The organism is Methylobacterium gossipiicola (assembly GCF_900113485.1).
Classification (GTDB): Bacteria; Pseudomonadota; Alphaproteobacteria; order Rhizobiales; family Beijerinckiaceae; genus Methylobacterium; species Methylobacterium gossipiicola.
Genome location: NZ_FOPM01000003.1, coordinates 198242 through 305400 on the forward strand (window position 1 = coordinate 198242; position 107159 = coordinate 305400).

The 107159-nt window shown below is 69.2% G+C and carries 81 protein-coding genes, 1 tRNA gene and 2 pseudogenes (1 of these 84 cut by a window edge); 46 read left to right on the forward strand and 38 right to left on the reverse strand.

Annotated elements, in window-relative coordinates:
* The 4 genes from aceE to BM249_RS03975 form a co-directional block, all read right to left on the reverse strand.
* Positions 1-2229, reverse strand: partial view of a pyruvate dehydrogenase (acetyl-transferring), homodimeric type gene (gene aceE, locus BM249_RS03960; RefSeq protein WP_091969209.1) — the 5' portion only. The gene continues 435 nt to the left of window position 1, outside the view; only the first 2229 of its 2664 coding nucleotides appear in the window; its start codon is at positions 2227-2229; its stop codon lies off the left edge, out of view.
* Positions 2230-2624: 395 nt separating this feature from the next.
* Positions 2625-2990 (reverse strand): response regulator, encoded by a 366-nt coding sequence (locus BM249_RS03965; RefSeq protein WP_091969210.1) that lies wholly within the window; start codon positions 2988-2990, stop codon positions 2625-2627.
* A 139-nt stretch (positions 2991-3129) separates the two neighbouring features.
* Positions 3130-3699: a hypoxanthine phosphoribosyltransferase gene (gene hpt, locus BM249_RS03970; RefSeq protein WP_091969211.1), complete on the reverse strand. Its 570-nt coding sequence runs from the start codon at positions 3697-3699 to the stop codon at positions 3130-3132.
* Positions 3700-3798: 99 nt separating this feature from the next.
* Complete coding sequence (locus BM249_RS03975; RefSeq protein WP_091969213.1) at positions 3799-4590, reverse strand: zinc-ribbon domain-containing protein; 792 nt, start codon at positions 4588-4590, stop codon at positions 3799-3801.
* A gap of 189 nt (positions 4591-4779) precedes the next feature.
* Between BM249_RS03975 and ftsE the strand changes: the two genes are divergently transcribed.
* From ftsE to BM249_RS03990, 3 genes are all read left to right on the forward strand, one after another.
* Positions 4780-5475 (forward strand): cell division ATP-binding protein FtsE, encoded by a 696-nt coding sequence (ftsE, locus tag BM249_RS03980; RefSeq protein WP_091969355.1) that lies wholly within the window; start codon positions 4780-4782, stop codon positions 5473-5475.
* Positions 5472-6440, forward strand: coding sequence for a cell division protein FtsX (locus BM249_RS03985; protein ID WP_091969214.1), 969 nt, complete (start codon positions 5472-5474; stop codon positions 6438-6440). Before ftsE ends, BM249_RS03985 begins: the two co-directional genes overlap by 4 nt.
* Positions 6441-6589: 149 nt before the next feature.
* Entirely contained in the window at positions 6590-7351 is a 762-nt protein-coding gene (locus BM249_RS03990; protein WP_091969215.1) for a YdcF family protein, read from the forward strand.
* A gap of 105 nt (positions 7352-7456) precedes the next feature.
* On the opposite strand, the gene BM249_RS03995 is transcribed toward BM249_RS03990, so the two are convergent.
* The 3 genes from BM249_RS03995 to hpf form a co-directional block, all read right to left on the reverse strand.
* Complete coding sequence (locus BM249_RS03995; protein ID WP_091969357.1) at positions 7457-7792, reverse strand: hypothetical protein; 336 nt, start codon at positions 7790-7792, stop codon at positions 7457-7459.
* Between the two features lie 5 nt (positions 7793-7797).
* Positions 7798-8265 carry a PTS IIA-like nitrogen regulatory protein PtsN gene (ptsN, locus tag BM249_RS04000; RefSeq protein ID WP_091969216.1) on the reverse strand — a complete coding sequence of 156 codons (468 nt, stop codon included), beginning with the start codon at positions 8263-8265 and terminating at the stop codon, positions 7798-7800.
* Between the two features lie 114 nt (positions 8266-8379).
* A complete protein-coding gene (hpf, locus tag BM249_RS04005) occupies positions 8380-9000 on the reverse strand; it encodes a ribosome hibernation-promoting factor, HPF/YfiA family (RefSeq protein WP_091969217.1) in 621 nt (206 codons plus the stop codon).
* A 324-nt stretch (positions 9001-9324) separates the two neighbouring features.
* Between hpf and BM249_RS04010 the strand changes: the two genes are divergently transcribed.
* The 4 genes from BM249_RS04010 (at position 9325) to BM249_RS04025 (ending at position 12147) form a co-directional block, all read left to right on the forward strand.
* Positions 9325-10095 carry a lysophospholipid acyltransferase family protein gene (locus BM249_RS04010; protein WP_091969218.1) on the forward strand — a complete coding sequence of 257 codons (771 nt, stop codon included), beginning with the start codon at positions 9325-9327 and terminating at the stop codon, positions 10093-10095.
* 114 nt (positions 10096-10209) lie between these two features.
* A complete protein-coding gene (locus BM249_RS04015; RefSeq protein ID WP_091969219.1) occupies positions 10210-10590 on the forward strand; it encodes a hypothetical protein in 381 nt (126 codons plus the stop codon).
* A 159-nt stretch (positions 10591-10749) separates the two neighbouring features.
* Positions 10750-11844, forward strand: coding sequence for a DUF2125 domain-containing protein (locus tag BM249_RS04020; protein ID WP_091969220.1), 1095 nt, complete (start codon positions 10750-10752; stop codon positions 11842-11844).
* Between the two features lie 147 nt (positions 11845-11991).
* Positions 11992-12147 carry a DUF3309 domain-containing protein gene (locus BM249_RS04025; RefSeq protein WP_091969221.1) on the forward strand — a complete coding sequence of 52 codons (156 nt, stop codon included), beginning with the start codon at positions 11992-11994 and terminating at the stop codon, positions 12145-12147.
* Between the two features lie 4 nt (positions 12148-12151).
* Here BM249_RS04025 and BM249_RS04030 read toward each other — a convergent pair whose 3' ends face one another.
* Entirely contained in the window at positions 12152-13522 is a 1371-nt protein-coding gene (locus tag BM249_RS04030) for a serine protease (protein WP_091969222.1), read from the reverse strand.
* A gap of 182 nt (positions 13523-13704) precedes the next feature.
* Between BM249_RS04030 and BM249_RS04035 the strand changes: the two genes are divergently transcribed.
* Positions 13705-18966 carry an alpha-2-macroglobulin family protein gene (locus tag BM249_RS04035; RefSeq protein ID WP_244528586.1) on the forward strand — a complete coding sequence of 1754 codons (5262 nt, stop codon included), beginning with the start codon at positions 13705-13707 and terminating at the stop codon, positions 18964-18966.
* A 181-nt stretch (positions 18967-19147) separates the two neighbouring features.
* Positions 19148-21223 (forward strand): penicillin-binding protein 1C, encoded by a 2076-nt coding sequence (pbpC, locus tag BM249_RS04040; protein ID WP_091969225.1) that lies wholly within the window; start codon positions 19148-19150, stop codon positions 21221-21223.
* 54 nt (positions 21224-21277) lie between these two features.
* On the opposite strand, the pseudogene BM249_RS22165 reads toward pbpC, so the two are convergent.
* The 3 genes and pseudogenes from BM249_RS22165 to BM249_RS04055 all read right to left on the reverse strand — a co-directional run.
* Positions 21278-22390: pseudogene (locus tag BM249_RS22165) on the reverse strand (GGDEF domain-containing protein); the annotation flags it as partial.
* A 374-nt stretch (positions 22391-22764) separates the two neighbouring features.
* Positions 22765-23883 carry a 3-dehydroquinate synthase gene (gene aroB / locus BM249_RS04050; protein WP_091969226.1) on the reverse strand — a complete coding sequence of 373 codons (1119 nt, stop codon included), beginning with the start codon at positions 23881-23883 and terminating at the stop codon, positions 22765-22767.
* Complete coding sequence (locus BM249_RS04055; RefSeq protein WP_091969229.1) at positions 23880-24512, reverse strand: shikimate kinase; 633 nt, start codon at positions 24510-24512, stop codon at positions 23880-23882. Before BM249_RS04055 ends, aroB begins: the two co-directional genes overlap by 4 nt.
* Before the next feature lie 291 nt (positions 24513-24803).
* Between BM249_RS04055 and BM249_RS04060 the strand changes: the two genes are divergently transcribed.
* Both BM249_RS04060 and BM249_RS04065 read left to right on the forward strand, forming a co-directional pair.
* Positions 24804-24956, forward strand: coding sequence for a histidine kinase (locus BM249_RS04060; RefSeq protein ID WP_091969231.1), 153 nt, complete (start codon positions 24804-24806; stop codon positions 24954-24956).
* Between the two features lie 29 nt (positions 24957-24985).
* Complete coding sequence (locus BM249_RS04065) at positions 24986-25927, forward strand: site-specific tyrosine recombinase XerD (RefSeq protein WP_280142643.1); 942 nt, start codon at positions 24986-24988, stop codon at positions 25925-25927.
* 3 nt (positions 25928-25930) lie between these two features.
* On the opposite strand, the gene BM249_RS04070 is transcribed toward BM249_RS04065, so the two are convergent.
* Positions 25931-27109: an AI-2E family transporter gene (locus BM249_RS04070; RefSeq protein ID WP_244528577.1), complete on the reverse strand. Its 1179-nt coding sequence runs from the start codon at positions 27107-27109 to the stop codon at positions 25931-25933.
* Between the two features lie 76 nt (positions 27110-27185).
* Entirely contained in the window at positions 27186-27653 is a 468-nt protein-coding gene (locus tag BM249_RS04075) for a molybdenum cofactor biosynthesis protein MoaE (RefSeq protein ID WP_091969233.1), read from the reverse strand.
* A 200-nt stretch (positions 27654-27853) separates the two neighbouring features.
* Between BM249_RS04075 and BM249_RS04080 the strand changes: the two genes are divergently transcribed.
* Positions 27854-28873 carry a gamma carbonic anhydrase family protein gene (locus tag BM249_RS04080; protein ID WP_091969234.1) on the forward strand — a complete coding sequence of 340 codons (1020 nt, stop codon included), beginning with the start codon at positions 27854-27856 and terminating at the stop codon, positions 28871-28873.
* Between the two features lie 34 nt (positions 28874-28907).
* Here BM249_RS04080 and BM249_RS04085 read toward each other — a convergent pair whose 3' ends face one another.
* Positions 28908-29504: a MarR family winged helix-turn-helix transcriptional regulator gene (locus BM249_RS04085; RefSeq protein ID WP_091969236.1), complete on the reverse strand. Its 597-nt coding sequence runs from the start codon at positions 29502-29504 to the stop codon at positions 28908-28910.
* A gap of 349 nt (positions 29505-29853) precedes the next feature.
* Between BM249_RS04085 and rfbF the strand changes: the two genes are divergently transcribed.
* The 5 genes from rfbF to BM249_RS04110 all read left to right on the forward strand — a co-directional run bounded on the left by rfbF (position 29854) and on the right by BM249_RS04110 (position 34460).
* On the forward strand, positions 29854-30621 hold the full coding sequence (gene rfbF / locus BM249_RS04090) for a glucose-1-phosphate cytidylyltransferase (protein ID WP_091969238.1): 768 nt from the start codon (positions 29854-29856) through the stop codon (positions 30619-30621).
* Positions 30622-30682: 61 nt separating this feature from the next.
* Positions 30683-31789 (forward strand): CDP-glucose 4,6-dehydratase, encoded by a 1107-nt coding sequence (rfbG, locus tag BM249_RS04095; protein ID WP_091969241.1) that lies wholly within the window; start codon positions 30683-30685, stop codon positions 31787-31789.
* Positions 31790-31794: 5 nt separating this feature from the next.
* A complete protein-coding gene (locus BM249_RS04100) occupies positions 31795-33024 on the forward strand; it encodes a class I SAM-dependent methyltransferase (protein WP_091969363.1) in 1230 nt (409 codons plus the stop codon).
* 3 nt (positions 33025-33027) lie between these two features.
* On the forward strand, positions 33028-33558 hold the full coding sequence (locus BM249_RS04105; RefSeq protein ID WP_091969244.1) for a dTDP-4-dehydrorhamnose 3,5-epimerase family protein: 531 nt from the start codon (positions 33028-33030) through the stop codon (positions 33556-33558).
* A complete protein-coding gene (locus BM249_RS04110; RefSeq protein ID WP_091969365.1) occupies positions 33555-34460 on the forward strand; it encodes an NAD-dependent epimerase/dehydratase family protein in 906 nt (301 codons plus the stop codon). Before BM249_RS04105 ends, BM249_RS04110 begins: the two co-directional genes overlap by 4 nt.
* Here BM249_RS04110 and BM249_RS04115 read toward each other — a convergent pair.
* Together BM249_RS04115 and BM249_RS04120 are read right to left on the reverse strand one after the other, a co-directional pair.
* Complete coding sequence (locus BM249_RS04115; RefSeq protein ID WP_091969246.1) at positions 34433-34822, reverse strand: response regulator; 390 nt, start codon at positions 34820-34822, stop codon at positions 34433-34435. The two genes, BM249_RS04110 and BM249_RS04115, sit on opposite strands and share 28 nt — an antisense overlap.
* A 109-nt stretch (positions 34823-34931) precedes the next feature.
* Positions 34932-36188, reverse strand: coding sequence for an adenosylmethionine--8-amino-7-oxononanoate transaminase (locus BM249_RS04120; RefSeq protein WP_091969248.1), 1257 nt, complete (start codon positions 36186-36188; stop codon positions 34932-34934).
* Positions 36189-36480: 292 nt separating this feature from the next.
* Here BM249_RS04120 and BM249_RS21125 point away from each other — a divergent pair, with 292 nt between their 5' ends.
* Positions 36481-37590, forward strand: coding sequence for a hypothetical protein (locus BM249_RS21125; protein WP_143103674.1), 1110 nt, complete (start codon positions 36481-36483; stop codon positions 37588-37590).
* Between the two features lie 580 nt (positions 37591-38170).
* On the opposite strand, the gene BM249_RS04130 is transcribed toward BM249_RS21125, so the two are convergent.
* A complete protein-coding gene (locus BM249_RS04130) occupies positions 38171-38692 on the reverse strand; it encodes an AAA family ATPase (protein ID WP_177232310.1) in 522 nt (173 codons plus the stop codon).
* Positions 38693-39597: 905 nt separating this feature from the next.
* Between BM249_RS04130 and BM249_RS04135 the strand changes: the two genes are divergently transcribed.
* Complete coding sequence (locus BM249_RS04135) at positions 39598-40716, forward strand: aminotransferase class I/II-fold pyridoxal phosphate-dependent enzyme (protein WP_091969253.1); 1119 nt, start codon at positions 39598-39600, stop codon at positions 40714-40716.
* A 75-nt stretch (positions 40717-40791) separates the two neighbouring features.
* On the opposite strand, the gene BM249_RS04140 is transcribed toward BM249_RS04135, so the two are convergent.
* The gene (locus BM249_RS04140) at positions 40792-44205 is read right to left on the reverse strand and encodes an acyl-[ACP]--phospholipid O-acyltransferase (RefSeq protein WP_091969255.1); all 3414 of its coding nucleotides are present in this window, start codon (positions 44203-44205) and stop codon (positions 40792-40794) included.
* Between the two features lie 398 nt (positions 44206-44603).
* On the opposite strand from BM249_RS04140, the gene BM249_RS04145 reads away from it, so the two are divergent.
* From BM249_RS04145 to BM249_RS04160, 4 genes are all read left to right on the forward strand, one after another.
* A complete protein-coding gene (locus tag BM249_RS04145) occupies positions 44604-45131 on the forward strand; it encodes a TetR-like C-terminal domain-containing protein (protein WP_091969367.1) in 528 nt (175 codons plus the stop codon).
* 323 nt (positions 45132-45454) lie between these two features.
* Positions 45455-46729, forward strand: a complete 1275-nt coding sequence (locus BM249_RS04150; protein WP_091969257.1) for a pilus assembly protein TadG-related protein — start codon at positions 45455-45457, stop codon at positions 46727-46729.
* Positions 46726-47310 (forward strand): TadE/TadG family type IV pilus assembly protein, encoded by a 585-nt coding sequence (locus BM249_RS04155; RefSeq protein WP_091969259.1) that lies wholly within the window; start codon positions 46726-46728, stop codon positions 47308-47310. Before BM249_RS04150 ends, BM249_RS04155 begins: the two co-directional genes overlap by 4 nt.
* A gap of 30 nt (positions 47311-47340) precedes the next feature.
* The gene (locus BM249_RS04160) at positions 47341-48000 is read left to right on the forward strand and encodes a TadE/TadG family type IV pilus assembly protein (RefSeq protein ID WP_091969261.1); all 660 of its coding nucleotides are present in this window, start codon (positions 47341-47343) and stop codon (positions 47998-48000) included.
* A gap of 172 nt (positions 48001-48172) precedes the next feature.
* Here the strand turns inward: BM249_RS04160 and BM249_RS04165 are convergent, their stop codons facing one another.
* Complete coding sequence (locus BM249_RS04165; RefSeq protein ID WP_091969263.1) at positions 48173-49078, reverse strand: LysR family transcriptional regulator; 906 nt, start codon at positions 49076-49078, stop codon at positions 48173-48175.
* A 211-nt stretch (positions 49079-49289) separates the two neighbouring features.
* Here BM249_RS04165 and BM249_RS04170 point away from each other — a divergent pair, with 211 nt between their 5' ends.
* The 8 genes from BM249_RS04170 (at position 49290) to BM249_RS04205 (ending at position 59798) form a co-directional block, all read left to right on the forward strand.
* Positions 49290-50600 (forward strand): dicarboxylate/amino acid:cation symporter, encoded by a 1311-nt coding sequence (locus BM249_RS04170; protein ID WP_091969265.1) that lies wholly within the window; start codon positions 49290-49292, stop codon positions 50598-50600.
* Between the two features lie 19 nt (positions 50601-50619).
* The gene (locus BM249_RS04175; RefSeq protein WP_091969267.1) at positions 50620-51456 is read left to right on the forward strand and encodes a bifunctional allantoicase/(S)-ureidoglycine aminohydrolase; all 837 of its coding nucleotides are present in this window, start codon (positions 50620-50622) and stop codon (positions 51454-51456) included.
* A complete protein-coding gene (locus BM249_RS04180; protein ID WP_091969269.1) occupies positions 51453-51953 on the forward strand; it encodes an ureidoglycolate lyase in 501 nt (166 codons plus the stop codon). Before BM249_RS04175 ends, BM249_RS04180 begins: the two co-directional genes overlap by 4 nt.
* A 366-nt stretch (positions 51954-52319) precedes the next feature.
* The gene (locus BM249_RS04185; protein WP_091969271.1) at positions 52320-53696 is read left to right on the forward strand and encodes an SWIM zinc finger family protein; all 1377 of its coding nucleotides are present in this window, start codon (positions 52320-52322) and stop codon (positions 53694-53696) included.
* Positions 53696-55276, forward strand: a complete 1581-nt coding sequence (locus BM249_RS04190; protein ID WP_244528578.1) for a DUF5691 domain-containing protein — start codon at positions 53696-53698, stop codon at positions 55274-55276. The genes BM249_RS04185 and BM249_RS04190 overlap by 1 nt, the downstream gene beginning before the upstream one ends.
* Complete coding sequence (locus BM249_RS04195) at positions 55273-56373, forward strand: ATP-binding protein (RefSeq protein WP_091969273.1); 1101 nt, start codon at positions 55273-55275, stop codon at positions 56371-56373. The genes BM249_RS04190 and BM249_RS04195 overlap by 4 nt, the downstream gene beginning before the upstream one ends.
* A 6-nt stretch (positions 56374-56379) precedes the next feature.
* A complete protein-coding gene (locus tag BM249_RS04200; protein ID WP_091969275.1) occupies positions 56380-58623 on the forward strand; it encodes a DUF5682 family protein in 2244 nt (747 codons plus the stop codon).
* Positions 58620-59798: a VWA domain-containing protein gene (locus tag BM249_RS04205; protein WP_091969277.1), complete on the forward strand. Its 1179-nt coding sequence runs from the start codon at positions 58620-58622 to the stop codon at positions 59796-59798. Before BM249_RS04200 ends, BM249_RS04205 begins: the two co-directional genes overlap by 4 nt.
* A gap of 109 nt (positions 59799-59907) precedes the next feature.
* On the opposite strand, the gene BM249_RS04210 is transcribed toward BM249_RS04205, so the two are convergent.
* Positions 59908-61959 carry a GAF domain-containing protein gene (locus tag BM249_RS04210; protein ID WP_177232311.1) on the reverse strand — a complete coding sequence of 684 codons (2052 nt, stop codon included), beginning with the start codon at positions 61957-61959 and terminating at the stop codon, positions 59908-59910.
* An 891-nt stretch (positions 61960-62850) separates the two neighbouring features.
* Between BM249_RS04210 and BM249_RS04215 the strand changes: the two genes are divergently transcribed.
* Together BM249_RS04215 and nhaA are read left to right on the forward strand one after the other, a co-directional pair.
* Positions 62851-63957: a PAS domain-containing protein gene (locus BM249_RS04215; protein ID WP_244528579.1), complete on the forward strand. Its 1107-nt coding sequence runs from the start codon at positions 62851-62853 to the stop codon at positions 63955-63957.
* Between the two features lie 254 nt (positions 63958-64211).
* Positions 64212-65414 carry a Na+/H+ antiporter NhaA gene (gene nhaA / locus BM249_RS04220; protein WP_091969281.1) on the forward strand — a complete coding sequence of 401 codons (1203 nt, stop codon included), beginning with the start codon at positions 64212-64214 and terminating at the stop codon, positions 65412-65414.
* A gap of 217 nt (positions 65415-65631) precedes the next feature.
* Here the strand turns inward: nhaA and BM249_RS04225 are convergent, their stop codons facing one another.
* Both BM249_RS04225 and BM249_RS04230 read right to left on the reverse strand, forming a co-directional pair.
* Entirely contained in the window at positions 65632-66972 is a 1341-nt protein-coding gene (locus BM249_RS04225) for an HlyD family type I secretion periplasmic adaptor subunit (protein ID WP_091969283.1), read from the reverse strand.
* Entirely contained in the window at positions 66972-68735 is a 1764-nt protein-coding gene (locus BM249_RS04230; protein WP_091969285.1) for a type I secretion system permease/ATPase, read from the reverse strand. The genes BM249_RS04225 and BM249_RS04230 overlap by 1 nt, the downstream gene beginning before the upstream one ends.
* 568 nt (positions 68736-69303) lie before the next feature.
* Here BM249_RS04230 and BM249_RS04235 point away from each other — a divergent pair.
* The gene (locus tag BM249_RS04235; RefSeq protein ID WP_091969287.1) at positions 69304-70608 is read left to right on the forward strand and encodes a UDP-glucose dehydrogenase family protein; all 1305 of its coding nucleotides are present in this window, start codon (positions 69304-69306) and stop codon (positions 70606-70608) included.
* 412 nt (positions 70609-71020) lie between these two features.
* Here BM249_RS04235 and BM249_RS04240 read toward each other — a convergent pair whose 3' ends face one another.
* Positions 71021-72388, reverse strand: a complete 1368-nt coding sequence (locus tag BM249_RS04240) for a Gfo/Idh/MocA family protein (protein WP_210186984.1) — start codon at positions 72386-72388, stop codon at positions 71021-71023.
* 258 nt (positions 72389-72646) lie between these two features.
* Between BM249_RS04240 and BM249_RS04245 the strand changes: the two genes are divergently transcribed.
* Complete coding sequence (locus tag BM249_RS04245; RefSeq protein ID WP_143103675.1) at positions 72647-76381, forward strand: family 16 glycosylhydrolase; 3735 nt, start codon at positions 72647-72649, stop codon at positions 76379-76381.
* Positions 76382-76579: 198 nt separating this feature from the next.
* On the opposite strand, the gene BM249_RS04250 is transcribed toward BM249_RS04245, so the two are convergent.
* Positions 76580-76960: a hypothetical protein gene (locus BM249_RS04250; protein WP_091969289.1), complete on the reverse strand. Its 381-nt coding sequence runs from the start codon at positions 76958-76960 to the stop codon at positions 76580-76582.
* Between the two features lie 217 nt (positions 76961-77177).
* On the opposite strand from BM249_RS04250, the gene BM249_RS04255 reads away from it, so the two are divergent.
* Positions 77178-77510, forward strand: coding sequence for a hypothetical protein (locus BM249_RS04255; RefSeq protein ID WP_091969291.1), 333 nt, complete (start codon positions 77178-77180; stop codon positions 77508-77510).
* A gap of 138 nt (positions 77511-77648) precedes the next feature.
* On the opposite strand, the gene BM249_RS04260 is transcribed toward BM249_RS04255, so the two are convergent.
* Complete coding sequence (locus BM249_RS04260) at positions 77649-78362, reverse strand: sugar transferase (RefSeq protein WP_425284788.1); 714 nt, start codon at positions 78360-78362, stop codon at positions 77649-77651.
* A gap of 343 nt (positions 78363-78705) precedes the next feature.
* Positions 78706-79563 (reverse strand): aldo/keto reductase, encoded by an 858-nt coding sequence (locus tag BM249_RS04265; protein ID WP_091969294.1) that lies wholly within the window; start codon positions 79561-79563, stop codon positions 78706-78708.
* Between the two features lie 191 nt (positions 79564-79754).
* Here BM249_RS04265 and BM249_RS22115 point away from each other — a divergent pair, with 191 nt between their 5' ends.
* On the forward strand, positions 79755-81398 hold the full coding sequence (locus tag BM249_RS22115) for a GMC oxidoreductase (RefSeq protein ID WP_091969296.1): 1644 nt from the start codon (positions 79755-79757) through the stop codon (positions 81396-81398).
* 3 nt (positions 81399-81401) lie between these two features.
* Here BM249_RS22115 and BM249_RS04275 read toward each other — a convergent pair whose 3' ends face one another.
* From BM249_RS04275 to BM249_RS04320, 10 genes are all read right to left on the reverse strand, one after another.
* On the reverse strand, positions 81402-82532 hold the full coding sequence (locus tag BM249_RS04275; RefSeq protein WP_091969298.1) for an alginate lyase family protein: 1131 nt from the start codon (positions 82530-82532) through the stop codon (positions 81402-81404).
* A complete protein-coding gene (locus BM249_RS04280) occupies positions 82529-83869 on the reverse strand; it encodes a hypothetical protein (protein ID WP_091969300.1) in 1341 nt (446 codons plus the stop codon). Before BM249_RS04280 ends, BM249_RS04275 begins: the two co-directional genes overlap by 4 nt.
* Positions 83870-84033: 164 nt before the next feature.
* A complete protein-coding gene (locus BM249_RS04285) occupies positions 84034-85152 on the reverse strand; it encodes an endo-1,4-beta-xylanase (protein ID WP_177232313.1) in 1119 nt (372 codons plus the stop codon).
* Between the two features lie 29 nt (positions 85153-85181).
* Positions 85182-86123 carry a glycosyltransferase family 2 protein gene (locus BM249_RS04290; protein ID WP_091969308.1) on the reverse strand — a complete coding sequence of 314 codons (942 nt, stop codon included), beginning with the start codon at positions 86121-86123 and terminating at the stop codon, positions 85182-85184.
* A gap of 3 nt (positions 86124-86126) precedes the next feature.
* The gene (locus BM249_RS04295; RefSeq protein ID WP_091969309.1) at positions 86127-88445 is read right to left on the reverse strand and encodes a polysaccharide biosynthesis tyrosine autokinase; all 2319 of its coding nucleotides are present in this window, start codon (positions 88443-88445) and stop codon (positions 86127-86129) included.
* Between the two features lie 227 nt (positions 88446-88672).
* Entirely contained in the window at positions 88673-89980 is a 1308-nt protein-coding gene (locus BM249_RS04300; RefSeq protein WP_091969310.1) for a hypothetical protein, read from the reverse strand.
* A 62-nt stretch (positions 89981-90042) separates the two neighbouring features.
* A complete protein-coding gene (locus BM249_RS04305) occupies positions 90043-91239 on the reverse strand; it encodes a glycosyltransferase (protein WP_177232314.1) in 1197 nt (398 codons plus the stop codon).
* 11 nt (positions 91240-91250) lie between these two features.
* Entirely contained in the window at positions 91251-92987 is a 1737-nt protein-coding gene (locus tag BM249_RS04310) for a heparinase II/III family protein (RefSeq protein ID WP_177232315.1), read from the reverse strand.
* A 279-nt stretch (positions 92988-93266) separates the two neighbouring features.
* On the reverse strand, positions 93267-94157 hold the full coding sequence (locus BM249_RS04315) for a metallophosphoesterase family protein (RefSeq protein WP_244528581.1): 891 nt from the start codon (positions 94155-94157) through the stop codon (positions 93267-93269).
* Positions 94158-94197: 40 nt separating this feature from the next.
* Positions 94198-95262, reverse strand: a complete 1065-nt coding sequence (locus tag BM249_RS04320) for a glycosyltransferase (RefSeq protein ID WP_177232316.1) — start codon at positions 95260-95262, stop codon at positions 94198-94200.
* Between the two features lie 398 nt (positions 95263-95660).
* On the opposite strand from BM249_RS04320, the gene BM249_RS04325 reads away from it, so the two are divergent.
* The gene (locus BM249_RS04325) at positions 95661-96824 is read left to right on the forward strand and encodes a glycosyltransferase (RefSeq protein WP_091969314.1); all 1164 of its coding nucleotides are present in this window, start codon (positions 95661-95663) and stop codon (positions 96822-96824) included.
* A gap of 93 nt (positions 96825-96917) precedes the next feature.
* A complete protein-coding gene (locus tag BM249_RS04330) occupies positions 96918-98201 on the forward strand; it encodes a polysaccharide biosynthesis/export family protein (RefSeq protein ID WP_091969315.1) in 1284 nt (427 codons plus the stop codon).
* A gap of 436 nt (positions 98202-98637) precedes the next feature.
* On the opposite strand, the gene BM249_RS04335 is transcribed toward BM249_RS04330, so the two are convergent.
* Positions 98638-98712 (reverse strand) — tRNA-Gly (locus BM249_RS04335).
* A 230-nt stretch (positions 98713-98942) separates the two neighbouring features.
* Between BM249_RS04335 and BM249_RS04340 the strand changes: the two genes are divergently transcribed.
* Both BM249_RS04340 and yacG read left to right on the forward strand, forming a co-directional pair.
* Positions 98943-99593, forward strand: coding sequence for a Maf-like protein (locus tag BM249_RS04340; RefSeq protein WP_091969316.1), 651 nt, complete (start codon positions 98943-98945; stop codon positions 99591-99593).
* A complete protein-coding gene (gene yacG / locus BM249_RS04345; RefSeq protein WP_091969318.1) occupies positions 99590-99787 on the forward strand; it encodes a DNA gyrase inhibitor YacG in 198 nt (65 codons plus the stop codon). The genes BM249_RS04340 and yacG overlap by 4 nt, the downstream gene beginning before the upstream one ends.
* 73 nt (positions 99788-99860) lie before the next feature.
* Here the strand turns inward: yacG and BM249_RS04350 are convergent, their stop codons facing one another.
* A complete protein-coding gene (locus BM249_RS04350) occupies positions 99861-101195 on the reverse strand; it encodes an MFS transporter (RefSeq protein WP_091969320.1) in 1335 nt (444 codons plus the stop codon).
* Between the two features lie 413 nt (positions 101196-101608).
* On the opposite strand from BM249_RS04350, the gene cyoA reads away from it, so the two are divergent.
* The 5 genes and pseudogenes from cyoA to BM249_RS04375 all read left to right on the forward strand — a co-directional run bounded on the left by cyoA (position 101609) and on the right by BM249_RS04375 (position 106761).
* Positions 101609-102802, forward strand: a complete 1194-nt coding sequence (gene cyoA, locus BM249_RS04355; RefSeq protein WP_091969322.1) for a ubiquinol oxidase subunit II — start codon at positions 101609-101611, stop codon at positions 102800-102802.
* A 57-nt stretch (positions 102803-102859) separates the two neighbouring features.
* A complete protein-coding gene (gene cyoB / locus BM249_RS04360; protein ID WP_091969324.1) occupies positions 102860-104863 on the forward strand; it encodes a cytochrome o ubiquinol oxidase subunit I in 2004 nt (667 codons plus the stop codon).
* A 5-nt stretch (positions 104864-104868) separates the two neighbouring features.
* The gene (gene cyoC, locus BM249_RS04365) at positions 104869-105516 is read left to right on the forward strand and encodes a cytochrome o ubiquinol oxidase subunit III (RefSeq protein ID WP_091969326.1); all 648 of its coding nucleotides are present in this window, start codon (positions 104869-104871) and stop codon (positions 105514-105516) included.
* Positions 105516-105902 (forward strand): annotated as a pseudogene (gene cyoD, locus BM249_RS04370) (cytochrome o ubiquinol oxidase subunit IV); the annotation flags it as partial. The gene cyoC and the pseudogene cyoD, both read left to right, overlap by 1 nt.
* Positions 105903-106029: 127 nt before the next feature.
* Complete coding sequence (locus BM249_RS04375; protein WP_091969328.1) at positions 106030-106761, forward strand: SURF1 family protein; 732 nt, start codon at positions 106030-106032, stop codon at positions 106759-106761.
* Positions 106762-107159: the final 398 nt, after the last annotated feature.

Consider the following 107159-nt stretch of genomic DNA (forward strand, 5'->3'; position numbering starts at 1 on the left):
CTCGGCCGCCGCGATGACCTCGCGCAGGATGGTGCCGGAGCCGAGGAGTTGCACCCGATGGCCCTGCTTCGTCTCCTGGGCGCCCTGCCGGAACAGGTACATCCCCTTGATGATGTCGGCCTCCGCGCCCTCAGGCATGCCGGGGTGCTCGTAGTTCTCGTTCATCACGGTGATGTAGTAGAACACGTCCTCCTGCTCGGCATACATCCGCCGCAGGCCGTCCTGCACGATCACGGCGACTTCGTACGAGAAGGTCGGATCGTAGGAAACGCAGTTCGGGATGGTCGAGGAGATGAGGTGGCTGTGGCCGTCCTCGTGCTGCAGGCCCTCGCCGTTGAGGGTCGTGCGCCCCGCCGTGCCACCGATGAGGAAGCCCCGCGCCCGCATGTCGCCCGCCGCCCAGCACAGGTCGCCGACCCGCTGGAAGCCGAACATCGAGTAGTAGACGTAGAATGGGATCGTCGGCGCGTCGGAGTGCGAGTAGGAGGTCGCGGCCGCGATCCAGGACGACATGGCGCCCGGCTCGTTGATGCCCTCCTGGAGCATCTGACCGTTCTTGTCCTCCTTATAGTACATCAGTTGGTTGGCATCCTCCGGCCGGTAGAGCTGGCCGACCTGGGAGAAGATGCCGAACTGGCGGAACATACCCTCCATGCCGAAGGTGCGGCTCTCGTCGGGCACGATCGGCACGATGCGGTTGCCGATGTTCTTGTCGCGCAGGAGCGTGTTGAGGATGCGCACGAACGCCATGGTGGTGGAGATCTCGCGCCCGGCGGTCTCCTTCAGTTGCGCCGAGAAGGCCGAGAGCGGCGGGATTTCCAGGGCCTTCGACTTCGAGCGCCGGGCCGGCAGGGAGCCGCCGAGGGCCGCGCGCCGCGCCATGAGGTAATTGTGCTCGGGGCTCCCTTCCGGGAACTTGATGAAGGGGATTTCCTTCAGTTGGTCGTCCGAGAGATCGATCCCGAAGCGGTCGCGGAACTGGCGCAGAACCGCCTCGCCCATCTTCTTCTGCTGGTGGGTGATGTTCTGGGCCTCACCCGATTCACCCATGCCGTAGCCCTTGACGGTCTTGGCGAGGATGAGGGTCGGTTGGCCCTTGTGCTTCGATGCGGCGCTGTAGGCGGCGAAGACCTTTCGCGGGTCGTGGCCACCACGGGTGAGGCGCCAGATATCGTCGTCGCTCATGTCGGCGACGAGGGCTGCCGTCTCGGGGTAGCGGCCGAAGAAGTGCTCGCGGATATAGGCGCCGTTCTTCGACTTGAAGTCCTGATACTCGCCGTCGACGCACTCTTCCATGAGACGCGCCAGCATGCCTGAGCTGTCCTTCTGGATCAGGGCGTCCCAGCCCGATCCCCACAGCACCTTGATGACGTTCCAGCCGGCGCCCCGGAAATCGGCCTCGAGTTCCTGCACGATCTTGCCGTTGCCGCGCACCGGGCCGTCGAGGCGCTGCAGGTTGCAATTGATGACGAAGACGAGGTTGTCGAGCTTTTCCCGCGCGGCGAGGGCGATGGCGCCGAGGCTCTCGGGTTCGTCCATCTCGCCGTCGCCCATGAAGGCCCAGACCTTGCGGCCGTCCGTCTGCGCGAGGTTGCGGTGGTGGAGATAACGCAGGAAGCGGGCCTGATAGATCGCCATCAGGGGGCCGAGGCCCATGGAGACCGTGGGAAACTGCCAGAAATCCGGCATCAGCCAGGGGTGCGGATAGGAGGACAGACCCTTGCCACCGACTTCCTGGCGGAAGCCGAGGAGTTGCTCCTCCGTCAGCCGCCCTTCTAGGAAGGCGCGGGCATAGACGCCGGGCGAGGAATGGCCCTGCACGTAGACGAGGTCGCCGCCATGGTTGGCGTCGGCCGCGCGCCAAAAATGCATGAAGCCGGTGTCGTAGAGCGTCGCCGCCGACTGGAAGCTCGCGATATGGCCGCCGAGTTCGGACGAATCCTTGTTCGCCCGCAGGATGATCGCGATGGCGTTCCAGCGGATCGCCGAGCGGATGCGGTGCTCGATGGCCCGGTCACCCGGATGCGGATCCTGCTTCTCGGGGAGAATGGTGTTGAGATACGCCGTGTTAGCTGAGTAAGGGACGGGGGCACCCTTCTTGCGGGCTCCGTCGATCACTTGCTCGATCAGGTAATGCGCTCGTTCCGGCCCGTCGACGTCAAGGACACCATCAAGTGAATCGAGCCATTCCTGTGTCTCGACGGGATCGAGATCGCGGGTCCGCTCCATGGTGCCCTCCCTGGCCGCTGCAGAACGGATCGGTTCAGTTTCGCCCGTTCTTTGTCGGCATAATTTTGCAGGAAGCGGACCAAGTCGAGTCGATTAAATTCCGTTCTTGGAACAATGACTTGAAGATTCCTCCAATTTGTTGCGGTGCGGTATTCCGCGCGCAGTGCGGAATCCCTGTCCGGAAATCCGGACCGGCCTGCGACGTCCGCATGGGGCTTTCGTTCGGACGACGGGCGTCGTCCCTCGGATGATGGGATGGCCGCACGGTCGGACGAACGCGCGCGGCGGCCGGGCTCGACCCCGCAGGCGTGGGGCAGCGGCTCGGGATACAGGCGAGGCTTGGTGGGCTCGGGCCGCCGAGGCTTGGTGGGCTCGGGCCGCGAGGCCTGGTCGGCTCAGGCCGCGAGGGCGCGGTTCACCGTGGAGCGCAGATCGGCCAACGAGAAGGGCTTCGTCAGGACATCGGTGACGATGGCGTCAAGGCCCCGCGCCCGTTCCCGCTGGTCGGCGAAGCCCGTCATCAGCAGGATCGTGAGATCGGGAAAGTCCCGCTTGGCCGCGAGCGCCAGGGCGATCCCGTCCATCAGCGGCATGCGAATGTCGGTGAGCATCAGATCGAAGGCGCCGTCGGCTTCAATGAGACGGTCGAGCCCATCGCTCCCGTCCGTGGCCGTGACCACGGCGTGGCCGTCGATCTCCAGGCCCCGCTTGAGGAAGCCCCGGACCGTCTCTTCGTCATCCACGAGAAGGATGCGCGCCATTGCTGCCCGGGTTCTCTCAAAAGTTTAGGGATTTCAGTGACGCAAGCGTAAGGCCGCCCTGTCAAGGGCGATCGCGCCACAGGTGGGGTCGGACGGTCGCTTTCTCGCGCCGCCCCGGTCGTTTTCCGCCGCGCGCGACTCAGGTTCCGCCGAACAGGTCCGGTTCGGGGCTGTCGTAATCGACGAGGCCGACGAACGGCAACTGCCGGAAGGCGTGCGCCACATCCATGCCGTAGCCGACCACGAACACGTCCGGGCAGGTGAAGCCGACGAAATCGGCGTCGATGGTGACGGCGCGCTTGCCCGGCTTCTCGAGGAGCACGGCGGTCAGCACCCGCTTGGCCCCCCGGGCCATGAGCAAGTCCTTGGCGAACACGATGGTGCGACCGGATTCGAGGATGTCGTCGATGAGCAGGACGTCGCGCCCGCGCACCTCGCTCTCGACGTCGCGCAGGATTTCGACCTGACCCGACGAGACCGTGGCAGTGCGGTAGCTCGACAGGTGGACGAACTCCGCCTGCGGCTCCAGCCCGACCCTGTGCAGGGCCCGCAGCAGGTCGGCGGCGAACATGAAGCTGCCCTTGAGCACCGCCACCACCAGCAGGTTCTGGGGCTTGGCCGCCGCGATGGCGACGGCGAGTTCCTCGGTGCGCCGGGCGATGGCGGCTTCGTCGAAGAGGACGCGCACGCGTCGAGAGGGAATCGTCATGGGCGCTTCATACCACGGCCGGCCGCCGCTGACAGCGGGTTTGGAATGCTGCGGCGTGCGGCGCCCCGGGATCGCCCCGGGGGGCAGGTGGTCCGCTTGTCAGGGCGTGCCCGCATGCGGGGCGAAGCTGACCCGGATCGCGCGTCCCCCGGCGGGCGGCGCCGACAGGCTGGCCCGGAAACGCGCGGTTTCGTGGTGCTCCAGGCGCTGGCGCGGGGCAGCGACGCTCCAGCGGTAGAGCACCTGCTCCTGCGCATCCCGCACCTCGATCTCGATGGGGGGCACCGGCGCGCCGGCCTCGGCCACGCCGACCACGTCGCCTTCGATCACCAATTGCGCGCCTTCGCCCTGGGTCTGGAAGGCCACCACGTCGCGCAGGTCGAGGCCGCGCAGGTTCACGGGCAGGCCCATGCGGGCATAGAGGCCGGCGCTCTGCGGCATCGCCCGCACCACGGTGGTGCGCCCGACGATGGCGAGGCCGAGGCCGACCACCACCGACAGGCCGAGGGCGGCGGCTGGCGAGAACCGGGATCGCCGGGGCGTCTTCACCGGGCGGGCGCGCTTGGGCCGGGGGCTGGACCCGGCCTCTACGGCCTCTACGGCCTCAACGGCGTCGCCCGGAGGTTCGCCCTCGGACACCGGAGGCTCCATCGCCGCCTCCGCCTCGACGCCGGGCTGGGAGTCCGGACGGGCATCCGCCGGCTCGGCGCGCCCCTGGACCGCCTCCATCATCGCGGCCGTCATGTCCGACTCGACGGCGGCGACCACGTCGTCGGGGGAAATGAACCATGTCGTGCGGCAGGCCGCGCAACGCACGGAGCGTCCCTCGGCGCCGACATACTCGGCATCGATGTTATATTCGCTCGCGCAGGACGGGCAGACGATCAGCATGACAAATCGGCGCCCCTGGGTCTCGATCGGCAGTTGCCGGTTCTGTCAAAAAGACTCACACGGTTCTGCGCGAACGCGGTTAATCCTCCGTAAAGCCCAGGGGGCCAAACGACGCGGTGTTCGAGAATGGGCCGAACGCCGAGGGCCGCGTTCATGACCGATGGGGGGAGCGTGACGGATCGGGTGAACATGGGAAGCCTGCTGTCCGGCGCCGAGGAGCCGGTGGTCCAGTTCGAGAATGTCGGGATGCGCTACGGCCTCGGCCCGGAGGTGCTCAGCGACGTGAGCTTCCAGATCGCGCCGCGCTCGTTCCAGTTCCTCACGGGGCCGTCGGGGGCGGGCAAGACCACGCTCCTGCGCCTCATCCTCCTGTCGGTCCGCCCGACGCGGGGCCTCGTCTCTGTGTTCGGCGAGGAGGTGAGCGACATTTCCAGCGAGGCCCTGACGGGTCTGCGCCGCCGCATGGGTGTGGTGTTCCAGGATTTTCGCCTCCTCGATCACCTCACCACCTACGAGAACGTGGCGCTTCCCCTGCGGGTCCAGGGCCGGGCCGAAACGAGCTATCGGGCCGAAGTCGTCGAATTGCTGCGCTGGGTCGGCCTCGGCGAGCGCATGCACGTCCTGCCCCCCCTCCTGTCGGGTGGCGAGAAGCAGCGCGCGGCCATCGCCCGCGCCCTCATCGCCCGGCCCGAACTGCTGCTGGCCGACGAGCCCACGGGCAACGTCGATCCGGGTCTCGGTCGCCGCCTCCTGCGCCTGTTCATCGAACTCAACCGCCTCGGCACCTCGGTGCTCATCGCCACCCACGATTTCGCCTTGATGGACCTCGTCGACGCCCGCCGCCTCGTCCTCGGCGGGGGCCGCCTCGCCGTGGAGCACCCATGACCGTGACGTCCACGAGCCGTCCCACCCCGCCGCCTCCGGCCGCCGCGCCGCAGGAGGCTCTGCCGACGACCCTGCGGCGCAACGCCCCCCTGGTGCCGACGGATTCCGCCGCGAGCCGGGCCCTCGCCGCCGTCATCGCCATCCTGACCTTCCTCGCCGCCCTGTGCGCCGGGGCGGCCGAAATCGTGGCTTCGAGCGCCGATCAATGGCAGGGGACGGTGGCCCAGGAAGTCACGATCCAGATCCGTCCGAATCCCGGACGCGACCTCGACGCCGACGTGGCGAAGGCGGAGGCCCTGGCCAAGGCCACGCCCGGCATCGCCGCGACCCGGGTGTTCTCCAAGGCCGAGGCCGAGCGCCTGCTGGAACCCTGGCTCGGCAGCGGCCTCGACCTGTCCGATCTCCCGGTCCCGCGTCTCGTCACCCTGCGTCTTGCCGATGCCGGCCCGCCGGACCTGAAGCCCCTGCGCGCCGCCCTGGGGGAGGCACTGCCCGGGGTCGCGAGCCTCGACGACCACGCCCTGTGGCTGCGGCGGCTCTCGACCATGGCCAACGCCTTCGTGGGCGTCGGGGTCGGTCTCGTCGCCCTCGTGCTCGTGGCCACGGGCCTCGCCGTGGTGTTCGCGACGCGGGGCGCCATGGCGGGCAACCGCGAGGTGGTGGAGGTGCTGCACTTCGTCGGGGCCGACGACGATTTCATCGCCCGCGCCTTCCAGCGCCGGTTCTTCCGCCTCGGGCTGCGCGGCGGCGTCATCGGGTCCGCGGCGGCCCTGGCGGCCTTCGCCCTGGCGGGCTTCGTCGCGCGTGCCTGGCAGTCGGGGCCGGCCGGCGAGGAGATCGAGGCCCTGTTCGGCGCCTTCCATATCGGCTGGCGGGGCTATGCCAGCGTGCTCCTCATCGGGGTGATCGCCTCGGTGGTCACCGGCATCGTCTCCCGCCTCACCGTGCGGCGCTTCCTCGCCTGACTCGAGGCGCGCTCGCGGGATCGCGTTAACCCTCTGTGAACCTTTCCGGGAGGAGATACTTGTCCGGGGGGCGGATACCTGCCTCGCCGAAGCCCCAATGTGGGTTCTTTTTGCGGAGAATGACGACGCGGATGTCAGGCAGCCACACCATGAGGCCCTCCCAGGCTTTCGGCTGGGCCTGGACGGATGCCCCCTCCCGGATGGTGCCGGCCCTGCGTGCCTCGGCGCGTGTCTCCCGCCGCACCGTCGGGGCGGCCCTCACGGTCGCGGGCCTCGGCGGCGCGATGCTGTTCGGAGGCTTTCTCGCCTTCGTCGCCTGTGTCGAGCGCGACGAGCGCCCCCTCGACGGGCAGGCCGACGGTATCGTGGCCCTCACGGGCGGCGCCCAGCGTATCGGCGACGCCATCGATCTCCTGGCCAGCGGCTATGGCAAGCGCCTGCTCATCACGGGGGTCAACGAGCGCACCAGCCGGGACGAAATCGCCCGCCTCAATCCGAGCCAGCGCCATTGGATCGAGTGCTGCGTCGATCTCGACTACCGGGCACGCAACACCATCGGCAACGCCATCGAGACCCGGCGCTGGATGCGGGTCCATCGCTTCAGCACCGTCGCGGTGGTGACCTCGAATTACCACATGCCCCGCACCCTGGTGGAACTCGACCATGCCCTGCCGGGTATCGAGCGCGTCGTGCCCTATCCGGTGGTGACCGAGGGCTTCGATGCCGGCCGTTGGTGGCAGCATCCCGCCTCCGCCCGCCTTCTCGTCTCCGAGTACCTGAAGTTTCTGGTGGCCTGGGTCCGGACTCGCTTCGAGGAAGACCCCGAACGCTCCCGCGCCGCGATCCTCATGGGACGCGGCAAGCCGACCAAGGTGGTGATCGAGCCCCGGCTGATGCGCGCCCGGCCCTGAGGGCGCCGCCCTCAGTGTCACCTTCGACGGGAGGAGGCCTGCCGCCTCAAGCGCCGCGCCGGACGTCCTGATCCGGCGAGCGCCTTGGAGCGAGCGGATGCCGGGTCAGAGACCTTTGCAGCGGGTCTTGATGAGCCCGGAAAATTCCTTCTCGGAGCCCACCACCTGGGCCAGCCGCTCGCTGCGTTCGGCCCCCGACAGGCAGCGGCCGTAGACGCCGGCCACCCGGCGCATGGTCTCGACGTGGCGGCGCCAGATCCGGCAGAGTTCCGCGTCGTCGCTCCCGGTCTGTTCGAGCTGGTCGATGGCCTGGCGCTGCATCGAACTCGCCACGAGGACATCGCGGGCGCAGGCCGTATCTGTGGGATTAGCCAGGGCCGGTCCGCCCAGGGTGAGGCAGCCGAGGACGAAGGCCGCCTGGAATCGCGAAACCATCGGCATCGTCGTCACGCCGCCTGGGATGCCGAGGTGTGGGTCAGCAGGGCGTAGAGGGCGCTGGCGTCGCGGGCGGCGCGGATGCGTTCGAGGATGCCCGGCTCGCGCAGGAGCCGCGCGACCTGGGCCAGGGCCTTGAGGTGATCGGCCCCGGCGCCCTCGGGGGCGAGGAGCAGGAAGGCGATATCCACGGGCTGGCCGTCCAGGGAATCGAAATCCACCGGCCGTTCCAGGCGGGCGACGAGGCCGAACAGCCGGTCGAGGCCCGGCAGCTTGCCGTGGGGAATCGCCACGCCGTCGCCGATGCCCGTGGAGCCGAGGCGCTCGCGCTGAAGCAGGGTTTCGAACACCTCGCGCTCGTCGAGGGCCGGCAGGTGCCGCACGGCGTGGGCGCTCAGTTCCTGGAGGATCTGCTTCTTGGCGCGGGCGCGCAGGAAGGGCACCACGGAATCCGGATTGAGGAATTCCAGCACTGGCATGAAGGCCCGCCGTCTCTTCGGCGGTGACCGGGGCGATCACCGCGGAGTAAAAGGTCAGGCCGCATGGCCCAAAGGATCAATCGCCGGATGCGGAGGTCCGTTCCGGTCGGGCGCTCAGGCGTCGGTACCCGCCGGATCGACCCAACCGATCGCTCCGTCACTCCGGCGGTATACGACGTTGATGCGTCCGGTGCCAGCATGAACGAACACGATTACGGGGGCTCCCGTCAGATCGAGGGCCGTTACCGCCTCGCTCACCGAATGGCGCTTGAGGGTCTTGGTGCTCTCGGCGACCACGGGCGGATGGGCGGTGCCGTCCTCGGACTCATCCCCGTCGAAATCGTCCTCGTCCGTTTCGTCGGCGTCGCTCGGCGCCGCGAACACCGCGTAGGCCGCCTGCACGGTGGCGCCCTCGTGGGCGGCGGCGCCATGATCCTTGAGGCGGTGCTTGTAGCGGCGCAGGCGCTTCTCGAGCCGGTCTGCAGTCTGCTCGAAGCTCGCATGGGCGTCGTGGGCGGCCCCCGAGGCTTCCAGGGTCAGGCCCGAAACGAGGTGAAGCACGCAATCCGTCCGGTAGGACGTCCCGTCCCGGCGGAGGGTGACGTGGCCGGAGCAGGTGTCGTTCATATGGCTGTCGAGGTATTTCGAAAGGGTCGCCGCCATCCGCTCTTCGACCCTGCCCCGCAGGGCTTCGCCGAGGTCCAGGCCATGGCCCGTGACGCGTAATGACCCCATGTTCCCTCCGGTTTGTTGCCGTTGCGGATCGAATTAAGGAGCCTGTGAGCGAGAAGTCAACGAAGTCCGTGGCCACGCCCACGCTTGGCCGGAGCGGCTTTCCTCGCAAGCGGTTCCCGTCCGGCCCGGAACGTTTTCCCGACGCGGGATGGTCCGCGTCGTGCGAAAACCCCCTAGGAATGGCCGGCGAAACGCGCGATTCCGGGTGGTTTTCGCTCCGGGGGCGATGGCGCGGCGGGCGTTTTGTGAGAGACACTGAGGCCGGCGTCGGCCGCGTCCGGCGCGGGTGTCTCCGGCCCTCACGTTCCGGGTTTTTGAGTTTCGATGGTCATCTTGCGCTCCGTCGCCTTCAGCCTCGCCTTCTATCTGGCCACCACGCTCATCGCGGTGTTCGGGCTGCCGGCCCTCGTGTCGCGCCGGGCGGTCATTCGCCTCGCCCAGGGGTGGGCGAACGTCGTTCTGTGGCTGCTCCGCGTCGTCGGCGGCGTCACCGTCGAGTTCCGTGGCCTGTCGAACATTCCGAAGGGGCCGATCCTCGTCGCGGCCAAGCACCAGTCCGCCCTCGAGACCCTGGCCCTCGTCACGGTGTTTCCGGACTTCGCCTACATCCTGAAGCGCGAACTCCTGTGGATTCCCCTCATCGGCTGGTTCCTGTCGCGCTCCGGCATGGTGGCCATCGACCGGTCGAAGGGCACGCGCGCCATGGCGGCGATGAACGAGGCCGCCCGCGACGTGATCCGCGATGGGCGCCAGCTCATCATCTTTCCCGAGGGCACGCGCCGGCCGCCGGGCGCTCCCCCGGCCTACAAGCTCGGCATCACGCACCTCTATGCCACCCTCGGCGTCCCCTGCCTGCCGGTGGCCCTCGACACCGGCCTGTACTGGCCGCGTCGCAGCCTCCTGCGCCGGCCCGGCACCACGGTGATCGAGTTCCTGGCTCCGATCCCGCCCGGTCTCGACCGGGCACGGTTCCTTGACACCGTTCAATCCCGCATCGAGGGGGCTTCGGACGCCCTGCTCGCCGCCGGACGCGCCGATCTCGCGGCGCGCGGCCATGCCGTCCCCGTCCCCCTGCGAGACGCGCCCATGCCCTGAGCCGGGGGAGGCGTTAACCATTCGTTAAGTTTTTTGGGAACAAAAAGCGAACGACGGGACCCGTTCCGGTCCGCCCCAGCGGATATCCGCCGAGCCTCGAGCAGGAGACGACCGATGCGCGAAGAACGTCTCAGAACGACCGCCGGCCTGCGGGGAACGCCCGCCCTGGTGTTGAGCGCGTGGCGTGGTCGGTCGGGCCGCCGCTACATCGTGGGGATCCACGCCCTCGCCGAGCTGGAGCTCGACGATATGGAAGATGCGGTGATCCTGGCCGTGCGCCGTGACGCGACGGGATATGGCGAACTGATCTGCGTCACCTCCGCCGGAGGCGTCCCGCGCGAGCGCCTCACCCGCACCTGGATGGCCCATGCCCGGCAGCGGGGAGCCAACGAACTGCATGTTCATCGTCTGGCCGAAACCGAGGTCGAGCGCCGGGCCGTCGTGGCCGATCTCGAGGTCAGGGCCGATCGCGACCTGCGAGCCATGGCTGCCTGACGGGTTCGGCGCGGACCGGTCGAGACTGGTCCGCGGCCATGCTTTCGCCGCCAAGGTCTTGATAGGCCATGATCCGGACAGGCCATGATTCAGAGTCATGGCGCAGGGAAGCCGCAGCCCGGTACGGCTCGCCTTCCTTATGATGATGGCGGGGACGCGATGACAGCGACGACAACACCGGCCGCGCGGCGCGCACCCTCACGCAAGGGCCTGTTCGTCCCCTTCATCCTGCTCGCCACCCTGGTGGTCCTGTGGTCCGCCGCCTGGTTCTGGGTGCGCGACAGGGCGGCCCGCGAGATGGATGCCTGGCTCGCGGCCGAGGCGGCGGCGGGGCGGACCTGGACCTGCGCCGACCGGTCGATCACCGGCTATCCGTTCCGCATCGAATTGCGCTGCGCGTCCCTTGCCTTCGCCCGCGCCGACAGCCGCTTCACCCTCGGGCCGATCACCGCTGTGGTGCAGGTCTACCAGCCGCGCCAGGGCATCCTGGAGGCGAGCGGACCGTTCCATGTGGAGCAGGGCGATCTCACGGGCGACGTGACCTGGGGCTCCCTGAACGCGAGCTTCCACGGGGCGTCCGAAGGGTTCGTGCGGGCCTCCCTGGTGGTCGATGCCCTGAAGGGCACCGTGCGCGGCGGCGGGCAGCCCGATATCGCCTTCGAAGCGCCACACCTCGAGGCCCACGGCCGCCCGACCCCCGGCCGCTTCGCCTCCGACGGGGCCGTCGACCTCAGCCTGCGTGTCGCCAAAGCCCGGATTCCCCTCATCGATCCCTTCGTCGGCAACACCGATCCGACGGACATCGACCTCGATGCCACGGTGAACCGGGCCACCACCCTGCGGACGGGCGCGGTGGCGCGGGAACTCGACGCCTGGCGCCGCGCCGGCGGCAGCCTCGACATCGCCCTGCTGTCGCTCGCCAAGGGCAATCGCCGGGTGCAGGCGCACGGCAGCCTCGACATTGATTCGGCCCATCGCCCCCAGGGACAGATCGACCTGCGCGCCGCGGGCGTCGAAGCCATCGTCGGCCAGATCATGGGGCAGCGATTCGGCGCCGAGAAGGGGGCGCTCATCGGCAATCTCGTGGGTCAGTTCCTGGGTGGCGGGCGCCGCGCCCGCGCCGAGGCCGAGCCGGATGCGCCGCCGCGCGGGGATCCCGCCCTCAAGGCGCTGCCGCCCCTTCGCCTGACGGATGGGCGCCTGATGCTCGGCCCGTTCCCGATCCCGAACGTCGACCTTCCGCCGCTCTACTGAGCGGCGGACCCGTTCGGCGGCGGGAAAGTCGTGAAATCGGTGAATTCGGCGATGTCTCGTGTCCATCCCGTTGAACGGAATCCGTCGAGCGGCGTTTGAACGGTCAAGCTCACGCCACTGCGATTGAGCGCGCCGGAGTTCCGTTCCATGACCTTGACCACCATCCTCCTCATCATCCTCATCCTCGCGGTCCTCGGCGGCGGCAACTTTCTCGGTGGCGGTGCTTACCGTGGTCCGAGCTTCGGCCTCGGCGGTATTCTGATCATCATCTTGATCGTGCTGCTGGTCACCGGCCGGCTCTGATCCGTCACGGTTGGCAGGTTATCCCGACGATGCCGCCTGCCAGCCGCCCCGCCGTGGCACCCGCCGCGGCGGGTGTCGTCACCCCGGCCGCCGCGAGGAACGCCCCGATCTGCCGGGCCGGCACCGTGCCGTAACGGGCCGGGGGCACCACACCCGCGACCATGCGCGGCGCATGGGGATAGGCGGCGACGAGCCCCGCCAGGAGACCGGCCTCGTCGACGATCGGCGCCCCGCCCGCCCCGGGCTGAAGCGGCGCCGTGATCCGGCCATCGGCCGCGAGGAGGCCGGGAGCAGCCGTTACGGACGCTCCGCCACCCGCGCTGAGCACCAAACCCTCGACGGGAGCCGCCCCCTCCGGGCGCAGGGCCGGTGACGCCCCGGTCTTTCCCACTTCCCCAGCGTCGAGGAGGATCAGGGCGGCGTCGCGCGCCGCGATCCGGGCGGGCCGGCCGTCGATGCGCGGGGAAGCGCAGTCGCCGAGGGCGGCGGCACTCGTGAGCACCCGGCCCGGCGCTACGGCCAGCCCCGTCGCCGTGGGGGCGGCTTGCGGAGCCGCCGATGGGGGCGCGGGCGGCGAAACGGGCGCGGCGCGCGCGACCGGCACCGTTGGCGCCGCCTCAGGGAACGGCACGAAGCTGTTGGCAATGGCGATGACGAGGCGGTCGAAGCTGTCGGCGAGGCCCTTGTCGTAGCCGAGCGTCAGGCCGCGCAGGCCCGCCGCGCCGGCCGCGTAGCGGATGTAGGATTTGCCCGTGGCGGTCTCGGCGGTGACGACGAGGAAGTCCGGCCGCTGCAGTTTGTAGGTCACGCGCCGCTCGGGCGTCGGTGCGGTGAGGCGGGCGAACACGGCCTCCAAACTCGACTCCCCAGGGGGGAGCGACTTCGTCTCCACGGTGATCCGCCCGTCCGGGCTCTGCCAGCGGGTTCCTCCGGGAATCGGACTGCGTTTCGGCAGCAGACGCTCGGGCAGGCCGAGCACCGTGCCGCTCGCCGGATCGGGCTTCACGACGAAGCCCGCTTGGGCTCGTGCCGCCGCCCCGGCTTTGGCGAGGGCCACGCGGGCGGGCGCGTCGAGGAGCCCGCTGCCGCCGCTTCGGACCCGGTAGGCGGTCAGCGCGTCGTAGGTGCGTTTGCCGAAGGTGCCGGTGACGACGGAATTGAGGTCGCCCGTCCAGACAAGGGCGTCCTGCAGGGTCCGCCGTTCGGCCTCCGAAAGCGCCTCGAACGCCGCCTTGGCCGCCTCGAAGGCCGGATCGGGCGCGGCGGCTTTCGCGGCCGGCGCGGCGGGTTTGGGGGCCTGGGCCAGGGCCGCCATGGGGCAGAGCCCGAGGACGATGCCCCCCGTCAACCAGCCGGCTCGCACCCGTCGCGCCATGTGATCCGTGCCTCCCGAGCGAGACTGAGAGCTTGGCAGAGGGACTTCGCGAATTCCAGGGGGCGATCCCGCATTGCGGGTGGGAGCCGAAATGCTACGGTCCCGGACCGCGACACGCCGTGGGCGGCGTCGCGTCGAGGGAGTGGGCGATGGCTGGATCGACGGGGTACCGGCGCACGGCGATGATCGCGGCCGGCGCGATTTTCCTGAACGGCCTCCTTGGCATGCCCGTATGGGCTCAGGCCCCCGCCGGACCGACGGCGAGAACGCCCCTCAAGGCGGCGTCGCAAAAAACCTTCCAGCGCGAAACCCTCGCCAGCGACGGCGTGCGCCTGGAAGCCACCCTCAAGACCCAGGCCGGGCCGCCCCGCCCGGCCGCGCGGGCTCGGGCGGAGGGGGCCTCCCTGATGGAGGCCGAAAAGCCGACCGAGGCCCTGAAGCCCCTCGGCGCCGCCGTGGCGTCCGAGCCGGGAAACCCGGCGAACTGGCTCGCCTATGCCCGTGCGGCGAGCGCCGCCGGCAATGCCGAGAGTGGCAATTACGCCGGCCGGATGCTCCTGCGCCGGGACGCCCGCGCCGCCGCCTATGTGGGCTACCTGCGGGCGACCACCGCCGCCGGGGAGGCCGAGGCCCTGGCGACCCTCGGCGAAGTCTATGCCACCGAATCCGAATGGCGCCCGTCCCTGGAGGCCTATCGGGCGAGCCTCGCCCTCGCCGATGTGCCCGAGGTGCGCGAGACCTATGAGGGTTATCGCGCCGAGCACGGGTTCCGCATCCTCGACTACAAGGTCGATTCCGATGCGGCCGCACCCCGCGTCTGCTTCCAGTTCTCGGAAGGGCTGGCCGCCAAGACCGATTTCACACCCTTCGTCGCCGTATCGGGCGCAGCCAACGCCGCCGTCACCGGCAGCGGCCAGCAGATCTGCGTCGACGGCCTGCGCCACGGCGAGCGCTACGCCTTCGTGTTGCGCCAGGGCATCCCGTCCTCCGCCGGCGAGACCCTGCTGAAATCGGGAGACTACGAGGTCTACATCCGCGACCGCTCCCCCCAGGTGCGCTTCACCGGCCGCAACTACGTCCTGCCGCGCACGGGGCAGGCCGGTGTGCCCCTGGTGTCGGTCAATGCGCCCAAGCTCGATGTCGAGGTCCTGCGCATCGGCGATCGCGGCCTGCTTCCATCCCTGCGCTCGGAAGATTTCCTGTCGCAGCTCAGTGGCGTCACGGCGAGGACCATCGCCGAGCAGAAGGGCCAGCGGGTCTGGAAAGGCGTGCTCGATACGGCCAAAGCCGACCTGAACGCCGAGGCCGTCACCGCTTTCCCGGTGCTCCAGGCGGTCGGCAAGCTCGAACCCGGTCTCTACGTCATGCTGGCCCAACCCTCCGGCGTCGCCGCGACGGTGGACGAGGAGGGCGGCTACGAGGCGCAGGCGACTCAGTGGTTCGTGGTCTCGGATCTCGGGCTCACGGTGTTCAAGGGCCGCGACGGCGTCCACGTCTTCGCCCGCTCCCTCGCCTCGGCCGCCGTGGTGGCGGGCGCGGAGGTCCGGCTGGTGGCCCGCAACAACGAGGTCCTGGCCACGGCGCGCACCGACGCGCAGGGCCACGTCGCCTTCGCGCCCGGCCTCGCGCGGGGGGAGGGGGGCATCGCCCCCGGCCTCGTGGTGGCGCAGGTGGGCGACGATTACGGCTTCCTCGACCTCAACCAATCCGCCTTCGACCTCACGGATCGGGGCGTGACGGGACGGCCCCAACCCGGCGCCGTCGAGGCCTACCTGTTCCCCGAGCGCGGGGTCTACCGCTCGGGTGAGACCGTGAATCTCACGGCCCTCCTGCGCGACGCCACCGGGGTGGCGGTGCCCGATCTGCCCCTGACCCTGGTGCTCAAGCGCCCGGACGGCGTCGAGGCGCGGCGCGTCGCCGTGGCGGATGCGGGCCTCGGCGGCCGGTCCCTCGCCGTGCCCCTTCTTCCGGGCGCCCAGCCTGGGACTTGGCGGGTCTCGGCCTATACCGACCCCAAGGCTCCGGCCATCGGCGAGGCCAGCTTCCTCGTCGAGGATTACGTGCCCGAGCGCCTGGACGTGGCCCTGTCGAGCCCCGCCCCGAACCTCACCCGGGGGGCGCCCGCCACCCTCGACGTCGCCGCGCGCTACCTCTACGGCGCGCCCGGCGCCGGCCTCGACATGTCCGGCACCGTGCTGGTGCAACAGGCGGCGGGCAGCGGCATCAAGGGGTTGGAGGGCTTCTCCGTCGGCCTGGACGACGAGCGGGTGGAGGCCGTTTCCCAGGAGATCGAGGCCCGCGCCACCACGGATGCGCAAGGGCGCGCCCGCCTCACCGTGCCGGTGCCGGAGGTGGCCGCCCCCCGCCCGACGGAGGCCCGCATCACGCTCCTGGTCGGCGAGCCGGGCGGACGCGCCCTGTCGCGCAGCCTCACCCTGCCGATCCTGCCCGATGGCCCGGTGCTCGCCCTCCGCAAGACCTTCACGGGCGATCTGCCCGAGGGCGGCACCGCCGGCTTCGAGGTGGTGATGGCGGCCCCCGACGGCCGCCGGCTCTCGCAGGCGGGCGTCACCTGGACCCTGCAGCGGGTCGAGAAGACCTATCAATGGTACCGCGAGGGCGGGCGCTGGTCGTACGAGCCAGTGACAAACACGAAGCGCATCGCCGACGGCAAGCTCGACCTCGCCCCCGATGCGCTCGGCCGGATCCAATCCGTGGTGACCTACGGCACCTATCGCCTGGAGGCGACCGTGCCCGGCCGGCCGCAGGCGACGGCGAGCGTCACCTTCACCGTCGGCTGGGGCGGCGGCGAGACGGCGGACGTGCCCGACCGCCTGGATCTACGCCTCGACAAGCCGGCCTACGCCGCCGGGGAAACCCTGCGGGCGCGCCTCCAACCGCGCTTTGCCGGTCAAGCGACCCTGGCGGTGGTGAGCGACCGCGTCCACGCCGTCCTTACGGTGGCGGTGCCGAGCGGCGGCACCACCGTCGACATTCCGGTCAAGGCCGAATGGGGGGCGGGCGCCTACCTCGTCGCCACCGCCTACCGACCCCTGGATCAGGCGGCCAAGCGCCTGCCGGGCCGGGCGCTGGGGGTGGCATGGTTCGCCGTCGATCCAGCCAGCCAGGGGCTCGCCGTCACGGTGGCGGCCCCCGCCAAGGTGCGTCCCCGCGAAACCCTGACCCTGCCGATCCAACTCGCCGGCCTCGCCCCCGGCGAGGCGGCCCGCGTCAGCGTGGCCCTGGTGGATGTCGGCATCCTCAACCTGACCCGCTACGAGGCGCCCGATCCGTTCCGGCACTTCTTCGGGCAGAAGGCCCTCGGGCCGGAGATCCGCGACCTCTACGGATACCTCATCGACGGGATGCAGGGGACACTCGGGGCCATCCGCTCGGGTGGTGACGGCGGGGCCGCCGAACTCGCCGACGCGCCCCCGACCCAGGCGCCGCTGGCCCTCTATTCCGGCCCCGTCACCGTGGGACCGGATGGCCGGACCAGCGTCAGCTTTCCGCTGCCGGCCTTCAATGGCACCGGCCGGGTGATGGTCACGGCCTGGAGCCGCGCCAAGGTGGGGTCGGCCCAGGCCGACGTGATCATCCGCGATCCCGTCATCCTCACCGGCACCCTGCCGCGCTTCCTCAATGTCGGCGACCGTTCGCGCTTCCACATCGCCCTCGACAACGTCGAGGGACCCGCCGGGGACTATGCCGTCGATCTGAAGCCGACGGGCTCCGTGGTGGTGGGGGCGGAGGCCCTGCACAAGACCCTGCGGCTGGAGGCGGGCGGCAAGGGCGCCTTCGTGATTCCCATCACGGCCGCCGGCCCGGGAGCGACGCGCCTCGACGTGACCCTCTCTGGCCCCGGCCTGCCGGCCGGTGTCGGCCAGAGCTTCACCCTGCCCATCGGGGCCGGGACGGGGCCGCTCGCCCGCCGCACGGTGCAGCCGCTCCAGCCCGGCGCCACCATGACGGTGACGGACGAAGTGCTCGCCGACATCCTGCCCGGCACCGGGGCCGTGTCCGTCTCGGCCTCGACCTTCGCGGGCATCGACGTGCCGGCCCTGCTCCAGGCCCTCGAACGCTATCCCTATACCTGCTCCGAGCAGACCGTGAGCCGGGCGATGCCGCTCCTGGCGCTGAGCCGGGCGGCGCCGCAAGGCCGGATGGGCGTTGAGGACACCGTGGACATCCGCATCCGCGAGGCCATCGACCGGGTGCTCTCGCGCCAGAACTCGTCGGGCGAGTTCGGCCTGTGGTCCGTGGGTGGGCAGAACGACGTCTGGCTCAACGCCTACGTCACCGACTTCCTCACCCGGGCCCGCGAGCGCGGCTTCGCCGTGCCGCCCACCGCCTTCACCAATGCCCTCGACAGCCTGCGCAACGCGGTGGCCAATGCCAGCGAGGTGCGGGACGGCGGCATGGACATCGCCTATGCGGCCTATGTGTTGGCCCGAAACGGCCGCCCGGTGATGGGGGATCTGCGTTACCTCGCCGACACCAAGCTCGACGCCTTCGCCACCCCCCTGGGGCGCGGCCAGATCGCGGCGGCCCTCGCGCTCCTCGGTGATCGGGGCCGTGCCGCCAAGGCCTTCGCCTCCGCCGTCTCGGCCTTGCGGAGTCCAGGCCCCGCCGACCGGGCGGATTACGGCTCGCGCCTGCGCGATGGCGCCGGCCTCCTGACCCTCGCGGCCGAGACCGGCCTCGCCCGCGACGCGGTCCAGCCCCTCGCGACTCTCATCGCCGAGGAACGCGGGGACGGGCGCACGACGAGCACGCAGGAGAACGCCTGGATGGTGATGGCAGCGCAAGGACTCGCCAAGGACGCGGAGGCCCAGCGCTTCACCCTCGACGGCAAGCCGGAATCGGGTGCCCTGGCGCGGCTCTACCGGGGCGACGCCCTGGCTGAGAAGCCCGTCGCCCTTACCAATGCCGGCACGGCGACGGCGCAGGTGGTGGTGAGCGTGATCGGCAACCCCATCGCCCCCGAACCCGCCGAATCGCGCGGCTACGGCATCGAGCGGACCTATCACCGCCTCGACGGATCACCCGTCGATCTCGCGCAGGGGCTGCAGCAGAACGACCGCCTCGTCGTCGTCCTCAAGGTCACGGAAGCCAAGGCGAGCCCGGGGCGTCTCCTCCTCGTCGACCGGCTGCCGGCGGGGCTGGAGATCGACAACCCGAAACTCCTTGACGCCGACGCCCTGGCGGGCCTGAGCTTCGCCAAGTCCGACGTCGCGCCCGTCTACACCGCCTTCCGGGACGACCGCTTCGTCGCCGCCTACGAGCGGACGGCCGAACAATCGGCGTTCTTCCGCGTCGCCTACACCGTGCGGGCCGTCTCCCCCGGCACCTACATCCACCCGGCCGCCACCATCGAGGACATGTATCGGCCGGAGCGGTTTGGGCGCACGGGGTTCGGGTCGCTGGTGGTGAGCGCGAAGTAGGGCGATGAGGGGTGAGGCGTCGACCTCAGGTTCCCCCGCGTCCCGGCACGTTCGCTCGGACGCGGCGGCACGCGAGGGCACCGTTGTGGAGGTTGGGGCGGGTTCCCACACCTCACCCCAACCCTCTCCTTCCAGGAAAGGGAGACCGTCGCGGTTCGGGCAACGGACGCGGATCGCCGCCATGGGGCTGGTCGCCCTGCTCCTGACGACTTGCGGCGGCGCATCCCTCGCCCTCTGGCGCTTCATTGCGACCCTTCCGCCCCTCGATCTCACGCAGGCGCAGCTCCGCTCCACCGTGGTCCTCGACCGCGACGGCGGGCTCCTGCGTCCGTTCGCGACGGGGGACGGGCGCTGGCGTCTGCCGCTCCGCGCAGCGGAGGTCGATCCCCGCTTCCTCGCCATGCTGACGGCCTACGAGGACCGGCGCTTCGCCACCCATCCTGGGGTCGATCCGGCCGCCATCCTGCGTGCCGCCGGGCAATGGCTGCGCCACGGCCGCATCGTCTCGGGCGGCTCCACCCTGTCGATGCAGGTGGCCCGCCTTGTCGAGCCCCGCGCCGCGCGGTCCCTCGACGCCAAGCTGCGCCAGATGGTGCGGGCCGTCGAACTCGAGCGCCGCTTCGGCAAGGCCGGACTGCTCGACCTCTACCTCGCGCTCGCGCCCTATGGCGGCCCGGTGGAGGGCCTGCGCGCGGCGAGCCGCGCCTATCTCGGGCGCGATCCGGCGCGTCTCTCCTTCGCCGAGGCCGCTCTCCTCGTCGCCCTGCCGCAGGCCCCGGAGGCCCGCCGGCCCGACCGCTTCCCCCTGGCCGCCCGGCGCGCCCGCGACCGGGTGCTCGACCGCGTCGCCGCGCGGGGCGTCATCACCCCGGCCGAGGCGCGGGCGGCCAAGGCCGAGCCCGTGCCGCAGGGACGAAAACTCTTCCCCATGCTGGCCGCGCACGCGGCGGAGGCGGCGGTCGCGGCCGATCCAGCGTCGCGCAGCATCCGCCTCACCCTCGACGGACGCCTGCAGGCGAGCCTCGAAGCCCTCGCTACCGAACGCGCCGCCGCCCTCGGCCCCGGCCTTTCCATCGCCATCCTGGCCCTCGACAACCGCACGGGCGCGGTGCTCGCGCAGGTCGGGAGCCCCGGCCACGGCGACACGAGTCGTCGTGGCGCCATCGACATGACGGGGGCCGTCCGCTCGCCGGGCTCGGCCCTGAAGCCATTCATCTACGCCCTGGCCTTCGAGCAGGGGATCGCCCATCCGGAGACCCAACTCGACGACCGGCCCGTGCGCTTTCCCGGCGGCTACGCCCCCGAGAATTTCGACCTCGGCTACCAGGGCACCGTGACGGCGCGGCGCGCGCTTCAGCTGTCCCTCAACGTGCCGGCGGTGGAACTGCTCCAGGCCGTCGGCGCCGCCCGGTTCATCGCCCGCCTGCGTGAGGCCGGCGCCCGTATCGAACTCCCGCGCGACACCGCGCCGGGCCTGCCCGTGGCGCTCGGCGGCCTCGGCATCACCCTGACCGACCTCGCGCGGCTGTTCTCGGGCCTGGCGCGTGGCGGATCGGTGCCGCCCCTCGTGCGCCGGCCGGATAGGCCGCCCGTCGAGGGGAGCGAACGCCGCATCGCCGAGCCGGTCGCGGCCTGGTATGTCGCCGACACGTTGCGTGGCGCGCCGCCGCCCGAGAACGCCCTGGCGGGTCGGATCGCCTACAAGACCGGGACCTCCTACGGCTACCGCGATGCCTGGGCGGTGGGATTCGACCGGCGCGTCACCTTCGCGGTCTGGGTCGGGCGCCCCGACGGCAATGCCGTGCCGGGCCTCGTCGGCCGGGTGATGGCCGCTCCGATCCTGTTCGATGCCTTCGCGCGGTTCGGCGGCGAGCCCGAGGCCGTGCCGCGCCCGCCCGATGCCCTTGTCACCACCACCGCCGGCCTGCCGCCACCGCTCCGGCACATCCGCCGCGATGGTCCGAAAACGGTCGCGACGAGCCTCACCGCGACGCTCAGGATCGCCTACCCGCCCGACGGCGCCCGGATCGACCTCGGCCTCACGGAAACCGGCCTAGCGGGCGGTGCGCCTGACGCGGCTCTTGCCCTGAAGGCGATCGGTGGCGTGCCCCCCCTGACTTGGATGATCGATGGCTCGCCCGTCGTGGCCGGGGTCCGGCGCGAATCCGTGTGGAGCCCCGAGGGGGCCGGCTTCGCCCGAATCTCGGTGATGGATGCCGCCGGGGCGTCCGATTCCGTTACGGTCCGCATCGAGTAGGGGCCGGTCCGGACGCAGCGTCGGCGGCTCCGCGGGGCCGCATTCCACGCGGTTCCGGCCGTTGCGCTTGGCGGCATACAGGGCCGCGTCCGCCACCCGCATGAGCGCGTCGAGACTGTGGCCGCATGCCCGTGTCGTGGTCAGACCGACGCTGACGCTGATGCGCATGTCCGGCGCGCCCGGGATCGCGAGGTTCGCGACGGCCCTGCGGATCATGTCGGCCCGCGCCGTGGCATCCGCGACGTCCGTGAACAGGCAGGCGAACTCCTCCCCACCCATGCGGCCGAAGATCGTTCCCGGCGGCATCAGGGCACCGGCGGTCTGGCAGAAGGCCACGAGGGCGCCATCGCCGGCGGCATGGCCGCAGGAATCGTTGATGCGCTTGAAATGATCGAGATCGAACAGCAGCAGCGCCGCGTTCGGGGGGCGCCGGTTCAGGAGTACCTCAGCCTGGGCCACGAAGGCGCCGCGGTTGGCGATTCCCGTGAGCGAATCCGTGGTGGCGGCGAGGCGTTGGAGGTGCTCGGCGCGCTCCTTGGTCAGGGCCATCAGGACGAAGGCGAGGGCCAGGGTCAACACCATCCCGAAGCAGGCCATGATGGCGAAGGCCGGCGTCGGAAGGAGGGCGACCTTCTCGAGGGTCGAGCGCTCCACGACGGCCATGGGAATCCGCGCGCTGTACATGGCTCCGTACACCACGAACAGGATCGTGGCCGGATAGCGCGAGACCAGGGGTTCGCCGCGCCCCCGCCAGATCAGGGCCGCCGTGGCGAAGCAGAAGCCGCCCGCCAAGCTCGAAGCCAGCACGATGCGGGCGGCCATGGAGTCGTAGAACTCCGGCACGAGGCACGCGGTGCACCACAGGATGACGCAGGCCACGACCGTCCAAGGGCGCAGGCTGCGGCTTTCGAAGGCGCGGGTGCCCATCCAGATGAGGCCGTAGGCGCCGATGACCAGGGCGTTGGCGACTCCGATGGAGAGGGCGTCCGCGATCACGCCGCGTAGGGACAGGAGTGCCGAGCCGACGCCGCCGATGAGATGCGCGACGCCCCAGATCGCCAGGGCCCGCATCTGCCGGGCCTGACTCCACGACAGCAGGAACAGGCTTCCGACCATGAAGGTCAGAATCACCGTCACCACCAGCAAAGTCGGTGCATCGAGCCGCATGGATCTATTCCGGGCCGCGGGGGGGCCGATCCTCCACCCCTGCGCGGTCGGCCCGATCCGCACAGTCGAGGTCGAGGTTTAGAGGGGCACCAGGAAGCAAAAGCTTAAACCCAGACGTCGTTCGCTGGCGGGGTGATGCAGGACTCGCAAGATCCTGTCCAAGACCGACGGTCCGCAACCAAGGCCCCGTCCGCGACGGCCGCGCATCGCGGCGCCGGGCGCGGGGCAGGGTCGGCTCCTCCTCTGGGGAAACCCGTCCTGATCTTGGAAAAGGCGGCCCCGATGCAGCGCTATCGCCGAAGATCGGATGTGTGATGCGCGATTTCATGCCGCATCCCATCGATCCCCCTCGGGACGATGGAGATGGGGCGCGCTCAACCGGCGAGCAATTCGTCGGTCAGGAACGCGCGAACCTCCGCGGCATCGATGCCTGGGGCAATGAAGCTCTGGCCGATCCCCCGGGCGAGGATGAAGGTCAGTGCTCCGTCGCGAACCTTCTTGTCCTGCGCCATGGCGTCGAGGAGGGCATCGGCATCGCCGCACCCGCCCGGAACCGCCGCAAGGCTGGTAGGCAGGCCGGCGAGCGCCAAGTGGTTGGCCACGCGCCCCGCGTCCTGCCCCGGACAGAGGCCGAGACGGGCGGAGAACCGGAAGGCGAGGGCGAGGCCGATGGCCACACCCTCGCCGTGAACGAGGCGGTCGGAATCGTAGCCGGTGAGGCGTTCCAGGGCGTGACCGAAGGTGTGGCCGAGGTTGAGCAGGGCGCGCTCGCCGTCCTCCCGCTCGTCCCGCACCACGACGCCGGCCTTGGAGCGACAGCAGATCGCCACGGCCTCGTCACGCTCCGGGCCGCCGGAGAAGATGCCGGCCCAATGGGCCTCGCACCAGTCGAAGAAGGCGGCGTCGCCGATGAGGCCATACTTGGCGACCTCGGCGTAGCCGGCGCGCATCTCGCGCTCCGACAGGGTGTCGAGGGTGGCGGTATCGGCCAGGACGAGGCGCGGCTGATGGAACGCCCCGATGAGGTTCTTGCCGAGGGGCGAATTGATGCCGGTCTTGCCGCCGACGGACGAATCGACCTGAGCGAGGAGCGAAGTCGGCGCCTGGACGAACCGAACGCCGCGCCGCAGGGTGGCGGCGGCGAACCCCGCCAGATCCCCCACGACACCGCCGCCGAGGGCCACGACGATATCGCCGCGCTCGACCTTGTGGGCGAGGAGCCCGTCGCAGACTTCCGCGTACGTCGCGTAGCTCTTCGAGGCTTCGCCCGGCGCCACGGTGACGAGGCCGGAGCGCAGGCCCGCCGCTTCCAGACTCGTCCGCAACCGGTCGGCATACAGGGCCGCGACATTGGAATCGGACACGATCACGGCCGCCCGCGCGCCGAGGGACGCGATACGGACGCCGGCCTCGTCCAGGAGGCCGCGGCCGATGAGGATGCTGTAGGCGCGGCCCTGGTCGAGGGATACGTCCACGGTCAGGCGGTCGGTCACTGGGCTGCGATTCCCTGGGGGTCGAGGCTTAAGGGGACGGGGCCGTTGAGGTGGAGGTCCAGGGCTTCCATCACGTCCTGCACCACGCGGTCGTGGGCGACATCGCGCGACAGCACCACCACGTCGGAGAGGGCGTAGACGGGATGGCGCAACTCCATCAGGCCGCGCAGGGTCTCCTCCGGATCGTCGGTCTGAAGGAGGGGGCGGCCGCCGCGCTTGCGCACCCGGCGCATGAGCACGTCGAGTTCGGCCTTCAGCCACACGGAGACGCCGCGCTCCGCGATCCGCTCCCGCGTGCTCTCGCGCATGAAGGCGCCGCCGCCCGTGGCGAGTACCAGGGGGCCCTCTCGCATGAGCCGGGCGATCACCCGCTCCTCGCCATCGCGAAAGCTCGGCTCACCGTAGATGGCGAAGATGTCCGGGATGGTCAGCTTGGCCGCCGTCTCGATCTCGATGTCGGCATCCCGGAACATCAGGCCGAGGCGAGAGGCCAGGCGGCGGCCGACCGTGCTCTTGCCGGCCCCCATCAGGCCGACGAGCACGATGGAGCGATCGCCCAAGGCTCGGCGCAGGCGCAGTTCGATGGGGTCGCCCGGGGGCGGGGTGCCCTGAGGCTCGGCTTCGGTCATGGCTTCTTCACATCGTTGCGCGGGTCTTAGCGCGTTTTGCAGATCGGGCGAAGCGGCGCCTGCCTCGGGACGCTCAAGAAAACCCGATTGTGCCGGTTCACCGCCCCGGCCGTTGCTTGGGCCGCCCCTGTGGCCGCGAAGTCATTGCCATGGCGTGCCCCGCATGGTGCAAGCGAAGACCCCTTGTTCGTTGCCACCGCACCGCCGCCCCTGACGTGTTCTCCGGTGAAGTGGATGCCGGTTCGTCGCGAGAGAACACGAGTCCCCGTTTCGCGATCGAGGTTCGTCCGCGTGCCGACCCTGTTCCGTTTCCTCGCCACCCTCGCGATTCTGGGCGGGCTCGCCTTCGCGGGGTTGTTCGCCCTGGCGACCCTGGTGGTGCCGACGCCGCGCGAGATGACCGTGACGATTCCCGCCTCCAAGCTTCAACCGCCCGGCCGGTGAGCGCCGAGCCGGTGAGGCCCCCCCTGGTTTTGGCTGACCCTGCCGGGGGGGCTGATGATCTGTCCGGCGATGCGCTGATCCAGGGCTATCTCGACATGCTCGCGGCTGAGCGCGGGGCCGCCGCCAACACCCTCAGCGCCTATCGCCGCGATCTCGCCGATTACCTCGGCGTCCTGACGCAGGCGGGACACGATCCCGTTCGCATCGAGGCTGCTCCCGTGCGGGCCTACATGGCCGATCTTGAGACGCGGGGGCTGTCACCAGCCTCCGCCGCCAGGCGCCTGTCCTGCATTCGGGGCTTCCACAGGTTTCTGTACGCGGAGGGGTTCGCCGAGGGTGATCCGAGCGCACCTGTCGCGGCTCCGCGCAAGGGGCGCACCCTGCCCAAGGTGCTGTCGGTCGCCGAGGTCGACGCCCTGCTGGCCGCTGCCCGGCGACGGGTCGAGGCGGACGGCACGGGGCGGAGCCGACGCATGCTCTGCCTCATCGAACTCCTGTACGCCACGGGCCTGCGCGTCTCCGAACTCATCGCCCTGCCACGCGCGGCGGGCGCGACGCGGGAGCGTTATCTCGTGGTCAAGGGCAAGGGCGGGCGCGAGCGCCTGGTGCCCCTCACCGAGATGGCGCGCGGCGCCATGCGCGATCACCTCGCCCACCTGCCCGCCGACGGGCCGTGGCTGTTTCCCGCCGACAGCGAGAGCGGTCACCTCACGCGGCAAGCCTTCGCCCGCGATCTGAAAGACGTCGCCGCCGCCGCCGGTCTGCGCCCGGACCGGGTGAGCCCCCACGTCCTGCGCCACGCCTTCGCCAGCCACCTGCTGCAGAACGGCGCGGATCTCCGCATCGTGCAGGAACTCCTCGGCCATGCCGACATCGCCACGACGCAGATCTACACCCACGTCCTCGACGAGCGCCTGAAGGGCATGGTGCGCGACCTCCATCCCCTGTCGGATGCCGAAGAGGCGGACTGAGCGTCAGGCTTCGGCTTCCTCCTGCAGAGTGTCCTCGATGTAGAGCTGGGCGAGCAGCACCTTGATCACCGCCATGAGCGGCAGGGCCAGGGCGATACCCCACAGGCCGAACAGGACGCCGAGCACGAGCTGGCCGGCGAAGATGGTGGCGGGCGGGATGTCGAGGGCCCGCTTCTGGATGTACGGCGTCAGGCCGTAGCTCTCGAGGGTCTGCACGGCGAGGTAGACACCCATGGCGCCGAGCACCGCCGTGAGGCCCGACGCCAGGGCCGCGAGCACGATGACGACGCCCGCGATCAGTGGCCCGATGGTCGGGATGAAGGCGAGGAGTCCGGCCTGGATGCCGAGGATCAGCGATCCGCCGATGCCGAGGAAGCTCAGGCCCGCCCAGGTGCAGAGGAAGATCACCGCCATGGTGATGAGCTGGCCGAACAGCCAGTGCCGGAGGGTTTCGCCCATGCCGTCGAGGAGCGCCCTTGCCCGCGCCCGGTGGCGGGGTGGCACGAAGCGGATGGCGCCGTCGCGGTAGGCGCCCGGATCGGCCGCGCAGGACAGGCCGAGGAACACGATGACGAGGACGTTGCCCAGCGCGCTGAACAGGGCGATGACCACGCTGGCCGCCGGACCGAGCACGCTGCCGGCATCCGACAGGATCGACCCCGGGCTCTCCATGGCGTTCGAGGCGAGGCCGGCGAGGCCGCCCGTCTGCTGTTGTTTCGCGTCGGACCCGTCCAGATGCCGCCCCTCCGTCTTCGGCGGGGCCGAGAGCCCCGGAACATCGATCCCGTACTCCTTGAGCCGGTCCCGCACGGTGCCGGCCTGGGAAGCGACCGTCTGCCCGAGTTCGCGGCCCTGCTGCATCACCGTGGCGCCGCCGAAGGCGATCATCGACAGGCTGAGGCCGGCCAGCGCGAGGCTGACGAGGCTGAGGCGCAGGCCGCGCCCGGCGGGCATCACCTTGCCGAGGAGCTGGGTCAATCCATCGAGGAATACCCCGAGCAGGATGCCGGCGAAGACGAGGAACAGGGTCGAGATCGCGCTCCAGGCGAGGGCCAGGAATGCGGTGAAGGCCACGACCGCGATGCCCGAGACGGCGAGGGACCAGCCCTGTGGCTGCGGGCCGGCCTCGCGCGGGGCCGTGGGGGGAACGGGCCTGGTGCCGGATTGGGAAATCGGATGCACTCCTCGAATCGGGACCACCGGGCGCAGGCGCGGTCGGTTTGCACAAGACCAGGCCGGCCCTCATCTGTGGATGCGGTCAGGCCCAACGCGCCGCGGCGGCGTCGTCCGCCTGGGTCGCCTCAACCCAGCCGCCCACCGTTCCATCGGCGAGGTGCTCGCGTTTCCAGAAGGGCGCCTGCGTCTTGAGATAGTCCATGAGGAAGCTCGCCGCCTCGAAGGCCGCGATTCTGTGGGCGGAAGCCGTCACCACGAGGACGATCCCGTCGCCCGAGACCACGAGGCCGTGGCGGTGGATCACCCGAACCCCCTGGAGCGGCCAGCGGGCGCGGGCCGTCTCCACCACCCGGCCGATCTCCGCCTCGGCCATGCCGGGATAATGCTCGAGTTCGAGCCCCGTCAGACGCCCGCCCTCGTCCCGGCACAGGCCCGTGAAGGTCACGATGGCGCCCGCCCGGCCCTGGAGATGACGGGTTAGGGCCGCGAGTTCCTCCGCCACGTCGAAAGGGGCGGCTTGGATGCTGACGTCGGCGGCGGATGGAGTCATGGCGTCTCACTAAAACGGGTGCCGTCGGCGTGTCGATTGCGCTTGAGCCCGGTGCGACGACAGGACATTGCTGAGGCTCCGGCGACGCGGACCCGCGCCGCTCGCCGCGTGTCGCGGCTGTGCATGTCCGCCCGGCCTCGAAGAGCCTATATGCCCCTCGTCCCGGTCCGCGCCACCGGGCCTCGAAGGAGATCGCCCGCGTGACCCCCGACCTCATCCTGCCCCATGACGGCATCCTGCCGGTCTTTTCCGCACGTCCGGTCTGGTGCGGACGCGGCAGTACGGTGATCGGCGCCGCCACTTTGGGGGCCCAGGCTTGGCTTGGGGACGACAGTGTGATCCGCGCCGACGGTCAGGTGGTGACCGTCGGCGACCGCTTCTGGCTCGGACACCGCTCCACCCTTCATATCGCCACCAATTCCTACGCGACCCGCATCGGGGATCGGGTCACGGTGGGCCGCAACGCCGTGGTGCACGCCTGTACGGTGGGCTCCGATGTGGTGATCGAGGACGATGTCATCGTCCTCGACGGGGCCACGGTTGAGGACGGCATCCTGATCGAAGCGGGCAGCACGGTGTTCCCCCGCGCTCACTTGGCGGCGGGCTTCGTCTATGCGGGCAGCCCGGCGAAACCCGTGGCGCCCATTACCCCGGCGGAGATCGCAGAACGGGCCGAGCGCCTGCGCGAAGCCTCGGGCGACCTGCCTAGGCCCCAGGAGGTCGATATCGTCGAGAGGGAGGCAAGCGTCTTCGTGGCCCGCACGGCGCGCCTGCGCGGCCGGGTCGTTCTCGGAGCCGGGGCGACCGTCCTATTCTCCTGCGACCTTCACGCGGAGGCCGGGGCCATCATCGTTGGGGCCGACACCAACATCCAGGACAACACGGTGATCCGGAGCCGGGCCGACGGCGTCGTCATCGGCCGTGACACCACCATCGGCCATAACGTCCAGCTCGCTGACTGCCGGATTGGTGCCCGCAGCCTCATCGGGATCGGCTGTGTCGTCGCTCCTGGGACGGTGGTCGCCGACGACGTCCTGCTGGCCGCTGGGGCCACCACCGAGCCCGGCCAATTGCTGGAGGGGGGGCACCTTTGGGGCGGGCGCCCCGCTCGGGTGCTGGGTCCCCTCGACGAGGCCAAGCGCACGATGATGGCCCGCGTCGTCGAGGGGTATCGCGAGCACGGGCGTGCCTATCGCCTGGCGCAGGAGGCGGTGTCGTAGGGAATCGTCTGCAGGCGAGGATCGGCGTTCCGGTTCAGAGCGCGGCGGCGATTTCGTCGGTCTCGCCCTCGCCCTCCTCCTCGTCGATCTCGGCATCGCCCTCGACCTCGTGGCCGAGGGCGCCGGAGACTTCGGCGAGGTTGCGGGCGGCCTTGCGCAGGAGCTTGCGCAGGCGGCGGCGCTCCTTGCCCTCGAAGCCGGCGAGTAGTTCGGCCTCGACATCCTCGCCGATCCGCTCGATGGCCTCCGCCTTGGCGAGGCCCATCTCCGTCAGCCGAACCCGGACGATGCGGCCGTCGCCGGCCTCGGCCCGCCGCTCCACGAAGCCAAGGGCCGCGAGGCGTGAGATGGTCTTCGAGGCCGTCGGCGGCCGCACTCGGAGGGTGGCGGCGAGATCGCCCATGGTCATGGTGCCGGAGGCCGCGAGGGCCTGAACCACCTGCTCCTGGCCCGCGAACAGATCGAGGGCCGCCAGCCGGTCGCCGACGCGTGATCGGTGGAGGCGGGCGGCCTGGACCAGGGCCCAGCCGACGCTCTTCGAGCCCGGCACGGTTTTGGAAGTCGTGCTGCCCTTTGAATCCGGTTGATCCTTGGAGCCAGTGGCCCGGTTGCGCTTGTCAGCCTTGCTCATGGTCCGCTCGTCGTCCCGGGGGAGGGAAAGGAGATGCGAGGGATGGCCGGGAGACGGCGCGTAGCCCGGAGTCGCGCCAAGGCTGCACCGCTCGTCAACCACCTGCATCCCGCATCGTCCTCTTCGCATCATAGCGCGCAAACGGCCGAACTGCGCCGGACGGGCGATGCGCATCCACTGCCCCGGCACTTTCGAGCCGGCTTCTGCCAGCCCGGTCGTGACGGCGCTGTGACATCGAGGCCGGAAAGTGGTGGATGCCGCCGGCGCGGGCCTTCGCCTGGACGACCCCTGTCCCCTCGACTAATCGTGGAGCCGCTTCGAGACGGATGGGCAGCGGACGCGGGACACCATGAAGGCTGTGATTCTCGCGGGCGGTCTCGGAACCCGCCTGTCGGAAGAGACCGTGACGCGGCCCAAACCCATGCTGGAGATCGGCGGACGCCCGATCCTGTGGCACATCATGCAGATCTTCGCCGCCCACGGGGTGCGGGAGTTCGTGATCTGCCTCGGGTACAAGGGCTACGTCATCAAAGAATTCTTCCTGAACTACCGCCTGCATCTCTCCGATGTCACCATCGACGTCGGCGCGGGCCACGTCGATTTCCATCGCAGCGCGGCGGAAGATTGGCGCGTCTCCCTCATCGAGACCGGGGAGGCCACCATGACGGGCGGGCGCCTCAAGCGGGTGCGCGACTATCTCGGCGACGACGACTTCTTCATGACCTACGGCGACGGCGTCTCGGACGTCGATCTCACGGCGCTCGCCGCCTACCACAAGTCCCAGGGGCGGCTCGCCACCCTCACGGCGGTGACGCCGCCGGGCCGCTTCGGCGCCCTCGAACTCGTGGGCACCGCCGTCCGGAGCTTCCGCGAAAAGCCGGCGGGCGACGGGGCGACGATCAATGGCGGCTTCTTCGTGCTGTCGCCGCGTGTCCTCGATCTCATCGCCGGGGACGGCACCGTGTGGGAGGCCGAGCCCCTGGAGCGCCTCGCCCGCGACGGGCAGCTCTCGGCCTATGTCCACACGGGCTTCTGGCAGGCCATGGATACCTTGCGCGACAAAAACCATCTCGAAGCCCTCTGGGCCAGCGGTCGAGCGCCGTGGAAGTGCTGGTAAGCCTGAACTGACACCGGTGCCGTCCCGGTGTTAGGGAGGCGCGATCCGGAGATACGACGGCTTGCAGAATTCCGCTTCCCCGCCGCCGAAACTCGGCGCCCGCAACCCCGATCCCGCCTTCTGGGCCGGGCGGTTGGTGCTCGTCACGGGGCAGACGGGCTTCAAGGGCGCGTGGTTGAGCCTGTGGCTGGAGCGCCTCGGCGCCAAGGTCAGCGGCCTCGCCTTGGCACCCGAGACCGATCCGAACCTGTTCGACGGCGTCGGTCTCGGGGGCCGCATGGACTCGCGGATCGGCGATATCCGCAACCTCGACACCGTGCGTGATTGCCTCGCCGCGACGCGGCCCGAAATCGTCATCCACATGGCCGCCCAGGCCCTGGTGCGCCCTTCCTACCGTGATCCCCTCGGCACCTACGCCACCAACGTCATGGGCACCGCCCACGTGCTCGAGGCCGTGCGCGCCACGCCTTCCGTCCGGGCCGTCGTGGTGGTGACGAGCGACAAGGCCTACGCCAACCGCGAATGGCCCTACGGCTATCGCGAGACCGAGGCTCTGGGCGGGCACGACCCCTACAGCAGCTCCAAGGCCTGCGCCGAACTCGTCACCAGCGCCTATCGGGCGTCGTTCCTTGCCGAGCGCGATTGTCGCGTGGCCACGGCCCGAGCCGGCAACGTCATCGGCGGCGGCGACTGGTCCGAGGATCGACTCATCCCCGACATCGTCCAGGCATTCCTGGGGCGTCGGTCCGTCGAGATCCGCGCGCCGCACGCAACCCGGCCGTGGCAGCACGTCCTCGAACCCCTGAGCGGTTACCTGCGCCTCGCCGAGGCCCTGTGCGGCGAGGGAGGCGACGCCCTCGCTGAAGCCTGGAACTTCGGACCCGCCGACGAGGATTGCCGGCCCGTCGCGTCCATCGTCGAGACCCTGGCCCGGGAATGGGGGGAGGCCGCCGCCTGGCACCTCTCCGAAAAGACCCATCCGCATGAGGCGACCTTCCTCAAGGTCGATGCCTCGAAGGCGCGGGCCTTCCTCGGCTGGGACCGGCGCCTGCGCCTCGACGCGGCGCTGGCCTGGACCTCGGCCTGGCACCGCGCGTACGCGCAAGGCGGCTCGGCCCTCGACCTGACCCTGGCGCAGATCGCCGCCTACGAGACCCTGGGAGCGTGAGCACCGTGACCCGACCCGCCTGCCGTGCCTGCGGCGCGCCGCTCACCCGCACCGTGGCCGATCTCGGCCTCTCGCCCCTCGCCAACGCCTACGTGTCGCCCGACCGGGCCGGGCGGGGCGAGATGTTCCACCCCCTCCACGCCTTCGTCTGCGATGCCTGCCACCTCGTGCAGCTGGAGGCCTTCGAGACGCCCGAGGCGATTTTTTCGGATTACGCTTATTTCTCAGGGTTTTCCGCGGGCTGGCTCGCCCATGCCGAGGCCTACGTTGCTGCCATGCAGGCGCGCTTCGGCCTTGGGGGGACGAGCAAGATCGTCGAAGTCGCGAGCAACGACGGCTACCTCCTGCAATACGCCGTCGCGCGCGGGATCCCGGCTTTGGGCGTCGAGCCGGCGGCCAACGTCGCGGCCGTCGCCGTATCGCGCGGCGTGCCGACGGATGTCGCGTTCTTCGGCGCCGAGACCGCCCGCCGCCTCGTGGCGGACGGCCACGCCGCCGATCTCACGGCGGCCAACAACGTGCTCGCCCACGTGCCCGATATCCATGATTTCGTTGAGGGATTCCGGATCCTGCTAAAGGCCGAGGGCGCCGGCACCTTTGAGTTCCCGCACCTCCTGCGGATGATCGAGGAGCGCCAGTTCGACACCATCTACCACGAACACTTCTCGTATCTGTCGCTGGGCGTGGTGTCCGGTATCCTTGAGCAGCACGGCCTGCGCGTCTTCGACGTCGAGGAACTGCCGACCCATGGCGGCTCCCTGCGGGTGTTCTTCTGCCATGCCGGGGCGGCCCACCCGACGAGCCCGGCCGTGGAGCGGGTGCGGGCGGCCGAGGGGGCCGGCGGCCTGTTCGAGGCGCAAGGCTACGCGGCCTTCGCCGAGGACGTGGTGGCGATCAAATGCGCGACGCTGGCCTTCCTCGCCGATCTGCGCCTGAAGGGCGCCCGGGTCTGCGCCTATGGTGCCGCGGCCAAGGGCAACACCTTCCTCAACTATTGCGGCATCGGCCCCGAACTCGTGGCGGCGGTGGCCGATCGCTCGCCGCACAAGCAGGGCACTCTCCTGCCCGGCAGCCGGATTCCCGTGGTCTCGCCGCAAGCGCTGCTGGAGTTGCGACCCGACTACGTCCTGATCCTGCCCTGGAACCTCAAGGACGAGATCGCCGGTGAGATGGCGGCCATCCGCGCTTGGGGCGGGCGCTTCGTCACCGCGATCCCGCGCCTCACCGTGTTCTGACCGATGCGCTTCGAGGAAACCCCGATTCCCGGCGCCTACCGGGTTTGGCCCGAGCCCCTTTCCGACGACAGGGGCTTCTTCGCCCGCACCCACTGTGTCGAGGAGTTCGCGGCGCTGGGCCTCGTCGGCGCGTTCGCCCAGTCGAGCGTGTCGTTCAACGCGCGGCGCGGCACCGTGCGGGGGATGCACTTCTCCGTGGCGCCCCACGCCGAGACCAAGCTCGTGCGCTGCACGGGCGGCGCGATCCACGATGTCCTGGTCGACCTGCGGCCGGATTCGGCGAGTTATCTCAAGAGCTTCGCCGCCGCCCTGACGCAGGAGAACCGCTGCGCCCTCTACATTCCCGTGGGGGTCGCGCACGGCTTCCAGGCGCTCACCGACGCGGCCGAGGTGCTCTACATGATCGACCGGCCCTACGTCGCCGGCTCCGCCCGGGGCCTGCGCTGGAACGATCCGGCCCTCGACGTCACCTGGCCCGAGCCCGTCACGGTGATCGCCGAGCGCGACCTCGCTTATCCGGATTGGACGGCGTGAGGGTTCTGGTCACCGGCGCCTCCGGCTTCGTCGGGCGCCATGCCCTGGCGGCCCTGGCGGCGCGGGGCTTCGAGGTCCACGCCGTGGCGCGTAAGCCCTTGCCGGGCATCAAGATTCACGCCGTGGACCTCCTCCACGAGGGCGCCCGCCGGGCCCTCGTCGCCGCCGTGGCGCCGAGCCATCTCCTGCACCTCGCCTGGGATGCCGAGCCCGGGAAATACTGGACCTCGGCGAAGAATCTCGACTGGGTGGCGGCGAGCCTCGACCTCGCCCGAAGCTTTTTCGAAGTTGGCGGGCGGCGTCTCGTGGTTTCGGGCACCTGTGCCGAGTATGAATGGGGCACGGACCGTTTCGAAGAGGGCACGACACCGTGTCGTCCGGCGACGCTCTACGGCGCGGCCAAGGACGGAACTCATCGAATTCTCGACGCCTACGCAAAAAGCGTCGGCCTGTCCTTCGCCTGGGGGCGCCTGTTCTATCTCTACGGCCCCGGCGAGCGCCCCGGCCGCCTCGTCAGCGACGCCGCGCGGGCGCTCCTCGCGGGCGAAGCGTTTCCGACATCCCCCGGGCATCAGGCCCGCGATTTCCTGCATGTGGTTGATGCGGCAGGCGCTTTGGCGGCACTCCTCGACGGTGCGGTGACGGGGGCCGTCAACATCGGCTCCGGCACGGCGGTCCCGGTGCGGACCCTCCTCGACGGGCTCGCCGACAGGACCGGGCGGCCCGACCTTTTGTGCTATGGCGCCAAGGCTTTAGGCCCGTCCGAGCCCGCCGTGATCGCGGCGGCGATCACCCGGCTGCGGGATGAGGTGGGGTTCCGGCCCCGCTTCACCCTGGAAACGGGGCTCGACGATACGCTCGCGTGGTGGCACGCTCAGCAGGGCAGTAACCCCTTGAGCTGACTGAGAATATCCTCGCCCGTGCAGGGGCGGGCGATGAAGCGGGCGCCCGGCGGCATCCGGGTCGGATCGGGCGCGGCCCGTCCGGAAACGATGACGATGGGCAGCTGAGGCCGTGCCTGCGCGGCCGCCGTGGCAAGGTCGAACCCATTGGTTTTGCCCGACAATTCGACGTCGGTGACGAGCCCGCAGATGTCGGGCCGCGCCGCCAGGATGTTCAGCGCCCGCTCGGCGGAGGCGCATTGCACCGTGGCGTAGCCGCCGTCTTCGAGGACGTCCCCGAGGTCCATGATGGTCAGGGCTTCGTCCTCCACGAGGAGAATCACCGGCCGGTCGTCGTTGGCGCCCGTCGTCTCATCCACCACGTTGCACTCTCCCCGACCGTTCCATGGGATGCGGCGTGTGACGGCGCACTGGCCCGTGCGCCGCGCGTCACCCTGTCCCAACGAGGGAATGCGCCGCGGGTTGCAGCCCTCAACGCCGCGTCACCTCCGTCACCACCGCCACGACGGCGGCGATGAGCCGGTCGAGGTCCGGTTCGGTGATGGTCAGGGCCGGCGTGAGGTAGACGATATCGCCGAACGGCCGGACCCAGACGCCGCGCTCGAGGAAGCGGCTTTTGACCGCGGCGAGGTTCGGCACCGTCTCCCAATGCACCACCCCGATGGCGCCGAGCACCCGGATGTCGGCGACGCCGGGCCGGCCCCGGAGGGGTTCGAGGCCGGCGGCGAGGCGCTCCCCGATGGCCTGGGCCTGCGCGAGGCGGGGCTCGGTCTCGAACAGGTCGAGGCTGGCATTGGCCGCCGCGCAGGCCAGGGGATTGGCCATGAAGGTCGGGCCGTGCATGAGGGCGGCGGCGGGGTCGTCGGAGAGAAACGACGCGAACACCGCGCCCGTCGCCACCGTGGCGGCGAGCGCCATCGTGCCGCCCGTGAGGGCTTTCGACAGGCACAGGATGTCGGGGACGATCCCCGCCTGTTCGCAGGCGAACAGGGTGCCGGTGCGGCCAAAGCCCGTGAAAATCTCGTCGACGATGAGGGGCAGGCCGTGGGCCTTGGCGAGGCGCGCCACCGTGGCGAGGACGGCGGGCGGGTGCATCCGCATGCCGCCGGCCCCCTGGACCAGGGGCTCGACGATCACGGCCGCCAGGGTTTTGGCCTGTTCGGCGAGGCAGGCGTCGAGGGCCGCGACCCGGTCCGGGCTGGTGGGCAGATCGCAAAACACCTGGGTCGGCAGTGCGGCGCCGAAGCGCCGGTGCATGCCCTCCTCCGGATCGCAGACCGACATCGCCCCGAGGGTGTCGCCGTGGTAGCCGCCGCGAAAGGCGAGGAAGCGGGTGCGCCCCGCGACCCCCCGGTTCAGCCACAGCTGCAGGGCCATCTTCAGCGCCACCTCGACGGCGACGGACCCGGAATCGGAGAAGAACACGTGGTCGAGGTCGCCCGGCAACAGGGCGGCGAGGCGGGCGGCGAGCGCTTCCGCCGGCGCATGGGTGAGCCCGCCGAACATCACATGCGGCATCGCCTCCAGCTGGGCGGCGACGGCGGCCCGGATGTGGGGATGGTTGTAGCCATGCGCCGCCGTCCACCACGAGGCGATGCCGTCCACGAGCTCGCGCCCATCCGCCAGGACGATGCGCGCCCCGTCCGTCCGCACAGCCGCGAGGGGCGGCGCGGCGGTCTTCATCTGCGTGTAGGGCCGCCAGAGGTGGTTTTTTGGGGGAGGGGTCATGCCGGTGGGATGGTGGGCGGGGGCGGTGGGGTCAAGTTCGAACGTAAGGTAGCTATGCCTAGCTTGCGTATGAGGCGCGCTCGAGCATAGCATCGCACATAGAAGGTGCATCGTGTGGCGCGTCAGTTTCATATCTGCGACGCACGATACCAATCAGGCTCAGCCATATCTTGCGACACGTGAAGGACCGAAAGGTAAAGATGGCCTGCCAATGAATGAGTGTTATCGGCGAATGGACCTATGTTCGCCGCATATGTAGTCTATTCGGGATGATTTATTTCAGGTGGAATTCATGCGCGGCAGCATCGCCATCTGGCAGGACAAAATTGCGGACGCTGCAGAGGGCTACGCGCCGCGTGTCGAAGTACATGTCAATATATGGAGGAACACTGAGAGAAATAAATATAAAAACTTTGATTTGCTTGATATAGGATTTCGTTTACAGGAAATTCGTTCCCTTCGAACATTATCAATAAGCTTGCCGTTTGCTGTCATTGATGACAGTCATATTTCTGATCTTTTCGAGGTCATGCATGATGCCTCAACCTTATCTGCGATCTTCAATGAGACGTTGGCGGCGGGGGGGGTCCAGGACGATGGGCGTATATTTGCTGCATCCATTGCGGAAACGGAACGGGTCCAGTTTTACGTTGCCCGCTGCTCCCCCGACGAGCGGCTATTGTCAAAGATCGGCGTAGGGGGCGACGAGGTAACGGTCATTACGCTCAAGGATAGTTTTTTCGAGCGATTGAGGCGAAGGGTTGGTGATCACTACTTTAGGCTTCGCGTCAAACTACCCATCGAGGTGAAAAATGGCTTCGTTTCGACGATAAAGCCGAAGGATTCTGCATTCTTAAGTACGATTTCGACAAACGAGATCGTTGAGTTTAGGTTAAATGAGCGAAGAAATTTCTCAGGGGCTATTCGTGAGAAGCTTCAGGCAACCGGGTGTGGGCTGATTGATGTATCCGCTGTTCATTACTTTCTGATTCGAGACATGGGTGTCGAGATGACCCAGTCTCATACAGGCTTCAGAAAAATGCGTCGACTAGAGCCGGAAATGTGGAGCCGTTATTTGCAGGGTTGTCCTGGGATGAATCCAGATAAAATGATTATCTACCATTGGTCGTCTAAATTGCCCGCACACGGGCCGGTCGACAGTTTCACCGCCCTTGCGACTTTCCGGGCCTATTATACCGGTAGCCTAGTCGTGTATGGCTTGGTGATCGTCGCACTAGGAGCCATGGGCAGCGCGTTGCAGAGCTTGCTCATGGGTGGGCTGGCGTGGCTGGGATGGTCTTTGGGATGTTCTGCGCCAGCCTGCGTCAGCGCCGCCGGAAACCTGCTGGTTATGATTGCGTTGTTCCTCGCGCTCTTTGGCTGCGTGTGGTTCCGGCGTTAAAAGGTGGGGATCCATCCGACGCCCCTCTTTTGGCTTTCCAGCCTATCAGGCATACCCTCGATCTCGCAAGTTGGATGGCACGAATGCAGATGACGAAGGATCACGGCCTTGGCGTTTTGCGCAATTGCCCCTTCGTGGCCGCTCCGCCGACGGATCCTTACGACGTCTTCAAGGCATTGGAAGGCGCAGGAGTAACCGAGTTTTACCCCTGTTTCCGAGATTGGTTTTTCGGGAAGGTTGTCCCGGGGCTGTGCATCGATGAGCGGCGCATTCTCACGTCCATATCAGACGGTGCATTGGCAGGTGTTGCGATCTGCAAACGAACAAGTGCCGAGCGAAAGTTGAGTACGCTGTGGGTGCGTGACGATAGCCGAAACCGTGGAGTTTCTGCTGAGCTCGCGCGCCATGCCTTCGCTTGGTTGGGGACCTCCCGACCGCTCTTCACAGTTCCTCAGGAGCGAATGAGCGGATTTTGTGGTCTGGTTCGGGCTTGGTCGTTCCCTGACGCTGTTGCCCATTGCGATCTCTATCGGCCGGGGCGCATCGAGTATGTGTTTAACGGCCCTGTCGCTATGGACGCTCACTGAGATACGATCAATCTTCGATTGATCGCGGAGGCAAATCTCTCCAGCGTTGGCGAGAGTAGGATATCTAAAGGTATTCCTTGACGATCTGCGACACGTTCGCAGGCTGCTTGCTCCATCGCCATTAATGCGATGAGCTCTCGGCGGGAGTGTGACATTCCATGCTTCACCCGTCGCATCCGAATTTCGTCGGGCTGATCGTAAATATATATCATTAGAGATGGACGCAGCCACTCAAAAAAGCTGTCAGGAACAGGTATTGGGCCTTCGGCGGTCTCTATAAGTGCGTGACCGTCGATTATTTGATGTCGTTTAGTGGCTACCCGCCGCAAGAGAAGCTCTGTCGCCAGCTGTTGATTGAAAAGTGCGTCGGCGAAAGTTCTGACGGGTAGGATTCCACCCGAGAGCGTAAGCAGCTTGCTCACACTTACGTATTCTAGCTCGGCCAATTGCGCGGCGGCATATTGAGAACGTGTCGATTTTCCAGATTTCGATAGCCCAGCAACAAAGATTATCATGCAGATGCTCCTAGGTTGGCCAAGAGCGAAGATGGCGCATAGGCCCATGACTGCGGAGCAGTGAACGCAAATTTCATTCGAAGATCGTGCAAACTAAGAAAATTTGGCAGAGTGTGACACTCAGAAATTTTGATGCCGTAGCCAATCTTGCGCCTCTCGAAGTATTTCGCAAACTCATGTTCGGGCACACAAGAGTCTTTCCCGTGCACGCGCCATAGGTCGTCGACTTTCATTTCGTGAACGGCAGAAATTCGCAGTAGAGCGATGAGTCCACAGGTCGGGGACGACTCGTACAAGTAAGCTATCGAGCCTTCTGAAAGCAGCGGAAAGCGACGCCGAAGTTCGATTGTCTTCGCGCCGGACCGAATGAGGCGAGACCATTGTGGCCGGATACTAATGATGATGGGTTTCATGTAATTTACCCAAAATATTTAATTACGTTCGCCCGGCTTGCGCTTCTCTTTTAAATGGAAGGGCCGTTGTTCTCGAAACCTGCACATCATTGATAGGGCGGACGTAATGGGTATGCTCAGCGATAGCGATCGCGCTTGGTGACGGCACAATGGATGAAGTGCCACGCGGGCCGCGTTCAGCGCCCTGTACTTGATGCTCCGTATGTCGGACCCATCGGGGATTGTATGAATATCTTGTCTACCTCCTGTGGCTTTATCTCTATCCACCCAAGAGTTCGTCAACTTGAATGCGTCCATACACTTTTCGGAGGGAGCGGGCCGCCAAATTCCGCGGCAGCCTTACGTCCTCTCCTCATCTCGTAGAGGGTTTCGCTCTCGTATGCGAGGCACTTCGCGGGCATCCTAGCCGTCCGCTAATCAGCGAGGTGGGGTTGCTTGGTCGTGCCGGATCGCGCGCTTGACAACGCGCACTCCCCCAACCCCCATCCCCCCATGTCCAGCCTCGACGCATATGCGAAATCCACCCTCGACGATCTCACCGCCAAAACCCTGCGGCGAACCCTCGTGGCGACGGCGCGGGGGGCGGGGGCCGGGGTCGAGCGGGGGGGGCAAACCCGCGTGTCGTTCTCGTGCAACGACTATCTCGGGCTGTCCCACGACCCCCGGGTGATCGCGGCAGGGCGGGAGGCCCTCGAACGCTACGGCGCCGGGGCGGGGGCGTCGCGCCTCGTCACCGGCAACCATCCGCCGCTGCTGGCCCTGGAAGCGCGGCTTGCCGCCCACAAGGGCAAGGACGCCGCCCTGGTGTTCGGCAGCGGGTATCTCGCCAATCTCGGGATCGTCACGGCCTTGGCGGGGGCGGGGGACCTCGTCCTCGTCGATGCCCTCGGGCATTCCTGCCTGTTCGCCGGGGCGCAGCTCTCGGGGGCGACGAGCGTACGGTTCCGCCACAACGACCTCGACCACCTGCGCGGGCTGCTCACGAGCCGCCGCGCCCGGCACGGGCGGGTGCTGATCCTCACCGAGCGGGTGTTCAGCATGGACGGCGACCGGGCGCCGCTGCCCGACCTCCTGGCGCTGGCGGCCGAGTACGACGCCTGGACCCTGGTGGACGATGCCCACGGCCTCGGGGTTGTGGAGGCGGGGGCGCGTGCCCCCCTCGAAATGGGCACCCTGTCGAAGACGCTGGGCTCCTATGGCGGCTATGTCTGCGCCTCGCGCCCCGTGGTCGATCTCCTGACGAGCCGGGCGCGGAGCTTCGTCTACACCACCGGGCTGCCGCCGGCCTCGGCCGCCGCCGCGCTCAAGGCCCTGGAGATCGTGGAGGCCGAGCCGGACCGCGCCGCCCGGCCCCTGGCGCTGGCCCGCCGCTTCACCGCCCGCCTGGGGTTGCCGGAGGCGCAGAGCCCCATCGTGCCGATCCTCATCGGCGAGGCGGCGGCGGCCCTCGCCCTCTCGGCGGCCCTCGAAGCGCGGGGCTATCTCGCCGTCGCCATCCGCCCGCCGACGGTGCCGGCCGGCACCGCCCGCCTGCGGGTGGCGTGCTCCGCCGCCCACAGCGAGGCCCAGGTGGACGGGTTGGCGGACGCGATCCTGGCGGAGCGGGGGTAGGATCGCTCTTCGGTTTCCGGCAGGCGCGGGGGCCTGTCGCGGCCGATCCCACGGGATGATCGACCGGAGCCGTGCTTACGCCGCCGCCGTGGCGTCGCTGCCGGCCCTTTCGCGGGCTTGTTTCGCGACCGCCACCATGTCGACCTTGCCGGTGCCGAGCATCGGCACCTTGCCCACCACCACCTCGGCGGGCAGGGCGAGGTCCGTGGCGCCCCGGCCCTTGGCGAAGGCGAGGTAGTCGGCCCGCGTCGCGTCGGCGCGCTCGGTGAACAGGATCAGGCGCTCGCCCTTGCGGGCATCCGGCACGGCGGCGACCGCACTCGGGGCGTCGGGCCAGAGCTCGGCGGCCAGGGCCTCCACGGCGGCCAAGGACACCATCTCGCCGCCGATCTTGGCGAAGCGCTTCGCCCGGCCCTTGATGGTGACGAAGCCCTCCGGGTCGAGGACCACGATGTCGCCGGTGTCGTGCCAGGCGTTTTCGGGGGGCTGGAGTTTTCCAGGGTCTTCGGCCCGGAGGTAGCCCAGCATCACGTTCGGCCCCTTCACGTGGAGCCGGCCGCCCTCCTCGATGCCGGGGACCGGCTCCAGGCGGTGGGCGATGCCCGGCAGCAGGCGCCCGACGGTGCCGAAGCGGTTGAACATCGGGGTGTTGAGGGCCACCACCGGCCCGCATTCGGTGACGCCGTAGCCCTCCAGAATCCGCAGGCCGAACTTCTCCGCATAGGTCTTGCGGGTCGTGAGCTTCACCGGCTCGGCGCCGGCCACGATGTAGCGCAGGCTCCGCAGGTCGTACGAATGGGCCATCTTGGCGTAGCCCGCCAGGAAGGTGTCGGTGCCGAACAGGACCGTGGCGTTGGAGCCGTACACGAGCTCGGGCACGATCCGGTAATGCAGGGGCGAGGGGTAGAGGTAGACCGGCACCCCGGAGACCAGGGGCAGCACCAAACCCGCCGTCAGCCCGAAGGCGTGGAACACGGGCAGCACGTTGAACACCTTGTCGGTCGGCCCGAAATCGATGCGGGCGGCGACCTGGGCGGTGTTGGCGAGCATGCTGCGATGCGCCAGCACCACGCCCTTCGGGGTGCCCTCGGAGCCCGACGTGAACAGGATCGCGGCCGGATCGCTGCCCTTTCGCGCCACCAGGGGGCGGCGGGGGCTGAGGAAGCCCCGGATCTTGTCGGCCGTCGAGATGCCGGCGCGGATGTCCTCCAGATAGACGAGCTTCACCGTGCCTTGAATGGCCTCGACCAGGGGGCCGAGGCGGCCCTTCTCGATGAAGGCGCGGGAGGTGAGAACTGTGCCGATCTCGGCCGCCTTGCAGGCGGACAGCACGTTGGCGGGGCCGGCGGAGAAGTTGATCATCGCCGGTACCCGGCCGGCGCTGGCCAGGGCGAAGAACGTCACCGCCGCGCCGTTGGCGTTGGGCAGCATGAGGCCGATGGGCTTGCCCACCCCGGCCAGCGGCATGAGCTTGCGGCCGAGGATGTTGGCGCCCATCACCAGGCGGGCATAGGAGAGGGTGCCGGTCACCGGGTCTTCGAGGGCGGTGCGGCGCCAGCCGTGGTCGGTGCCGGCCTGGATCAGGGCGTCCATGACGCTGCGGTCGGTGTCGGCGGTCTCGAACACGAGGTCGGACATCACGTCGTAGAGGGCGGCCCCGGCGGCGCGGCGGCGGTTCTTGCCCTTGAGGGCCGGATCGATTTCGAGCTTCACCGGCGGCAGCACCGTCACGACGACCTTCGGCCACCAGCGCCGCTTCACCTGGGCCTTCGACAGGCGGGAGAACGCGGTCTTCTCCAGGCCGTCGATCTTCACCGGAATGACCATGGCGTCGGACTTGTCGGCGATGAGGCCGGCGCCGTCATAGACCTTCATTAGGCTGCCGGTGACCGTGAGCCGGCCCTCGGGGAAGATGATGAGGGTCTCGCCGTCGCGCACGGCCTTGATGAGGGTGCGGGTGGCGAGCGGCCGGGTCGGGTCCAGGGGCATCGCCTTCGTCAGGGCCAGGAACGGCTTCACCCACCAGCGCTGCGCGATGCCGTGATCGATGGCGAAGACCGGCTCGCGGTCGAGGAGCGAGAGGGCGAGCGGCGCATCGAGGAACGAGACGTGGTTCAGGGCCACGATGGCGTTGGGGCCGGCCTTGTCGACATTGTCGAGGCCGCGCACCTCGAGGCGGTAGAACGCCCGGAACAGGATGGAGAGGAAGTCGCGGAACGGGCTCGTGGGCAGCACCAGGAGGATGATGGCGCCGGCCACGAGGTTGAGGCCGCCGATGAGGGCGAGCAAGGCGGCCATGGACCAGCCGGCCCCCTGGAGGGCGGCGAGCCCCAAAGCCCCCACCACCATGAAGGCGGCGGTGAGGACGTTGACGGCGCCGATGACCCGGGCGCGCTTGTCCTTGTCGGTCCAGGCCTGCACGGCGGCGAAGGAGGGCACGATGTAGAGGCCGCCCGCCACGGCCAGACCCGCGAAGGAGGCGGTGATGCGCAGGCCCGTGCCGGTGGCGAGGAAGTCGGCGGCCCCCAGCATCGCGCCGGAGACCGGGGCCAAGTGCGCGACGGTCCAGGCGAGGTCGAGGCCGAACGCGCCCATCAGGAGGGCGCCGACGGGGGTGGGCAGGAGCACGATGCGGCCGCTCGCGAGCCACGAGGCGAGGCCGGAGCCCACCGCGATGCCGACCGAGAACACGGCGAGCAGCAGGGTCACCACGGTCTCGGAGCCGTTGAGACTCGTGCGCACCAGCACCGGCAGCAGGGCGAGGATCACGGCGCCGACGAGCCAGAACCAGCTGACGATGACGGCGCCGCGCCACAGGCGCGTGTCGCGCCAGAGTTCGCGGATGAGGCTTGCGGTGGAGCGGGCGACGTTGGGATCGACGCGCAGGTTCGGGGCGGCCTCGCCGGTGGAGGGGATGGCGCGGGCCGAGAGCCAGCACAGCACCGCGAACACCATGATGAGGCCGCTGAACGCCAGGGCGTCGCCCCCCATGGCGGCGGCGAGGCCCGCCACGATGGTGCCGAGGAGGATGGCCAGGAAGGTCGCGGCCTCCACCAGGGCGTTGCCGGCGGTGAGCTCCTCGCGGCGCAGGTGGTCGGGCAGGATGCCGTACTTGATGGGGCCGAACAGGGCCGCGATGGTGCCGAACAGACCGAGCGCCACGAACAGCACCGGCACGGAATGCAGCCAGAATCCCAGGGCGGCGGCGGCGGCCCCGAAGATCTCGGCGAATTTCAGCCGCCGGGCGATGAGCGCCTTGTCGTAGCGGTCGGCCATCTCGCCGCCGAGACCCGACAGGATGAAGAACGGCCCGATGAACACCGCGCCCGCCAGGGTGACGAGCATCCCCGACCCTTCAGCCTCGCCGCCGACCTGGAACAGGATGAGGAAAACCAGGGCGTTCTTCAAAAAATTGTCGTTGAAGGCCGAGAAGAACTGGCACCAGAACAGGGGCGCGAACCGGCGCGCGGTCATCAAGTCACGGAACATCGCGGGTCTCCTTGGCCGCGCATGACTGCCCGGCGGTCGACGAAGCGTCAAATCCGAGGCCGTTTCAGCCGGCCGACCCCTTGCCTCGCATGCATTGAACGTCGTTTAAATCCGTGACGCGCGCAATCCGTTTCGGGCGGGCGCGGCACGGGGCCGTGCGAAGGCACACAAAGAATTGATCGGATGTCCGAGGGAATAGAAAGCTATCAAATTTAAGGATGTGTCATCTTTGGCTCGTCGATCTAACGCAGCTTTCCTGACTATCCTGATCGAATGGATCCGAAACAGGCGGTGGAGTATCGATTTTGACCAAGACGGCGCGACGCGGAACGGGACCACGCGGAGACCACAGTCGCGAAGAGTTCCAGGCGCTCGTCGCGAAGGCCGCCGAGGGACTGGTGCGCAAGGAAGGCGCGCGCGGGTTGGGGATGCGCCGCCTCGCCGCGGTGATCGGCTACGCGCCGAACTCGATCTACAATGCGGTCGGCGACCTCGACACGGTGATCATGCGGGTCAATGCCCGCACCCTGGAGCGCCTGCACGACGCCCTGGCGGCGGCGGTCTCGGGCGACGCGTCGCCCCAGGCCAACGCCGAGTCCCTGGCGCAGGCCTATCTCGGGTTCGTGGATGCGGACCCCCAGGTCTGGAGCCTCGTGTTCGAGCACGCCCTGGCGCCGGACGCCGCGTTTCCCGAGTGGTATGCCGAAGCCCTGGGGCGGACCATCGCGATCGTCGACGCGGCCCTGGCGCCGCTCATTCCGCAGGCCGACGAGCGTCGGCAGGCGGTGGCGACCCTCTGGGCGGGCCTGCACGGCCTCGCCTCCCTCTCGACCTCGCGCAAGCTCGCCGTGCTGACGCCCGAACCGCCCGGCGACCTCGCCCGCCTCCTGGTGCGGCGGTTCCTCGGTGGGGCGGCCGCGACGTGACGCGGTCTCCATTCCGAGTGCTGTGACGCAATCACTTCGTTCCTGCGCCAGAGCACGAGGCTTTTGTTTTGGCATCAATTTTCCCAGACACGGCTGAAGCCTCCGTCTGGATCGATGCACGAGCGAGCGGACACTGAATCCGCCGAAGCGATGAATGACATGGGCGTGATGATTTCCGAGGAGAATTGAAGTCCTTCATCAATCCGCATCGGATGTGTATTGACGGATTAAAACTAAATTAATTTTTTTGCCATAAGCAGGGGTTTGTCTGACGGGCGTCAAAATGTTCTAGGGTGTCTATTTTTCGTAAGACAAAACATCAAATGTCTATGCCTTTCAAGAGCTTCAGGCGTGACAGTGCGGGAACGCTGCCGATCCTGTTCGCCGCGGCTCTGTTGCCCCTGCTTGGTTTTGCAGGCGGAGCGATCGACTACGGGCGATCCCTCGTCGATCGAACCCGCTTGAACAACGCCCTCGATGCCGCCGTGATTGCCGGCGCGCAAGCTGCGGGGCAGGCGGATACCAAAGGTCTGAGTCAGCCGATGGTTATCGCGGCGGCCAACGCGGCGGCCTTGGCTTCGTTCAAGGCGAACTTCAAGCTGCCTACGGACGCAAAGCCGGTGTTTTCGACTCAGATCACCGATCGCTCCGTTCTGGTGAATGGAAGCTATACGGCCTCCACGTCGGCGACGCTGCTGCAGGTCCTGGGGTTCCGATCACTGCCGATTCAGGGCATCGCCCAGTCCGGCGTCGATCTGGCGCCCGCGGTCGATATCTATCTTCTGGTCGATGTGTCGGGATCGATGGCGACCGGCGCCACCGCGTCCGACATCGCCGCCCTTCGCGCCAACCTGGGCGGTTGCGCCTTCGCCTGCCACGACGGCGTGAAGGTTCGAGGGACCAATTACGATTCCTTCGAATGGGCGCAAGCCAACGGGATCGGTTTACGCTTGAATGAAATGAACACGGGTCTCAAGGATTTCATGAGCTGGCTTCAAAAGCAGCCCAATGCCGGGACCCGCTTTCGCGTCGCACTCTATAGCTTTAGCAACAACTTGACGAAACTCGTGGATATCACGAGCGACCTCACCCAGGTCGGGATCAACCTCCCCAAGCTTCCAAGCGCTTCGAGCCGCACCGAGGGGGGGACGCATTTCATGGAGAACATGCCGCAATTCGCCTCGGTCGTCGGCGTTGGCGGCGACGGAATCACCCGGCCCAAAAAGCTCGTGATCATCGCGACCGATGGGGTGCAGGATAAGGACAGAACCTGGGCGGAAGCCGCCAATCCCGTCGCGGCCGGCCAGGGTGTCGCGCCCTTCGCGCCGGCGGCGTGCCGGACGCTCGATCAGAGCGTCTTCGTCGGCGTGCTCTATACGCCGTACATCGACCTGAACTGGGACTGGGGCTTCAACGCGACCCTGGGGCAGCCCAGCCAAGTCGGCGGCAAGGGGCGACGCTTCGACGACATCGTCCCGCAACTCCAATCCTGCGCGTCGGCCGCGAATCTCTATGTCAACGCATCCACCGTGACTTCGGTGGGCGAGGCGTTCGCGGCCATCGTGAAAGTCTTCACGCAAATTCGGCTCTCGAAGTGACGGTCCGACGGCGCATCGGACATTTTCTCGCGGACGATCGCGGAAGTTACGCGATCGAATTCGCCATGGTGAGTGGTTTGTTCGTCATCGTGATTCTCGCGATCATGCAATACGCCATGTTCTTCATGGCCCGGCAGGGATTGGATGCGGCCCTCCAGCGCGGGGTGCGAAGCCTGGCGACGGGGGGCTTCCAGAGGAGCACGGCAACGCTGACGAAGACCTCCGATCTTCTGGCGGCCCTTCAAGCGAAGATCTGCGCCGAGGATGCCCAGGCCGATCTGAAATTGTTCGACTGTCGTCAGGTCAAACTGGACGTGAAAGTCGTCAGTGACTTCTCCGGGGGTCCCTTCGACAGCGCCCTGGATGCGCAGACGGGCGATTGGTCGACGAGCGCCGGAACCTCTTATAGCTGTCCAAAACCCCATAGCATCGTCTTGCTGCGCGGAAGTCTGAAGTTTCCGCTCTTCGCAAGCCCTTTCGGATTCAGTCTCGGCAGATTTTTCGATGGATCCGCGCTCATCCAATCGGCCTCCGCCTTCAGGGTCGAATCCTACATTCCCCCGACGGCGGGGGCATGCTGACAGGGCCTGCGCCGATACGGACGAGCGAGCATGATCCGCGTGTTAAGGACCGTGAGGCGCGCGCAGCGTCGCTGGAACGGCGATGCCGCCGGCGTCGCGGCGATCGAATTTTCCCTCATCCTTCCGATCGTTCTCGTCTTGCTGGTGGGCTGCATCGAGATCGTCAACGCCATCGAAAACTGGCGGCGGGTCCTCATCGTCGTCCGGACCGCGGCGGATCTCGCCTCTCAGGGCGATGCGCAGAATCCGGTGGCCGACAGTGTCATGAACGACATCCTTTCGGCCACCACCCTGGCGATCGCCCCTTATGACATCGCGAAGATGACGATCACCATCTCCGCCCTGGGGGTGGGCGTGAACACGGCGTCCCTGCTCAACCCTTACGTCTGCTCGTCGTGGTCATTCGGCGCGCAGCCGCGTGGCGTGGGTCCGGCGAGCGATCTGACGGTGCCGCCGAATTATCAGCGGATCGGCGCCCGCTACGTGCTCGCCGAGGTCTCGATGCCCTATACCTTGGTGCTCGGGACCGTTTTCTCCAAGATCGTGAAGGACTTCGAACTGCCGGTGACTTGGCGGGAATCCCTTGCCTGGCCGGTTCGCGGCGGGGTCGCCTATTCGGCGCTCTCCGACAGCGAAGTCGTTTTCCAGAAACGGGGCGGCTCCAACCCCGCCCCCTGCCCGCAAAGCTAGTGCTGTGACGCCATCACTTCGTTCCTGCGCCAGAGCACGAGGCTTTTGTTTTTGCATCAAGTGTCCCAGACACGGCTGAAGCCTCCGTCTGGATCGATGCACGAGGGACCTCTCGACGCCGACACGCCGACCGGGTCGCCGAGGGCGTCCCCCGCGTCGGTCGAGCCCGCCCCTATCCCGCGTGCCGCAGGCTCGCGGCGATAGCCTCGGCCCGCGCCCGGGTCAGGGCCAGGAACTTCTCGACGATCGGGCCGCCATCCGGGTGGTGGAGGGCGTGGACGTCGGCGGTCGCGCCGCATTCCGCGAGGGGCCGGCACACCACCCGGGCGTGGCGGAGGTGGCCGACGAATTCCGGCACGATGGCGATGCCGAGCCCGGCGGCGACGAGGCTGACGAGGGAGGTCGCCTCGTTCACCTGCTGCGAGATGCGGGGGGTGAAGCCGGCGCCCAGGCACCGGCTCCAGATCTCCCGCGCGAATTGCGATTCGCTCGGGTTGAGGATCGCGAACGTCTCGTGCGCGAGGTCCCCGAGGGGGATCTCCGTCCGGTCGGCGAGGGGGTGATCGGCCGGCAGGACCACGCTCAGGCCCTCGCGCCACGCCGGTTCCAGGGTGAAATCCGTCTCGCGTGGCGGGCTGCGCAGGAAGATGAGATCGACCTGATGCGACTTCAGGGCGAAGATCTGCCGGTTGGGCGACATCTCGTGGATGCGCAGATCGACGTCTGCGTGCCGCTGCCCGAAGGCGTGGACGATGCCGCCGAGCGGCCCGGCCAGGACCGAGCCCGTGAGCCCGATGTTGAGGATGCCGGCGGTGCCGTTGCCGATGGCGCGGGCCCGATCCATGGCCTCACCGGATTTCTCCAGGATGCTTTCGGCCCGCGCCAGGAAATCGTGCCCGGCGCGGGTGAGGACCACCCGGCGCGTCGTCCGCTCGAACAGATCGGTGCCGACCTCGAGTTCGAGGGCGCGGATCTGCTGGCTCAGGGGCGGCTGCGAGATGCCGAGGCTCTCGGCCGCGGCCGTGAAACTGAGGTGCCGGGCGACGGCGACGAAATAGCGAAGATGCCGGAGTTCCACGCACCCAATCCATATGTTTTGCGGATGAGCTAAGACACATGAAATATTTGACGTCTAGATGTCGCCGGGAGATCGTGCGGCCCGGTCCCCCACGAGGCCGGCCTGTCGCACCCCGGTGCGGATTTTGCTCGATTCGATGGGACTTCCGAGGCCGCGCATCCGGGTACTCGGAACCGTCGCCGGTTTTCCAATCGAAAAGGGGGAGGTTCGCATGAGGCGCTTCTTCGCGTCGCTGTTCGGGCAGGTCGTGGCCGCCCTCGTGCTCGGTGTCGTCATCGGCATCGCCAAGCCCGATCTCGCCGTGGCCCTGAAGCCGCTGGGCGATGGCTTCATCAAGCTCATCAAGATGGCGATCGCCCCCCTGGTGTTCGGTGTCGTCGTGCACGGCATCGTCGGCGCCGGGGACCTGCGCAAGGTCGGCCGCGTCGGGCTCAAATCCCTCATCTACTTCGAGGCGGTCACCACCATCGCCCTCGTGCTCGGCATCGTCCTCGCCTACGTGTTCGAGCCGGGGCGCGGCATGAACGTCGACCCGACTACCCTCGATGCCAAGGCGCTGGCCGGCTACACCGACCGGGTCGGGCAGGTGACCGGCACCGTCGATTTCCTCATGAAGCTCATCCCCACCACGGTGGTGGATGCCTTCGCCAAGGGCGACATCCTCCAGGTTCTCATCATCGCCATCCTGTTCGGCTCCGGCCTCGCCCTGCTCGGCGAGTCCGGCAAGCCCCTGGCCGAGAGCATCGAGCGCATCACCAACGTGCTGTTCAAGGTGATCGGCTTCATCGTGCGCCTCGCGCCGCTCGGCGTCCTCGGGGCCGTGGCCTTCACGGTGGGCAAGTACGGCGTCGGCTCCCTGAAGCAGCTCGGCGTCCTCGTGGTGCTGTTCTATGCCGGTGTCGCGTTCTTCGTGTTCGTGGTCCTCGGCGCCATCCTGAAGGCGGCGGGATTCAGCCTGCTCAAGCTCCTCGCCTACCTGCGCGAGGAACTCCTCGTCGTGGCCGGCACCGCCTCGTCGGACAGCGTGCTGCCGCAGGTGATGCGCAAGTTGGAGCGCCTCGGCATCAAGGATTCGACGGTGGGCCTCGTGATCCCCACGGGCTACTCGTTCAACCTCGATGCCTTCTCGCTCTACCTGACTCTCGCCACCGTGTTCATCGCGCAGGCCACGAACACCGACCTGTCCTTCGGCCACCTGCTCCTCATCCTCGGCATCGCGCTCCTCACCTCGAAGGGCGCCCACGGGATTCCGGGCTCGGCCATCGTGGTGCTGGCCGCCACCCTCTCGGCGGTGCCGGACATCCCGGTGATCGGCCTCGTGCTGGTCCTGTCCATCGATTGGTTCGTCGGCATCGCCCGGGCGCTGGGCAACCTCATCGGCAATTGCGTGGCCACCGTGGTGATCGCCGCCTGGGAGGGCGACATCGACCGGGCGCAGGCGCACCGGGTCCTCGACGGCGACGTCGCCGTCGACACCAAGACGGCCCTCGACGCCCCCATCGTGACCGCCAAGCCCGCCTGACACGAAGGAAAAGACGGCCATGAGCACTTCGTCCTACAACCCGCCCTGCGGCGGCCTTCCGCCCCAGACGGCCCTGATGACCGGCCGGGCGGTGTTCACGGAGGCCTACGCGGTCATCCCCCGGGGGGTGATGAGCGACATCGTCACGAGCGTGCTGCCGTTCTGGGAGGGCACGCGGGCCTGGATGCTGTCGCGCCCGCTCTCGGGCTTCTCCGAGACCTTCGCGCAGTCCCTCATGGAGGTGGCCCCCGGCGGCGGCAGCGACCGGCCGGAGCCCGAGGCGCAGGCCGAGGGCGTGCTGTTCGTGGTCGAGGGGACGCCCACCCTGACCCTGGAGGGCCGGGCGCATCCCCTGCGGCCGGGCTCCTACGCCTATCTCGCGCCGGGCGCCGCCTGGACCTTCCGCAACACCGGCGGTGAGCCGGCCCGCTTCCACTGGATCCGCAAAGCCTACGAACGGGTGCCGGGGATCGACGCGCCGGACTCCTTCCTCGCCCACGAAGCCGACATCGCCCCCGCCGCCATGCCGGGCACGGACGGGGCCTGGGCCACCACGCGGTTCGTCGCGAGCGACGACGTGCGCCACGACATGCACGTGAACATCGTCACGTTCCGGCCGGGCGGCTCGATCCCCTTCGAGGAGACCCACGTGATGGAGCACGGCCTGTTCGTCCTCGAAGGCAAGGCGGTCTATCGGCTGAACCGCGACTGGGTCGAGGTCGAGGCCGGCGACTTCATGTGGCTGCGCGCCTTCTGCCCGCAGGCCTGCTACGCCGGCGGCCCCGGCCCGTTCCGCTACCTGCTCTACAAGGACGTGAACCGCCACGCCGGCCTCACGCTCCGGAACGCCCGGTGAGCGACCGCACCGTCATCGCCGAACCCCTGACGGCCGAGGCGTTCGCGCCCTTCGGCCGGGTCATCGACCGCGCGCAGGGGGCGCCCCGGCCCATGAACGCCGGCAAGGCCCGCCGCTTCCACGATCTCGCGGCCATCGCGGTGGCGGGGGAGGGGGCCGAAGTCGTCGTCGGCCTCGTCGAGGCCGAGCCCTATCCCGTGCCCCTCGTGGTCGGCCTCGTGGAGCGCCATCCCCTGGGCGCCCAGGCCTTCGTGCCCCTGAACGCCGCGCCGTTCCTCGTGGTGGTCTGCCCCGACGCGGACGGCCGCCCCGGTCGCCCCCGCGCCTTCGTCACGGCCCCGGGCCAGGGCGTCTGCTACGCCGCCAACACCTGGCACGGCGTGCTGACCCCGTTCGGCGCCCCCCAGGATTTCGTGGTGATCGATCGCGGCGGACCGGGCGTGAACCTCGAGGAGCACACCTTCCCGGAAGCCTGGACGATCCGGCTCCCGGCCTAGGGCTGTGACGCAATCACTTCGTTCCTGCGCCGGAGCACGAGGCTTTTGTTTTGGCATCAATTTTCCCGGACACGGCTGAAGCCGCCGTCTGGATCGATGCACTCGGGCTGAAGCCGCCCGCGACCGTGCCGGCAGCAAGCGCCGGATGGATCGAAGGTTAGAGTGCCTCACAAAACTCCCGCCCCGGGACGGTTCTCGCCCCGAAGACGACGGTGCGGCGGGAGTTTTGTGAGAGACACTTAGTCCGCAGGGCAATCCAGCAAGAGGCGTAGAAGCGTCCCGTTTGTCAATCTTGGCCCCCTGGGAGCGAGGCGATAGTCTGCGCGGGCTCAGATTCGATCGACGAAAGTCCGGCCGCCGCGACGCATGACGCTGACCACCGCTCAGATCCTCGATCTGGCCCCCGATGCGGCGAGCCGCAAGGCGGGCCAGACCCAGGCGAAGCCGGCCCAATGGAGCGGCCTCGGCCGGGCCGGGACGGTGATCTGGGGCGAGATCCAGGGCAGCGGCGCCAGCCCGTACCGCACCGTGGCGGATCTCGCCGGGCCGGCCTCGAAATGCACCTGCCCGAGCCGCAAGTTTCCCTGCAAGCACGCCCTTGGGCTGATGCTGGTGGAGGCCGCCGCCCCCATCGCGGTGGGCACGCCGCCCGATTGGGTCGAGGCCTGGGTCCGGGGCCGTGAGACGCGCGCCGCGTCGGCCGAGGCGCGCGCGCCGGGCAAACCCGTGGACGAGGCCGCGCAGGCCAAGCGCCGGCAGGTCCGGGACGACCGTGTCGCGGCGGCGCTGGAGGAACTCGACCTCTGGCTGCGCGACCTCATGCGGCGCGGGCTGGCGAGCGCCCGGGCCGAGCCCTACGCCTTCTGGGACCGGATGGCCGGGCGCCTCGTGGACGGGCAGGTGCCGGGCCTCGCCCGCCGGGTCCGGGCGCTGCCGGGCCTCGCCGCCACGGCCGCCCAGCCCGGTGCGCCCCGGCCGGACGCGGCCCTGGGGCTGGCCCTCGGGCGGCTCGCCCTGCTGCTGGCCGCCGCGCGCCGCCGCGAGGCCCTCGATCCCGAACAGGCCGCCGGCGTCGGCGCGGCGCTCGGCCTCCCCGTCACCGCCGAGGCGATGGCGGCCCGGCCGGACCGGGCCGACACCTGGGCGGTCCTCGCCCACGGCGTCGAGGCGGAGGGTGGGCTCACCGCCCGTTCGGTCTGGCTCGCCGGCCGTGCCTCCGGAGCCCTGGCGCAGGTGATCGATTACGGCGCGGCCGGTTCGCCCCTGCCGCCGGTCCCCGTCGCGGGGCAGGATTTCCACGGCGCCCTGGCGTTCCACCCGGGCGATCCGCCCCTGCGCGCCCTGTTCCGCGAGGGTCGGGCCGAGGCCGCCGCCGCCCCGGTGCTGCCGGGGGGCGGAACCGTCGCGGCGGCGCGGGACGCGTTCGCGGCGGTTCTCGCCCGCGCACCCTGGACCGAGAGCTGGCCGGTCTGCCTCGCGGGCGTGCGGCTCGGGCGCCTCGCGGCGCGGGCGGGCGTCGCGGAGACCACCCCGGCCTTCGCGGTGGGCGACGCGACCGGCTGCCTCGCCCTGCGGGCCGATCCGCGCCTGCCCGGCCTGCTCGCCGTCGCGGGGGGGCGCGTCGTCGACCTGTTCGGGCTCTATGACGGCCACGGTCTCGTGCCCCTCGCCGTCTTCGCCGAGGGCCGGGTCTTCGCGGTGCCGGCGCAGGAACCGCTGCCGATCCTCATGCGGGTGGCCTGATGCCGGAGCCCGTGATGCCGCCGGCCGGCGACGGCTGGGAGCCGGCCCTCGCCGCCGCCCTGCTCGGGGCCGAGCGTGCGCCGCCCGCCGCCGATCCCCTGTCCGTTTCCTTGGCCGTTTCCTTGGCCGGGGCCGATCCGGGCGGTGCCCTCCTGGCACGCCTCGCCGCCCACGCCACCCTGCACCGCGCCGGGGCGGGGCTCGGGCCGGAGGCGCTGATCCCGGCCGAGCCCCGTGCGCGCATCGGCCTCGAATGCCCGCCCGCCGCCGCGACCCGGCTCCACGGTCTCCTCGCCGATGGCCCCTCCGCCGCCGCGCGGCTGGCGGAGTGGTGCACGCTCGCCGCCGCGCGGGGGATGCGCGCCCCCGATTGGCTGCTCCCGGCCCTTGCCGCCCGGCGCGACACCTTGGCCGACGCCATCGACGGGATTGCCGCCCCGGAACTCGCCTGGCTCGGCCGCGCCCGCGGCGATTCCGGTGAGGGCGCCGAACAACCCGCCGACTGGACGGACGGGACGGTGGCCGAGCGCCGCGCCGCCTTCACGGCCTGGCGCGCCCGCGATCCGGAGGCCGCCCGCCTCGCCCTGGAGCCGGTTTTCCGCAAGGAGAAGGCGGATCTGCGCGAGGCCCTGGTCGGCGCCCTTGAGACGGGCCTGTCGGAGGCCGACGAGCCCTTCCTCGAAGCCTGCCTCGACGACCGGGGCGGCGGCGTGCGGATGGCGGCCCAGCGCCTGCTGCCGCACCTGCCCGCCGCGCGCTATGCCGCCCGCATGGCCCGGCGCGCGCGGGCGGCCCTCGCCATCGAGAGCCGCGGCGGCTTCCCCGAGGGCACGACGCACAGCCTCGTGGTCACCCTGCCGGAGGCGAGCCCCGATCTCGCCCGCGACGGCGTGACGGCCGACGCCTGGCAGAACTGGAGCGGGGGCGCCCGCGCGACCCTCCTGCGCGCCATCCTGGAATGCGCGCCGCCCTCCGCCTTTTGCGATCATCCCCCGGAGCTGTGGATCGGGCTGGCCCTGCAGAACGACTGGGCCAAGCCGATCTTGGACGGGCTCCACGCCATGGTCCGGCGCACCCGCGATCCGGCCTGGGCGCTGGCCCTCGCGGACGTGCTGGGGCGGGCCTGTGCCGGCGACCGCGAGCGCCCCGCCAACGCACTCATCGCGTTCTGGGCGCAGGCCCTCGCCCTGCTGCCCGAGGCCGCCTGGGAGGCGCGGGTCGGCGCGGTGATCCGCGCCCGTCGGTTCGAGGTGCTGCCGGACCTCCTGGCGCACGGACCGGACCGCTTCTCCGAGGGGTTCAGTGCCGCGCTCCTCGACGGGCTCGCCGTCGCCTGCCGGGGTTCCGGAGATCTGCGGCAGAGCCTCGGCAAGGGCGGGGTCATCGGCGGCCTCGGCGAACGGCTGTGGTCGGGCGCGGACGCGGCGGCCTCGGCCGCCGCCCTCGTGGCGCGGCTGCCGGAGGAGGGGGGCGGGCGCCTGCGCGAGCACCTGATGGACCTCGCCGCGACGCTGGCCCTGCGCGCCGCCATGCGGCGGGATTTCGAACCGGACACCGAACGGGAGGGCGCCCGAGGATGACGTCGAGCAACACCGTGAGCACCGCGAAACTGCGCGAGGCCGCCGAGGATGCCTATGCGGAGGAAATCGCGGCCCTGATCGCCTCCGACGACCGGCCGCGCCCGCCGAACTGGCGGATGTCGCCCCGGGCGGTGGTGACCTACCTCATGGGCGGCACCCTCCCATCCGGCTTCGCCGTCACGCCGAAATACATCGGCGACCGCCGCCTGATGGAGGTCGCGGTGGCGACGCTCGCCACCGACCGGGCCTTGCTGCTGCTCGGCGTGCCCGGCACCGCCAAGAGCTGGGTGAGCGAGCACCTCGCCGCCGCCATCTGCGGCACCTCCCGCCTCATCGTGCAGGGCACCGCCGGCACGAGCGAGGAGGCGATCCGCTACGGCTGGAACTACGCCCTGCTCCTGGCCAAGGGGCCGAGCCGCGCCGCCGTGGTCGGCTCGCCGATCCTGCGCGCCATGGAGGCGGGCCGCATCGCCCGCGTCGAGGAACTCACCCGCATCCCCTCCGAGACGCAGGACAGTTTCATCACGGTCCTGTCGGAGAAGACCCTGCCGATCCCGGAACTCGACGCGGAGGTGTCGGCGGCCAAGGGCTTCAACCTCATCGCCACGGCCAACAACCGGGACCGGGGCGTTAACGAGCTGTCGAGCGCCCTCAAGCGCCGCTTCAACACCGTGGTGCTGCCGCCCCCCGCCACCGTCGAGGCCGAGATCGCCATCGTGGAGAGCCGGGTCGCCGCGCTGGGCCGCGCCTTCGAGATCCCGGCCGAGCCGCCGGGCGCCGACGAGATCCGCCGCGTGGTCACGATCTTCCGCGAATTGCGTGAGGGCGTCACCCTCGACGGCAAGAGCAAGGTGAAGCAGCCCTCCGGCACGCTCTCGACGGCCGAGGCGATCAGCGTGGTCGGCGGCGGGCTGGCGCTGGCCGCCCATTTCGGCGACGGCCGCCTCTCGGCCCGCGATCTCGTCTCGGGCCTCGGTGGCGCCGTGGTGAAGGACCCGGTGCAGGACGCCATCGTGTGGCGCGAGTATCTGGAAACGGTGGTCAAGGAGCGGGACGGCTGGAAGGATTTCTACAAAGCCGCCCGCGCGAGCGCCTGAGGCGCCATGCCGGAAATCCGCCTGTTCGGCATCCGCCATCACGGCCCCGGCTCGGCCCGCTCGCTCCGGGCGGCCCTCGACGCCTTCCGGCCGGATTGCGTCCTCATCGAGGGGCCGCCGGACGCCGATGGCCTGATCGGTCTCGCCGCGCAGGCCGAGATGGCGCCTCCCGTGGCGCTCCTCGTCTACCGGCCCGACCAACCCCGGACCTGCGCGTTCTTTCCCTTCGCGGCTTTCTCGCCCGAATGGGTGGCCCTGCGCCACGGGATCGCGGCGGGGGCGGCGGTGCGGTTCATCGACCTGCCGCAGGCGATCCAGCTCGCCGACGATTTCCGCGCCCCCACGGCGCCGGAGGACGGCTCCGCCCCGGTTCCCGCCGCCATCCGGCGCGACCCCTTGGGCGAACTCGCCGAGGCCGCCGGGTATCCGGACGGCGAGCGCTGGTGGGACGCCCTGATCGAGGGCCGCACGGGCACGGACGGTGACGTGTTCTCGGCCATCGCCGAGGCCATGGCGGCGTTGCGCGAAGCGTCCGAACCCGATCCGGAGGAGGCGTTTCGCGAGGAGGCCCGCGAGGCGCATATGCGGGGGGCGATCCGCAAGGCCGGCAAGGAATTCGCGAACATCGCCGTGGTCTGCGGCGCCTGGCACGTCCCGGCCCTCGCGCGCCACGACGCGCGCGGCCAGGCGGGCGCCGACGCCGCGACCCTGAAGGGTTTGCCGAAGACCAAGGTCGCCGCCGCCTGGGCGCCCTGGTCCTACGAGCGGCTGGCGATGGCCTCGGGCTACCGCGCCGGGGTGCTGTCCCCCGAATGGTACGACACCCTGTGGCACCACGGCGACCGGGTCGCGGCCCTGTGGCTCGCCCGCGCCGCCGCCCTGCTGCGGGCGGAAGACCTCGACGCCTCGCCGGCCTCGGTGATCGAGGCGGTGCGCCTCGCCGAGGCCCTGGCGGGGTTTCGCGGCCGGCCCCGGCCCTCCCTGGAGGATCTCGACGAGGCCGCGCGGGCGACCCTGTGCTTCGCCGACGACGCCCCCATGGCGCTGATCCGCCGCCGCCTCGTCATCGGCGAACGCCTCGGCGCCACGCCGGCGGACAGCCCCGGCACCCCCGTGGAGGCCGATTTCGCCGCCCAGTGCCGGCGCCTGCGCCTGAAGCCCGGCGCGGATGCGGGCGAGATCACCCTCGATCTGCGCAAGGAGACGGACCTCGCCCGCAGCCACTTCCTCAACCGCCTGCACCTCCTCGACATCCCGTGGGGCGAGCGGCGCCGGGCGCGGGGACGCGGCACCTTCAAGGAGGCGTGGGTCCTCGCCTGGAAGCCCGAATGGGTGGTCGATCTCGTGGCGGCTTCGGCCGAGGGCGGCACCGTCGCGGAGGCCGCCGCCGGCCGGGTGCGGGCGCAGGCCCGCGCCGCCACCCGCGTCGCCGAACTCTCCGCCCTCATCGGCACCCTCCTGGACGCCGACCTCGCCGAGGTCACGGCGGACGTGATCCGGGCGCTCGAGGACCGGGCGGCGGTCTCGGGCGATGTGTTCGACCTCATGAACGCCGTGCCACCGCTCGCCGACCTCGCCCGCTACGGCTCCGTGCGCGCCGCCGACACCGCGCCGGTCCTGCGCGTCGTGCGCGGGCTGGTGCCCCGCGTCGCCGCCGGGCTGGTGGCCGCCTGCCAGAGCCTCGACGACGCCGCGGCGGCCGAGGCGCAGGGCCGCGTCGTCGCGGTCTCGGGCGCCGTGACGCTCTTGGAGGAACCGGACCTGAAGACCGTCTGGGACGAGGCCCTGCGGGCGCTGGCCGATCAGGACCGCGTCCACGGCCGCGTCGTCGGCCGGGCGGTGCGCCTCCTGTTCGACGCGCGGGCGATGTCCGTGGCGGAGACCGGCGACCGGATGCGGCGCGCCCTGTCGCGGGCCTCCGGGGCCCTGCCCGCCGCCGCCTGGATCGAGGGGTTTCTCGAGGCGAGCGGCACGGTGCTGATCCACGGCGAGGGCCTGCTCGGCCTCGTCGATGCCTGGCTCTGCGACCTCGATCCGGACAGCTTCACCGAACTCCTGCCCCTGGTGCGCCGCACCTTCGCGACGCTGTCCGCGCCCGAGCGCCGGATGATCGGCGCGGCCGTCGCGCGGCCCGGGGGGGGCGACGAGCCCGCCGGCCCCGAAACCTTCGACGCGGCGCGGGCCGCGCGGGTGCTGCCCATCCTGCGCCTGCTCCTCGGACCGGAGCCCACTCGGGGAGACGCCGCATGAGCGAGACCGACCGCGCGGCGCGAGCCGAGCGCCTGCGCCGCTGGCGCCTCGTCCTCGGCGGCGGCCCGGCCGACGGCACGGGGGCGCGCCTGCAGGCGCGCGATCTCGGCCTCGACCGGGCCCTCGGCGCCCTCTACGATTCCGACCGGAGCGGCGGCCTCGGCGCGTCCGCCCCCTCCGTGCCGCGCTGGCTCGGCGACATCCGCGACTACTTCCCGGCCTCCGTCGTGCAGGTGATGCAGCGCGACGCCTTGGAGCGCCTCGACCTCAAGCGCATGCTGACCGAGCCCGAGATGCTGGAGGCGGTCCAGCCCGACGTGGCCCTGGTCTCGACCCTCATCTCCCTGCGGGCCGTCCTCGGCGGACGCACGAAGGAGACCGCCCGCCGGGTGGTGCGCCGGGTGGTGGACGACCTGCTGCGGCGCCTGGAAGAGCCCCTGCGGCAGGCGGTGACGGGGGCCATCGACCGCGCTCGGCGCAACCGCCGCCCGCGCCACGCCGAGATCGACTGGAACCGCACCATCCGGGCGAACCTGCGCCACTACCAACCGGATTACGGCACCCTCGTCCCGGAGACCCGCCTCGGGCACGGTCGCCGCAGCCGGGGCAGCCTCAAGGACGTGATCCTGTGCATCGACCAGTCGGGCTCGATGGCGAATTCCGTGGTGTATGCGAGCCTGTTCGGGGCGGTGATGGCCTCGCTCCCCGCCGTCTCGACCCGCCTCGTGGTGTTCGACACCGCCGTGGTCGACCTCTCCGAGGCCCTCGACGATCCCGTCGAGGTGCTGTTCTCCGTCCAGCTCGGCGGCGGCACCGACATCAACCGGGCGGTGGGCTACTGCGCCACGCGCATCACCCGGCCGGAGGACACGGTGCTGGTCCTCATCTCCGACCTCTACGAGGGCGGGGTCGAGGCCGGGCTCCTCGCCCAGGCCCAGCGCCTCGTGGCGGCCGGGGTGCAGATGGTGGCCCTGCTCGCCCTCTCGGACGAGGGCGCCCCCGCCTACGACAGGGACCTCGCCGCCCGGCTGGCGACCCTGGGCGTCCCCGCCTTCGCCTGCACGCCCGACCTCTTCCCCGCCCTGATGGCGGCGGCGATCCGCAAGCAGGACCTCACCGCCTGGGCCGCCGCCGCCGGCATCGCCACGGTGCCGCCCGCCCCCCGCGAGGCTTGAGGCGGTCCCGGCGCCACGAACGCCGTTCGAGACCGGCTCCGGGTGATCCGTTCGGTCTCCGGCCGGCGCGGCTCCCCCGCCGCCCCGTGACCGTCGACCGGATGCCGGATCAATCCTCGACCTGAAAGGCGATCAAGGGCGCCTCGACGGTGAACAGGAAGCCGGTCGGCCGATAGAGAGCCTCGACCGTTCCCCCGACCTGCCCGGCGAGCCCGCGCTCGATCAACCGGCTGCCGAATCCCTTTCGGGAGGGGGGCGCGACCGGTGGACCGCCGCTCTCATGCCAGGTCAGGCGCAATCGCGCGGCGTCGCCCTCCCCGTGGAGCGCCCAGGAGAGGCCGACCCGGCCGGTCGCGTTCGAGAGCGCGCCGTACTTGATCGCGTTCGTCGCCAGTTCGTGCAGCATCAGCGAGAACGCGAGCGCGACCTTGGCGCCGATGCGCAGGTCGGGTCCGCGAAGGTCGAAGCGCAGGCCCATCTCGGCATCGAGGTGGAGGGCGCGGGCCATCAGGTCGCGGATCGGGCTGCCGCCGATCTCCCCCTCGAGCAGCAGGTCCTGGGATTGCCCCAGGGCGATCAGGCGGCCGGCCAGAATGTCGCTCGCGGAGGCGAGGTCCGTGGCCGAGCGCAGGGTCTGGGTGGTGATCGCCTGCACGACGGCCAGGAGGTTCTTGAAGCGGTGGCTGATCTCGCGGACCCTCAGGCGCTGCTGCTCCTCGCCGTCGATGCGCGTCAAGGCGAGGCGGGCGCGCTCGGCGATGGCCTCGGCCAAGGCGCGCTCCTCGTCGGTCCAGGCGCGCGGTTCTCCGTCGTGCAGGCAGAGAACGCCGACGAGCCGCCCGCCCGCCATCGCCGGCACGTTGAGGAGGGCGCCGATGCCGTAGCGGGTCAGGGCCTCCGGGTTCGACGCGGTTCGCGGATCGCGGCGTACGTCGGCGATGGCGACGGTCTTTCCGAGCCGCAGGTCCTCGACATATGTGCCGTAATCCGCATAGCGGTGGAGGCCGACCACGCTGGCCTGCCCGGGTCTGGTGAAATCCCGGGTGAAGGCGATGCTGCTCTGTGAGGCATCGACCGTACCGTAGGCCGCCCGGGTCAAGCGGAGGGCCCAGACCGCCGCCTGCGCCACCTCCACCAAGACGTCGTCGCGCTCGTTGAGTTCCCTCAGGCGGCCGCCGAGGGTCGTCAGGGCCTCCTGCCGCCGGGCCGCCTCATAGGCGCCCGTCTCGTCCCGGGACACGGCGAGGAGCCGCTCCGGTTGGCCGTCGACGCCCTCGATCGGCGTGACGGTCACGTTCCAGAATTTCGGGACGCCTCCGCGGGTGTCGGCCCATCCCGCGAACCGGCCGATGCCGCCGCCGCGCGCCGCCGCCAGCGCCGCCCGCGCCTTCTCGGCATAGGGCTCCTTCCAGAGGCGGTCCCAGCGGGTCCCGACGACCGTCGAGAGGTCGTCGATCTCCATGAGGCAAAGGCCGGGGGCGTTCATGAAGGTCAGGTGCCCCTCGCGATCGAGCACCTTGATGCAGTCCGGCGAAGCGGCCAGGACGCTCATGAGGAACGCCTCGCTCTCCTGGAGCCTGGCGGACGCCTCCTCCTGCGCGCGGAGGGCGCGCCGTGCTTCCATGAGGGCCATCACCTGTTCGCCGAGCGCCCGCAGGGCTTCGGATTGGGTGAGGGTCAGCCCCGCCCCGCGCGGCTGGCGGTCGATGACGCACAGCGTGCCGAGGCCGTGGCCCGAGGGCGCGCGCAAGGGGATGCCGGCGTAGAAGCGCAGGCCCGACGGTCCCGTCACCGCGGGGTTGGTCCGCGTGCGCGGATCGTCGGTCAGGTCGGGAATGATGAGCAGGCCGGTCTCGGACAGCGCGTGAACGCAGATCGAGGAATCCAGGGGCGTCTCGGCTTCGTCGAAGCCGATCCGGGCCTTGAACCATTGCCGGTCCGCGGTGACGAGGGTGATCAGGCCCACCGGCGTCCCGCACAGCCTGGTCGCCAGCCGCGCGATGCCGTCGAAGGACGCTTCCTCCGCCGTGTCGAGGATACGGTACGCCTCCAGCGCCGCGAGACGGTCCGGCTCACCCGCGCCGAGGACCGCGTTCGGGAATGCGTCTTCCGCGCCCATGCCGTCGAACCCGACGACGCCGATGTCCGTGCCGAGCTTCATGCGGCGGCGAGACCGGTGTGGTGCGCGCGCGTCCGCGGGGGACCGTCGATGGGACCGACGGCGCCGCCGCCCCGGATTGAGAAGGTCTGCATGCGACCCAGCCCCGCCCCTTTTGCCGCCCCGGGTCGGGATCGTCCCCATGGGGCGCGGGGCCGCCATCGAAGGGTCCCGTACCCGGGCACCCCAGGTGTTTCGTTCGGCCACATCGTATGCGGCGGGGGCCGGATTGGAAAGGTTCCAATGCTAAGATTTCATTCATATTCCTCGCTTCCTGACGGTTGATGCGTCAATTTGTAGGAATTGGCGACGATGGGCGGGCCTTCGCCGTTTGATCCGGCCTTTCCATCCCGTGCGAACGCGGTTCGATCCCTTCCGTGGCCCCGCCGCTCCCGATCCCGAAGGCCCAGCCTCACGAGACGCCCGCCCCTGAACGGTTCTCGCCTCGCAGGCGACGGTGCCGCCGGCGTTTATGAGAGGCACCAAGACCGCGCGCGATCATGCCGGCGGGAAGGGTTTGTCCGAAACACCGGGGATGCCCGAACATTCGCGTGACATGTCCTGCCATTTCGTCGGTCGCGAGCACCCGATGCGATCGATGAGATAAAATCTGTCATTTTGGTTTCGAGAGAGAGGTTCGGTGTCGCCTGCGTTTCACGATCCTTGCCGTATCGTCGCCATGGACCGGAGCGGCGCTCGGATCGGACAATCGCGGCCCGAAGGCTGTGCTCCGGCTCGGCTTGTCCGGCGAAGGCGTCGCGACAGTCCGGGGGCGTGGCGAAGGCTTCGAGACGCACACATCACATTGCGGTGATCGCGGTCATTTGATCGCGATCATGGCATAGAACGTCAACAATGCGTCAAACGACGCGATCACGGTCCATGGGAGGCGGGATGCCCATACGAGCCCTGATGCGCCCGCAGGAACCATCCGAGGGCGGTGACGCCTTACATGCCTTCTCGTGCCGCCATTTCCTCGAGTTCGTCGAGGATACGGGCAAGGTCGGCTTCTGGTCGGCGGACCTGCGCGCCGAGTACCTCGACGCGTCGCCGGGCCTCTCCCGCATCCTGGGATTGGACCCGGACTCCGATCTGACCTTCGGGTCCGCCTTCGACATGATCCATCCCGACGACAAGCCCGCCCATTCGGACCAGCTCGCGGCGCTGCGAAACGGCCAGCCCATCAACCGCGAGTTTCGCGTCATCCGTCCGGACCGCACTCAGCGTTGGGTTCGGCACCACGCCGAGGCGATCATCGGCCAGGACGGTCGCCCGAACCAGGGCATGGGGGTGGTGTTCGACGTGACGGCGCACCACGAGGCCACCAACGCCATGCTGCAGCGGCACGACCGCCTCAACGCCCTCATCTCGGCCACGGCCGCCGTGCTCTGGACCACCAAGGCCAATGGCGAGCCGTCCGATATGGTCCAGTGGATGTCCCTGACCGGGCAGAGCTTCGACGCGATGCAGGGCCTCGGCTGGATGAATGCGATCCACCCGGAGGACCGGCCCCGGACGCACGCGGCCTGGATCACGGCGGTGGAGCATACGGCGATCTACAACACCGATTACCGGCTCCTCTGCGCGGACGGCATCTATCGCTGGTTCAACGCACGGGGCGCGCCGGTCCTGAACAAGGACGGCTCGGTGCGCGAGTGGGTCGGCGTCTGCCTCAACGTCCCGGGCCGGAGCCGCTACGGCGCGTCCGGAGCCGAGGCGTCGCTGCCGTCACCGCGATCGTCGCAGGCCGCGTCGGACTTCGCCGAAGCCGGCCTGACCCCGGGACAGGTCCGGGCCGCGCGCGGCCTGCTGGGTCTGTCGAAGGACGAATTGGCCAAGCTGGCCCACGTCTCCGTCTCGACCCTCAATCGGCTGGAGGACCCGTCCTCCGCCATCCAACCCCGGCACGACACCGTCATGGCGGTCCGTCGCGCCTTCGAAAAGGCCGGCGTCGAGTTCACCTTCGAGGCGGGCCGGAAGCCGGGCGTCCGCGAAGCCTAGTGCATCGATCCAGACGGAGGCTTCAGCCGTGTCTGGGAAAATTGATGCCAAAACAAAAGCCCAGTGCTCTGGCGCAGGAACGACGTGATTGCGTCACAGCACTGGGGCGGGGGGCGCCCTGTCCTGAGGATCCGGGGCGGCCCGGGTTGTTCCTGTCCGGCTTCGATGCGATAGCCCGGTCAGGGTGCGCGGTCCGTGGTTCGGACCGGCAGGACACGCGTTGGTCGGGCCGCCAGCGCCGGAGACCCGTGCCCGTGTCGTCCTCCTCCCCCCTGGCTCCGCCGCCGCGCCGCCGTCCCCTGTCGGCCCTGCGCAACGCCCTCACCAGCGAGGCCGGCGGCGGCCTCGTCCTGATGGCGAGCGCCGCCCTCGCGTTGGTGGTGGCGAACTCGGCCCTGGCGGGCCCCTACTTCGCCGCGCTCAAGGCCCATCTCGGCCCCCTGTCGGTCCTGCACTGGATCAACGACGCCCTCATGGCGGTGTTCTTCCTGCTCGTCGGCCTGGAAATCAAGCGCGAGGTGCTGGACGGGCGCCTGCGCACCTGGCCCGACCGCGTCCTGCCGGGGCTGGCCGCCCTCGGCGGCATGGCGGCCCCGGCCCTCGTCTACGCCGCCGTGAACTGGACCTCGCCCGAGACCCTGCGGGGCTGGGCGATTCCGGCCGCCACCGACATCGCCTTCGCCCTCGGCGTGCTGGCGCTCCTCGGCCCCCGGGTGCCGGTCTCGCTCAAGGTCTTCCTCACGGCGCTCGCCATCATCGACGACCTGGGCGCCGTCCTCATCATCGCGGCGTTCTACACCGCCGACCTGTCGCTCCCGATGCTCGGCGGCGCGGGGCTCACCCTCGCGGTCCTCTACGGGATGAACAAGGCCGGCGTGGCCCGCCTCTGGCCGTATCTCCTGCTCGGCGTGGTCCTGTGGGTGTTCGTGCTCAAGTCGGGCGTCCACGCGACCATCGCGGGCGTGTTGCTGGCCCTGACGATCCCGCTACGGCTCAGCGTCGGCAAGCCCGACGACCCGACCTCGCCGCTGCATATCCTGGAGCACGCGGTTCATCCCTGGTCGGCCTACCTCATCCTGCCGGTGTTCGGCTTCGCCAACGCGGGCGTGTCGCTGGCGGGGATCACCCCGCGCATGTTGCTCGACCCGGTGACCCTCGGGGTGGCGCTCGGCCTGTTCGTGGGCAAGCAGGTCGGCGTGTTCGGCCTGGTCCTCGCCGCGGTGAGGCTCGGACTGGCGCAGCGTCCCGCTCATGCGACCTGGACGCAGGTCTACGGAGTCTCGCTCCTCTGCGGCGTCGGCTTCACCATGAGCCTGTTCATCGGCCTGCTCGCCTTCGCGAACGCCCCGGAGCTCGAGGCCGAGACCAAGGTCGGCGTGCTGATCGGGTCCCTCGCCTGCATGGCCGCCGGGGCGCTGGTGCTGCGGTTCGCCCCGGCTCATCCCTCCCGGCGCTGAGCCGGTTCGCGACGGCCTCCGCCCCGCGAGATCCGCCCCGCGCGCGAAGCGCCATGCGCCGGAAGTCCGGGCGTCGTCACGGCGCCGTCGAGGGCCGTCCGACCGATCGCCGTCCCCATGCGCGACGGCCGCCAGGGCCGACCGGAGGTCTGCGCCCCCATCCCCGGGGCGTTCGACACAAGCGGGGGTGGGGTCGGCAGGGAACGCCACGCGGGGGTCACCGCTCCCGCCAAGCCTTGGCGATCTGGTCCGAGAGCGGTTTGATGAGGTAGCTGAGCACCGAACGCTCGCCGAGCTGCATGAAGCTCTCGACGGGCATCCCCGGAACCAGGCGCGCGTTGCCCAACCGCTGTTTCTGGTCCTCCGGGACCTGGATGCGGGCGGTGTAGTAGGCCGCTCCCGTCTTCGTGTCCGTCGTCACGTCGGCCGAGACCCGGCTCACGATTCCGTCGATTTCCGGTGTCACGCGCTGGTTGAAGGCCGGGAAACGCAGGACCGCGTGCTGATGGAGGCGCACGTTGTCGATGTCCTGCGGCTGGATCCGGACCTCCACGGCGAACTGGTCGCCCTCCGGCACGATCAGCATCGCGGGCTCCGAGGGCGTCACGAGGCCGCCGACCGTATGGACCGTCAACTGGTGCACCACGCCGGTTTGCGGCGCGCGCAGGTCCACGCGCATGAGCTGATCCTCGGCCGCGACCCGCTTCTCCCGGAGTTCCGACCACTTGCCCCGGATCTCGGCGAGGTCCCTGCCCGTCTCGCTGCGCATGTCTCCGTCGATCTGCAGGATCTGGAGTTGGGTCTCGGCGATCTTGCCGCGCGCCGAGGCGGTCGCGGCGACGAGCTGGCCCCGCTCGCCGGAGAGACGGGCGCCATCCCGTTCCAGGGCGTTGACCCGGGTCAGCGAGACCAGATTCTTGGCGTAGAGCCCGCGCACGCCGGCGAGTTCGCCCGTGATGAACCCGATCTCGCGGCCCTTGGCCTCGACCTGCTCGGTCAGGCCCTTGATCTCCTCGCGCAGCTGCAGGACGCGCTCTTGGAGCTGCGCCTTTTGGCCGGCGCGCGCCGCCACCCGGGACGCGAACAGGCGGTTTTCCCCGTCGATCAAGTGGGCGACGGTCCGGTCGCCAGCGGCACGCGCCACGAGGTCCGGCGGGAAGGCGACGGCGCTCGCCCCGTCACGCTCGGCTTCGTTGCGGGCACGGCGGGCCGACAGCTCGTCGAGCGCCTTGAGGACGATGTCGAGATTGGCCCGGACCTGGGTCTCGTCGAGGCGGATCAGCACGTCGCCGGCCTGGACCGCCTGCCCCTCCCGCACCCGCAATTCGCCGACCACACCGCCCGTGGGATGCTGGACCTTCTTGACGTCGGATTCGACCACGAGTTGGCCGGGGGCGATCACCGCCCCGGAGATCTGGGTCAGGGCCGCCCATCCCCCCACGCCCGCGACCAACAGAACACCGAACCCGGCGCTCAGGGCGAGATGCCGGCGGATCGAAGCCTGGGCGACGGGACGTGGACCCGCGAAAGCCCGGCCGGAGTCGAGAGCCAGGGCCATCACGCGCTCTCCTGCAGGGCATCGAATGCCGGCCGCGCCGCGTCGGCCGGGGCCGTCCCGAAAACCGGGGCGGGGCGAAGCACGCGCTTCAGCACCTCGTCCTTGGGTCCGAAGGCCTGGGCTCGGCCCTCGTTCATCATCAGAACCATGTCCACGCCCGCCAGCGCGCTCGGCCGATGTGCGATCACCACGCAGATGCCGCCGCGCCGACGCACCCCCAGGATGGCCTGGGTCAGGGCATTCTCGCCCTCCGCGTCGAGGTTGGCGTTGGGCTCGTCGAGGACGACGAGGAACGGGTCGCCGTAGAGGGCGCGGGCGAGGCCGACGCGTTGGCGCTGGCCGGCCGAGAGCCCCGCGCCCCCCTCGCCGATGCGGGTGTCGTAGCCTTCGGGCAAGCGCAGCACCATGTCGTGCGCGCCGGCGGCCTGGGCGGCCGCGATCACCGCTCCGGAGGACGCGGCCGGGTCGAAGCGCGCGATGTTCTCGGCGATCGTGCCGGCGAAGAGTTCGACCTCCTGGGGCAGGACGCCGAGATGCGGGCCGAGGGCGTCCGGCGTCCACTGGTCGAGGGCCGCTCCATCGAGGCGGACCTTGCCGCGGGCTGCCGGCCAGACGCCCACGAGCGCCCGCACCAGGCTCGACTTGCCGGACGCCGAGGGACCGATGATGCCGAGACCCTGACCGGCTTTCAGCCCGAAGCCGACCTCCTGCACGACGAGGCGCGACGTGCCGGGCGGAGCGACGCTCAGGGCCTCGACCCGGAGTGAGCCCGTGGGCGCCGGGAGCGCGTGGGGCCGGGGGGGCGCCGGCATCCGGGCGAAGAGGTCCGAGAGACGGACCCAGGATTGCCGCGCCTGGACGAAGCCTTTCCAGTTGGCGATGGCGAGTTCGGCCGGGGCGAGCGCCCGTGCCACCAGGATCGAACTCGCGATGATGATCCCGGCACTCGCCTGTCCGTTGATGACGAGGTAGGCGCCGAGGGCCAGCACGCCCGATTGCAGGGCCATGCGGAAGACCTTGGAGGCGGCGCCGTATCCACCGGCGATGTCGGAGGCGCGCTGCTGGGCCCGCATGTAGTCCGCGTTGGCGCCGGCCCAGCGAACGAGGAAGCGGCCCTGCATTCCCATCGCGGCGAGGACCTCGGCGTTGCGCCGCCCGGATTCGGCGAGGCCGTTGCGGCGCAGGCCGTGGCCGGTCGCCGTCTCGGCGGGGCGCTTCGTCGCGCGGTCGGTGGACAGGGCGAGCGCCGCGAGCACGACCGCTCCGCCGAGCGCGGCGACGCCGATGACGGGATGGAACAGGAAGCAGATCAGCAGGTAGACCGGCATCCAGGGCAGATCGAAGAAAGCGGAGGGGCCGGAGCCGCCCAGGAAGGCCCGGATCGCGTCGAGGTCGCGGAGCGGCAGCAGGCCGTCGCCCGTGCTCGTTCCGCGCAACGGCGCGCGCACCACGATGTCGAACACGCGCCCGCTCAGCGTCTCGTCGAGGGATGCGCCGATACGCGTCAGCACCCGGGCGCGCAGGGTCTCGAGCAGCCCCTGGAAGCCGTAGAGCACGAAGGCGAGGACGCACAGACCGACCAGGGTCGGCACCGAGCGACTCGGAATGACGCGATCGTACACCTCGAGCATGAAGAACGAGCCCGTGAGGTAGAGCACGTTCACGAGCCCGCTCATCACCGCGACGCCGAGAAACGCCGTCCGGCACTGCGCCAGCGCATCCGTGAGTTCGGCTGATTTTGGCTCCAACGAACCGTTGCGCATCGTCGCGGTCTCTCCGACCTCGGGGCAATCCCGACCGAAATGTCACTGGAATGGCGCGGACGGATCGATCCGTCGGCGCCATTCCAGTGTCGGGCCTTTGTGTTTACGCGAAGTAAAATATGCTGCGATGCCAATTTTTATTGCAGGTGTTCTGTAAGGTGTCGGTTTGGTAAGCCTACGCCGTAATCACCATGCTCGCCCAGACTTGGAACAACATTCCTATTGGGCTGGTCCCAGGCGTCGTGATCGACCCGTGGCGCGGGAATTCCGCAGAAGACGGTCCGACCTCCTCGCGCGAGGCCCCTCCGTCCGCCGTGTCCGACGCAGAGGACGTGATCCTCCCCCGGTTCCCCGGAGACGGGGGAATGGGCGTTCCGCTCCGGTGTGATGCCGCCGAGAGGCGCGGAGACACCGTGTCGGAGGTATCCGTGAAATCGGGAGAGGATCACGACCCCGTCCCGCGCGACGAAAATCTCGGGCGATGCACGCAATGTCAAAGTTCGATCAATGGCACAGAATTTGCCGGTCGCCGATGGCGGTTTAACCTGGCTTTCGAAGGTCGCGATCAATGAAAATAGCGATGATCGGCTCTGGCTATGTCGGCTTGGTGTCGGGCGCCTGTTTCGCCGATTTCGGCCACGAGGTGGTTTGCGTCGACAAGGACATCAAGAAGATCGAGGCCTTGGAAGCCGGCCGCATGCCGATCTACGAGCCCGGCCTCGAAACCCTGGTGGCCGACAACGTCCGGGCCAAGCGCCTGTCCTTCACCACCGACCTGAAGCCGGCGGTGGCCGGCGCCGACGCCGTGTTCATCGCGGTCGGCACGCCGTCCCGCCGTGGCGACGGGTTCGCCGACCTGTCCTATGTCTACGCCGCGGCCGAGGAGATCGCGCAGGCGGTCACCGGCTACACCGTGGTGGTGACCAAATCGACCGTGCCGGTCGGGACCGGCGACGAAGTCGAGCGCATCATCCATGCCGCCAACCCGAACGCGCAGGTCGGCGTCGCCTCGAACCCCGAGTTCCTGCGCGAAGGCGCGGCCATCGGCGACTTCAAGGTGCCCGACCGCATCGTCATCGGCGCCGAGGACGAGCGCGCCGCGGAGGTGATGCGCGAGATCTACCGACCGCTCTACCTGAATGCCGCGCCGATCATGGTGACCGGCCGGCGCACCGCCGAACTGACGAAGTACGCCGCCAACGCCTTCCTGGCGACCAAGGTCACCTTCATCAACGAGATCGCGGATCTGTGCGAGAAGGTCGGGGCCAACGTGCAGGAGGTTGCCCGCGGCATCGGGCTCGACAAGCGCATCGGCTCGAAATTCCTGCATGCCGGCCCCGGCTACGGCGGCTCGTGCTTCCCGAAAGACACGCTGGCCCTGGTCAAGACCGCGCAGGACTACGACGCGCCGATCCGGATCGTCGAGACGGTCGTCTCGGTCAACGACCAGAGGAAGCGGGCGATGGCGCGCAAGGTCGTCTCCGCCGTCGGCGGCTCGGTGCGGGGCAAGACGGTGGCGTTGCTCGGGCTGACGTTCAAGCCGGACACCGACGACATGCGGGACGCGCCGTCCCTTTCGATCATTTCGGGCCTTCAGGATGCGGGGGCGAAGGTGGTGGCCTACGATCCGGAAGGGATCGAGCAGGCCAAGCCCCTGCTGGAGGGCGTGACCTACGCGGAAGACGCCTATGCCTGCGCGACCGACGCGGACGTTCTGGTCCTGGTGACGGAGTGGCGCGCGTTCCGCGCCCTCGATCTGCCCCGTTTGAAAACGTTGATGAGGGCGCCGGTCATGGTGGATCTCCGCAACATCTACTCGACGGCCGAGGCCGAGAAACATAATTTCAAGTATACCGGCGTGGGAATCGCGTAGGGTTTCTTCGCCGAGCCGGACTCAGGTTCGGCGAAGAAACCCTTGGCGGATGGCGGATCTCCCGCGAACGCCGTCCGATTCCTCCGGAAGAGCGGCCCCCGGGCAAGACATCTCGAGCCCCGCGCCCCGGCGCGCCCGTGTCGCCGCATCATACCGACGACGACCGTCTCCGAGCGCCGCCTCGGAACGGCGGGTTGCTGGGGCGAGCCCGCTCGGCCGATTGTCCGGGGCCGGGAACAGGGCCGATCCGGCGCCGGCCGATGTCGCGTCCGGTCTCCAGGGCGCGGTCCGGTGAAAGAGGGCGCGTTTCGTCACGGAGATGAGGTGAGCACGCTCCGGACGATCCCACCGCCATCGACAGCCCCTGGCGCCGTTTCCGCCCCGATGGAGAGCGTCGGCGTCAGGGGCGGGTTCAGCGTCGGTGCAACGCTGTCACGACACCGTTGAGCCACCGCGACACGAGACCGGACCGGACCTCGATCCGTGGTCGGCGGCGGTTTCCGATCACATCCGGCAGGGGGGTGATCTTCGCGAAGGTCGTCGTCGGCCTCATGGTCGCCCCCTGCGGTCCCGAGCGCTGGATCGCCAAGGTCAACTCGTTGAGATGCAGGAGAAAGTCATCCGGAAGCGGCTGCGGTCGGCCCTCCGCCAGCGCCCGCGCCATCTCGCCGATGCCGAGGAGTTTGTCCTGCGCGTAGACCTCGCGACGCCGCAACCAGCTCACGACCCTGTGCTTCGCCGAGCGTCCGACCCCGCGTTCCGCCTCGACCGCGTGCGACTTCCAGCGCCGGACGAGGCGGAGTCTGCGGCCTCCGACCCCGAAGACGCGCCCGAGCAGGGGTTGGGTCCGGATCGTATAGGCTTTCCGCGCGCTCAGGCTGACCCGCGAGAACCGCTCGAGATGGACCGCCGCCTGATCGTGAAACACGTTGTCGACGCAGATTTCGCCGGCCTCGCCGACGATGCGGATGCGGTGATCGCGCGGCGCCACCCAACTGCACGTCACCCGCACCGAAACACCGCCGTCGAACTCGAGGCAGCCGACCGACAGATCGGGGGTGTCCGCCGGATCGAGGGGGGTGTCGGTCTTGTGCGCCACGAGCGTCGCCGAGAACGCGGTCATCGAGCGGACGGGGCCGAACATGGCGCACAGCCAGACGAGATGATAACCGACATGCTCGACGGTGCACCCCTCCTGCAGTTCCTCCGCGTAGGGGAACGGTGCGCCCGTCGGGCTCTGCACCGATTCCAGGTTCATCAGGTGGGCGGGGTTGTCGTCGAGTTCCGCGTAGACGAGCACGGGCTTGCCGATGGCGCCCTCGTCGACCGCCTTCCACATCGTGGCGATCGCGTCGCAGAAGATGTTGCACGGCGCGCCCGTCAGGACCAATCCGCGCGACGCGGCGAGGGCGAACAGTTCCCGCGTCCGATCGAGATCCGTCGTGATGGGCTTCTCGGAATAGACGTGCTTGCCGGCCTCCAGTGCCCGCTTGGTGACGATGTAATGCGACTGGATGCTCGTCAGGTTGACGACGATGTCGACGGCCGGGTCTGACAGCAACGTGTCGAGATCGGGATAGACGTGGAAGCCGTAATGGCGCGCCACGACGGCGGATCGGTCCGTGTCGAGATCGAAGACGCCCCGGACCTCGATCTCCGGGTAGGCCCAAGCGGTCCGCATGTAGATATCGAAGACGTATCCGCACCCGACATAGGCGATCTTCATCGGCAACGTTCCCGAGAGACGGAGCCGCAGGGCCACCGCATGGCGCACCATCATGCATAACGTGTGCAAACTGCCCCCGCGTTCACCCGTCGGAACTGGCGGGACGCGCCATCTGACCCTTCAGCTCAAGAATTCATCGCCTGTGCCAATAAATTAGACAGCAAGAGTCGATTAAGGACGGACCAAAACATCCTGTCGACAGCAAGATGATCGGCACGTCGATGCCAATTACCCCCTAAATACGAAAGGGTTTGGAAAGACCCGCCTTCCAGGGTGAGTGACAAGATCATCTGCTCAAAGGCCGGATATACCGTGGCGAATCTTGTAAAGACTTCTTCCCTCGTCCGTACAGCGGCCGCCGCCCTTGATGACACGCTGCCCGAGTCGGGCGTGTCGTCGGCTTGGCTCACGATGCAGGTGAATGGCGGGCGGCTCGTGGGCGGCGCGGGCAACGACCAGCTGTCCACGCGCTTCGCGACGGGGACCCTGGTCGGCGGTCGCGGCGACGACGTCTACTGCGTGGCCTCGCAGGACGTGGCGATCGTGGAGGCCGCCGGCGAGGGCATCGACACCGTCAAGAGCTGGGCGAAGAGCTTCACGCTGTCGCCGACGCAATCGATCGAGAACCTGCTGCTGCAGGGCAGCGGCGACATCGCCGGGACCGGCAACGCCCTCGACAACCGGATCGTCGGCAACGATGGCCGCAACGTGCTGGCGGGCGGGCGCGGAAACGACGTGCTCACCGGCGGGGCGGGCGCCGACACCTTCGTGATCCAGGCCGGCGACGGCATGGACGTCATCACCGATTTCACCGCGAAGGGGGCGGACGCCGACACCTTGCGGATCGAGCGCTACGCCTATGCGAGCCTCGCGGAGCTGCGCTCGAGAATGCTCCAGGTCGGCGCGGACGTGAGGATCTCCCTGTCCGACAGCGACGCGGTGACGCTCAAGAACGTCGCCCTCGCCAACCTCACGGAGGCCAATTTCAGCTTCCTCTCGCTGCAGAAGCCCATGGCCCTCGTCGGCACGGCGACCCGGGATACCCTCGTGGGCGGTCACGGCGACGACACCCTCCTGGGCAAGGGCGGGAGCGATGTGCTCACCGGCGGGGCCGGCGCCGACCTCTTCGTGATCGCCCAGGGCGACGGCTCGCACACGATCACCGACTTCTCCGCCAACGATCGCCTGAAGCTGTCCGGCTCCGCCTTCGCGAACTTCGCGGCGGTGCGCGCGGCCATGACGACCTCCGGCGGCGACCTGCGCATCGCCCTCGGCGGCGGCGAGGGCCTGACGCTCAAGGGGATCGGACTGGACGCCGTCAAGGCGGATCAGGTGATCCTCGACTACACGCTGGCAACCTCCGGGACGACGACGAACTGGATCAGCCAGCCCAAGGCGACCGGCCTCGTGCTGGGCACGGGTGGAAACGACCAGATCTCCGTGAGCGTGGCCGGCGCGATCCTCAAGGGCGGTCTCGGCGACGACGTCTACAACATCGTGCCCGGCGTCACCGTGGCCGAAGAGGCCGGGGCCGGGATCGACACGGTCCGGGTCTGGACCGGCGAGGGCTACGCGCTGCCCGACAATGTCGAGAACCTGACGCTGATGGGCAGCGGCGCCGGCTGGCTCCGCGGCAACGGCCTCGCCAACATCCTGCAGGGCAACGGCGCCGACAACACCCTCGTCGGGGGGAAGGGCAACGACATCCTGACGGGCGGCGGCGGCGCCGACCTGTTCGTCGTGGCCAGGGGCGACGGGTCCGACGTCATCACCGACTTCTCGACGGGTGCCGCCGGCCGCGACGTCGTGCGCCTCGACGGCTTCGGTTTCCGCAGCTTCGCCGAGGTCGCGGCCCGGATGACGCAGTCGGGCGCCGACACGGTGCTCGACCTCGGCGACGGGGCGACGCTGACCCTGCGCGGCACGAGCCGCGCCAGCCTCACCGCCGAGAACTTCGCGCTTCCCCTCGACAAGACCGGCTTCGTCCAGACCTTCGGCGACGCGTTCACCGGCTTCTCGCGCGCCGCCGCCGGCGGCACCTGGATGACGCAGTTCACCTACGGCGGCACCGCCGCTTATACGTTGACCGCCAATGCCGAGGAGCAGCTCTACGTCGACCGCGACTTCAAGGGCCTGCCCGGTTCCCTCGCGGCGAAGAGCCTCGGTCTCGACCCGTTTTCGGTCCAGGACGGGTCCCTCGTCATCTCGGCCCGTCCGGTGACCGAGGCCGCCCGCCCGTTCGTCGCTGGATATGGCTGGACCTCGGGGCTGATCACCACGCAGTCGAGCTTCTCCCAGACCTACGGGCACTTCGAGATCACCGCCGAGCTTCCGTCCGTGAAGGGCGGCTGGCCCGCCTTCTGGCTGCTCCCGGCCGACAACAGCGGCACGAGCGAGCTCGACGTGTTCGAATATCTCGGCTCGCGCACGGACTCCCTCACCTCGTCGGTGCATGCGCAGAAGAGCCTGACGGAGATGACGTGGCAGCCGGTGGAAGGGCTCACCGTCGGCAAGCACACCTTCGGTGCGACCTGGACCCCCTATGGCATCGACATCTTCGTCGACGGCGGCCTCGTGGCGCACCACGCCACGCCCGACGACATGAGCCGGCCGATGTACATGCTCGCCAACCTCGCCATGGGGGGCCGCTGGGGCGGCTCGCCGGACGCGGGCGCGACCGCGCAGCTCAAGATCGATTCGGTCAAGGCCTATCAGCTCGACGAGTACACCCTGGCCGGATACCGGTTGAAGGCCAGCGCGGCTCCGACCACGACGGTGACCGGCACCGCCGCCGCCGAGAAACTGACCGGTACCGACGGGGCGGATCGGCTCGATGGCGCCGGCGGCGGCGACACCTTGGCCGGGGGGCTGGGCGACGACACCTACCTCGTGACCCAAGCCGGCACGCGCGTCGTCGAGAAGCTCGGCGAAGGGATCGACACCGTCCAGAGCCGGGTCTCCTTCACCCTCACGGAGAACGTGGAGAACCTCACCCTGCTCGGACACACGGCGATCGATGCCACCGGCAACGCCAACGCCAACATCCTGATCGGCAACGACGGCGACAACGTTCTGACGGGCGCGGGCGGTAACGACGTGTTGACCGGCGGGGCCGGGGCCGACACCTTCGCGCTGCGGCAGGGGGACGGATCGGACATCATCACCGACTTCGCGGCGGGGCCGGGCGCGGGGGATCGCGTGACCCTCGACGGTTACTGGTTCACGAGCTACGCCGATATCGTTTCGGCGATGTCGCAGCACGGCGCCGACGTCTACCTGGCGCTGAACACGTCCGAGACCCTCGTCTTCCGCGATCACCACGTGTCCGACTTCGCGGCCGACGACTTCCGGCTTCCGGAGGCGCCGCCGACGAGCGAGGCACCGACCCGCTGGATCACCGGGACCGCCGCCTCGGAGGCGCTCACCGGCACGCCGCTCGACGAGGCGCTCCAGGGCAAGGGCGGAGCGGACACCCTCGCGGGACGGGCGGGAGACGACACCTACACGGTCGCGGTCGGCACCACCGTGGTGGAGCGACCCGGCGAGGGCGTCGACACCGCCGAAAGCTGGCTCTCAGCCTACACCCTGACCGACAATGTCGAGAATCTCACGCTGATGCTGAAGGGGGCGACCGGCAACGGCAACGACCTCGCCAACCGGATCACCGGCTCATCCGGCGCCGACAGGATCGACGGCAAGGGCGGCAACGACTGGCTGACCGGGGGCGCGGGCAACGACAGCTTCGTGTTCGACACCGCCCTCGACGGGACCCGCAACGTCGACACGATCACCGACTTCATGCCCCGCGCCGACGTGATCCTGCTCGCCGCCGACACCTTCGCCGGCATCGGCCCGAAGGGCGCCCTCGCATCCTCCGCCTTCGAGGCCGGCACGGCGGCGCACGACGCGGCCGACCGCATCATCCATGACCGCGCCACCGGTGACCTCTTCTTCGATGCCGACGGGATCGGCGCCGGGGCGATGGTCAAGTTCGCCCACGTCACGCCCGGCCTCGTCCTCTCGGCCTCGGACTTCCTCGTCATCTGAGCCGCCGGGGGCCTTCCCTTCGCGACCGCGCCGCGCCGCCGCGAAGGGGGAGGGGGCGACCGCTTCCGCCTCCCTCGTTCCGTGGGACCAGCAAGCCAAACGACGATGGGCGCCGGGCGGCCTCTTCGGCGCGAGACGAGGCGCGACAACCAGGGGGGAGGGCGGTTCCCGTGAGCCCCGGCCCCGGAAACCGCTCCGCTATCCCCCGCAGGACAGGCGCCGCCGGCACAGGCCGCGGATCGCGGTGCAGCGCCCGGCCTCACGGCGGAGGCGGTCCTCGCAGACATCGTCCGCGCCAGTGCAGGTCCGGGCGCAGGTGGCGAGCCAGACGGGATCCTGATTGCGCGCCGGCTGGTGGCCGTCATCGGCGGCGGCGCATTTCGCGCGGCACACGACCGCGCGCTCCTGCCCGCACGCAGCCTGGGCGGACTGGACGTTTCGCCGACAGCGCATCCAGTCGAGATCGCAGCTGTCGCAGGCCTCGCCCGCCGCCGCGGCCGGCCCGGCCGAGGCGAGCGTCGACAGGACGGCGCACAGGGTCGCAAGGCGGACGAGGCGACCGAGCCCTACCGTGACCATCGGCCTGCGTTCTCGTTCCCGTCGGCCGCCCGCGCGCCGTGGTGGCGCGCTGAAGGATTAGGATTGTCCGCCACGCTCGCTCGCTGATTTAAGATGATCTTCACCCGAAGGCGCTAGGGTCCAGGGCACGTCCCCGGTATGAGAGTCCCCTCCTGGCTCGATACCGCCCGGTCCGAGAGCCTAGGCGAATGTCGCGTAGCGACCGAGGAGGGACGGTGTGAGCTCGTTCGCCATGTTGGCTTTCTTCGCCGCCTTTGGGTGTGTCTGTGGCTTCTACGTGTCGGTGGTCGGCTTCACGGTCACGTCCCTGGCCGTCGCTCTCCTGCTCGGGCTGACGAACCCACTCTTCGCCGGTCCCTTCACCCTCGGTTTCCTCGTTCTCGCCGTCATCGCGCAGCAGACCGGGTACGGTCTGACGGTCGTTGGCCAGGGGTTCGTCCAGCGCCGTCAGTCCTTCGCGCGCCCCGATGCGCCCCACCGCGAGAGCGAGCGGGACCGCGAGCCTCTGGAGCCACGCGGGAAAGCGCCCGGGGGGCCGCTGCCTCGCTGAAGACGGACCCTCTGATGTCCGCCGGGAACCGGGGCGGAATCGCCCGAGGTCTTTCGGATCGGCAATCTTCCCTGCCGGTCGGATCTTCCGAAACGCCGCGGCCTTGCCCCGGGGCCGGCGGTCCGCCCCGTTCGGGCATCAGTAGGAGCCGCGGCTCATGAACACCGCCGGGACGGTGCGCGCCACGATGGACAGATCGTTGGCGAACGTCCAGTTCTTCACGTAGTCGCTGTCGAGCCGGACGCGCTCCGCGTAGGATGTGTCGCTGCGTCCACTCACCTGCCACGCCCCCGTCAGGCCCGGGCGCACGGCGAGGTAGTGCCCCGCCTCGGTGCCGTACAGGGCGATCTCGTCCGGCACGATCGGACGCGGACCCACGACGCTCATATGCCCGGCCAGGATATTGAGGAGCTGCGGCAGCTCGTCCAGGCTCGTCTTGCGCAGGAAGACGCCCACCGCCGTCACGCGCGGATCGTTCTTGAGTTTGCGCGTCTCCAGCCATTCCTGCCGCGCTGCCGGATCCCGCGCCAGGTGCGCCTCGAGGGCTGCCTGGCTGTCCTGCCGCATCGTCCGGAATTTCAGGCAGCCGAACAGATGGCCGTCGCGGCCGACGCGTTGATGACGAAAGAAGATCGGCCCCCCACCGTTGAGCTTCACCCCCGCCGCGACGATGCCGAACAGCGGCAGGAGAATCAGGAGAACCGATACGGCGAAGGTCAGATCGAAGCAGCGTTTGCTGAACGCGGTCGCCGGCGAGCGGCCGGCGGACCAGGCCACGCCCTGACTCGATTGACCTTCGACGCTGGGTCCCAACCGGGACGTGATCTCCGCGTTCATTCGATTATCCGTCAAAGAGAAACGGTTTATTAACCATTTGAGATAATCAACTTCGCCAGCCTCACCGCAATCTTGAATTTTAGGCAAATACGGCAAATTCTTTGCCAGATCGCTCAAATTCGAAGCACGTTCGAGCGATGGAAGGCAGATGAAGGCCGGGGCGTTCTCTGGAAAAACGCCGGCGCCGATCTCGCTGCTGTCTTGAACGCTGTCAAAACAATCCATGTCGCGACGCGGCGTCCGATCGGGCGGGCGTTATGCTGAATTGTCGGCGCCGAACGAGCGGGGTTTTGCCCGATAGACTGCCGCGCGAGGCTTTCGGCGATGTCTCTCCCGCGCCGATCCGCCGTGAGCGCGATCAGCCGGCGGCGGCGTGCGCCGGCCCCTCGGCCACGCCCTGGACGATCTGCGCGAGGTGGTCGCGCTTGGTCGTGCCGATCACGGCGCATTGCGTCATGCCGTCGGCGAGACAGGCGCGCACGGCTTCGACCGGACCGAGCCGGGGCTGCAGCCGGATCACCTCCCTCGACAGCACGCCGATGTGACCGCCGCGAATGGCCGCGTCGAGGCCATGGGCCGAGGCCTGGGCGAGCACGTCGGCCGGCAGTTCGAGGAGCGCCAGGCCGGGCATGGCGAGGGCGGCCTTGAGGGCCGCGAGGTCGTCGCACGAGACCCCGAAACAGCCGAGCTTGCCGGCGCGTTGCAGGTCCCGCAGCGCCTCGCCCAGGGCGGGATCGTCGAGCGCATCCGCCGGCGGGCTGTGAAGGAGCAGCGCGTCGAGGCGCTCGGTGCGCAGACGCCGCAAACTGCCCTCGACCGCCCGACGGATCGTCGGGGCGGCGAAGTCGTGGCCGATATGGCCGCTGCGCTGCCCGCTGATCCGGTCCCCCATGCGGCGTCCCAGGAGCGGCTTCAGCACGGGCTTGAACGGCCTGAGCAGGCGCATCTTGGCCGAGAACGCCTTGCCGGCCTTGGTGACCACGATGAGCCCGTCGCCGCGCGCGCCTGCGATCAGGCGGCCGAGTTCGCGCTCGCTGTCGCCCTGTCCGTAGACGTCGGCCGTGTCGAACAGCGTCACGCCGAGATCGACCGCCGCCGCGAGCAGATTGCGCGTCTCTCGCGGGGACATCGGATTGTTGAACGAGCCGATCCGGCTGCAGCCGAAGCCGATCCGCGAGGCCGGCTTGCCGTTGATGGTGAGGCTGTCCCTAAGCATTGATCCCGTCACGCTGTTTCGAGGCTCGTGCCTGGCGGCTCCGGGACCGACGCAAGACTCTCGCCGGAGCAGCCCTTGGCCGCCCTCGCCCCCTTGGCCGACACCTCCCGCCCGGCCGAGGCATCGCGCTTGCTTTTCAGTGCGCGGCACCCCGTCCGGGCCCGCCGCATCTCGACACGGACACAGGCGCGATGATCCTGAACCAAGCGGAGCTCGGCGCGGCGGGCGCGTACGACGTAGCCATCGTCGGCGGCGGCACCGCCGGCCTCATCGTCGCACACGCGCTGTCCGGCAAGGGCCTCCGGGTCGTCGTTCTCGAAGGCGGCGGCCTCCAGCGGCAGGCGCGATCGCAGGACCTCTACGGCGGACAGGTGAGCGAGCCCGAAATTCACCCCGAGCTCACGAGCTACCGGGTCCGCGCGGTCGGTGGCACCAGCCGCATCTGGGGTGGACGGGTGATCCCGTTCGATCCCATCGACTTCGAAGCGCGTCCCTGGGTGCCGGGCTCGGGATGGCCGTTCGGCTTCGAGACCCTGGAGCCCTATTACGAGCGCGCGATGCAGGTGCTGGAGGCCGGGCGCTACGACTACGCGCCCGAGACGGCGCTGCCCAATGGCCGTCGGGAGTTCGCGCCCGGGATCGACGGCCCGCACGTGACGACGACGCTCGAACGCTTCAGCAAGCCCACGAACCTCTGGCGCCGGCACGGCGCGGTGCTCACCGGCGCGGCGGACGTCCACGTCGTCCTCGACGCCACCGTGACGGCCCTGCGCCTTCGCCCCGATGGCGGCGGCCTCTCGCATCTTGAGGTGAAGGACCCGGACGGCATCCTGCGCACGGTCCGGGCACGGGCGACGGTGCTCGCCCTCGGCGCGCTCGAGACCGCCCGGCTCCTGCTCGCCTCGAACGACGTGCACGCCGCGGGGATCGGCAACGCGCACGACCAGGTCGGCCGCAACTACATGAGCCATCTCTGCACGACCGCGGGCACGCTCAGCTTCGCCGGACGCGCGACGGACATCGCCTACGACTACGAGCGCGACCCGGACGGCATCTACGTGCGGCGCCGGCTCTGGCTCAACGCGGAGGCGCAGCGCCGCTTCGGCCTGCTCAACACCACCTTCCGGACCCACCTGCCGGATGCGGGCAATCCCGATCACGGCAATGCGATCCTGTCCGCCATGTACCTGTTCAAGAGCTTCGTGCTCAGCGAGTACGCGCGCAAGTTCTCGGAGCGGCGCGCCGATGCCGGCGGGCATCTGCGCCACTGCGCCAACATCCTGCGACAGCCCCTGCGGATCGCCCGCTTCGGCCGAACCTGGCTCACGGACCGCATCCTGGCGGAGCGCAAGCTTCCCTCCGTGGTGCTGGGCTCGGCCAACAACCGCTACGTCCTCGAATTCCATGCCGAACAGGCGCCAAACCCCGACAGCCGGGTCACCCTGACGGACCGATGCGACCGGCTCGGGATGCCTCAGCTCAAGGTCGATTGGCGCCTCTGCGCCCTCGACTTCGACAGCATCAAGGGCGCCTACCGGCTGCTCGCCGCCGAATTGGCGCGCAGCGGCGTCGGCCGCCTCGACTACGACGAGGACGAACTCATCGCGCGCACCCGACGCCATGGGATCGTCGGCGGCCACCAGATCGGGACGACGCGCATGGCCGACGATCCACGCCAGGGCGTGGTCGACCGCGACTGCCGCGTCCATGGGACCTCGGACCTGTACGTGGCCAGTGCCTCGGTCTTCCCGTCCTCGGGACAGGCCAACCCGACCCACACCATCGCGGCGCTCGGTCTGCGTCTGTCGGAGCGGCTCGTGGAGGTGCTGCGCTGAGCTTCAGGGCCCGCCGAGCGGGCTCTTGAGGGGCTCCACCGCCGGAAGCGAGACCCCGAGGGCGTGGGTGAGGTCCCCGCCGAGCCAGACGATGCCGAGGGGGCGCAGACTTGCGATCCAGCCGTCCGCGGCCCGGTCGCCCGTGGCGAAGCGGTAGGCCTCGAGCCAGGCGAGCGTGCGCCCGTCCGGAGCGCCGCCGGCCCACCAGGTCTGGCGCGCCCCGCCCGCGAGATCCGCCAGGACCGATGGATCGGAAAGGCCGCGCAGGACGAGGTGGACGAGCCGGCGCAGGGGGGCATCGTCGCCGCCCGCCCCGTTCGCGACGCGGAAGGCGAGGGTCATGGACAGCGGCGAGGCGGAATAGGAGTGATAGTAGAGGGCGAGCGGCCCACGGGCGAGTTCGAGGGGCAGGCTGCCATCCGGGCGGATCTGGCCCATGGCCTGATCGTACTGCCCCAGGCCCCAGGCGTAGATCCCGCGATCGTCGATCACGGTACCGGCGGCGACCGCAGCGAGACCGGCCCAGTAAAAGTGGTTGTTGCGCTTCCAGGAGAGGCCAGAATACTCGTTCACGACCCCCTCGGCGAGGCGCCGCAGCCAACGCTCGACCGCGGGCGGGGGCTTGGGCGGAAGCTCGGCCCCGTACATCTTGAGATAGGCCAGGGAGAGCGCCACGAGCGTCCACTTGCGCTCGTAGGCGCCCTCGGGCCAGGAGACCGTCCCGAGCAGGGCGTCCCCCTCGGCCCAGGCGGTGAGCCAGCGCTCGGCGCAGGCTTGCCGCTCGCGTCGCGGCGTGCCCGTCGCCCGCATCGCCTCGTCGCTCAGCCGTACCACGGCGTCGAGATAGGCATGGAGCGGGGCCGTCGCGGCCTTTCGGTTCCGGACGCGCTCGGGATCGACCTTGGTGTAGTCGCCGCCCTTGAAGCTCGTCTCGATGACGATGTCGCGCACGGGGTCGGGGGGCACCCCGCAGGGGCGAACGGGGCCGGACGGGGCCGGCAGGGTCGGCGACGCCGCGAAGGGGGATTTCAACCCGCGTGCCGCAGCGCCGTCGAAGCCCGCGAGGGCGGCCAGCGCCCCCATCATCACCGCGCGCATGGGCCAGCCGCGGCGCCGGGCGACAGGCCTCGTCATGATGCCGCCCCCTGGCGCATCGGCGCTTCGAATCCGCCCATGCGCTGTACGAGGCGCAGCGAGAAGCCGACGGAGAGCGCGGCGACGACGGCGAAGTAGGCGGCGTAGCACCACAACGCCGCTTCGAGGCCCAGCGCCCCCGAGAGGACGAGCCCGGAGAAGACCGCGAGCCCGAAGGAGGCGACGAGCGTCATCTTCTGGATCAGGTCGCGGGCGCCGTTGAAGGCGAGGAAGTAGGTCGCGGGCTGGTAGATGCAGCCGGTGAGGACGACGCAGGCGGCCACGTACTGCGTGCCCGGCGGGATCACGTCGTTGGGGCCGAGCAGCATGCGGAAGACGAACGGGCCCGCCGCGATCAGGATCGCCGCGATGGCGACGCCCTCGGCGATGCAGACGCCGAACAGCAGGCCGAGCAGGCGACCCAGCGCGGCCCGATCGCCGGAGAAGAACATCCGGCTCAGGCGCGGCAGCGCGCTCTCCGAGAGGTTGCGCGCCACCGTCATCGCGAGCCGGGTCAGCTTCATCACCGTGTCGTAGGCCACGAGCGCCGGCCCCGTGCCGAAGGCGGCGGCGAAAAGGGCGTACGGCGAGTTCAGCACGACGAGTTCGGTCAGGCTCGACAGGAGCGCCGGCCAGAACAGGCCGAGGTAGGCGCGTGCGTCGGGCCAGCGCATCCGGCCGAGCCGGGGTCGGAACCGGAACGGCCGCGAGGCGCGGGGAAGCGCGCGCGGGAGCACGAACATGAACGCGACGGTGGCCGCCGCCATCACGACGAGGAAGGAGAAGAAGCTCCCGGTGATCCAGAGCAGCGGCAGGGCGCCGAACATGACGAGGCGGCGGATCATCGACACCCGCTCGAACCGCTTGCCGAGGTCGAGCGCCCAGATGGTCGGCTGGATATCGTAGTACCAGAGGTTGTTGGCGAGGCACACGGCGACGTAGAGCACGCTCTCCACCGCCTCGCGGGGATGCCCCGAGCCCACGATCAGCGGCACCGCGCAAGCGAGCAGCAGCATGAGCGTTCCGTGGACGTAGAGGACGACGCTCGCCTCGTTGGCGGCCCGGTCCATGCCGCCCGCCTCCGACGACTTGCGCAGGGCGACGAAGTTGGCCCGCCCGACCGCCTGGCTGAGGGGGAGGACGTAGAAGCTGATCGCGGTGAGGAGGATCACCTCGGAGAACCGGGACGGCTCCAGGACACGCGCCAGCACGAAGAACTGGACGATGTTGAAGGACATGCTGATGACGGCATTCACGGCATGGAGCACCGCGAAGCTCGTCACGAAGGCGACGACTTGGCCGCCGATCCCCCGCTGGCTGCTGGTATCGGCTGGCACGGGGCTCTCTCCATCGAGGGCGGGAAGGGGTCGGATCGGACCGGCCAGCGGTCCGCGCGCGCGTTCGTGACTGGTCCGGTCCCGGAGCCGGGCGATCCGGGCCAGGCCAGACACGCCCTCGCCGCAGTGCGAGTTACGTGCCATCCGCCCCGGCCGGATGCGCGTCAGGGCCTCGGGGCCGCCCCGTCGAAGGCTCGGGCCATCGCGGTCCAGAGCGGCTTGCGGCCGCCGTCACGGTCGAGGGGGAGGGCGCGCTGCGGCAGCCCGTCGGTCCTGCGATGGGTCGGCAGGTCGTTGAGCCAAGTCTGACGGTCGCTCAGCCCCCAGGTCACGACGCCGACCGCGCGCGGCTCGGTGAGGAACGTCGTCAGCACGTCGCCGGCCAGCGCCGCCACCGTCGCATCCCTCCGCGCTTCGGAGGCGGGCAACAGGCGGTCCGACACGTCCATCTCGGTGATGAGGAGGTCGAGGTCGAGGGCGGCCACCGCCGCGAGGAAGCGCGCGAACTTCCCCGCGTCGTAGGGCCAGCGGCCCGCCTGGAGATGAGCCTGGATGCCGAGCCCGTGGACCGGCACGCCCTCGCGCCGGAGGCGGGTGAGGATCTCCAGGGTCTTGGCCCGCCGGACATCCTGGTCGGGCGTGTCGCATTCGAGATCGTACTCGTTGTAGTAGAGCTTCGCCTTCGGGTCGGCCCGGGCGGCGGCCGCGAAGGCGAGGGGGATGTAGTCCGCCCCGAGCGCCCGCTGCCAGAGGGAGGCCCGCAGCCCGTCCGGTCCCTGCGGATCGACGGCCTCGTTGACCACGTCCCAGGACTGCACGCGGCCGGCATAGTGCGCGGCGACGGCGGCCACATGCGCCTCCATCACCCGCCGGGCCTCGCCCGCATCCAGCGTGCCCGGCAGCCACGGCGGCAGGGCGAGGTGCCAGACCAGGGTGTGCCCGCGCAGACCCAGGCGATGCGCCTCGGCGAAGGAAGCGAGCCGGTCACCCCCGGTGAAATCGTAGGTGCCGGGCGTTTTGGCGAGGATGTCCCACTTCATTTCGTATTCCGGGACGAGCAGGCCGGCCTCGCGCAGCACCTCCCCGCGCAGCGTCGCGTTCCACGTCAGGTCGGGGCTGCGCACGGCGGTGCCGAACACCCGCCCGGACCGGGCGGCGTGGCCCGCGAGCCCAGGCTCCGTGGAGGCGCGCGCCGGCCGACCGAACAGATTCAGGCCGGCGGCCCCGAGGCCCGCGACGACGGCGCGGCGCGTTCGGCCTTCGATGCTCCGATGCGGGCTCAAGACGCATTCTCCTCCGGTTTCGGGGCTCGTCATTTCCAGACCACGCCGCCGCAGGCTCTGATGTAGGCGCGCGCGCGGGGACCGATCGGCGTCCGGCGGGTCCGGGCGCCGCGGCGCCATTGCAGGAAGCGTCTAAAGCTCAGGAGCGGATTGATCCGGCCGCGATTCAGGACAAGCACGTAGGCCGAGAACAGGAGAAAGTTCAGCGGCACGTAGGCGCGGGGCAGATACTTGTACGAAATGATCATCTTGTTGGTCAGGCGCATCTGCTCCACGTCGCGGCGGGGCAGGCGGCCGCCCGAATCGTTCTGCTCGACGACCCAGACCGAAGGGTCGTAGAGGATCTCGTAGCCGGCATCGATGACGCGGTAGGCGTAGTCGATTTCCTCGAGGCCGTAGAAGTAATCCTCCGGGAACGGACCGACCGCTTCGAAGGCGGACCGGCGTATGCCGAAGCCGTTGCCCTGGAAGCGAAAGGTCTTGAAGGCCTTCGTCTGATCGCGCGACTTGTCGGTGTGGGGAAAGCAGTCCCGGGGGGTGCCGCCCGTGCGGTGGTCGATGTGCCGGGCCGTGACGATGGCGAGGCGCGGATTCTCGCGGAAGGCCCTGAGATAGCGCTGGAACGCCGCGTCCGCCGGATGGAGGAAGGCGTCGTCGTCGATGAACACGATGAAGCGGCCCCGTGCCGCCAGGGCGCCGTCGTTGCGGGCCGAGACCCCCTTGTTGCGCCCGAGTTTGAGGCAGCGCGCCTGGGCGAAGCCGGCGAGGAAGGTGGAGCGGTCGATCGCGTCCGGGTTGTTGTCGACGAGGATCATCTCGATGTCCTCGCGCGTCCCCACGGCGGCGCGGACATGGGCTATGGCGGCCTGGGCGACGGAATCGCGGGCGAAGGTGATCATCACGACGGAGAACAGGGGCGCATCCGGCGCGGCCTCCGCATCCCGTTCGAGCAGGCAGGGCGTCGGGCGCATCCGTCAGTCCACCACATAGGCCCGGTAGGCCGGCGTGGCGGCGTAGGTCCGATCGCTGGCCGCGCCCTGATGGCGCAGGGTCTTCAGATTCACGTCGTTGAGCACCGATCCGATGAGGCGCTCGCCGACCGCCGACGCCCCCCCGAGCGCGTTCGTCGCCGTCACGATCGGCGTCTCGCCGGCGCGGGCGACGAAGACGAAGGCATCGATGGCGGGCGCCACCGCGCGCACGTCGACGATGGGGACGAGGGGCGGCAGATCGACGATGACGAAATCGAACTGCCCGGAGACGTGCTGGAGGAGCTGGCGCATCGCCTCCGAGCCGACGATCTCGCTCGTATGGGGATTCGCCGACTTCAGCGCGGGCAGGACGCGCAGGCCCGTGATCGGATCGGTGAGCAGAACGTCGGACAGAGAAGCCTTGTTCTCCAGCACCTCCGCGAGGCCGCTCAAGCAGCCGGGCGCGACGATCTCGGACAGGGTCGGGCTGCGCAGGTCGGCGTCGATGAGGAGGATATCCTTGCCGGCATGGGCGAGGAGTTGCGCGAGGTTCATCGCGACCATGGACTTGCCCTCGCCGGGCACCGCCGAGACCATGCTCAGGATCTTGACCTCGCCGACCGTCGAGGCGGCGCCCGCCGCGACCTTGATCGCCCGCAGGGTCTCGGCAAACCGGGTGAAGGGCTCGTCGACGGCGTAGCGCAGGGCGCCGATATCCTCGGGGATCAGCTTCGCGCCGGGCGGAAGGCTGAGATCCGCGCGCGGCCGGGAGCGTCCGCGCAGGCGGGTGACGCGCGGCAGCACGCCGAGGCAGGGCAGGTCGAGGCTGGCCTCCAGTTGCTGGGGTGTGCGGAACACGCCGTCCGTCATCTCTTTCAGAAGGGCGGTGGCGGTGCCGACGGCCAACCCGCCGATCGCACCCAGGATGAGGATGAGGAGCGACTTCGGATGGCTCTTGAGGCGAGGCGGGCTCGCCTCCGAGAGGATGCGGGCCTCGGTGACGGGGAAGCTCTCCCGCTGGAGGGCGGACTTGTAGCGCTCCAGGAAGCTCTCGTAGATCGTCTTGTTCGACGAGGCTTCGCGCTCGAGTTCGCGCAGTTGGACCTGCGCGGTGTTCGAGACCGCCGTCTCACCGGTGATCTCGGCCAGCCCGTTCGACAGGGTCTGCTCGCGGGCGCGGGCCATGTCGACGGCGCTGCGGAAGCCTTGGAGCGCGCGCGTCAGCTCGGCGAGGAGGAGGCGACGGATATTCTGTTCCTCGGTGCGCAGGTTCGCCACGGCGGGATGGTCGTCGCCTAGCCGGGGCGCGACCTCGGCGAGGCGCTTGGAGGCGGTGATCGCGCGTTGGCGCAGGTCGTTGTAGACCTCGCTGTTGAGGAGGTCGGCCGGGGCCGCGTCGGGATCGCCGGCGTTCACGACGGCCTGCAGCCGCCGGTACTTGGCCTCGGCCTCGGCGGTCGCGGCGCGGGCGTTGACGAGCTGGAAGCTCATGTCGCCGAGTTGTTGCTCGTTGAGCAGGCGCATCGTCCCGCCCGGGCCGATGCCCGCCGAGACGATGTTGTTCTTGGCCTTGAAGTCCTGCACGGCGCGGTCGGTGGTGAGCGCTGCGGCGCGCATCTCCTGGATCCTGTCCTGAAGCCAGACGCTGGCGCGGCGGGTGGCCTCGTATTTCGACTGGAGCTGATCGGTGAGGTAGGCGTCGGTCATCGCGTTGGCGATCAGCGCCGCCCGTTCGCGGGAGCGGGCGCGGAAACTCACCGAGAGCACGTAGGTCAGGGCGGAGCGCTTGACCTCCAAACGGTCCTGGAACTCCTCCATCACGTCGCGCGGGATGCCGCCGGGCAGCACCGGCACGACCTCCGGCGGTCCGATCACGGCGGCGACGGCCCGGCGCGCCAGAACGAGGCCGCTCCCCAGGATGTTGCCGGGGGTGCGGAATTCGGGATCGTCCACGAGGTTCAGCTTGCGCAGCACGATGCCGGCGATGCGCTCCGACTTCAGGATCTCGACCTGACTGTCGACGCTCGACGTGTCCATGCCGATGGAGAGAAGGGTGCTCGCCCCGTTGTTGGTGGCCGAGGCCCCGTTCTCCAGCTGGAACGCGCTGCGGTTGTCGATCAGGATGTCGGCCTCGGCCGTGTAGAGCGGCGTCGTGGTGAGGACGAAGACCAGCGCCAGCAGCGTGAAAAGCGCCGTGACGGCCAGGATGAGGCCCCGCCGCCGTCGAACGATCCCGAGGAGAGCCGTCACGTCGAGCAGCGCGAAAGCGGCGTCTCCGGCCTTCGGGAGCGGAGCGGTCGGGATCCGGTCGGGGTTAAGCATCGTGCGTCCAACTTCCCGCCGTGAAGGCGCTCTTCGCCGAGGGGGGCCGGTTCGGCGAGACGGAGCGCGAGAGACGATCGTCCGGAAACGGAGGCCGATAACGTGCAATCGGCACCCGCTTCCGGGATTGCATGGTCACGGCCGACCTCAACACGAAGCCGGCCTCGGAACCGCTCCTGCGAAGACGCAAGGCGGGTGCCACACGCCGCGGCGGAACCTCGCTTATGTCATCGCGGCAGGGTGCGGCGGCGTGCGGGTCCGGCATCCTGGATGACGACGTAGCCTGCCGCGAAGATGATCGAATAGACCGAGATGAGCGGCACCAGAAGCGATCCGTTCAGCAGATGATACTGCATGAACATCATCCAGCCCATCACGAACGGGACGCCGCCGCCGAAGTAGCAATACGCGATGAAAATGAACCATCCGACAAAGGCAATCATGCCGTATTCTCGAAAGAACTTCGACGTCGGATTCCAGGCGATGTTCATGGCGCGTGGCATATTGCCTGCACCGATTCCGAAGAAATATTTGAAGCTGCGGCCCTCGATCGCCTCGTTGATCGTCTGGATCGGGGCAAGGAAGCGCTGGTTGGCGCTGGAGCCGTTCTGCGAGAACTCATCGCTGCGCTTGGCCATATTGTCCAGCAGACCGATGCCGTAGGCCCCGCCCACGGCAAGCGGCAGCGCAACGACGAGCGCCGCGATCAAGGCTCGGTTCAGGTAAAACAGCATCACCACGCCCGAGAGGACGACGAGGAGCATGCCGGTGCCGCCGAAGGTGCTCATCAGACCGGCACCGAGGACGCCGAGGAACGTGATTCTGCGGAAGAAGCAGACCTCGATGATCAGTCCGAAGGCAATGAACTGGGAGACGAACGACGTCTCGAGGAAGAAAATACCGTTGGGCTTGATCCAGCGCGAGCCCCAGTGGATCGGCTGAATGTAGACGTAATAGAAGAAGAGGAGCTTGCTCGGGATCACCGTCTCGATGTTCGGCATTCCGAGGCCGACCGCTTGCGTCAGCCAGTTCGAAATCACCAGCAGGGCGGCGGTGCCGGTCGCGTACTGAAAGTTCCGCAGAAGCCGGAGATAGGTCTCCCGGTCCAGCGGGATGACGAACAGGTATAGGCCGTAGATGATCGCAAACAGCGTCATCGACGGAATGGAGAAGGCGCTGTGCTGGGAGACGGCATGCGCGACGAGGGCGAGCGCCATCATCACGAGGTAGAGCGCGAGCCGGAGCCCGTGAATGCGCAGGCACCCCCGGGCAGCGAGCAGGCACAGCGTGACGATGTGCAGGACGACGACGAACTGAATCTGATTCTCGCCGCCGAGATAGACCGCCACCTTCTGCGTGGCGGCTGCCACGAACAGCTCCGTGGTCATCACCCGGATGATCCAGCGCCGGCGCGCCTCGTCGAGGAGCGGGCTCGCCTCAGCCATCGCGAGGCCCTGGGCAGCCTGCGAAAGCCAGGACGGGCGCGTCGGATTGAGGCTGATCGGTCGGGCCATGGTCACCGCAAGATCGCGCATTCCGAATCCCGGAGGACTCGGCTGTCCAGGCGACGCAGCACAAACCATGCCGGAGGTTGCTCTCAGGTGGCTCCGGCCCCCCCTGGCAGCCCCTGCTGGCCCGTCAAGACGCGGACAACCGCCTGCAGGTCGTTATTGTCGGTGAAGGCGGTATCCATCGCGGCGACCGCCGCGGCCTTGACCGCCGTGTATTCCGCGGGGAGGCGGCGGGTGATCAGGTCGACAATCGCCTCTTCCTCCGGCGGCACCGCCCAGCCGATCCCGAGGCGCTCGACGTAGGTCGCGGTTTCCGAATCGGACTCGGTGAGCATCGGCACGCCGAAAAAGCCGCCCTCGTAGAGCCGGTTCGGCAGGAGCCAGCGGCCGCTGTCGCCCTTCTTGGAGAGATCGAAGCCCCAATTCAGGTCGATCTGTGCGTAAACCTCGTAGAGGCCGCCCGGATAGGGGAACTCGCCGTGGAACACCACATTCGGCAGCCCTTCGAAGGTGCGCCGGAAGCTGTCCCGGTCGCAATAGGTCGGCACCCCGGCGAGGAGAATGCCGACCTGCGGCAGGCGCCGCGCGATGGTGGCGAGGAGGGCGGCCGAGCGCGCGCAGCGGAACGCCCCGACCCAGCCCAGGACGAGGCGGTCCGGGTCGCGGCCCGGCTTCGTGCGGCCGGCCGCGCGCCAGTCGCCTTCGGCCTGCCGCGACGCGGCGAGGGCTGCGGGGTTCAGCCGATTCTCCACGAGGATGATCGGCCGTCGATAGCCCTGGATCGGTCGGAAGTAGCGGGTTTCGAAGCCTGGCGAGGAGACGATCAGCGCGTCGCACTGGCGCAGAAGTCGACGCTCGACGAATCGGAGCAGGCGCGCGACGGGGGAGGTGCCGAGGAGAACCCCGCGCACGTCGAGCACCTCGTAGACGAGCGGTCCTTCGAGCCGTCCGAGCAGGCGCGCGGCCAGCGCGATCGCCAGCAGATCGAGGTTGCGCGCGATGATGATGGCCGGCCGGGGCAGGCCGGGCCGGCGCAGGACCGTGACGAGGGCTCGGGCGAGCGCGCCCAGGCGTCGCCCGTAGCGCCCGGACGGGATGACGCCGAAGGAGACGTTCTCCCAATCGGGCACGAAGTCCTGATGGTAGTTGTGCCGCGCGAAGGTGAATCCGACGACCCGCGTCCCGACCTGCCGCAGTTGCGCCAACCGCCGGCGCGTGCCGGTTTCGGCGACATCGGGCCCGAAATAGATGAAGTCCGGCCGCGTGCCCCGGGCATCCGCCATCGCCGCCCCCCTCATGCGCCCGCTTTCAGGACGGCAATCCGAAGACCCGCCCGGTCCGCCTCCGCCTTCGGCGCCAACACCAGTGCGGTCGCCTCCTCCCAGACGTTGTAGCGGCGCGACCAGCGGCCGGCTTCCGTCGACAGGGTCCCGGCCAGCGCACGGATCTCGACGCGCAGATCGTCCTGCACCATCACGAGTCGCCCCTCGCCAGTGCTCCCCTCGATGATTCGCCATCCCGCCGGGATCAGGAAGCGCGAGGTTCTGGCGGCGTCACCCGCCCCCGCCCAGCGATCGGCGATCTCGAGGACGAAGTCGGGTGTCAGCGCGACGCTTCGCTCGACCGTCACGCCCGCGAAGGCGAGCCGGCCCGTCGCCGATTGCCGGCCGTCGGGCGCGAGCCCCGCCTCCACGAGGGTTGCCGCGCAGCGCCGCCCGACCTTGAACGAGCCCAAGAACTCGACGGGTTCCATGCCGGCGACGCTCGGACCGTTGTGGCTGCCCCAGGCGCGGGCCGCGTCTCGCACGGGGCCGGCGGAGTAACTGTAGGTGCCCGGATCGACGATCAGCCGGTGCGGGCCGACGGAGGTTTCGATCGCCAGGAAGTCGGCGTGCCCGTGGCCCGGGTTCATGTCGACCCCGATCGGTCCCGCATCGAACACTGCGACGAACGGCCCGCACGCGAGACGAACATAGCCGCAGTCGGGCATGGCGCGGAAACCGACGGCGGGCGCGCCCGGCAAGACCGCGGAGGTCGGCGGCCCCTCGCCGATCCAGGCATCGTTGAACATGACGGGTTGGTCGTCGCCGAGGGTGAGGGCGGCCAGCGCCGCCTCGACGCTGCCGAGGCGGCGGTCGATCAGCCGCGCCTGCGCCTCCGTCCAGATCGGGACCTCGCGCAGAATGCGCAGGCTCTGGACGCTGAGCGACTGATACATCGCCGAGCGCTCCAACTGCCCGCCGTCCTCGCCGAACGAGGCTTCCACCACGGGGCCGAAGTTGCGCCGGAGCGCGGCGGCGATGGCGGGCGGGAAACGCGCCCGCGACAAGCCGAAGAGGGCCAGGGCGGACAGGTTGCGTTCGAGGTGATTGTAGCCGAGCTCAGTCTCGAGGTTGCGCAGCAGGAAGGCCACGTTGTAGCGCAGGAAGGCCTCGACCCGCGTCCAGTCGGGCGTGCCGCGCAGGGCGGCCGGGGCGCGCACGAGGGCCGCGGTGAGCGCCAGCGTGCGCTGGGAGGCGGCGTAAGGGTGCCACGTCTCCGAGAAGACGGCACCGTTCGAGAAATCGGCGCTGCGCAGGAAGCCCGGGATGAGCCCGGCCACGAATGCGAGGCCCTCCTCCGGGGTCCGGTCCATCAGTGTACAGGCATAGCCGAAATTGGCGAGGTTCCAACGCCAGAGCTGGTGGTTGCCCGCATCCGCCCGGACGGTCCAGTCGATCTGCTCAGCGCTGCCGAAATCGACCGTGCGGTTGAGGAACGTGAATCGGCCGGCCAGACAATCGGGCACGTTCTTGGCCTGCTTGGCCTCCTGGAACACCGCAACGACCGCCGCCGCGCGATGCGCGGGCTCGCTCGGCGCGAACTCGGGAAAAGCAACCGCGACACGTTCGATGGCGGCCCGGTAGGAGGCCGCCCGCAGCGGCACCGTCTTGTTGCGGTAGCGGCGGCGGGCATGGCCGATCAGCGCATGCGGCGGAACGTACGAGATGGCGCGGAGGGCGGTGGTGAGCGTGCGGATGAACGAACTCATTCTATTCCCTCGTCCTCGGACGGTCTTCATCGCGATGGGCCGGGATGCCACCGCGCAGGACAGCAGATGCGCGCCGATTCATGGATGGTGATGCATTTCTAGCCCGGAGATTGCTCGATGTTTCGCGTGCGCGTCTCGAAGACATGTCGGTCGCGAAGGCATCCCGCCGCGCGGTTTGAGATTTCGACGTGCCATGTCTTCATTCGATGAACCCGTTGCCCATGGTGGGAATGCGCTCCGGTGGGAGACGGCATCGCTCCACCGCGGCGCCGTCCGGCTCTATCCACACAGCACATGCTGGGTGTTTCCCTCCAGCGCGACGCAGCCGAGACGACCGGTGAGGTAGGCGCCGGTATCGAGGTTGATCCGATTGGTCCGCATGTCCGGCTCGCGCACCGGTGTATGGCCATGGACAACCACGGCTCCGTGATCGGCCCGCGATGTCAGGAAGGGCTCGCGGATCCAGAAAAGATCGGCCCTGTCCTGAGCATCGACGGGGATTCCGGGACGGATACCGGCATGCGCGAAGAAGTAGCTGCCGTAGGCGACGGAGGGACGGCAGCCCGCGAGGAAGCGGCGATGGGCCTGCGGGAAATCGCGCCGGAACGCGGCGACGAGGGCCGGCCATTCCTCCCGGCTCGGCCGGCTCCCCTCCGCGACGGGCAGGCCGTAGGCCGCAAGGGTGTCGCTCGCTCCGCTCCGGCGCCACGTCTGGGACAGCGGAGAGGTCTCGCCCGGTGGGGCGAGCGCGCCGAGCAGCATCGCCTCGTGGTTGCCGAGGAGCGGCCGGATGGGGCGCCGCTCGGCCCGGCCGATGAGCAGGTCGATGACGCCGCGACTGTCCGGGCCGCGGTCGACATAGTCGCCGAGATAGATCTCCAGCGTCGCCGCCACGGGGTGGCGCCGGCGGTCGGCGTCGATCTCGGCGAAGACCCGCGCGAGGCAATCGGCCCGCCCGTGGACATCGCCCACGGCGTAGATCCGAAGGCCGGTCGGGACGACCGGGAGGGGACGCGGACGGCCGCGCAGGAACCCGCCGAGTTTGGCGCCCGCTCGGCGGAGGAGCCAGCGCGCCGTGCCGCTCCCCCCCGGTCCGCCCGTCGCGTGCCCGGCCCGATCCCGCGCGGGGCCGCCGCCGCCCCACCCTCCGGGCGGTCTGGCTACGGCCACGCTGTCGTTCGCGCCGAGATCCACGCGTCGGACCGCCGCGCTAACGCCGGGTCGAAGCGGCGATCGTCCAAGTCTGGAAACGCTCGCCGCGCAGGGACTTGTAGACGCCCGCACCCGTGGCGGCCGTGGCGGCGACGCCCTCCCAGATCTTCGAGACCAAGGGCAGGCGCGTGCGCCCGGCGAGGACGATCCCCAGCACGAGGGCTGCGACGAAGGCCAGGAAACCCGCTGGGCCGAAGGCGAGACCGACCATCAACGCCGTGCAGATCATCCCGAGCGCCACGAAGTAGCCCGAGAGCCAGCGCAGCAGCTTGTGGGAGGTATACATGTAGACCGGCAGGACGCCGCTGCGCAGGATCCGGGGCCACAGCAAGCGGTGGCAGTTGAAGGCGCGGCAGGAGATGCGGACCTTGCGGCGCAGCTCGTCCTCGCGAACCGTCGCCGCGCGCTCGTAGGCGACGAAATCTTCGGCGCGCACGATGCGGTGGCCGGAGCAGAAGATCGACATCGAGGTATGGAAGTCGTCGATGATGTCGGCGGGGGCCGGGGTGTAGAGGCGGCGGCGGATCGCGAAGATCGAGCCGTCGGCGCCGACCACGGAACCCGTCTCGCTCTCGAGCTGCTTGAGCCACTCCTCGAAGCGCCAGTAGCGGGCGCCCGTCCAGGCCGTCGCGCTCTCGTCGGGGTTGGTGTAGCTCAGGTGGCCGGTGACGCAGCCGATCTTCGGATCGCGGAAGTAATGGCCGACATTCGCGACGCGCTCCGGATCGATCATCACGTTCGCATCGGTGAAGATCACCACCTCGGCCGAGGTCTTGCGCATCAGCGCGTTCATGCCCGTGCTCTTGCCGGCACGGCGCTCGGCGAAGGACAGGGTCAACACATCGGAATGGGCGCGCAGGAACTCGTCGGTGCCGTCGGACGAGCCGTCGCTGTGGACCAGGAGTTGGCAGTTCGGCAGCCGCTCCTTGAGCGCGAGCATATTGGCGACCTTCGCCTCGATGACTTGGCGTTCATTGTAGACGCAGCAGGCAATGGCGTAGCTGTTGGGCGCGGCCCCGATCGGCGCGATTGCGTTGCGGCGGAGCGCCTTCAAAGCCAGCAAGCTCAGCGGATACGTCGTGTAAGGATGCACCGCGAGAAGGAAGCAGATAAGAAGCATTGCTGCCAAAAAAATCATCATCCCTGCGCCCCTTGATTGATGAGGATCGTTGCAGTTGGGCGGATGACGATCGCACTTCGGCGAAAGCCGTATAGGGCAGCATCCGACCAGTGGCAGCCCGCTTCCCGTCGGCGGAACGCCACTGATCATGGTTAAGCGATAACCATGCCATTGCGACGGTTCGGTCGGATCGCCCACGAGCGCGCCCGCAATGCTGTCCGAGACTGGCCTGAACATTGCGTTCACAGTTAACGCGGTCTTGCCGGGTCGGTTGTGTTCTGCGCCGCGCGCGGATCGCCCCGGTGTTTTCCGGCTGTCAAACGAGGAATGACGGGGGGCGAATGTCGACAGGCGTTCTCGGCGCCGCAGCGTTGCTTTTCATGGGGCTCGCGGCGCATCCGTTCACCACCTATCCCCTGTCGCTCTACCTGATGCGAAGGCTGGGGCTGAGCAGGAGGCGGGTCGCGACCGGGGTACGGGACGCGAACATGTCCTTCGCCGTCTGCATGTCGGTGTTCAACGAGGAAAGCTGTATCGAGGGGAAGATCGCCAACCTTCTGGAACTGGCCGCGACGGTCGAGCACTGCGCCATCCACGTCTACGCCGATGCGCCCTCCGACCGGACGGTCGAACTCCTGCGTCCCTATGCCGACCGGATCGACCTCGTCGTCGGCCACGAGCGCTGCGGCAAGACGCACGGCCTCAACGTTCTGATGAAGCGGGTCGAGGCGGACATCGTCCTGTTCACCGACGCGAACGTAATCATCGATCCGGCCGCGCTCCAGCACATCCGGCCACATTTCGACGATCCGAGGGTCGGATGTGTCTGTGGCAACCTGATCTACCTGAACTCCGACGAGACGCCGACCAGCGCGTCGGGGGCGCTGTACTGGCGCGTCGAGGAAGCGATCAAGCAGCTCGAAAGCGACACCTATAGCGTGATCGGCGCCGACGGCTCGCTGTTCGCGATTCGCCGGGACTGTCACCGGCCGCCGCCGGACGACATCATCGACGATTTCTACGTCTCGATGACGATCCTCTGCGACGGCTACACGGTCGTCCGCGAGCCGGCGGCGCTGGCCTTCGAGCGCTCGGCGACGGGCAGCGGGGAAGAGTTTCGGCGAAAGGTGCGCATCGCCTGTCAGGCATTCAACGTCCATCGCCTGATCTGGCCACGTCTGCGCAACGATCCGCGGTTGGTCTATTACTACCTCTCCCATCGCCTGCTGAAGTGGCTGATGATCTACAACATCGCCATCGGTTCGGCCTTGATGCTCTGGGCCCTGGCCATGACGTTCTCGCCCGGATCCATCACCCTGCTGTCGGTTGCCATGGCCCTCGCCACCGCGATCCTCGCCGGCTCCGGTTCGCGCCTCGTCCAGAACGGGCTGGCGATGCTCCTCTCCTGCACGGGCGCCGGCCTCGGCGTGTGGCTCTCGCTCCGGGGGGACCGCTTCCAGGTCTGGCAGCCGGCGCTGTCGACCCGCACTTCGGCCGGCGAGTGAGGCTGGCCGCGACGGTTCCACGGCGGGGTCTGCCGCGATGAGGCGCGGGGCGGCCTCCCGCCCGCTTGTCCGATCGAGTCTGAGGCATTGACGATGCTATCGAAATTCATCTTCGAAATCGCCACCGGCGGCCCGCGCAGGACGGTTCGGGGGCCGGCGCTCGGCTGGCTCGCCGCCCTCATCGCGGGGACCGCGCCCGTGGCGGCGGCCGATTACCGCCTCGGCGCAGGCGACAGCCTGGAGATCACCGTCGTGGGGATGACGGACTTCCGCTACAAGCTGCCGGTCGATCTTCAAGGTGAGATCGCGGTCCCGTATGTCGGGGCGCTCTCGGTGTCGGGCAAGACGGTGCCGGAGTTGCGCAAGGAACTGCAGGAGCGTCTGCCGACGAAGCTGATCCGGCAGCGGACCCTTGAGGGGCGCGACGTGCCGGTGGTGGTGCTGCCGGAGGAGGTCGTCGTCACCGTCGCCGAATACCGGCCGGTCTACGTCAACGGCGACGTCGCCCATCCCGGCGAGCAGCCGTTCCGGCCAGGCATGACGGTGCGCAAGGCGCTGGCGCTGGCTGGCGGCTACGACATCATGCGCTTTCGCGCCTCGAACCCGTTCCTCGACTCGGCGGATCTGCGCGGCGAGTACGAATCCCTCCTCACCTCCGCCGCGAAGGACCAGCTCCAGATCTGGCGCATCCAGATCATGCTGGGCCAGCGAACGAGCTTCGATCTCAAGAGCCTGCCGCAGACCCAGGCCGTCGCCGACCTGGCCACGACCGAGGACGCGCAACTCAAGGTCCTGGAAGCCGATTTCACCAAGGAGAAAGGCTTCCTGGTGGAGGCCTCGCGGAAGGCCACGGCGCAGCTCGCCACATTGACCTCACAGCGCAGCAGCGAGACCGAAGGTCTCAAAGCCGATTCCGAGGATTACGATCGTCTCAAGGACCTCATGCAACGCGGTACGGTGCCGATGTTGCGCATCTCGGACGCACGCCGCAACGTCCTGCTGTCCTCCACCCGGTGGCTGCAGGCCGCCGCGCAGGTCACGCAACTGGAGCGTGACCGTGACGAGATCGACCGGAAGGTCGTGCGGCTCGCGGACCAGCGGCGCTCCGATCTCCTGAAGGAGTTGCAGGAGGCCACGACGCGCCTGAATGCGACCCGAGCCCGCATGGATGCCGTGTCGGAAAAGATGCTCTACACCGGCATCGTCAAGTCGCAGATCGTCCGGGGCAAGGGCGGCAAGCCGAGCCTGTCGATCTTCCGCAACGAGGAAGGTGTCCCTCGGCGCATGGACGTGCAGGAGGACGCCGATCTGTTCCCGGGCGATACCATCGAAGTCGCGCTGACGACGGAATATGCCGTCGGGCTCGGCAGCCGGTAGGGATATGATCGCGCGTGCCGGAACCGCTCGGGCGGGCAACGTTGCCGCCGAGGTGATCCGCACGCGACGGGGCATACGGCCAACGTTCACCCGGGACCGGGCCGCGGGTTCGGCCGAGGCCTTCCCGGACGGATCGCACGGCGCGAAGCGGCACAGGACGGGATGGGTGCGGGCGGTCCCGGGCCGTGCCCAATCGCCGACGCTGAGATGGGGCGGGCCTACGGCTCGCGGAATGGTCATGCTCTCGACGATCGGGCCTCGTATCAGCCCCAGATCTGGCTCGGGGCCGGCCCGTGCCCACGCCGATCGGCCGCGGGACGCCGACGAAAACGCCGGCGCTCGCTCACCCCGCCCCCCAGCTCGTCAGACGTCGACGGTGGCCGATAGGATCACCACTGGAATCGAGGCAAGCGATTCAAGCGCAACGCAAATCATCTGGAGCGGGCGATCGGGATCGAACCGACGACATTCAGCTTGGGAAGCTGACGTTCTACCACTGAACTACGCCCGCGCCGCCCGGAGGCGGTGCGACGCTGCGCGTCGCGGGGAGGACCATATCAGAGACGGATGCGTTGTCCACGGTCTTGATTCGCGGCCTTCGTCGACGGTCTAGACGGTCTCGGGGCCGCGTTCCCATCGGGGCCGGATTCCGATAGGGCGGGGGCTCGCCGACGACCCTGGCCGGGCGCCTCGCCCCGGCGCTCCGGTCCGCACCCTTCGCACCACGGTTCGCCCCTGACGATGACAGACGCCCCCGCTCAGTCCCCGCCCGTCGGCGGGGCCCGCCTCGTCCTCGCTTCCGCCTCGCCCCGGCGCCTCGCCCTGCTGCAGCAGGCGGGCATCGAGCCCGACGCCCTGCTGCCGGCCGATGTCGACGAGACGCCGCGCAAGTCCGAGACGCCACGCGAACTCGCCCGGCGCCTCGCCCGCGACAAGCTCGCCGCGGCGGGCGACGTCGCCCGGCGGCGCGACGATATGCGCGACGCGTTCCTGATCTCCGCCGACACCGTGGTGGCGGTGGGGCGCCGCGTCCTGCCCAAGGCCGAGGTGTCCGACGAGGCCGCCGATTGCCTGCGCCTGCTCTCCGGGCGCCAGCACCGGGTCTACACGGCCGTGTGCCTCCTCTCGCCGAAGGGCAACCGCCGCGAGCGGGTGGTCGAGACCCGGGTGCGGTTCAAGCGCCTGTCGGGCCGCGAGATCGAAGCCTACCTCGCCTCGGAGGAATGGCGCGGCAAGGCCGGTGGCTACGCCATCCAGGGCCTGGCCGGGGCCTTCGTGGTCAAGCTCGTCGGTTCGCACAGCGCGGTGATCGGCCTGCCCCTCTACGAGACCTTGAGCCTCCTCGAAGGCGAGGGGTACCCCGTGCGCGCCGCCTGGGGGAGCGCCGCATGACCGGTCCGCTGCCCTGGCCGCCCGAGCCGAAGGAAGCCTGCCCGATCTGCGGCAAGGCGGCGAAGCCCGAGGTCCGGCCGTTCTGCTCGACGCGCTGCGCCGACATCGACCTCGGGCGCTGGCTGACGGATCGCTATGCGATCCCCACCGCCGACGACGAGGACGAGGACGCCGTCCCCGAAGGACGAGCCTGAGACACGGAAAAGGCCGGCCCCCTCGCGGGAGCCGGCCTTTTCCGTGGAGGAGGCCCGAAGGCCCGGCCGTGTCTCAGGCCAGGGCCGAGGTGCGGCGGTTGTAGCCGAGGGCCACCAGGGTCGCGACGGCGCCCGACAGCAGGTAGACGCCGACCCAGGCGAGGCCGAAATCGCTCGACAGGCTCAGCGCCACCAGGGGGGCGAAACCGGCGCCGATGAGCCAGGCGAGATCGGCCGTGAGGGCCGAGCCGGTGTAGCGGTAGCGGGAGCCGAACTGGCTCGCCACGGCGCCGGAGGTCTGCCCGTAGGACAGGCCGAGGAGGCCGAAGCCGACGAGAACGTAGATCGTCTGGCCGACCTCGCTGTCGCCGACGAGGAGGGGGGCGACGATGCTGGCCAGGGCGAACAGCAGGATCAGCCCGGCCGACACGGCCACCAGGGTCCGACGGCCGATCTGGTCGGCGACGATGCCCGAGATCACCACGGCGCCCGCGCAGACCGTGGCGCCTGCGAACTGCACCATGAGGAACTCGCCCACGGAGCGGGTGGTGAACAGGTTGATCCACGAGATCGGGAACACCGTCACGAGGTGGAACAGGGCGAAGCTCGCCAGGGGCACGAAGGCGCCGATGACGATGTCGCGGCCATGCGCCCGCAGGGCCTCGAGGGCCGGCGTCGGCTCGAGTTCGCCCTTCTCGATGAGGCGGACGAACTCCTCCGTCGCCACGAGGCGCAGGCGGGCGAACAGGGCCACCACGTTGACCGCGAAGGCGACGAAGAACGGATAGCGCCAGCCGAAATCGAGGAAGTCCGCCTCCGACAGGTTGGCGAGGAAGAACGCGAACAGGGCCGAGGCCAGCATGAAGCCGATGGGCGCGCCGAGCTGCGGCATCATCGCGTACCAGCCGCGCTTGTTCTCCGGCGCGTTCAGGGCCAGCAGGGAGGCGAGGCCGTCCCAGGCGCCGCCGAGCGCCAGGCCCTGGCCGCAGCGGAAGGCGGCGAGCAGCCAGATCGCCGTGGCGCCCAGCGTTGCGTAGTTCGGCAGGAACGCGATGGCCGCCGTGGAGCCGCCGAGCAGGAACAGCGCGATGGTGAGCTTGACGCCGCGCCCGTGCCGCCGGTCCACCTCGAGGAAGATCGCCGAGCCGATGGGCCGGGCGACGAAGGCGAGGGCGAACAGGGCGAAGGAGTAGATCGTGCCGGCGAGCGGCGCCGCGAAGGGGAAGAACACCTTCGGGAAGATGATCACCGACGCGATGCCGTAGACGAAGAAGTCGAAATACTCGGCGGCGCGGCCGATCACCACGCCGATGGCGATCTCGCCGGGGGCGACCGTATGGTCGGTCAGGGTCGCGTGGGCGTCGCGCTCCAGGGGCGTCGAGGACGGCACGGCGTAATCTGCGCTCATCGGGGACGTATGCTCGCTTCCTTGAAGGGGGGAGGCGTCGCGTCCGTACGCGCCTCCCGCTCCCGATCCTGATTATGGCCTGCCACCGGCCCGCGTCAAAGGGCAAGACCCGCCGCCAAGGGCGAGACCTGTCCAAAGGACAAGACTCCCGCCGAATCACAAGCCCCCGGGACGCGGGGCAGGGGCGCGCCGGACCGGGGCGCTGCCCTGCCGCACCCCAGGGGAGGGGCGGAAGAGGGGAAACGACATTGCCTCGCCCGTTAGGGTTTGGCTATGCTTTGTACGCCTATCTGAGAGCAAACCTTCCCCCTTGTCAGGCCGGTCGGTTGCAGCGCACTAGGCGGCACGTTCGACGTGTCGCCACCGGCTGCACGGCACGGGCGGCATCATCGAGTTCGCGTCAGCCCGACCCAATGACCGTCAGATCCTTTCGCACGCTCCTTCTTCTGCCCGTGTTCGGCCTCCTCTCGGGGTGCAACATGGTTGTGATGAATCCGTCGGGCGATATCGCCCTGCGGCAGCGCGACCTCATCGTGGCGTCCACGGCGCTGATGCTGCTGATCATCATCCCGGTGATCGTCGCGACCCTGTACTTCGCGTGGCGCTATCGCCAGGCGAACACGGAGGCCACCTACGATCCCGATTGGCACCACTCGACCCACCTCGAGGTGATGATCTGGTCGGCGCCCCTGGTGATCGTCATCGCCCTCGGCGCCCTGACCTGGATCAGCACCCACACCCTCGATCCGTACCGGCCGCTCAGCCGCATCGATGCCTCGCGACCCCTGCCGGAGGGCGTGAAGCCCCTCGTGGTCGAGGTCGTCGCACTCGATTGGAAGTGGCTGTTCTTCTACCCAGATCAGGGCATCGCCACCGTCAACGAGATCGCCGCCCCCGTCGATGTGCCCATCACCTTCAAGATCACGGCCGCCACGGTGATGAACTCGTTCTTCATCCCGGCCCTCGCGGGGCAGATCTACGCCATGCCCGGCATGGAGACGAAGCTGCACGCGGTGATCAACAAAGCCGGCATGTATGAAGGCCAGTCGGCCAATTACAGCGGGTCCGGCTTCTCGCGCATGAACTTCCGCTTCGTCGGCCTCGACAAGGCCGGGTTCGACGCCTGGGTCGCCAAGGCCAAGGCGGCGAACAAGCCCCTCAGCCGCGACGCCTACCTCGAACTCGAGCGGCCGAGCGAGCGCGAGCCCGTGCGGTTTTACTCCTCGGTGGAGCCCGGCCTCTACGGCCAGATCCTCAACATGTGCGCCGTGCCCGGCAAGATGTGCATGCACGAGATGATGGCCATCGACGCCAAGGGCGGCGCCGGCAAGGACAGCCACGCGAACCGCGCCCGCCTCGAATACGACAACCGCTACGCCGAGCGCGGCGACGAGGGCAACGCCGCCACCGTCGGCGGGTCGGGCCGCGAATCGCACAGCCCCGAGCAGCCCCAGGGCATGAAGCCGAAATCCAACGCCCCCGAGGTGAAGCCCAGGGGGGCGCCCGAGACCACGGGTCACGACCATTCCGGCCACGGGGACCACGGCGCGCCCGCCGACGGCCCCAAGGGCAGCGACCCCGTCGCCCCCGGTCAGCTCAACAAATAGCGCGGACGCCACGCCCGCCCGCGATGTCGTTCGGCACTCCTCTCACGAGACAGGCCCATGTTCTCCAATCCGGATCTCCAGAAGCTCCTGTTCGGGCGTCTGACGCTCGACGCCGTGCCGCTGCATGAACCGATCCTCCTCGTCACCTTCGCCATGGTCGCCCTCGGCGGCCTCGTGGTGCTGGGCGGGCTCACCTATTTCCGCCTCTGGGGACCCCTGTGGCGGGATTGGTTCACGAGTGTCGATCACAAGAAGATCGGCATCATGTACATCGTGCTCGCCCTCGTCATGCTCCTGCGCGGCTTCGCCGACGCCCTGATGATGCGCGCCCAGCAGGCCATGGCCTTCGGCGACGTCGAGGGCTATCTGCCGCCGCACCACTACGATCAGATCTTCACCGCCCACGGCGTGATCATGATCTTCTTCGTGGCGATGCCGCTGGTGACGGGCCTGATGAACTTCGTGGTGCCGCTGCAGATCGGTGCCCGCGACGTGGCCTTCCCGTTCCTCAACAACTTCAGCTTCTGGATGACGGTGGCCGGGGCCGTGACGGTCATGGCCTCGCTGTTCGTCGGTGAGTTCGCCCGCACCGGTTGGCTCGCCTATCCCCCGCTCTCCGGCCCGGCCATGAGCCCGGGGGTCGGCGTCGACTATTATATCTGGGCGCTCCAGATCGCCGGTATCGGCACGCTGCTGTCGGGCATCAACCTCATCGCCACCATCGTGAAGATGCGGGCGCCCGGCATGACCATGATGAAGATGCCGATCTTCACCTGGACGGCCCTCTGCACCAACATCCTCATCGTCGCCGCCTTCCCGATCCTCACGGCCGTTCTGGCGATGCTGTCCCTCGACCGTTACGTGGGCACGCATTTCTTCTCGAACGACCTCGGCGGCAACCCGATGATGTACGTGAACCTCATCTGGATCTGGGGTCACCCGGAGGTCTACATCCTCATCCTGCCGGCCTTCGGCGTGTTCTCCGAGATCACCGCGACGTTCTCGCGCAAGCGTCTCTTCGGCTACGCCTCCATGGTCTACGCCACGGTGGTGATCACGATCCTGTCCTACCTCGTGTGGCTGCACCACTTCTTCACCATGGGCTCGGGCGCGAGCGTGAACTCGTTCTTCGGCATCACGACGATGATCATCTCGATCCCGACGGGCGCCAAGATCTTCAACTGGCTGTTCACCATGTACAAGGGCCGCATCGACTTCGATGTGCCCATGCTCTGGACGGTGGGCTTCATGGTGACCTTCACCGTCGGCGGCATGACCGGCGTGCTGCTCGCCGTGCCCCCGGCCGACTTCGTGCTCCACAACTCCCTGTTCCTCATCGCGCACTTCCACAACGTCATCATCGGCGGCGTGCTGTTCGGGATGCTGGCGGGGATCACCTACTGGTTCCCGAAGGCGTTCGGCTACAAGCTCGATCCGTTCTGGGGCAAGACCTCGTTCTGGTTCTGGCTCGTCGGCTTCTGGGTCGCCTTCGCGCCGCTCTACGTCCTCGGCCTCATGGGCGTGACGCGTCGCGTGCAGCACTTCGACGATCCCTCCCTGCAGATCTGGTTCGTCATCGCGGCCTTCGGCGCCTTCCTCATTCTGCTGGGCATCGCCTCCTTCGCCGTGACCCTGGTGGTGAGCTTCCTCAAGCGCGAGCAGCTGCGGGACGTCACCGGCGATCCGTGGAATGGGCGGACGCTGGAATGGGCGACCTCGTCGCCGCCGCCGGACTACAACTTCGCCTTCACGCCCGTGGTGCATGACCACGACGCGTGGTGGGACATGAAGAAGCGCGGCTATGTCCGCCCGGTCAGCGGGTTCCAGAAGATCCACATGCCGCGCAGCACGGCGGCGGGTCTCATCCTCGGTGTCCTGAGCATCGTCTTCTCGTTCGCGATGATCTGGTACATCTGGTGGCTCGCGGCCCTGAGCTTCCTCGCCCTCACGGTGGTCACCATCGGCCACACCTTCAACTACGCCCGCGATTTCTACATCCCCGCCGACGAGGTCGTGCGGACGGAGAATGCGCGCACGGCCCTCCTGGCGGAACGAGTCTAAAGATCATGGCGGCGCATTCCACGGCGGCCCTGACCGCCGAAGACTTCCAGGGACCGGGGGACACCCCGGTCTTCCTCGACGCGGAAGGCCAGCATCATCCCGAGAATGGGACGATGCTGGGCTTCTGGCTCTATCTCATGAGCGACTGCCTCATCTTCGCGGCGCTGTTCGCGGTCTACGCGGTGCTGGGGCGCAACTACGCGGCCGGTCCTTCGCCCAAGGATCTGTTCGACCTGAAGCTCGTGGCCCTCAACACCTCGATGCTGCTGTTCTCCTCCATCACCTATGGCTTCGCCATGCTGGCGATGGAGAAGGACGACCAGGACCGGATGCAGCTCTGGCTCGCCATCACGGGCCTGTTCGGCCTATGCTTCATCGGCCTCGAACTCTACGAGTTCCACCACCTCATCCATGAGGGGGCCACACCCCAGCGCAGCGGCTTCCTGTCGGCGTTCTTCACCCTCGTGGGCACCCACGGGTTGCACGTCAGCCTTGGGCTCGTCTGGCTCGTGGTCCTCATGGTCCAGGCGCACATGCGGGGTCTCGGTGACGCCAACAAGCGCCGGCTCCTCTGCCTGTCGATGTTCTGGCACTTCCTCGACGTGGTCTGGATCGGCGTGTTTACCTTCGTGTACCTCATGGGAGTCCTGTGATGAGCGCCGCAACGGAGGACGCGCACGTTCGCGGCAGTGGCCACGAGGTGCACGAGATGCCGGGCGGGCACGGCTCGTTCCGGGGCTACATGACGGGCTTCGTCCTGTCGGTGGTCCTGACGGCGATCCCGTTCTGGTTGGTGATGGCCGACGTGCTCGGCAATCCGCGCCTCACCGGTATCATCGTCATGGGCTTCGCCGTGGTGCAGATCGTGGTCCACATGGTCTACTTCCTGCACATGAATACGAAGTCGGAAGGCGGCTGGACGATTCTGGCGCTGATCTTCACCCTGACCCTCGTGCTCATCACCCTCGTGGGCTCGGTGTGGGTGATGTACCACCTCGACACCAACATGATGCCGCCCGACCACGGCATGCACATGCCGGCGGCGACCTCCGAGCCGGCGCCGGCTTCGGGTTCTGCGGCTCCCGGTGCCGCGCCGATGCAGCACCAGCACCAGCATTGATCGCTCGTCCGGGCGCCTCTCCGACCGTCCGGCAGGGCCGCACTCCATGAGTGCGGCCCGTTTTCGTCTCGGCGCCTGGCTGTTCGGCGTGCTGGCGGCCGGGCTGGCCGCCGGGCTCATGGCCCTCGGCGTCTGGCAGCTCCAGCGCCGCGCCTGGAAGCACGACCTCGTCGCCCGCGTCGAGGCCCGCCTCCATGCCGCCCCCGTGCCGGCCCCCACGAATTGTCGAACCGACGATTGCGAACCCTATCGCCGTGTCGTGGCCGAAGGGGTGCTTCGCCACGACCGGGAAACCCTGGTTCAGGCCGTCACCGAGGCCGGCGCGGGCTTCTGGGTCGTCACCCCCCTGGTGGGGGCGGACGGCCGGGCGATCTTGATCAATCGCGGTTTCGTGCCCGCCGATCGGCGCGACCCTGCCAGCCGCGCGGCCGGACAGGTCGCCGGCCCGTTGCGGATCACCGGGCTGATTCGCAGCACCGAGCCAGGCGGCGCCTTCCTGCGCACCAACGATCCGGCCGGCGGCCGCTGGTACTCGCGCGATAGCGCCGCGATCGCGGCGGCTCGCGACGTCACCCTAGCCGCCCCCTACTTCATCGACGCCGACGCGACGCCCAACCCGGGCGGCCTGCCGCTGGGGGGCCTCACCGTCGTGGCGTTTCCCGACAACCACCTCGTCTACGCCCTGACCTGGTTCGCCCTCGCCGCCATGGTCGTGGGCGCGGCGGTCTATGCGCTGCGCGATGCCGCCCGAGGGCGCCGCCGACGCGGGATGCCGTAGCCGCTTCGGAGAGGGGAGGGGGCTTTTAGTGTCTCTCACAAAACTCCCGTAGCGCCGTCGAGCCCAAGGCAAGAGCCGACCGTGATCGGGAGTTTTGTGGGGCACTCGTAGTCCCCGCCCGGTGAGCCGTCGCGCCGAGAGGCAACGAAAATCCAGGGAAGCTTGTCACGGTCGGACTGTACCTTGCTCCCTATTGTCCTGGGACCGCGCAGAGGAACTCGGACGTCCGTCTCTCCAACGTCCCCCTGTGGGGCGAAGGATGATGAGGCTACGCTCACTGTGCGCTTGGCCAAGAGGGGAGGGGGCCTGCGGGGGGCACAACCATGTCTGGCCAGACCACGGATCACCTTTCCCTGTGAATTCAGCGTCTTACGCCCGCCCGTCACGGAACCTTCTCG

Excerpts from the sequence above, each read along its gene's own strand:
- BM249_RS03965 (WP_091969210.1), bottom strand. The coding sequence starts at position 2,990 with ATGGCGCGCATCCTTCTCGTGGATGACGAAGAGACGGTCCGGGGCTTC.
- hpt (WP_091969211.1), bottom strand. The coding sequence starts at position 3,699 with ATGACGATTCCCTCTCGACGCGTGCGCGTCCTCTTCGACGAAGCCGCC.
- BM249_RS03975 (WP_091969213.1), bottom strand. The coding sequence starts at position 4,590 with ATGCTGATCGTCTGCCCGTCCTGCGCGAGCGAATATAACATCGATGCC.
- ftsE (WP_091969355.1), top strand. The coding sequence starts at position 4,780 with ATGGGAAGCCTGCTGTCCGGCGCCGAGGAGCCGGTGGTCCAGTTCGAG.
- BM249_RS03985 (WP_091969214.1), top strand. The coding sequence starts at position 5,472 with ATGACCGTGACGTCCACGAGCCGTCCCACCCCGCCGCCTCCGGCCGCC.
- BM249_RS03990 (WP_091969215.1), top strand. The coding sequence starts at position 6,590 with ATGAGGCCCTCCCAGGCTTTCGGCTGGGCCTGGACGGATGCCCCCTCC.
- BM249_RS03995 (WP_091969357.1), bottom strand. The coding sequence starts at position 7,792 with ATGCCGATGGTTTCGCGATTCCAGGCGGCCTTCGTCCTCGGCTGCCTC.
- ptsN (WP_091969216.1), bottom strand. The coding sequence starts at position 8,265 with ATGCCAGTGCTGGAATTCCTCAATCCGGATTCCGTGGTGCCCTTCCTG.
- hpf (WP_091969217.1), bottom strand. The coding sequence starts at position 9,000 with ATGGGGTCATTACGCGTCACGGGCCATGGCCTGGACCTCGGCGAAGCC.
- BM249_RS04010 (WP_091969218.1), top strand. The coding sequence starts at position 9,325 with ATGGTCATCTTGCGCTCCGTCGCCTTCAGCCTCGCCTTCTATCTGGCC.
- BM249_RS04015 (WP_091969219.1), top strand. The coding sequence starts at position 10,210 with ATGCGCGAAGAACGTCTCAGAACGACCGCCGGCCTGCGGGGAACGCCC.
- BM249_RS04020 (WP_091969220.1), top strand. The coding sequence starts at position 10,750 with ATGACAGCGACGACAACACCGGCCGCGCGGCGCGCACCCTCACGCAAG.
- BM249_RS04025 (WP_091969221.1), top strand. The coding sequence starts at position 11,992 with ATGACCTTGACCACCATCCTCCTCATCATCCTCATCCTCGCGGTCCTC.
- BM249_RS04030 (WP_091969222.1), bottom strand. The coding sequence starts at position 13,522 with ATGGCGCGACGGGTGCGAGCCGGCTGGTTGACGGGGGGCATCGTCCTC.
- BM249_RS04035 (WP_244528586.1), top strand. The coding sequence starts at position 13,705 with ATGATCGCGGCCGGCGCGATTTTCCTGAACGGCCTCCTTGGCATGCCC.
- pbpC (WP_091969225.1), top strand. The coding sequence starts at position 19,148 with ATGGGGCTGGTCGCCCTGCTCCTGACGACTTGCGGCGGCGCATCCCTC.
- BM249_RS04055 (WP_091969229.1), bottom strand. The coding sequence starts at position 24,512 with ATGACCGAAGCCGAGCCTCAGGGCACCCCGCCCCCGGGCGACCCCATC.
- BM249_RS04075 (WP_091969233.1), bottom strand. The coding sequence starts at position 27,653 with ATGACTCCATCCGCCGCCGACGTCAGCATCCAAGCCGCCCCTTTCGAC.
- BM249_RS04085 (WP_091969236.1), bottom strand. The coding sequence starts at position 29,504 with ATGAGCAAGGCTGACAAGCGCAACCGGGCCACTGGCTCCAAGGATCAA.
- rfbF (WP_091969238.1), top strand. The coding sequence starts at position 29,854 with ATGAAGGCTGTGATTCTCGCGGGCGGTCTCGGAACCCGCCTGTCGGAA.
- BM249_RS04105 (WP_091969244.1), top strand. The coding sequence starts at position 33,028 with ATGCGCTTCGAGGAAACCCCGATTCCCGGCGCCTACCGGGTTTGGCCC.
- BM249_RS04120 (WP_091969248.1), bottom strand. The coding sequence starts at position 36,188 with ATGACCCCTCCCCCAAAAAACCACCTCTGGCGGCCCTACACGCAGATG.
- BM249_RS21125 (WP_143103674.1), top strand. The coding sequence starts at position 36,481 with ATGCGCGGCAGCATCGCCATCTGGCAGGACAAAATTGCGGACGCTGCA.
- BM249_RS04130 (WP_177232310.1), bottom strand. The coding sequence starts at position 38,692 with ATGATAATCTTTGTTGCTGGGCTATCGAAATCTGGAAAATCGACACGT.
- BM249_RS04135 (WP_091969253.1), top strand. The coding sequence starts at position 39,598 with ATGTCCAGCCTCGACGCATATGCGAAATCCACCCTCGACGATCTCACC.
- BM249_RS04140 (WP_091969255.1), bottom strand. The coding sequence starts at position 44,205 with ATGTTCCGTGACTTGATGACCGCGCGCCGGTTCGCGCCCCTGTTCTGG.
- BM249_RS04150 (WP_091969257.1), top strand. The coding sequence starts at position 45,455 with ATGTCTATGCCTTTCAAGAGCTTCAGGCGTGACAGTGCGGGAACGCTG.
- BM249_RS04160 (WP_091969261.1), top strand. The coding sequence starts at position 47,341 with ATGATCCGCGTGTTAAGGACCGTGAGGCGCGCGCAGCGTCGCTGGAAC.
- BM249_RS04170 (WP_091969265.1), top strand. The coding sequence starts at position 49,290 with ATGAGGCGCTTCTTCGCGTCGCTGTTCGGGCAGGTCGTGGCCGCCCTC.
- BM249_RS04175 (WP_091969267.1), top strand. The coding sequence starts at position 50,620 with ATGAGCACTTCGTCCTACAACCCGCCCTGCGGCGGCCTTCCGCCCCAG.
- BM249_RS04185 (WP_091969271.1), top strand. The coding sequence starts at position 52,320 with ATGACGCTGACCACCGCTCAGATCCTCGATCTGGCCCCCGATGCGGCG.
- BM249_RS04190 (WP_244528578.1), top strand. The coding sequence starts at position 53,696 with ATGCCGGAGCCCGTGATGCCGCCGGCCGGCGACGGCTGGGAGCCGGCC.
- BM249_RS04195 (WP_091969273.1), top strand. The coding sequence starts at position 55,273 with ATGACGTCGAGCAACACCGTGAGCACCGCGAAACTGCGCGAGGCCGCC.
- BM249_RS04200 (WP_091969275.1), top strand. The coding sequence starts at position 56,380 with ATGCCGGAAATCCGCCTGTTCGGCATCCGCCATCACGGCCCCGGCTCG.
- BM249_RS04205 (WP_091969277.1), top strand. The coding sequence starts at position 58,620 with ATGAGCGAGACCGACCGCGCGGCGCGAGCCGAGCGCCTGCGCCGCTGG.
- BM249_RS04210 (WP_177232311.1), bottom strand. The coding sequence starts at position 61,959 with ATGAAGCTCGGCACGGACATCGGCGTCGTCGGGTTCGACGGCATGGGC.
- BM249_RS04215 (WP_244528579.1), top strand. The coding sequence starts at position 62,851 with ATGCCCATACGAGCCCTGATGCGCCCGCAGGAACCATCCGAGGGCGGT.
- BM249_RS04225 (WP_091969283.1), bottom strand. The coding sequence starts at position 66,972 with ATGGCCCTGGCTCTCGACTCCGGCCGGGCTTTCGCGGGTCCACGTCCC.
- BM249_RS04230 (WP_091969285.1), bottom strand. The coding sequence starts at position 68,735 with ATGCGCAACGGTTCGTTGGAGCCAAAATCAGCCGAACTCACGGATGCG.
- BM249_RS04235 (WP_091969287.1), top strand. The coding sequence starts at position 69,304 with ATGAAAATAGCGATGATCGGCTCTGGCTATGTCGGCTTGGTGTCGGGC.
- BM249_RS04240 (WP_210186984.1), bottom strand. The coding sequence starts at position 72,388 with ATGATGGTGCGCCATGCGGTGGCCCTGCGGCTCCGTCTCTCGGGAACG.
- BM249_RS04250 (WP_091969289.1), bottom strand. The coding sequence starts at position 76,960 with ATGGTCACGGTAGGGCTCGGTCGCCTCGTCCGCCTTGCGACCCTGTGC.
- BM249_RS04265 (WP_091969294.1), bottom strand. The coding sequence starts at position 79,563 with ATGCTTAGGGACAGCCTCACCATCAACGGCAAGCCGGCCTCGCGGATC.
- BM249_RS22115 (WP_091969296.1), top strand. The coding sequence starts at position 79,755 with ATGATCCTGAACCAAGCGGAGCTCGGCGCGGCGGGCGCGTACGACGTA.
- BM249_RS04275 (WP_091969298.1), bottom strand. The coding sequence starts at position 82,532 with ATGACGAGGCCTGTCGCCCGGCGCCGCGGCTGGCCCATGCGCGCGGTG.
- BM249_RS04290 (WP_091969308.1), bottom strand. The coding sequence starts at position 86,123 with ATGCGCCCGACGCCCTGCCTGCTCGAACGGGATGCGGAGGCCGCGCCG.
- BM249_RS04295 (WP_091969309.1), bottom strand. The coding sequence starts at position 88,445 with ATGCTTAACCCCGACCGGATCCCGACCGCTCCGCTCCCGAAGGCCGGA.
- BM249_RS04300 (WP_091969310.1), bottom strand. The coding sequence starts at position 89,980 with ATGCGCGATCTTGCGGTGACCATGGCCCGACCGATCAGCCTCAATCCG.
- BM249_RS04305 (WP_177232314.1), bottom strand. The coding sequence starts at position 91,239 with ATGGCGGATGCCCGGGGCACGCGGCCGGACTTCATCTATTTCGGGCCC.
- BM249_RS04310 (WP_177232315.1), bottom strand. The coding sequence starts at position 92,987 with ATGAGTTCGTTCATCCGCACGCTCACCACCGCCCTCCGCGCCATCTCG.
- BM249_RS04325 (WP_091969314.1), top strand. The coding sequence starts at position 95,661 with ATGTCGACAGGCGTTCTCGGCGCCGCAGCGTTGCTTTTCATGGGGCTC.
- BM249_RS04330 (WP_091969315.1), top strand. The coding sequence starts at position 96,918 with ATGCTATCGAAATTCATCTTCGAAATCGCCACCGGCGGCCCGCGCAGG.
- BM249_RS04340 (WP_091969316.1), top strand. The coding sequence starts at position 98,943 with ATGACAGACGCCCCCGCTCAGTCCCCGCCCGTCGGCGGGGCCCGCCTC.
- yacG (WP_091969318.1), top strand. The coding sequence starts at position 99,590 with ATGACCGGTCCGCTGCCCTGGCCGCCCGAGCCGAAGGAAGCCTGCCCG.
- BM249_RS04350 (WP_091969320.1), bottom strand. The coding sequence starts at position 101,195 with ATGAGCGCAGATTACGCCGTGCCGTCCTCGACGCCCCTGGAGCGCGAC.
- cyoA (WP_091969322.1), top strand. The coding sequence starts at position 101,609 with ATGACCGTCAGATCCTTTCGCACGCTCCTTCTTCTGCCCGTGTTCGGC.
- cyoB (WP_091969324.1), top strand. The coding sequence starts at position 102,860 with ATGTTCTCCAATCCGGATCTCCAGAAGCTCCTGTTCGGGCGTCTGACG.
- cyoC (WP_091969326.1), top strand. The coding sequence starts at position 104,869 with ATGGCGGCGCATTCCACGGCGGCCCTGACCGCCGAAGACTTCCAGGGA.
- BM249_RS04375 (WP_091969328.1), top strand. The coding sequence starts at position 106,030 with ATGAGTGCGGCCCGTTTTCGTCTCGGCGCCTGGCTGTTCGGCGTGCTG.